Here is a 115343-nt window from a genome sequence, read left to right as displayed (position 1 = left end):
TTGGTTACCTACCTCTGCCCAACTCGCTCTAAGTTTTAAATTAGAAATAGCATCAACTTTAAAAAAGTCTTCTTCACTGATGTTCCATCCTGCAGATATACCTATAAAATCACCATATCTATAGGCCTCACCAAAATTAGAAGAACCATCGCGTCTATAACTTGCAGAGAATAAATAACGCTCATCATAATTATATTGTAAACGTACCAATTTACCTGAAAGGTTATTTACATAATCGAAACTTGATGGTTTAATCGCTTCTGTCCCTGCGCCTAAAACTTTAGTATCGTTACTTAATAATCCAATAACTCCTGTACTTAATTGCTTAGACTCAAAATTCTCATAAGAAAGCACTCCTAACAAGTTAAAGTTATGATTTCCAAAACTCTTGTTGTATTTAATTAAGTTTTCGATAACTCTACGTTCTGTGAAAGTAAAGTCTTCATTCAGTATAGCATCTTCTCTTGAGGCTGTAGGGTTATAATCTCCCTGATAATCGTATACTAAATATTGCGGTCTAAAAAACTTACGACGGTAATCCCAAGTATTTCTACCTAAGTTTAATTGATAGCTTAAACCATCTAAAAATTCATACTGTAAATTAACCGCTACATTCGTACTATTAGAAACACGATCGTCTTCATTTTGAAGCTCTCTAGACAGGTAACTATATAAAATAGCATTACGAACTGGTATTTCTACACTATTTTCACCATTGCTTTTTAATTGATTAATACTTGGTTGCCATGGTCTTTGGGCAATAGAATTCTCGTATAAAGCCCAAGGCTCTTGTTCCCTGCTTTCATTTGTTAAACCAATACTAGCAAAAGCTTTAAACTTACCCTTTGTAAACTCCCCTGTTAAACGTGTACTTAAACGATCGAAACCTGAGTTTATTAAAACACCATCTTGGTTAAAATAATTGGTACTTAAATTCAAGGTTAAGTTCTCAGTACCTCCTGAGATTCCTAAATTGTAATTTTGAATACCAGCATTATTTTTTTGTACATCGCCCACAAAATCCGTATCATAATCTAAGGCATCAGGATTAAAGAAAAACACTAATGGGTCTCTACCTAATGCTTCTAACGTCACTTCTTCCGCATATAACTGCTGATTGGTATTCATTAAAGGCGTACCAGATGTAATGTTTTGCACCCCACCATAAGTACTAAAGTTCACACTAAAATTCCCTTTTGTTCCCTTTTTAGTAGTAATAAGGATAACACCATTGGAAGCACGTGTACCATATACAGCCGCTGCCGCACCATCTTTAAGAATGTCAACCTTTTCAATCTGTTCGGTAGGAATGTTCGGGTTACTTTGAAAAGGAACACCATCTACAACATATAACGGTTCTGCACCACCTGAAGTCAGCGATCCTAAACCTCTAATTTGGATGTTAGCAGCTTCACCAGGACGTCCACTACTTGATTGTACATTAACCCCTGCTATTTGCCCTTGGATCGATTCTCCTAAATCGGCCACCGGAGCTTTAGCAATAATTTCTGAGTCTACAAGTCCAACTGCTCCTGTTACTTCCTTCTTTTTCTGAGTTCCATAACCTACTACAACAACTTCTTCAAGACTTTGAAGATCTTCTTGTAAGGAAATTTTGTATCTCTTTTGATCGGTGATTACCACTTCCTGAGTTTGGTAACCTAAAAAAGTAAAGATTAAGGCATTTCCCGAACTTGCTTCAATCGAAAATTCACCATCAAAATCTGTTACTGTTCCAACCGTTGTTCCTTTTATTACAATTGCAACTCCCGGCAACGGAATACCGTTTTCATCCACAACTGCACCTCCAACGGTGTTTTGTGCATAAGCATTTGTAATCGTTAGCAATAGAAAAGAACAAACCAATAAAAATTTGTTCCTCCATAATTTCAATTTTTGTTTCATACTTAAATAATTAGAAATAGTTAGTTTTAGTTATTCCTTAATTTAGAGTCAACTATTAACAATAGCTTAACACCTAAAGGTTAACAATTGCTAATTTATAAATACCATTAAGCGACACACAAAATTGAGACTCGATTAAAACTAGACAAACTCAAAATACACTGATTTTCAACAAGTTAAAACTAACATTTATTCCCTTTGTACAGATTTTGTAAGTGAAAATCTATAAAAATATAGGGGGTAATTCGACTTATTTTCACATTTCTTTAACTATTTACACCTATTAAACGTTAAATTATTCTAAAAAAGAAGACCATGCAAGCCAAAAAACAAGCAATTTTATCAATGTCGCAAAAATGATCTCTTTTAATTTCATATTACAAAATTTAAATGCTCTTTTATTAACAAATAGAAACTTGACATGTCATGACATCTTATTCAAGATTTTCTGATTTTGAAGCATTTTTATCTAACCATTTGAAGCTGGATTAACCTAAATATTTGGCAAAAAAAAAGCCTTCTAAAAAATTAGAAGGCCCTCACAAAGTAAAAAATAACAAATATAAAATTATTCCCGCTCGTTACTTTCACCTTTGGCAACATGAGTTGTTTTTCTATGCGACTCAAAACGCATAATACTTTGATAATCGTAAGAATTATAAATATGTGATAAGCCCCAACGTAAAATTTCGGTTGGTTCTTTTTCTACATCTGCCGTTCTATTTAATCCAATAGCGTGTGCATTTACTCCTGGAATAACCGACATAATTTCAAAATTAATTCCATCTTCAGCCCATTGAATGGTATTTTTCTCTGGACCATCAGTAGTAATTAATGAAGCAATACCGCCATTATACGGCCATACACAAATTTCATGACCACTATTACTAATTGGGTTATACGGTGATTTTACATATGGCCCTTTAGGATTATCGGCAATAGCCACACCATGACGAATTTGACGTCCGCCAAAAGTAATCGCTTCACCCATTTGCTCACCTTTATAATACAAGTAGAATTTCCCTTTATAAGGAATAATACAAGGATCGTGTACTTTATGGCTATCGAAATCTCCTTTTTTCTCTACTAAAAATCTGTTTTGCTCAGTTCCTTTCCAAACCCCATTATCTGCTGGACTTAAAATTGGCTCTTCACTTTTGGTCCAAGGACCATTTGGTGAATTCGACCAAGCCAAACCTACTTGATTTTTAACACGCACATTGTAAGGTGACTTTACGGTTTGGTAACATAAGTAGTACATACCATCGTGTTCCATAATTTCCACAGTAAACACCGAACGGTCGTCGTAACTACCTTTCTCACCTCTTGGCACTGCCATACCTTCTTCTTTCCATGTCCAACCATCTTCTGAAGTTGCATACCAAATATCACATCGATCCCATGGGAATACTTTATCATTTTCAATATCGCCAGCAAAACCATCCGTTTTTCCTGTAGATTTTGAATACCACACATAGTATTTCCCGTCGTGCTTAATCATCGCACTTGGGTCACGACGCACCACGCCTTCTTCATAAGCTAAATCACCTTTTAAAGGTTGAAGTTGTGAAAACTCTATAAACCATTCGTTACCCAAATCGGTTGGCCATTGTAATGCTCTTTTTGAAGCAGCACTAAGATGATTGGCATCCGTGATACCTAAAAAGTCAATTTGCGCCTCTGTTGGCGTTGTGTCTGTTGTTTTGGTTTCTTCAGGTTTTTGAGGGTTCTCAGGTTTCTGATTACAAGCACTCATCATAAGTATTAAAGCTAATACGGTTAAATTTATTTTATGTCTCATGTTAATATATAGTTTTTAATTTTATAAAAAAGCAATGATTAATACACCAATGATCATGGCTGCTAATCCCAAATATAAAGCTGATTTTGCTTTTACAGGCGCCCCTTTCCATTCGTGAGCAAATACTCCTGCTGTTACTGCTGTCACAACCGACAAGGTATTGAAAATAGCATAACCAATAGAGCCTCCTTCACTACCTAAAACAAAGGATGAATAGGCAAATACGATTGAGGCAGCAAAATTTAAGGCTGCCATAAGTCCGGTTAAACTGATGTTTTTTCCAGCTTCTGGCACTTTAAAACTTCCCCACAGTTTCTTTTTGCTTAACATAATAACGAAGTATGGTACCACAAAAACACCACCAGATACATACACGATAAACATAGAAGCCACAGACGTTAACCAAGCCGCATTGCCTTGAGCTACAACCATATCGCTAATAATATTTTTAGCTACTTCACCTTCGTGTGTAATTTCTAAAGCCACATTAAAACCAGTACATAAAACACCTCCAATAATGGCAATTATAATACCTGTAAGCATGGAACCATCATAAGTTTTATTGCCATCGGTATTCTCTTTAGCCGAACGCAATATTCCTGCTCTACCATTTAACATGATACCCGAAAAAATGATAAGGATGCCAACTAAAATGGTTATGATTTTCGCTCTATTGATACCTCCGGTTTCTAACTCTGGAAGACCAGACAGCCCCCATGGTAATAAGGAGCCTACAACGATAATAGTACCTATAAAAATGGAAAAACCTAATGACATCCCGATATAGTTGATGGCCTTTCCCCAAAGCATCATACCTACACCCCATAGGAATCCTGGAATTAACATTTTTAGGAGTACTGGAGCTCCTACATCGGCTAGCACTTGACTAAAGTTATTAATCATAGAAAAGGCTACCACAAATGGTATCACCCATAACATAAATAAGTAACATAAACCCCATGCATTTTCGAAGGCATAGTTTTTTATGTATTTTTCGGGCATGGCCCAAAAGCCGAGCATAATGCCCGCGGTAATCGCTAATAAAATTCCCATAGTTTAATTTATTAAGTTAATGGTTTAATTGGTTCATGTTTCTACCAACCAAATTTAAAAATGGTGGTACTTTTAAAGGTGTCGCCAGCCTTGGTTACAGACTTTGGAGCCCCCTCAATGTTTGGTCCGTTTGGATAGCGGTGTGTTTCGCAACAAAATCCGCGGTATTTTCCAAATTTCTGACCGTTTTCACGTTGTAAATCGTCTGATGTGTATTTGCCCGTATACAGTAACATACAAGGCTCGGTGGTGTACACATCTAAACGTCTTTTTGTATTTCGATCTGTTATTGATGCCGTGTGTTTTAACTTAGAATCGTCGCCATCAAAAATGTAGAAATGCTCGAAACCATCGTTCATTTGTTTATGCACATCGCCAATAACTTTTCCGTCTCTTAAATCGTCAGCTTCTCCTTCAACATTTAAAATCTCGCCTGTAGCAGCTCCAGTTTCATCGGTTGCTAAGCGTTTATCGGAAAACACTTTGGCGGTATGATTTTCTATGTTTTCTGAAAACCCAGATAAGTTAAAATAGGTATGATTGGTTAACGACAATGGGGTGTCTTGATCTGGCGTTCCTTCGTACTGAATGGTTAATTCGTTATTGTTATTAAGTGTAAAGATTACTGAAACCTTTACATTACCAGGAAACCCTTCTTCTAAATCTTGACTTAACAAAGTCATTTTAATGGCTGAAGCATCTTTCGTATCCACTATGGAAGCTTCCCATATTTTTTTATCGAAACCTTCAACACCACCGTGTAAATTATTATCGCCTGCGTTTTTTGCTAACTGAAACGTTTTTCCATTTAAGGAAAACTCAGCATTTTTTATTTGTGAGCAATAACGTCCAACAGTGCCACCAAAATAAGGCGAATTGTTTTTGTATGCTTCAGAAAAATAACTCTCTAAAGTATCGAATCCACAAGTTATGGTTTCAATGGTTCCGTTAGCTTTAGGCACTTTTATAGAAGTGATTGTCGCGCCGTAATTGGTTATTTTAACTTCAACACCATTGGCGTTTGATAAAGTAAACAACGCAATATCTTGATCTTTTAATTGTCCGAAATTCGTTTTTAATATCTTCATAAGTAGGGTTTAGTTTTGTTCGTACGGACTTAATTTTTCCCAATTAAAAACAACACCAACACCTGGATAATCTGGTGCAACGGCACGGTGATTCTCTACCACTAAAGGTCTGGTTGTATATTGGTCGATTGGGAAACTATGCACTTCTAACCAACCTGAATTTGGTTGTGCAGAAACTAAACTCACATGTAATTCTTGCATCCCATGCGAACAAGCTGGAATACCATGTTTATCGGCCAATCTAGCAGCTGCTAACCATCCTGTAACCCCACCACAATTTGAAGCATCAGGTTGAACAAAAGATAGCTTTGATTGCTCCATAGCATACTCAAACTCGTGAATGGTATGTAAATTTTCACCCATTGCTAAAGGAAACCCTGTAGCATCAACAATTTCGGCGTAGCCTTTATAGTTATCTGGAATGATAGGCTCTTCAAACCAAGTAATGTTTTGGTCTTTAAACCCTTCAATGGCTTTAATAGCTTGCTCTACGGTCATCGAATAATTCGCATCTACCATAAAAGTTACATCTGGCCCAATATATTCGCGAACCGCTTTGATACGCTCTAGATCTTCCTCTAAATTTTCACGTCCGATTTTAATTTTTACGGCATTAAATCCGCTTTCCAAATAGCCTTTCATATTACTTAAAAGCTTCTCTATTGGAAACATTAAATCGATTCCACCGCAATAGGCTTTACAAGTATTTCCTGCGCCACCAGCCATTTTCCAAAGTGGTTGTCCTGCTTTTTTACAACGAATATCCCATAAAGCAATATCGACTGCTGAAATTGCAAACGAAGCGATCCCACCACGGCCTACATAATGAATGTGCCATTCTAAGAAATCGTAAACACCTTCTACATCGGTACCATCTTTACCAATTAAAGCTTCAGTAAAATCGTGTTCTACCATGGCCTTAATGGCAAATCCGCCTTTTCCGCCGGTGTAAGTATATCCTGTGCCCTCGGTACCATCTTCTAAAGTGATGGTAACCGTTACCAATTCAAAATGATAGTGATCGCCATGTTTAGCGTCGGACATCACCTCTGGTAAAGGCACAGTGAATAATCTTGTTTTTATGTTTGCTATTTTTGTACTCATAATTTTATGCTTTTTTAATGTAATTTAATCCCAAATTCAACCGGTTTTGAAGCGCCGAGCTTTGCACTTCGCTCACTTGGCAGGGCGTTAGAAATCGCAATTTTATACCGCCCTTTTAGCCATGCTTTTTTGCCTTCTAAATCGGTTTGATAAAAATCTTTATCGGTTAAAGTAAATGTCAATTCTTGTGATGCATTAGGTTTCAAGGCAATCCTTTTGAAGGCTTTTAAGGCATATTTTGGAAGAAAGCCTTTGTTGTCTTCAGGAATTAAATAAACCTGTACTACATCTTCTAAATAGATATCACTTTGATTTTTTACGTTAATTGAAAATGAAACCTCTTCCCCTTTTTTAATCGTTTTAGACTTTGGCGAAACGGATTCAATTGAAATTTTACCATAACTCAATCCAAAACCAAAAGGATACATCGGTTCTTTTTCCATGTATTTATACGTGCGTCCTTTCATGCTATAATCATCGAAAGGTGGTAATTGCTCCACGTTTTTAGGAAATGTAATTGGTAAATGCCCTGAAGGTGATACATCGCCAAAAATAACATCGGCCACCGCGTTTCCGCCTTGTTCGCCAGGGTACCACATTAAAACTATGGCATCTACATAAGGCTCTACTTCTTCTAAAGACACCGGACTTCCTGTACCTAGAACAAGAATTAGCGGTCCTTTTTTGTTTTTACTGACATCTTTAATGTAGTCGATTTGACTTTGTGGTAATTTTAAATCTTGTCTATCGCCTTTGTGTTGTGAGGCAATAGCATCGACTTCTTCGCCTTCTATTTCGTTTGAAATTCCAGCTACTAAAATGGTAGCATCAACAGTTTTAGGTACTTGTACTGCCCAATTTAATGGGTTTAAATTATTTTGAAAAGGTAAAACACCAAGACGGTATTCTACGGAAGTACCTAATGACACCTTATCGGCAACACCTTCTAAAACCGTTACCATATTTGGAGACATCCCGTAATAATTCGCGATTAAAATTTCGGTTGAAGCCGCGAAAGATCCTGTAACATACAGGGATTTTATATTTTTATCTAATGGTAAAACGTTGTTCTCATTTTTCAATAAAACGATTGATTGTTGAGACGCTTTACGCGCTATGTTTTTATGTTTTTCGGAATTGATCACTTCTGTTCCCAGTTTGGTGTATGGGTTACTAGCATCAGAATCAAAAAAGCCTAGTTTAAATCGGATTAAGAATAATTTTCTCAAACGCTCATTTATCAAGTCTTCAGAGATAAGTCCTTTTTTTACGGCAGATGCTAACTTTTGGTAAACCCATCCGCAGTTTAAATTCACACCTGCTAACATGGCAAGCGCAGCTGCTTCTTCTTGAGTTTTTGCTTTTTTATGACCTTTCATAATATCGCCCAAAGCCCCACAATCGGAAACAATATAACCGTTGAAACCCCAAGCTCTCTTCAAGGTTTCATCTAATAAAAACGTACTACTTGTTGATGGCTCGCCGTAAACAGCATTGTAAGCCCCCATAACCCCTTGCACATGGCCGTCTTTTACCAAAGCTTCAAAAGCTGGCAAGTAAGTTTCATATAAATCTAATTTAGAAGGATTTGCATTAAAACTATGACGTAAAGCTTCCGGTCCCGAATGCACTGCAAAATGTTTGGCACAAGCAGTCGATTTAAAATACTTCTCATTATCGCCTTGTAAACCTTCAACAAAGGCTACGCCTATTTTAGAAGTTAAAAACGGATCTTCACCATAGGTTTCTTGTCCGCGACCCCAACGCGGATCTCTAAAAATGTTCACGTTTGGGGACCAATAGGTTAATCCGGCATACATGCCACGATTACCAATCGATTTTGATACTTGAAATTTGGCTCGTCCCTCATCTGAAATCGCATTAGCAACTTCCTTAATTAATTCTGGGTTAAACGTGGCGCCCATAGCGATTCCTTGTGGAAAAATAGTTGCTTTTCCGTTTCGAGCAACCCCATGTAAGGCTTCATTCCACCAGTTATATTCAGGAATTCCTAAACGTGTTATGGCTGGAGAGTCTGACATAAATTGACTGCATTTCTCCTCTAAAGTCATAGCATCAAGCAAGGCGTCTACCCTTTTATCAAAAGGAAGAGCTTCATCAAACCAAACAAAAGATTGTTGGCTATTTGCCTGAAACAGACTTATAAAAAGACTTAAAATGAAGACAGATTTACGCATAAATTTTATTTTAATTCTAAATCTTCTATGTTTGAATAGGCATTACCACGTTTTGCATTGAAATGCTCAACCATCCTTTTTAACTGTTCTGGGTTGGATTCAGCAAGGTTTTGTTGCTGACCAGGATCTGTTTTCAGATTATACAATTGATATTCTGGAGAAATCCCGATTTCAATTTGAACATCTTCATAATAACTTTTGCCTTCGTATGGCGGAATCATAATCCAATCGCCTTCACGATACGCAGTTCTAGTATTCGCTTCTAATATTAAAGACTCACGTCCCTTTTGACTTTCGCCCAAAAATGCTTTTAAAATATCTTTACTATCTGAAGGTTTTATGTCACCATCAATAAGCGTTGCAAATGAAGCCATTAAATCCACCTGACAGACTAAAGCATCAGAAACTTGTGGTTTAATTTTTCCTTGCCAATAGGTAATGAATGGTACATGCGTACCTGCTTCAAACAAACTGTATTTTCCGCCACGTAAGCCACCTTTTGGATCGTGATCTCCTAGTTTTTCTACCGCATCATCTTCATAGCCATCATTTAAAACAGGGCCATTATCACTTGAAAAAACGATTAAAGTGTTTTCTAAAAGTCCTTCAGACTTAAGGGTATTTATAAATTCACCAATAACCCAATCGGCTTCTAAAATCACATCGCCACGAGGTCCTAAACCAGATTTTCCTTCAAAACGCGGATGAGGCGTTCTAGGCACATGTGGTTGCTGTAATGCGTAATACAAGAAAAAAGGTTGATCTTTATGGTTTTTCACGTAAGTCTGTGCTTTCTCTAAAAAGTGATCGGCCATATCGATATCTTTCCACTTGGCTGCTTCACCACCTTTCATATAACCAATTCTAGGAATACCGTTTACGATACTGTTATTATGCCCATGGTGCCATTTCATTTTAAGCATTTCAGGGTTTGTAATTGCTGTTGGCTCGCCTTCAAAGTTTTTATTATAATTCACTTCAATAGGGTCGTTTGGATCTAATCCAACCACATCACCGTTTTCAATATACACCGTTGGCACTCGGTCTTGAGTCGCTGCCATGATGTATGAATAATCAAATCCTACTTCGTTAGGACTCGGTGAAATGTGTTTATTCCAATCGACATGCCCAGAACCTAAACCTAAATGCCATTTCCCTACAACAGCTGTTTCATAACCTTTAGATTTAAAAAGTTTTGGAAGTGTTTCCTGAGTAGTCGAAATTAATAAAGGAGCCGTTCCTGGAAGGATTTTAGCATCCTTATTACGCCAAGGATACACCCCTGTTAATATGCCATAACGGCTTGGTGTACACGTTGCAGAGGTTGCATAACCATTTGTAAAGCGTACACCACCGTTAGCCAATTTATCAATATTTGGTGTTTGTAAAGCCGTTGCACCGTAGCAACTTAAATCGCCATACCCTAAATCGTCTAAATAAATAACCACCACATTAGGTTGTGTTATGGTTTTTTCAGCTTTAATTTCAGCTTGTTTTTTATCGCTTTTACAATGTATAAAAGTGATGCTTAACACCGCTAAAAGAAGGTATTTGAATTTATTCGGATTAGGGAAAATCATAATATTGACGTTTTAATTAAGCTTTATGTTTAATGTAGAATGTTTTCTTTTCTAAATACTGTTCGAAACCGTATTTACCATCTTCACCACCAGAACCTGATAATTTATATCCGTTATGGAAACCTTGGTGTTGTTCACCATGTCCTCTATTTACATAGATTTCACCGTATTCTAACTCATCATTACACTTCATAATGGTGTTCATATCGTTAGTGAAAACCATGGCTGCTAAACCGTATTCACAGTCGTTTGCATAACCAATAACTTCTTCAAAAGAAGCGAATTTAAGTACTGGTAAAATAGGTCCGAATGACTCTTCATGAACAATCGTCATATCCTGTGTTACATTGGTTAAAACCGTTGGTTCGAACCAGAAACCTTTTTCAAATTGAGCGCCTTCAGGACGTTTTCCTCCTGTTGCTACAGTAGCGCCTTCTTCAATAGAAACGGCCACTAAATGCTCCATGTGTTTTAATTCTGAACCGTTTACTTTTGGTCCCATATCGGTTTCTTCTAACATCGGATCACCCACTTTTAAAGTTTTCACTTTAGCAATGAATTTTTCCATAAACACATCGTAAATACCTTCATGCACATACATACGTTCGTTACAGGTACATACTTGTCCGCAGTTATCAAAACGAGAATGTAAAGCCGCTTCAACTGCTGCATCGATATCGGCATCTTCAAACACGATAAATGGTGCTTTTCCACCCAATTCTAATTGAACATGTGTTAAGTTATTTGCTGCTAATCTTGCAATTTGCTGTCCTACAGGAGTAGACCCTGTCATGGTTACCATTTTGGTAATTGGATTTTCCACTAAGGCGTTCCCCATAACACGACCTGGGCCGGTAAGGATATTGATAACACCAGCTGGAATTCCTACTTTGTTAGCTAAATTCCCTAACTCTAAAGTGGCTAAAGGCGTTTCGGAAGTTGGTTTAATAACAATCGTATTTCCTGCCACTAAAGCAGGACCTAATTTACGACCAGCTAAAGCTAATGGAAAATTCCAAGCGGTAATGGCAACAACCACACCACGAGGTACTTTTTGAATCCAAATTTGCTCGTTAGGGTTGTCTGAAGGAATAATATCCCCTTCAATACGACGTGCACCTTCACAAGCATATCTAATAAATGAAGCCGTAACAGAAACTTCAAAACGGGCTACCTTTAGAAGTTTTCCTTGCTCTTTAGTTAATAAATTGGCTAAATATTCGTTATTAGCGTCTATTTCATCCGCCAATTTATATAATAATTCAGCACGTTGACGCGCTGGTAATTTTTTCCACTCTTTTTGAGCTTTATCGGCAGCTTCTAAAGCTTCATTAGCTTCTTCAGCAGTTCCGTTTTGTACGCGCGCTACAACTTCTTCAGTTGATGGGCTTACAATATCAATTGTTTCTCCTGATGTTGATGTTCTCCATTCTCCGTTAATGAATAACTGATAGTCTTTTATTTTTGTCATAATTAACCGTTTTAATTATTAGTTTCTGTATTTATCTAGTCGCTCTATGGCGTCTTTTTCGTATTGATGTTTTAGCATCCATCGTGGGCGTTCCAAAGACACTTCCCATTCAAAAAATTGCTTATATAAGTCGTTTACAATGTCTGGATGCGTTGTCGCTAAATTGTTAACTTCCGATTCATCTTCAGCCAAATTGTACAATTCTGCAGGGCGATCTGGATAGCGAATTAATTTCCAATCCTGGTGTCTAATGGCACCTCTAACCTCTTTCTTCCAATACAATGTTTCGTGAGGTCTCGATTTGTTTTCGCCTGTTACGAATGGCAACAGGTTAACACCATCTAAACCAGTAATTTGCTTTTCATTACCTCCTGCTAGATTATAAAACGTAGGAAATAAATCTAAGGTGCTTATGGGGTATTGGTAAGTTGTATGCTTTTGTTGTTGATTTGGTAAGGCCATTAAAAAGGGTACACGAATACCGCCTTCCAAATGATTGGCTTTAGTGCCGCTTAAAGGTTTATTTAAAGATGCATTGGTATCTGAAGGACCGCCATTATCATTGGTAAAAACAATAATGGTGTTATCCCGTATACCTAGCTCGTCTAATTTATCGAATACTTTTCCGCAGGCACGATCTAAAGCCAAGGTCATAGCTGCTAAAGTTTTTCGTTTGCCTTTTAACTTAGGAAACTTTTTTAAATCGTCTGGATGCGCTTCCATGGGTGTATGCACCGCATTAAACGACAAATAGACAAAAAATGGTTGTGCTTTGTTTTCTTCTATAAATTGAACCGTTTCATGAGCCAAGGCATCGGTTAGATACTGTTTAGACTCTTCAAAACTGCCAAAACCACGTTCCATGCGATCTTCTTTTCTAGAACTTTTATTATTCTTGTCAAACTCGTAATAACTTCTCGCACCGCCTCTGAATCCGTAAAAGGTATCGAAACCGCGTTTTGTTGGATGAAAACGGTCGGCGTTACCCATGTGCCATTTTCCGAATAAAGCCGTTTTATAACCATGTTCTTTCAGGTATTCTGAAATTAATTTTTGATCAAGTGGTAAGCCCATCTCATCGCCCGTAGTTCCTGAAGCACTCATGTAGCCAGGTACATTGTTTTCTTCGTAACCAAAACGCTGTTGGTATTTCCCGGTTAAAATCCCAGCTCTTGAAGGACCGCAAACCGCCGCAGATACGTAAGCTTGAGTAAAGCGAATGCTTTGTTCAGCCAGCTTATCTAAGTTTGGGGTTTTGAATTCCTTACTGCCTTGAAATCCAAAATCGGCATAACCCGCATCATCAGATAAGATGAATATGATATTAGGCTGATTTTGACCATATACAAATGAAAACACTCCAAAAATAAACGCTGTTAAAATTGGAAATTTATAAGGTATTATGTTTAGAGTGTTTTTCATATTTATTTAATTGTGGAATAGATTAGCGTCCCATCCAACCGCCGTCTACCAATACGATAGAACCGTTCATGTAGCTAGCAGCTTCTGAAGCTAGGAATACGCTTGGGCCAGCAAAATCTTCTGGTTTCCCCCAACGTCCTGCTGGAATACGCGATAAAATAGACTCTGCACGCGCTGGATCGTTTCTTAAAGCTTCAGTATTATCTGTAGCGATATATCCTGGAGCAATGGCGTTTACATTCACACCTTTTCCTGCCCATTCGTTAGCAAAAGCCATGGTTAACTGACCAATAGCGCCTTTACTAGCCGCATAACCTGGTACAGTAATCCCACCTTGGAAGGTTAATAATGAAGCTGTGAAAATGATTTTTCCAGCGCCTCTTGCTACCATTTCTTTTCCGATTTCACGAGTTAAAATGAATTGTGCATTTTGATTTACCTCAATCACTTTATCCCACATCTCATCTGGATGTTCAGCAGCAGGCGTTCTTAAAATAGTTCCTGCATTGTTTACTAAAATGTCAATTTGTGGATGATCGGCTTTAGCAGCTTCAATAAATTTATAAAGCGATTTTCTATCTGAAAAATCACATTGATACGCCGAGAATTTTTTTCCTCTAGCTTCCACTTCTTTGGCCACATCACTTCCCGATAATTCTAAAGATGCCGAAACACCAATAATATTTGCACCAGCTTCGGCCAAACCAATAGCCATAGCTTTACCAATTCCTCTTTTACAACCTGTAACTAAAGCTGTTTTTCCTTCTAAACTGAATGTATTTAAAATGCTCATTTTTATTTATTTTTTAGAATTTATAACTGACAATCCATTAATACTTTTAAGCCATCAGGATTGCTGTCTATGTTTTCGAAAACTTGTTGAATGTTACTTAAAGGCTGTACATCGGTAATCATCTCTTCAAACGGTAATTCGTTTGCTGTGATCAGTTCGATAGATTTTTCATAATCTTCCTTCTCATAAACACGAGCCCCAATTAAGCTTAGTTCCTTCCAGAAAAATTTAAATAAATCCACTGGTTTTTTCTCTCCGTGAATAGCTACCATCACGATACGACCGCGAATTCCAGCAACTTCACACATAATATCTAATGCAGGTTGTACGCCAGCCACTTCAAAAACCACATCGGCTCTACGGTTTTCTGTTTTACTTTTTACGTATTCCACTAAATCCACATCCATCGGACTCACAGCATCAAAACCAAGAGCTTTTGCTTTTTCAATACGCTTCGGATTCACTTCAGAAATGATTACTTGTGCACCAACTTCTTTAGCCACCATAGCCACTAACAAACCAATTGGACCACCACCTAAAACTACAGCAGTTTCACCTTTTACTAAACCACTTCTACGTACATCGTGTGTTGCAACCGATAAAGGTTCAATTAAAGCAGCCAGTTTTAAATCGGTTGTTTCTTTTAATTTATGTAAAGTAAATGTAGGTACGTTCCAATATTGTTGCATGGCCCCTTCACTATCGATTCCAATAAATTTTAATTCTTCACAAATGTGATTGAAACCTTTATCGGAAGCTTTTACCTTTCTATCATCCAACGGACGAACCACAACTTTATCTCCAACGGCATAATCGGAAACACCATCGCCAACGGCATCAATAACCCCAGACATTTCATGCCCGATGGTTACAGGAATGTTTACACGTTTATCCATCATACCGTGGTAAATATGAACATCGGTTCCACAAACACCAACATAAGCGACTTTAATTCTAACTTCGCCAGCAGCTGGATCTGCCATTTCTTTTTCAATTACTTTGAAGGTTTTATCCCCTTCGTAACGTGTTGCTTTCATATCTTTTTAAATTTTTTATTTACTTTTTATTGAAATCGTTTCCGTTTTTAATCCGCGACCTTTAGCCTTCACATGAATGGTTCCTGGCGTTCCTGTAGCCTGAATAACTACTAAAGTTTTACCGTTATGCGTGGTGTTTATGTTAGACTGAAAAGGTTGTACACTCTTTTTCCAACCGTTATCGACACCTAATAATTTGGCAGGTCCAGAAATTTCAAAATGAATTTCACGATCGTCTGTAGCAACAGGATTTCCATGTTTATCTTCCAATTGCAACACAATATTTGATACATCGTAATGATCTGCATCAAGTGTTAAGTCATCAGCTATTAACTCGATTTCAGAAGATTTCGTGGCAGTAACAATCTTCGATTCTGTTACAACACCATCTTTAGAGCCTTTAGCCAGTAAAGTTCCTTCCGCAAAAGGCACACCCCACTTATAGATATGATCTTCGAAATCTTTTAAATATTTTTTCCCTAGAGATTTATCATTTAAAAACAATTCAATTTCATCGCAATTTGAGTAGATTTCAACCGAAATCATTTTCCCTTTTTCATAGTTCCAATAGTCATTTACATCTTGCCATTCCCAAAGGGCGTGCTTCCATTTATTTGGGTTTTTAGCCACGATATTGCCTTTGTCATCAATTTTATTTAATGACTTTTCAATGGTTTGTGTCGCAATATGAATCATTGGTTTTTCGGTCCATAAGGATTGCATCATATAGTAAGACCCTTTTGGAAAACCAGCGGTAGTTAACAAGCCAGAAGGTTGTACTCGTACTGGCCAAGGCGATCTAATTTCACCCATATAATCAATACCTGTCCAAAGAAAAGTTCCAGAAATAAATGGACGCTCCATAATGGATTTCCATTCGTGGTACTGGGCTAAATTTTCGGTTCCCATGATTGGTTTATCCGGATAGTTTTCGTGTCCGTAATCATATAAAATACGTCGGTAGCTATACCCAACCACATCTAAAGCATCGGTGTATCCAGACAAATGACTTACCGATGGTAATATTAAATTTGCTGTAACAGGACGTGTTGTATCTAAAGCTTTTGTCCAGCGTGATAATTTTTGAGCCGTTTCACCAATATCGTATTTACCTCTTGGCAGCGTTTCTAGTTGTTCCTTAATTTTTTCTGGAGAATATGGCGGCTGATCCCAAAAGTAATTTCCGTTCCAATTCATATTTCCAAAAAAACCGGTTGCATCGGCATTTCTTGGGTAAGTCCACTCAATTTCATTACCAATACTCCACTGAAAGATTGAAGGGTGGTTACGATGACTTAACATGATAGCCGTTAAATCTTTCTTTGCCCATTCTTGAAAATGTTCTTGATAACCACGAGTAACGTAATCGACACTTTTTTCATTGGTGTTTAAACGTTTATCTTTAGGGTTATCCCATTCATCAAAAAACTCATCTTGCACCAAAAAGCCCATTTCATCACATAATTCTAAAAATTCCTTTGAAGCTGGATTGTGAGAAATTCTTATGGCATTCACACCACCATCTTTCAAAATTTTAAGGCGTCTTTCCCAAACATCTTTTGGCACTGCTGCTCCTACGAGTCCGCCATCATGATGCAAACACACACCTTTAATCTTCATGTTTACACCATTTAAAAAGAAACCTTTATTGGTGTCAAAATTAATCGTGCGGATTCCGAATGGGGTTTCAACCACATCAATAACACTATTGTTTTTACTAATAGTTGTTACAGCTTTGTATAAATATGGTGAGTTGACACCCCAAAGTTGTGGATGGTTCACATTTAAATCCTGAGTGATTTCTGCTTTTGATTGCGCTTTAATAGCTAATTCAGAACTTGTTTTTGCGATTTCATTTTGGTTAGCATCAAAAATCTTAGTGGTAACAAAAACTTTTTCATCTGAATTGTATCCATTATTAAAAGTCAAATCTATTTGAACCTTTGCTAGATCTTTAGAAACAGAAGGCGTTGTAACAAAAGTCCCCCAAATAGGAATATGAAGTTTATTGGTAGTCACTAATTTTACATTTCTGTAAATTCCTGCCCCTGTATACCAACGGCTATCAGCAAAACGACTATGATCTACCTTCACTATAATAGTATTAGGTTTACCATTTGTATTTAAATACGGTGTTAAATTGTAATAGAAAGGTGAATAACCATAAGGGTGAAATCCTAATTTGTGACCATTTATATATACCTCTGAATTATTATATACCCCATCAAAAAGAATATAGGTTAATTCATCTGATTCTGTTTTTAAACTAAATTCCTTTTTATAATAGCCATAACCTACACTTGGTATAAAACCAGTAGCTTTAGCATCGTCGCCTAAAGATTCATCAAAACCATTTTCAACAACCCAATCATGAGGCAGATTAACTTTTTTGAATTTAGATTTGTTTATAGTCTTATAATCTACATCGGAATCGCTTAAATAAAAGCCCCAATCTAAATTAAAGTCCAATTCTCTATCAAATTCACTATTATTTTGAGAATAAGATAAAAATTGAACACAAATAATAAAAACAACACAAAATAGATTCTTCATTTTTAATAAATTATTAGAATACAAAAATGGTTTATAATATTAGATCAACAGGGAATTAGCACTAGACTAGAACTGTACAATAGTTACCATACCTCGATTTTTAACTACAAAAACACTCAACAAGCTGTTAATAACGTATGTATTTACATCATAAATAGATTAGTCTAAACCTAAATACGAAACCTTAAGATCACTTCAAAACTTATACTTTACATATAATAAATAGCTCAAGGGGCATTCAAAATGAATTTATTGTTTTTTGTAGATTAAAACTAAGTGAACCACACTCTACCCAATAAACCACTACCTTTTTGTGTAATTTACAAACAATACTGATAAACTTTTAAATCCTTTTAATTACAATCAGAAAATAATTTTTGAAACTTTAGAGCATAACGACTTCTCCAAGATGAGAAAAACACACCCCTCTTCGATTAAGAACCAAGCACACTATTATATGAGATGTACATTTTAGAAATACATTTCAAAAATGTTTCACACGACTAGACAAGACATTCCCTTAACTCTCAATCAAGACTAAATAATACCATATTTATAATAGATGAATTGAATTTATTTCTGATACAAGAATTTTAAAGAAGTCATTTAGAATAACTATCACATCATATAAAGCACTCGCATACATGAGCTTGTGTTGATAACATTTGAAAAATGATGAAGTTATATCCACCTATACACTAATAACTCGTTATCAACTTTCACTCAACAATTTAGAAAAATCATCCTTAAAAACTTTATACGCTGTCGGAGTAACCTAAATTTTACACACTATATTCAATATGAATATGATTATAAAAACAATAAAAAAATAGCAATTCTGTATTTTAAAGGAGGTATTTCAAGAATTTAACACTAGACAACAACTGAACATTACAAAACAATAAGGCTAATTTATACACGACAATTAAAAAACACCTAAAAACCACAAACCACTAATAGATAGCAGTTTATGAAATCAAATTGATCTAAACCAAACAACAAATCTAAAAACACACTAGACAAAAACAAGTAGAACACAGAGAAACCAGCCCTTATTACACTGATTTTTTTATTTACATTTGAAAAAACAGAATTACCAACTCCACCACTAATTATTGCGACTAAACAAACTAACAATTAAATATTATGAAGCCCTTAAAATTTTTCCTGCTAACTATTTTAACGCTTTTACAAGTTCAGACTATATTCAGTCAAAATCCAGCTGAACGGGATTCATTTTACCAAAAAGCAGATAAACTAAAATACGACAAACCAGATAGTGCTGCCGTTTATTTTCAAAAAAGTGTTGATTTTCAACTTAAAGAGAAAGACACCTTAGCTGCTATAAACAGTTTAAAAGATTTATCTTTTTTATATGCCCACAACGTGAACTACGGAAAATCTTATGATGGGTACTGGAATGCCCTTCTTTTGGCCGATAAATCTAAAGATTCCGTTTCTATAGCAAGTATCTACAACCAACTAGGATGGCTTTATAGCTATTATAAAAGAGATGACGAGGCTTTAAAGTACTTCAACAAATCTATTGCTATTGATAAAACATTACGACTAGATCCTGTAGATTATAATACAAATTTAAGAAGCGATTATTTTTCTATTGCCGTTTTCTACAGAAATAATGAGGAATTTGATCTGGCACTAAAATATCTAGATAGTAGTAATGTATACCATAGTAAATTAACCGATAACCCGCCATATTTTGCTACTTCCGAACTTGGATACATTATGTGTAAACAAGGTAGTTGTAAGGAAGGTATTGACATGTTGAAAGAATCTGAAGCCTATTTCAAAAGAGTTGATCCCTCCTACCTTACCATAATTTACTATTTATTTGGTGAAGTGTATCGCGATTTAAATGATTTTGAATTGAGTGAGAGTTATTTCAAAAAATCACTAGAGCTCGGTGAAAAATACCATACCCATAGTAATTATGCCCCAAGAAACTACGAGTCTTTATCGGAATTATATCAAGCAAATCATAAATACAAAGAAGCCTACCAAGCGCTTTTACATGCCAATGAGTTAAACAACAATATATTTGGTGGCCGTAGTAAAAACAACCAGCATTTATTAGAGATTAAAGATGATTTTAGGGTTGAAAAACAAAAACAAGATGCCTTATTAAAAGAGAAACGACTAGCAGAACTAGAGCATGAAGACAAAATCTGGTTGCTAAAAACCATCCTTTTAGTTGTCGTTGTTTTATTTATTTCCTTGTTTGCCGCAGTCTTTATTAGAAACTTAAGAATAAAGCATAAATCGGAAAAACAATACATTAAAAAGCAACAAGAAATTGAGCGTAAAAGGCAAAATGATATTCTAGAGTTAAAAAACAAGCAATTGGCGTCTTCAGCTTTACAACTTATTGAAAAGGATGAGTTTTTAGAGTCTATAAACTCTAAATTATCCAAGCAGAATAACCAAATAGACACAACGGTTATAAAACGTATGGTAAAGAGCATTCAAGGCAATACGGCAAGTAACTGGAAGGAATTTGAAGCTAGGTTTACCAATATTAATCAGAGCTTTTATGCTAACATCACTGAAAAATTCCCTAAACTTAGCCAGACCGACCAAAAGTTATGCGCTTTAATTAAGCTAAATTTCTCAAGTAAAGAAATGGCATCCATTTTAGGAATAAGTGTAGAAAGTGTTCACACATCACGCTACAGATTAAGAAAAAAATTAGGTTTAGAACGCAATGATAATTTATCCGATTTTATAAATGATTTTTAAAATTTAAATGAATAACATATATCGGATTCGAATTAAATCTGTGTAACGCAAAAACCTAAAACAAAACCTCATAAGTCTATTGATTTATGGGGTCTATTTAATTTACAATCTTGTTACTTCGAAGTGATAGGATTGATTACAAATTAAAGTTTATCATATAAATCTGTACTAACTAAAGTAGACTCTCCATCAATTATTTAAGTTTTTAATAGCTTCTGTGCCTAAATATCTGCTTGATTTTTAGAAACCTTTGGAGTCGTAATTTTTAATGCTAAAAGGCTTCTATTCCGCTGCACCGGACACCCCATCTCCTTTATCCATGCCAAATTTCCAGTATTTTGTACCATTATATCATCTTCTAGAGAAAAGTTTGTAGCCACTAAAACTGTTGCTATTGATGCAAGCGAACTATTTCTTTCTATTAACATATAGGTCTATCATAAAAAAAAATCGTCTAAAAATTTACATTTTTAGACGATTTATATACTGATTAAAAAGTGATTTACTCAGGCTTAAATACCCTGATATAATCAAAATAATTTCTAGTTCTCTCTGGAGTTGTTACTCCCGGATCGGTAAGGTAGTCAATTCCACTATTCTCTCTCCAACCCTGTGCAGCTTGACTTATAATTAAATACATAGGTTTTACTAAACCAGTACCATTTGTGTAATTTTCTGGATCTATTTCATCTTCAGGAGTTCTTCTAACTTCTTCTCCATCTACATAATACCTTAAATCTCTAGGGCCCCACCATAAAACGCCGTACGTATGGTAATCTTGCGACCAAACGGTGTTTTTACCATCAGCATACCAAGTTTCTGGGCCTGTTGGCTGATAATCTTGAAACGGATCTCTAATAAACACATGATGACTTAAATGTAATCGCTTAGAAAAATAGTCGTTTGTCACATCGCCATAGGCCTCTAGATTGTCTATTTCTTGAGTAGAATCTTCACTTAGCATCCACACAGCAGAAGACAATGGCGAATTGCTAATTTTAACTCGAGCTTCCATATACATAGGATACTCAACCATTTCTTTAGAACTAATACAACCTGTTTCAACAGTTCCATTAACTACAGCAGCTTCAAATATCATTTCGCCATCAACGATTGAAGAACGCGACGCGGTATATCTCGTTTTATCAGGCCCTTTCCAACCATTGAAAAATTTATCCTGCCAATTTGCTGTAAATTCTTCAGATGATTTATCGGCTGAAAATTCGTTTGAAAATTTATCTTGGTACGTCCAAGTTTTACCTGCTTCTAAAACAGGTAACGCTTCGGGAAGCATATACATATCTTCTTCTTCATTTTCACCACCTTCATTCTCATTACCTTCATTTTCATCACCTCCGTTTCCTGGATCTTCAATTTCTTGGTCATCATTAATAGGAGTGTCTGCTTTATCACAACTAAAAGCGAACATGACGCATAATAATATTACATATTTCATTTCATTCATTTTTTTAAATTTTATCTAGGTTAAATTGGTATATAAACTCGAATCCAATTTCTGGAGTCGTATTATTTTCTAAATTACTTAGTTGTTCATCGGTTGGAGTATAACAAGACAAAACACTAAACTCTGTTAGTAGTAATAAGAATTTATTTACTGGTATTTAATTTCATTTTATACTTTCCGCAATATTAGAAATTATAAATTATAAAATGCTTTTAGAAAACTAGACTAAAACTGAACATTTTTACAATCAACTGATTTAGAACTAATTAAACTCATTTCAGTTGAGCCTTCTATGTAATTTTAAAACAATCTGAGGTGCCAAACGGTGTATTCAAAAAAAAATTTAAGTTTGTTTTAACAATGAGGGAATTACCATTTAAAAGTGTAGATTTTAAAGTAACAGGTTAAATTTAATCTGATTTTTTTTATTAATTAGATTTGCAACTTCTATAACAATTGTATTCAATAAAAATAAATTAAGTACATTTATTTGCTAATAAACTACGCCTTGACATTAAAACTAAACATAAAACTGTTTATTTTCTTTCTTTTTATTCAATTCACATTTTCTCAAAATAACATTGAATTTCAGAAATTAAAAGGAGAGAATGTATCTACACAAAGTATTACCTACGCTTTGGCACAGGATACTATTGGGAATTTATGGATTGCAACCGAAGAAGGTGTTTTAAAACATAATTCTAAATTCTATAAAATATACAATACGTATAGTGGTTTACCCGATTTTTTTAGCAACCGAACCAAAGAAGTTTTTATAGATTCCAAACAACGGGTTTGGATTGGACTAGAAAACGGTGTGTGCCTCTACGATTCTAAATTAGATGTTTTTAAACCGGTTAAGAATAATTCAGACATAAATCCCTCCTTAGTCACTACAATAAAAGAAGATAGTCGCGGTAATATATGGGTTGGCGGATTTAATGGTTTATGGAAATACGACACCACATCGAATACTAACGAATTGATTAGGATAGTTAGTAATCATAATATTCAATCATTAAACACTTATCAAGACCATATTATTTTCGGTACTCAAAAAGGACTTTATGTATATGATACTTCTCATGACACTTTAGAAAAAAAGAATTTAGACAAAGAACTTAATAAGATTAGTCTTGTAACACGATTAGACAACAATTTTATAATTGGTACAAAAACAGGGAAACTATTTAAAATAAATACCAAATCTCTTGAGGTTACTAAAATAGATTTAAAAACAAATCTGACACACACCATAACCGATGTTATTAAAAACAAGGACAATAGCTATTATATTTCTACCGATGGTGATGGGATTTACCACGTAACGCCTACTTTTTCTATCCTCGATCATTTTATTGAAGACCCTAATAACCCAAACACCTTATCTAGTAATGGGGTTTATGATATTCTCTTTGATAAAGAAAATATTTTATGGGTTGCTACCTATGGTGGTGGTATAAATTACTTCGATTCCAACAGATTACCATACATTAAAATTCGTCACCGTTTTAATGACAAAAACAGTATTGTTTCTGATTTTACTAGAGCTATTGCCAAAGACAAAAATGATAACCTATGGTTTGGCACCAAAAAAGGAATTAGCATTTGGAACAGATCCAAAAACACATGGCAGCACATCCCTAGCCTCTCTGGTCAACAAAATAACCAACAAGACATAGTAATGGCCTTAGAGCCCGACAATGATTATATGTGGGTAGGTACATACAACGACGGCCTTTTTAAACTGGATGTTAACTCACTTAAAATCACCCATTACAACAAAATACACCCCGAACTTTTAACCAAAATTTACGCAGTCTATAAAGATTCTAAAAGCAACATTTGGGCTGGTGGTATAGAGGGTGATTTAGCTGTAATTAAACCAACTGGAGGTATTGAAACTTACCCCATACAGCAATTAAAATCTATTACAGAAACACATAAAGGAAACATACTTACTACAGGAAGATATGGTGTATATACCATAAACCCAATTACTAAAGATTTCAATTTAATTGAAGCTTTAAAACCTAATATTAATACATTAGGATACTCTACAATTAATAGTAGCTACGAAACCCAAAACGGTAATCTTATTTTAGCAACCAACGGTCAAGGTCTCGTGTTTTATAATTCCAAAACAAATGCTGTAAAAAAACTTACCATAGACTCTGGAATGCCTTCTGATATTGTTCAAGGCATCGTAACGACGTCAGACTCTACTATTTGGGCAAGTACCACAAAAGGATTAGCCAATATAAATATTAACCAAAAAGACACCATTATAAATGTTTTTGATAGCCGTGATGGTTTAGCGAGCACCGAATTTAATTACGGAAGTTACAATAAACTAAGCGACAGTTTATTTGCATTTGGAGGCGTTACCGGGGTTACTCTTTTTAATCCGTATAGCATTAAAAACGACAGTTACACACCCAAATTAGTATTCGATTCCTTCAAGCTATTTAATAAAACCGTTCAACCAGGAGGAGGCATCCTAACAAAACCTATAAACGATACAGAGTCTATCACTTTAAACCATGATGAAAACTCTATCGAAATCCATTTTACAGGGGTTTTACACAGTTCGGCATCGAAAATTAAATATGCCTATGTTCTAGAAGGTTTTGACAAAGCGTGGACGCCCCCTAGCCCTGCACATTATGCGTCCTATACCAATTTAAGTCCTGGCCAGTATGTTTTCAAAATTAAAGCCTTCAGCAAATACGCTAATTCTAGTGATACACGCCAAATCAAAATCACCATTTTATCGCCTTGGTGGGCTACCAACAAAGCTTATTTCTTGTATTTTGTGCTTTTAATTGGCATTATTTTAACCATTATACATTTTACTAGTGTTATCGTAAAAAAGAAAAATGCCGATGAACAAATCGATTTTTTCAACAATGTAACGCACGAAATTAAAACGCCTTTAACCATTTTAATTTCATCACTTGATAGTGTTACCGAAAACGCAGGAACTAACGAAGATTCTAAAAAAAGAATAAAAACAACGGTTAAGCGCATCAATTCCCTTTTTGAACAAATGCTGAATTTTCAAAAAGCGACATCAGACTCTGCGGAACATATTGATATTACTAAAATCTACGTTGAACGTCACATTAAAAAACGCATTCATAATTTTGAACCTTTAACCAAAGAAAAAAACTTAAAAATTGAACTTAACAACCATTGGAATGAAGGTGAATTTTATTTTGATAAAGACGATTTCGATAAAATTATATTAAACCTCATCACCAATGCTATAAAATATTCCTTTGAAAATAGCACCATTACCATAAACCTCTTCCAAGACAACATGCGGGAGTTAAAAATCGAGGTTATTGATGAAGGTTTAGGCATTCCAAAAGATCAACAAAAGTTTATTCTTAAACGCTATTACCGCGCTAGAAACGTTATTAACAGTCAGCGCCCCGGAACAGGCCTAGGTTTAATGATGGTTAAAAAACTATTAGAAAAAACGGGAGGTAGTATCGATTTTACTAGTGAAGAAAATAAAGGCACAACATTTACTGTAGTGCTTAAGAATTTGAAATTTGAATACGATAAAAAAATATTTTCAAAAGAAAAACCAGTCGACAATATTATTGAATTAGAAAGTGAAGATCCTTCTGAAATTGAAACCTTTAGTGATAGCAAAATTTTAATTGTTGAAGATAATGACGAACTGCGAGACGTTTTGGTAAAAACGCTTGGCGTCTATTTTCAAATTTTTGAAGCCTCTAACGGAAGAGAAGGCTTGGAAATGGCCTCGCAAATATTTCCAGACATTATCCTTACCGATCTTATTATGCCAGAGATGGATGGCATGCAAATGGCGAAACAGTTGAAAGACGATATAAATTTAAATCACATTCCTGTTTTTATGCTAACGGTGCTACAAAATTCGGCACAAAAACTAGAAAGTATAGAGAATGGTATTTCAGAATACATCGAAAAACCTATAGAAATTAAGTTTTTACTAGCCAAAATGGTAAATACTTTAAAGTGGCAGAAAAAATTACGCGATAAGTTTATTCAGAATAACGATGCCGATAATGCGTCATTATTCAGAAATAAAAACGATCAGGATTTTCTAGAAAACTTAGAGGATACTATCATTAAGAATATTGAAAATGAATCGTTCTCAGTACACGATTTATCGGCAAGTTTTAACATGAGTAGAACCTCATTATATATGAAGCTTAAAAATCTGGTTGATTTATCACCTCAAGATTTTATTATACATACCAAATTAAAGCATGCTAAAAAATTGCTTATAGAAAATACTAGCAGTATTAAAGAAGTGGCTTACCGCTCCGGATTCTCAAATCCTAAATATTTTAGCACCTCATTTAAGAAGTTTTATGGCCTTACGCCAAGTAAGTTTTTAGACTCTTTGAAGGAAAAATAATCTAAAAACACATTTTCCTTCCAGTATCACATTCATAAAAAACACATCTTTTTTTTATATTAATCAATTAACAAACCCTTAAAAACCCAGTGTTTTTAAGGGTTTGACAATAATTGAACCTTTTATGATGTATTTCAAACTGCATTTTTAAACCAATAAAGTAGTTTAGCTAAACTAAATTCAAACTAAACCATTATGAAAAAACGTTTCTGTTTATTACTACTAATTCTACCTTTCGGATTGTTTGCTCAAAAAACAATTAAAGGAACCGTGGTAGACGACTCTAAGTTTCCCTTACCAGGAGCTTCTATAATTTTAAAATCTACTACTACAGGTACGGTAACAGATTTTGATGGATATTTTGAAATCACCGTACCAAAGCTACCTGCTGTTTTATCTATCAGTTATTTAGGATTTGTTTCTAAAGAAATTACAGTTAAAAACCAATTAGATTTAACCATAATACTTGAAACCGACCAAAAAGTTTTAGACGAGGTCGTTGTTATTGGTTACGGCCAGGTTATGCGTAAAGACTTAACAGGATCGGTAGGCACTGTAAAGCCAACCCAAAACAGTGTCGATCAAACACAAGGTGTTGAAGGACTTTTACAAGGTAATGTAGCTGGTGTTACTGTGAGACAATTGGGCTCTGAGCCTGGTGCTCCTTCTAGCATCAAAATTAGAGGTCTTAATAGTTTAACAGGAAACACAGAGCCGTTATATGTTATAGATGGTATTATTGTAGATTCTGCTACTGAAGATACTTTAGATCCTTTGTCTGGTGGAAACAGTTATTTATCTCCACAAGGCGGTATTACAGGAATAAACCCTAGAGACATTGAAAATATTGAAGTGTTAAAGGATGCTTCTGCAACCTCTATTTATGGTTCAAGAGGTGCTAATGGGGTTATTTTAATTACAACCAAAAAAGGAAAAAGCGGCAAAGCTAAATTTAATTTTAGCGCGGTTTCTTCAATAGGTACTATTTCCAACAATATTGATGTACTAGACACTAAGGGCTATGTTGATTATCAAAATGATATAAAAGCAAATGATGGTTTCTTACCTAGTTATTACACTTATCCTGATGGTAGTATAGCTCAATTTGTTAACAGTGAAGATTACATGATTAATAACGCCGATTCTATTGAAAGATTAGAAGGCGTTAATTGGAGCTATGACACCTACCAAACGGCAATCTCTACCAACTACAGACTTACTGTTTCTGGTGGTGGCGAAAATGGCAACTACTATATTGGTGGTGGGCACTCAAATTCAGAAGGTATTGTTCCAAGATCATTTGCTAAAAGCACCGATTTTGTTGTTAACTTAAATAACGATTTAACTAGCAAATTAGAGTTAGGCACTAAATTGTCTGCTTCTTATACTGAAAATTCAGCATCAAAAGGCACTGATAATTTAGGTGGTACCAACAACAACTTGGTTAGACAAATTGTTTCAGGAGCGCCTTTTCTAGGTTTTGAAGATAATAATAATGCTGGTGATGATTTTGAAGAAAATTTAGATGGACCAAGAGCGTGGATCTCAGACTATGATGATTTATCAAACGAACTGAGATTACTTGGTGCTCTTAAATTAGATTACAAACTGACTAACGATTTAACTTACCGTTTACGTTTTGGAGCAGATTACAGAAATAAAGAACGTCAAGTTTGGTATGGAACAGGGCTAGACAGAGGTAACAGAGCTAATGGTGAAGCTGGAATGAGTACATTAAATCGCTTTAGATATAATGTGGATAATACATTAATGTATAAAAAACGTTTCAACAAAAACCATAGAATAAACGGAACTGTAGGTACAGTATTCGATCAAAGCATCATAAAACGTACAACTAACCAGGCTTCCGATTTTCCTAATGAAGATTTAAGAGCGGATGGTATTTCTTACGGTCAAGTTTTTCAGCCTATGTTTTTAGACAAACAAAGAGAAACGATTATTTCATTCTTAGGGCGTTTTAATTATACCTTATTAGACCGTTACTTATTTACCGCTACGTATAGAGCCGATGGAAGTAGCAAGTTTGCTAACGGAAACCGTTGGGGGCACTTCCCTTCTTTTGCGCTTGCTTGGAAAATAAACGAAGAAGCCTTTTTAAGAAATTCTGAAAGTGTTACCGAAACCAAATTACGTGTAGGTTGGGGATTGACAGGAAACCAAGGCATTCCTAATTACAGAACCATAGCGCCTTATGGTCCAACCCAAAGCCCTTATTCTAGTGCAAATGGTGGTGCTTTAACAGCAATTACCCCTATTAATTTGGCAAATCCAGATTTAACTTGGGAAACAACCAGCCAATACAATGCTGGTTTAGACTTAGGATTATGGGATAGCAGAGTATTAATTACAACTGATGTTTATTACAAAGACATTTCAGATTTATTACTTAATGTTGAAATAGGCCCTTCTACTGGATTCTCAAATTACTATGCCAACCAAGGAAATATTACTAACAAAGGTATTGAGTTCTCATTGTCTGCGGATATTATCTCTAAAGATGATTTTACATGGAATGTATATGGGAACTTTGCTGTAAACAGAAATGAAATTACAGAGTTAGACTTACCTCCTGCTCAGTTTGGAACCGAAACCTACTCAGCCTTTTTAGGTCGTCAAATTTCTGGTGGTAATTACTTTAAAACACCTGCAAACATTTTTATTGAAGGTGAAGCACCAGGTTTATTTTACGGTTATGCTACCGATGGTATTATTTCTAACGATACAGAACTTACCAATGCTGCCGTTTTTAATGGTATGGCCCCTCAATTAGGTGATGTTAATCTTGTAGACCAAAATAATGATGGTGTTATTGATGATAGCGATTTAACAATTATTGGAGACCCTAATCCAGATTTCAACTACGGTTTTGGTACTAAGTTCGATTATAAAGGTGTTTCTTTAAGCTTATTCTTCTACGGAACAGAGGGTAATGAAATTGCTAATGGAAATTTACTTCGTGAAGCTTATGCTGATAACAACTCAAATAATGTTAGAACAGAAGCTTACACCAAAGCATGGACTCCTACAAACACTAGTGGTACTTACCCAAGAGTTGGTTACGATTTAGCCGACGATACCGGATTTACAGATCGTTTAGTTGAAGATGGTAGCTTCATGCGCTTAAGCTATATAACTCTTGGTTACAATCTTCCTGTTGATGACATTGGTTTTATTGATAATGCTTACCTGTCGGTATCCGGAAGAAACCTGTTGTTATTTACTAAATACAGCGGATTTGATCCTGAAGTTAACAGCTTCTCTTATGACCCGGGTCGTGTAGGCCTTGATTGGAATTCATTTCCAAATCAAAGATCTTTTGCAATCTCATTAAATCTCACATTTTAGAAAATTAATTATGAAAAAATATATAACACCCTTCGTTTTAGTACTCGTGATATTTGTTCTAAACAGCTGTGAAAAAATGTTAGACGAGGAACCACAAACATTCTTTAGTGAAACTCAAATATTTTCAACTGAAGACGGTTTAGAATCAGCCATTAATGGTTTATATCAAAGTTATGCAGACCCAGGATACCACGGGTCGTCAATCCATGGCTTGGTAGCCCCAATGTCTGGTAAATTTTGGTCTAACCAAGGTGCTAGTCAAGATGCTACGAGTTTAAACTGTTTACCAAACAATACTTGGTTAACCCGTTTATGGCCTGCCATGTATACTACTATAAATGTAGCCAATGGTATTATTAAAAATCTTGAAGACTCAAACCTTACTAATAGAGATGTTGCTTTAGGTCAAGCCTATTTTATTCGTGCAGCGACTTATTTTGATTTAGTGCGTTATTTTGGAGGTGTGCCTTTAAAATTAGAGCCAACAACTTCAGAAACATTACATACCCCAAGAAGTACAAAAGAAGATGTTTACGACCAAATTATAGCCGATTTTGAAATGGCCAAATTGTTATTACCAAACCCAGGTGAGTACCTTGTAGATCGTCCTGTAAAAACAGCAGCAAATATGTTTTTAGCTAAAGTTTATATGACAATGGCAGGCGAACTTAACGAAGCCTTTTTATGGCAAAAAGCATACGACGAGGCTATTCAAGTTTATGGTGCTTATAGCTTAACGCCTACTTACGCCGAACTTTTTGTTCCTGGAAATGAAAATACATCAGAAGCTATATTCGAAATTCAGTATGGTGAAAATGGTGCGGTACGAAATTCTGATATTATTAGATCTTATACTTTAAAAGGTTACTACGAGTATGATACTTTTGGTAGAATTCGCCCTAACAAAGAAGTATATGACCAACATATCACTCAATATCCAGGTGATCCAAGAATTGAAGCTACTTTTTTATATGATAGTTTCGAACAACACAATCCGAATGATGGTTCATACAGCACAAAAAAGATTTACCCGCAACAAATAAATGGTAACGATGGTTATGCGGCCATTAAAAAATATTTAGACCCTGGTTTTAACGGTACAACAACTAGTAGAAATCAAATAAAATTAAGATATGCCGATTTATTACTGATGTTAGCTGAAATAACAAATGAAATAAACGGCCCTACTGCTGAAGCTTTAGGATATGTTAATGAAGTTTTAGCACGTGCTAGAAATACAGAATCTGGAACAGCAACTGAGCCGGCAGATTTTCCAAGTACACTTTCTCAAGACGATTTTAGAACACGTATTATGAGAGAACGTCAATATGAGTTATTAGCCGAAAATCATGAGTTTTTCGATACGAGAAGACGTGGGTTTGACTATTTCTTAGAAGAAGTGATCCACACACATAATAATGCTGTAATGGGAAACAGAGATTACGTGTACCCAGAAGATGAAAAAAACATGTTGTTACCAATCCCTTCTACAGAATTATCTGGAAATCAAGCGATAACTCAAGACGACCAAAACCCAGGATATTAATAGCAAATAACATATGAACATTTTTAAAAACATAAGCATTACCGCATTCTCACTACTAGCAGTACTAGTGTCGTGCAAAAACCAAGATAATACTAAAGCAAGTTCAACAGATGCTAACCCGCTCTATTTAGACGCGACAGCATCTGTGAACGATCGTGTTTCAGATTTAATGTCACGTATGACGTTGGAAGACAAAGTCTATCAAATGTGTCAGTACGTAGGTTTAGAGCATATGAAACATGCCGAAAACGAACTGACGCCTGAAGAACTTGAAAAAAATGATGCTTTAGGCTTTTATCCAGGCGTTCATAGCGATAGTATTGGGCGTTTAGCTGAAGCTGGTCACGTGGGGTCTTTTCTTCATGTGGTAACACCTGAAGAAGCCAACCACCTGCAACGTTTAGCGCAAAAATCACCATTAAAAATTCCGTTATTAATTGGTATCGATGCCATTCATGGAAACGGGTTGGTAAGTGGTTCAACCATTTATCCCTCGCCTATTTCACAAGCTGCAACTTTTGATGATGCTTTAATTAAAGAAGGTAGCCGCCAAACAGCATTAGAAATGCGCGCAAACGGGATGCACTGGTCGTTTACTCCAAACATCGATGTTTTACGTGACCCACGCTGGGGGCGTACTGGCGAAACCTATGGTGAAGACCCATATTTAGTAGGAAATATGGGTATTGCCACTATAAACGGTTTACAATCTGATGATTTTTCAGGAACAGAAAGCGTTATTGCTTGTGCCAAACATTTAATTGCAGGAAGTTCTTCAATTAACGGATTAAACGCCTCACCAACCGATGTATCTAAACGTACTTTATTCGAAATATTTTTACCACCATACCGTCGTGCTGTACAAGAAGCAAATGTATATTCAATCATGGCTGCACATAACGAAGTTGCTGGATTGCCAGGACATATGGATAAGTTCATGATGAACGATTTAATGCGCGACCGTTGGGGGTTTGAAGGCTTCTACGTAAGCGATTGGAACGATATTTCTCGAATTGATATTTGGCATCATGTGGCTAAAGATTTTAAACAATCCATCGAGTTTTCAATAAATGCTGGTATGGATATGAACATGCACGGCCCTATTTTCGACAAACTTCTTATCGAATTAGTTAACGAAGGTAAAGTTGATGAAGCACGTGTAGATTATGCATGTCGTAAAATTTTAGAAGCTAAATTTAAATTGGGTCTTTTTGAAAATCCTTTTATAGATGTTGAAAAAGCCAAAAGCACAAGCTTTGCAAAATCACATCAAGAAAATGCCTTAGAACAAGCTAGAAAAGCCATTGTTTTACAGAAGAATGATAAAAACATTTTACCATTATCAACCAATGGTAAGAATAAAACCATTTTCATTACAGGACCAAATGCTAATAATCAAACTACTTTAGGTGACTGGGTTTCTCCACAGCCTGAAGAAAATGTTGTTACTATGCTAGAGGGCATCACTCAAATTGGTGAAGCTAACGGTTATAACATCGATTATTTTGATGCTGGCGATCGTTCTAAAGAAATTACCGATGCTAACATTTCTAAAGCCGCTCAAAAAGCAAAACAAGCCGATTTATCAGTTTTAGTTTTAGGTGAAAATTCATTCCGTCACGATTGGGGACGTAAAACTACAGGCGAAAATGTAGATAGAGCTACTTTACAGCTTTCTGGTAACCAATTAAAACTCGCTAAAGAAATTATAGCTTTAGGGAAACCTGTAATTGTAGTTTACGTTAGTGGAAGCCCTATTGCAGAACCTTGGTTAGAAAATAACGTTGCTGCGGTTTTAAACACTTGGGAAAGTGGTGCATTTGCAGGACAAGCTACTGCCGAAATTTTATTCGGACAAGTAAACCCTTCAGGAAAGTTACCATTAACCATACCGCGTAGTGTAGGTCAATTACAAATGGTGTACAACCACAAACCAACCGCTTATATTCATAAATACAACACCGAGAAAAAAGTGCCTTTACACCCTTTTGGATTCGGATTAAGCTATACAACTTTCAAGTTTTCAGAGCCAAAATTATCAAAAACTTCCTTTTCTGGAATTGACGATGAAATTACGGCTACTGTTGAAGTTACCAATACAGGAAAAGTTGCTGGAGACGAAGTGGTTCAGCTCTACATCCACGACGAAGTAAGCTCGTACACACGTCCTGTAAAAGAACTAAAAGCATACAAACGTGTATCGCTTAACCCTGGAGAAACAAAAACGGTATCATTAACTATTAATGCGGAAAGTTTAGCCATGTACGACAGTGCATACAATTTTGTTGTTGAGCCTGGAGATTTCACGATTATGACTGGAAACTCGTCATCAGATAAAAGCTTGAAAACAACCATGCTTAATGTTCCACAACTAATTAAATTAAAAAATTAAGATGAAAAGACACACACATAAACTTAAGTACTTCATGCTAACCACAGCATCACTGACTATGGTAGTTATGACAATTGCTTGTGGTCAAACAAAAAAGTCTACAAAAATTGCTAAAGCAGATCACCAAGAGGACACCCAAAAGCCTAATATTATCTATATCATGGCTGATGATTTAACAACCCAAGCGATTAGTGCTTACGGTGGCATTTATAAAGATCTTGCGCCAACGCCAAACATCGATAAAATTGCTAACGAAGGCATGTTATTTCAAGATGTGTTGTGTACAAACGCCATTTGTGGACCAAGTCGTGCCGCTATTCTTACGGGCGATTACAGTAATAAAAATGGCTTTTTCAAAAATGAAAGCGGTGGGAAATTTGATGAAACAAAATGGACTTTCCCTCAAGAGTTTCAAAAAAACGGTTACCAAACATCACTTTTTGGTAAATGGCATTTAGGCTCAGAACCAAAAGGATTCGATGAATTTAAATATCATAATTCCGCAGGACAACAAGGTCATTATTGGGATCCTGTGTATAACGAAAACGGTAAGGATGTTAAAGAAAAAGGCTATTCCACTAATTTAAGTACCAAATTTGCTTTAGAGTGGTTAGAAACGGGAAGAAAACAAAATGATCCGTTTTTAATGGTACTTCAATACAAAGCACCACACCGTCCTTGGCAACCAGATACCAAATATGAAAAATTATGGGATGATGTCGAATTTCCTTATCCTGCAACTTTTAACGACGATTATAAAGGTCGTGAGTTAACGGCTGGAGATACCGAAATGACCATGGATTACTTTTCGCGTCGTGATATGAAATTTGAAGAACCTGCCAATTTAAAAGGTAAAGAAAAAATTCAATGGGCGTTTTACGGAGCAAAACCAGGAGAAATTGTTCAACCAGATGGCATGAGCGCCGAAGAAGGTAAAAAATGGCGTTACCAAACCTATATTAAAGATTATTTAGCCTGTGTAAAATCCGTAGATGATAACATTGGTCGTATTTTAGAGTATTTAGATAAAAACGGATTAACAGATAACACGATTATTGTTTTAACTTCCGATCAAGGCTTTTACCTTGGCGATCATGGTTTTTTCGACAAACGTTTTATTTACGAAGAATCCTTACGTATGCCATTTTTGGTACGTTACCCAAAAGCTGTTAAAGCGGGAACCGTCAACGAAGATATTATTACAAATATCGACTTTGCACCTACCCTTTTAGATATGGCTAATATTAAAACCGACCATAAAATGCAGGGTGAAAGTTTTAAATCTATTTTACACGGAAAAACACCTAAGGATTGGCAAAAAGGAATGTACTACCATTACTATGAGTTTCCTTACTGGCACCATGTGCAACCACACTATGGCATAAGAACTAAAAAATACACCTTAGCGCATTTTTACTATAACATCGATGTTTGGGAACTTTACGATTTAGAAAAAGATCCTGCACAAATGCACAACATCATCAACGATCCGCAGTACAATAATGTGATTAAAGATTTAAAAGCACAGTTGAAAGATTTAATGATTAAATACGAAAACAATAAATCGCTTGCTGATTTTAGAGTGATTACTGATGCCGATTTTGGTTCGATTGTAGATCATGAAGATGATGAAACTTCGGTTCAAGATATTTTAACCAATAGAACTGGTACAAAAAATGAAAAATAATAAGTTAATATACATCATGCTACTGTGTTTTGCTACCATCGCATGCAAAGCACAGCAACCTTCAAAAGCAGATTCAAAAACGTCTACCGCTAAAAAGAACATTCTTTTTATTGCGGTAGACGATTTAAAACCCCTATTATCCAATTATGGTGAATCGCAAATGATTACGCCTAATTTTGATCGCTTGGCCGAAATGGGAATGACTTTCACTAATGCGCATGTACAATATGCCGTTTGTGGGCCTTCACGCGCAAGTGTGATGACAGGCACAAATCCTGATAAAACGAAAGTTTGGGATTTACATACCAACTTTAGAGAATCTGCTCCTGAATTAATTTCAATGCCAGAGTATTTAATTTCTCAAGGTTATGAAACCACAGCGGTAGGAAAAATTTACCATAAAGGCTCTACCTCTGGAGGACACGATGCTAAAAGCTGGAGTATGCCACACCAGTTACCTGATAATTTTGATCCTGCTGCTGGTAAAGCTGCCTTTTCTTATTATCAAAACCCTGAAACCAAACGTGAGTTTAAACGTTTAGAAAAAGAAGCTAGAGCGAAAGGCATCACAAAAAACGGAAAAATTAGAAGCTATGTGTTTAAGAAATTAAAACCTTCAACCGAATGCATCGATGTGAGCGATACCGCTTACCAAGATGGACTATACACACAAACTGCTTTAAAACAATTAGATGACTTAGAAAAATCGGGAAAACCTTGGTTTTTAGGTGTTGGTTATCAAAAACCACATTTACCTTTTGTTGCCCCTAAAAAGTATTGGGATTTATACGATAGAGATAAAATTGAGTTGGCTAAATTTCAACAATTGGCTGAAGGCACACCAAAGTTCGCCTACCATAATTATGGTGAGTTAAGAGCTTTTAGTGATATTGATGATAACTACAATATTGGCGATATTATTGACGAAAACAAGCAGCGTGAATTAATTCATGGTTACATGGCTTGTACCTCTTATATCGATGCACAATTAGGCTTGCTTTTAGACGAATTGGAACGTCGTAATATATTAGACAATACCATTATTGTACTTTGGGGCGACCATGGTTGGCATTTAGGCGATCATACCGAATGGTGTAAACATTCAAATTTTGAGCAAGCTACACGAATTCCATTCATGTTTGCAGGACCAGGCGTTGCTAAAAACAAGAAAGAGCATCACCCTGTTAATTTAGTTGATTTATTTCCAACTGTTTTCGAATTATCAAACGTACCACAAAGCACACAAACCGACGGAAAGTCTTTAGTGCCTTTGTTAGATGATGATGCTTCAACAACCATTGAAATGGATTATGCTTACCACCAATATGCGCGTCAGAAACGTATGGGCTACTCCGTAAGAACAGAACGTTACCGTTATACCGAATGGCATGATAATAACTATAGAAGTTATAAACCTTATAAAGACAATGAAATAGTAGGACGCGAACTTTACGATTATGAAAAAGATCCGTTAGAAACTAAAAATTTAGTAAACGACCCGAGTTATAAGAGCACCGTAACCGCTTTAAAAGCAAAGCTTAAAACACATTTAACTCAATAATTCATAATTTTAAAAACGCATCATAGTCCTAGTTAATTTAAATACCATATGAAAAAGTACAGCTTCATTTTTATGTTTTGTGTGTCGTTAATCACATTAGCACAAAACAAACCAAATATCTTAATCATCCATACAGACGATTTAGGATATCACGATTTAAGCTTCACAGGTTCTCAATTGTATAACACCCCTAGTATTGATAAACTAGCAAGCGAATCTGTTGCTTTTACAAATGCATACAGCAGTTATCCGCGTTGTACCCCATCGCGATATGGTATGATGACAGGCACGTATCCGGTTAATGAAAACAAAGGATGGTTAGGGAATATTCCTGAAGAAAAAAATCTAATCAAACAATTTGGTAATGCTGGTTATCATTCAATTTACATTGGAAAATGGCATTTAGGTGAAGGCGATAGCACACCGAAAAACTTTGGTTTCGATGAAAGTTATGCCGCTGGACGATCTGGAGGTGTTGGTTCAAGGTTCTACCCTTTTAATACCCAATTAAACGGTAAACCAGCTAAAGAACCTGTTGAAAATCTCGAAGAAGATGGTAAAGAAGGTGATTATGCTTCAGATTTGTTAACCAATAGACTGTTAGAATTCATTACTAACAGACCTAAAGACCAACCTTTTTTAGCCGTATTGGCTTTTTATGCGGTACACACGCCTATTGAAGCTAAACCTGAGGATGAAGCCAGAAACAAAGAACAATTAAAATCCATCGATTTTGGCGATACACCTGAATATATTAAAGAAGGTGAAGGTCGAAGAAAAATGCGTCAAGATGATCCTGCTTATGCAGGAATGGTTGAAAATGTTGATGAAAATGTAGCCCGTATTTTAAAAACCTTAAAAGCTGCAGGCATCGATAAAAATACCATTATTGTGTTTTCATCAGATCACGGCGGATTATCAAACGACGGGAATAAAAACGAGCGTCATTTAGCAACCACTAACAATCCGTTAAAAGCAGGAAAAGGCCATTTATACGAGGGTGGTATTCGTGTACCCCTTTTCATTAAATGGGATAGTAAACTAAAACCAAGAGTAGAAAACGAATCTATCGTGCTTGGTATGGATGTGTTTCCTACCCTACTCGATTTAGCTACAAACCACACCGTTTCTGGTATTGACGGTAAAAGTTATAAAAAGGTTTTAGAAGGTAAAGACAATTGGAAAGACCGAACTGTATATTGGATTTCACAAAAAGCAAGACCTCATAGTACAGGCGATAGTAAAGCGGCTGTAGTACGTTCTGGCGATTTTAAATTGATTCAGTTTTTAGACACCAATAAAGTTGAGCTTTATAATCTTAAAAAAGATATTAGTGAGGCGCACGACCTTTCAGTTTCAAATCCTGAAAAAACAAAAGAACTTTTAGGGCTTTTAGAGTCCTGGAAAAAAGCATACTTAATTCCTGAAAAAACTAAAATTTTAAAACCCAAGGGAAAAGGAAAAAAGAACAACAAAAATAAAAACAAGAAGAATAAGAACTAAAACACGATAAAAACCCATTGGCGTATCATCTAAACAAGATTTATACGCCAATTTACTTTAACACCAATCCGAACCAACTAATCAAAACCTCTCAATTGATGAAAAACAACTCACGCTACTACTTTCTTTTATTTGTATTGATGTTCACTTTTGGTTGTAAATCAAAAGTAGCTAACACCACAAAGAAAAGTGCTTCAACCGAAAAACCTAACATACTCATTATTCATGTCGACGATTTAGGCTACCATGATTTAAGTGTAAACGGATCAAAAATATATCAAACCCCAAATATAGATGCTCTATCAAAACAATCTGTTGTATTTGATAATGCCTATGCCAATTATCCGCGTTGCGTACCCTCGCGTTTTGCGATGATGACTGGCAACTACCCTGTTCAAAATGGCGATGTTCCAGATGATGGGTTTGAAATGAATCATGTAAAAGACAATAAAAACTTCGTAAAAAACATAAAAGCGGCTGGCTACCAAACTGCATATTTTGGAAAATGGCATTTGGGTAGCGAAGAAAGTTTAAAGGACTTTGGTTACGACTTTAGCTTTGCTGCTGGTCACGCTGGATCACCTATTAGTTTCCTATATCCATTTAATAAGAAAAAAGGAAAGGGCGCTAATAAAAAATCACCTATTCCAGATGTTGATGCCGTAAGTAAAGCAGGTGATTATTTAATGGATGTCATGACCGATAATGTTGCGAAATACATTACCAATGCCGATAAAAGCAAACCATTTATGGCCATGTTTTCATTCTACGCCGTACATCAACCTTTAGAAGCTAAAGAAAAAGATATTAAACGTAATCGAGCAGAAATTAAAAATTTCGACTACGGAAATCTGCCTGAATACATTAATGAAGGCACAGGACGAACAAAAATGCGTCAAGACAACCCTACTTATGCCGCTATGGTTGAAACCATGGATGAAAACGTTGGGAAATTATTACAACTTTTAAAAGATTTAAAAATAGACGATAACACCATTGTTATTCTGTCTTCAGATCATGGCGGCTTATCCAACGATGGCACCAATAAAAGACATTTAGCCACCAGTAATTATCCGCTTCGTGCCGGAAAAGGTTGGTTATACGACGGCGGTATTAAAGTGCCCTTAATGGTGAAATGGAACGGGAAGTTTCAACCAAAAACAGACAAAAAATCCATTGTGATGCTTATGGATGTATTCCCTACGGTTTTAGACATTGCAGCAAATAAAAACTTAGACACTAGCGGAAAAAGCTTTTTACCATTACTTCAAAACAAAGAATCCTGGGACGACAGAATGGTATTTTGGCATTCATCAAAAGCACGCCCTGTAAATACAGGCGACACCAAATCTTCAGCCATTAGAAAAGGGGATTATAAGTTAATTAATTGGTATGAAGAAGGTCGCACCGAATTATACAATATTGCTTTAGATCCTTCTGAAACACAAGATCTTTCAGAAAAAATGCCTGAAACCACAACGCGTTTGTTAACGAAGCTTAACGATTGGAAGTCTAAATTCTAAAACATTATGAAACCATTCATCTATTTGTTAATAACGAGTCTTTGTTTTAGTGTTAATGCGCAATACAAAATAGCCGACATTACACCTGAAACACTGATTTACAAAGAAATAGACACCATAAAATTAAAGCTTCATATTTATAAACCTATAGATTTTAATCCTTCTAAAACCTACAGCTGTATCGTCTTTTTTCATGGCGGTGGATGGAACTCGGGAAGCTATAAAGCCTTTTCGCGTCAATCCAGCTATCTAGCTTCACGTGGTATGATAGCTATTTCTGCTGATTATAGATTGTTCAACACACATAAAACCACGCCTTTTGATGCTGTTGAAGATGCCAAATCGGCAATTCGGTATGTTAGGAAACACGCTGAAACATTACATATTAATCCGAATTTAATTGCAGCAGGTGGCGGATCGGCTGGCGGACATTTAGCCGCAGCTTGTGGTAATATTGAAGGATTAGAAGGTAGCAACGAAAACTTACAAATTAGCTCGAAACCAAATGCTTTAGTACTGTTTAACCCCGTGTACGATAATAGCAAACAAGGTTACGGCTATAGAAAAATGGATGGTAGATATTTAGAGATTTCGCCGTTACATAATATTTCTAAAGGGGCGCCACCCACCATTGTTTTTTTTGGAACTAACGATAAAACAACGCCCGTGGCATCATCAAAAGCTTACGAAGAAAAAATGAAAGCTGTAGGTAGTCGCTGCGATTTACATTTGTATGAAGGCGCAGAACACAGTTTCTTTAATAAAGGTGATTATTTTATTGAAACTTTAATTGAAACAGACAAATTTCTTGAATCCTTAGGCTACATCAAAGGCAATCAAACACTTAAAAACACACAGTAATCCTATGAAAAATATTCTAAACCTCATCATATTAATCATTGGCTTTAGCGCTTTAGCTCAAAATAATCCTAAAGGACAGGATTTAATTATAGCCGAACGCTTAAAATTTATTTCAGCAAATCCAGACTATGGCAAAGTTGAAAAAATGAACGTTGGAACCGATAGCTTAGAGCTTCTTTTTAAAACCGAAAAAGAGCCCAAGTTTATACACAATTTATCATCCAACTTTCACATAACAAAAAGTGATTATAAAAAAGGGCGTGTTTTTCTTTTATCTTTTCAAGCGAAAACGGTGACCTCAAGTTTAGAAACTGGTGAAGCAAAAGCGCTATTTATCTTCAAACAACTCGATAATTATCAAGGTAATATTGCTTCTACACAAACGTTTTCTAGCAATTGGCAAACCTACTACATCCCTTTTGAAACGAACCGATACGTTAAGAAAGAAGATTTAGGCATTGTGATGCAATTCGGATTTAGAGAACAATCCTTTCTTCTTAAGAATTTGAAATTTGAAAGTTTCCCAGAAGGTACCGCTTTTGAAGATTTACCAAAAACAGAAATCACTTATGCAGGTATGGAAGCCGATGCTCAATGGCGTACAGAAGCTAACAAACGTATTGAAGCCATTAGAACAGGCCAATTTCAATTACACTTAACAAAAAACGGAACAGTAGTACCAAATAAAAAAATACACATTAAATTAATAAAACACAGTTTTCCTTTTGGTGCAGCACTTAATGCCAAAGATGTTGTTGAAGACAATTCAAAATATAAAAACTTTAAAAAAGCCTTCAATCTTGCGGTTTTTGAAAACGATTTAAAAATTAAAAGTTGGGAAAAGCCTAAATCCAGACAAGCAACTTTAGATGCGATTACGCAATTAAGAAGCGACGCTATTCATGTTAAAGGTCATGTTTTAATTTGGCCAGGATTTCGTTATTTAACCCCTAAAATTAAGGAAAACAAAGACGACCCTGAAAAAGTAAAAAGTTTAATGCACGAACATGTAACCAATGTTTTAACCCTTACAAAAGGGCAAATTTCTAACTGGGATGTAGTTAACGAAGCTTACACCAACAAAGATTTACAAACCATAACCGGCTCGGAAGATATTTTATACGAAGGTTTTAAAAGTGCAAAAGCTTTACAACCTCAAGCCCGACGTTTTACAAACGAATACGGCATTATTAGTAAAGGTGGATTAGACACCCAAAAGCAACAATGGTATTACGATTTTATAAAACGTATAGACGAAAATACCAACGGTTTAGTACAAGGCATTGGTATTCAAAGTCATATTGGTAGCGACCTCACACCACCAGAACGCGTTTTAGAAATTTTAGCCTTTTATGCAACACTAGGAAAACAAATTAGTATTTCTGAGTTTACCATGGACATTCAAGAGCCTAAAATTAGAGAACAATACACCCGTGATTTTATGATTGCTGCCTTTTCGCACCCGAACGTCTCTGAATTTTTGTTTTGGGGTTATACCGAAAACGCCAAGAAAAAAGTAGATATCTTTAAAGAAAACGGAGACATTGGTGCTATGGGTAAAGCCTATTTCTCTTTAGTTGATGGCGCCTGGAAAACCGATTTAAATGCGGTAACCGATGCCAATGGAAACCTAAAGGCAAAAGGTTTTTATGGCGAATATGAATATGCGTTTGTTGAAAATGGTAAAGTGGTAACCGGAACATTTTTAGTGCAACCAAGACATCAAAACTTTATAAAAATTGAACTGTAATGAAACCTATTTTATTTTCACTTTTAGTTATTTTAAATCTTTCCTGCAAAGTAGAACAGGACAAAAAAACACCTAAAATTGCTAAACAACAACCTAATATCCTTTGGATTGTTTGTGAAGACATTAGCCCTACCCTCTCGTTCTACGGCGATAACACGGCCAAAACGCCTCATCTAGACGCTTTATCTAAAGAAAGTTTGATTTACGATAATGCTTATGCTGTTGTTGGTGTTTGTGCACCAAGCCGATCTGCCATTGTAACAGGTATGTATCCTACAACTTTGGGTACCATGCACATGCGCACAGGAAAAGATATTCAATCTTGGGGAAATAGAAATTATAAAAAAGAAACTAATGTTGTCGATTTAGAAGGCAAATCGGTTATTGAATATGCCGCAGTGATCCCAGAATACGTTAAATGTTTCCCAGAATATTTACGTGAAGTGGGATATTTTACGAGCAATCATCAAAAAACAGATTATCAATTTGCAGCGCCTGTAACGGTTTGGAATCAAAATAACGCACAAGCACATTGGAGAAATCGTGCCAATGGCCAACCCTTTTTCTCAGTATTTAATTTTGATATAACCCACGAAAGTAAAATCTGGAAGAACAGCAAATTACCCATGACTGTTAATCCAGACAGCGTACCTCTACCCTCTTATTACCAAGATACCAAAACTTCTAGAACCGATGTGGCTCGTAATTATAGCAATATTGAATTGTTAGACGAACAGGTTGGGAAATTAATTGCTCAGCTTAAAAAAGATGGACTTTACGATAACACCATCATATTTTTCTACAGCGATCATGGTGGACCATTACCAAGACAAAAACGTGACATACACAAAAGTGGATTACACGTACCTTTTATGGTAAAAGATTTAAAAGGCACTAAAGGCCGTACCGATCGTTTGGTTTCCTTTGTAGATTTAGCGCCTACTATTTTAAGTTTGGCTGGTGCCGAAATTCCAGATTACCTCCAAGGCAAAGCTTTTATGGGAGAAAAAGATAGCCAACCACGAGATTATGTTTTTGGAACCTCCGATCGTTTTGATGAAATAACCGATCGTTCGCGTGCGGTATACGACAAACAATACCTTTATGTGATTAATGATTTTCCTGAAAAATTGTGGTATAAAGATATTTCATACCGCTTGCAAGTCCCTATGATGAAAGAAATGATTCAGCTTCGTGATGAAAACAAATTAAACGCTGTACAAAGCACATGGTTTCAACCGAAACAAGATGAAGAATTATTCGATATAAAAAACGACCCAAACAGGTTACATAATTTAGCCGATAACCCAAAATTTGCTGATGTTAAAAATCGCATGCGAACGGCTTTACTAAAGTTTCGTGACTCCCATACCGATTTAGGCATGTTGCCTGAAAGTCAATTAATAAATAAGATGTGGCCTAATTTTGAGCAGCCTGTAACTCAATCTGTCATGTTGAGCGCAGTCGAAACATCTCAAGGAAAAACAGTTACGCTTTCAACTAAAACAAAAGGTGCTTCAATAGCCTATATTATTTCAGATACATCTGAAGAAAAACTCGATTTTAATAGCCCTTGGCAAGTGTATTCAAAACCAATAAACGTAAAACAAGGCCAATACATTTACACCATGGCACAACGTATTGGCTATAAAGAAACTGAAATTTCAAAAACCAAAATAGAGTAATTCTACATAATTAAGTCGCAGTTTACCGTTATCAAAAACAACCATGTAAACTGCGACTAATTTTTAAATGCGTTTTACTCTTTAACGATTTTAAGTAAAGCGTTTAAATTATTATCGCCAGTAATCTTCACAAAATATAAACCTGCAGCCCCATTGAATTGTAGCTGGGTATGGGTTAGATTATCAAAGTGATTTAACAACACGGTTTGTCCCAATAAATTATAAATACTAATATTTACATTATTGTAATTCTTATTTAACTTAATATTTAAAAGGCCTTCCGTTGGATTTGGATATACTTTTATTAAGTTTTCGTAAACATCATTGCTTAAAGTTCCTGTGTAGGTACGTCCAACCACTTCAATTTCTGCGAATTTAAGTTTGATATTACTTGGGTGCGACGACTGAATACGCATATATCGTCCAATAGCATTCAAATTATTTTGAGAAAACTTACGGGTTGGTATCGCATTTTTATCGTACTGATAATCGGCTTCCGACTTAGACCCTGCATAAGTTGTGCTTGTAAATGGTGTATCTGAAATAAATACAGAGAAGTTTTTAAAATGATTTGAAACGGTTTCAATATCGGAACCGTTAAGTTCTACGGTGTTCCAAATATCGAAATAACTAATCTGCTTAATTTCTCCGAAATCTAAATCGTAGTAAGGTTCACTTTCTTCATTAGTTTGAGAAAAACTCCCCACTGGCACTAAACCTCTTTGGTAATATTGCGCATTTATGCGTCCGTTAATATTACCATCTACAGCCTTTTCTGCTTCTAATGTAATGGTAGCTGTTGGGAGTGTGCCATCGGTATAACTTAAATTACTTCGTGTAGAACTTTGTGAAACAGTTGCCAAACGACTAATCATTTGGTCTTTTGGTTCTAGAGCAGCCGCAGTTTCTACTTTAGCATTTGCAAAGACGCCAGATGTTGGCGCATTTTAATTTTCACGCGAACTGGAAATTCTGTATACTTAAAAGTGCGTCGGTTGGGCAAACTTTCTTTAAGTATAAAATACAGTTGATTATTATCGTTTTCATCTTTATAAACACCATTTGCAGCCAGATATTCTTCAAATTTAGCATGAGAAGCAAATTGATAGATACGTTTAGGATACCCATAGCGTAAAGTTCCTTGAGCCCAAGCTTGTTGAATCCCCATATCATAACTTCCAAAATCATCGGTAATAACACCATCAACTTCAAAACGCAAGGCATTCTCTCCTGTTTCAGCATAATCAACTTCTAAGGTAGAATCGTCAATAATGGTGAATGTTGTTGGTCTAGAAACAATATCAGTATCACTTAAATGAATGGCATTATCGGTATGCTCTGTATAATTAAAAGTACCATTAACACTCGGGTTATCAACTTCCAAATCGTAAAGTTCATCAACATTAATCGTTTCTAAATTCACAAAAACCCAGGGTGTAAATCCGTTATTTCTAGTTTTAGGTCCTTGAGAATCGCTCAATACCGTTTTAGACACTTTAATACCATGCTTTAAATCCACCATCTTTATATTTTCAAAAGTTTGGTTGTGTGAGTGTTTCCACATATCGACACCTAAAGTTTTACTAGAGTTATCGCCAGAAATAAAAACATTTTTAAAGCTATAATCGGCTTGATAGGTAATAGATAGACCCGTTTTTATACCCCAGGCTACAAATCCGTCAAAAACAGAGCGCGACTCATGGTTAACCCCCATATCGCGTTCAATAGAACGTAATCCCATATTAGAATCTATCACCAAGGTATTTTCCATAATTAAGGCGGCTTCAACAGGCATAACCCCATCGCCTTCCTTACTATAACCGTTTATGCTTAGCGGAAAATTATCAACCTCGTGCCCCACTCGAGTAGTAGCCAATGCTTGTGCATCTAAGCGGTCCAGGTTATTAATGGAGTTATTCATATTAATAACCCCTACGCCCTGTTTTACATTGGCAATCACGTTATTTCTACATAGTACAGCACGACCTTTCATGGCTAAACCTTGCCCTGAAAACAAATAATCATCGTGATATAATGACGCCGTATAAGGGTCTGTTTTATGGCCTTCGGCAACATTAACAACCAAATTATTGTCCCAAGTTCCGGTTTCGCTTCCGGTTTCTGAAACAATACCAGCGCCTATAATTTTATAAACGACATTTTTAGAAACGTCGGCATGAGAATCGTGATGTGTAATACCCCAACCCGGATTATCCCAAACCACATTTCCTATAACCTCTGCCATGCTTGCGTTATACGCAGCGCCTAATTTATGTAAATGAATAGAATAGCGTCCTCTAGGATTTGTAACTTCATTGATTGGTACGGGGCGCATTTCTGCACATTCTTGACCTAATGCCGATATTTTTGAAACAAAAACTTTAGGATCTAGCCAATTGTTCCAAATAAAATCGTCTAATAATTTTGATTTATCTGTACGTCCTAATCTTAAAAATTGGGCGTTTTTAATTTGGACATTATCAGCGTTATGCATGGCCATAATATGACCACGTTGCGATACCACTTGAGTTGACGGCGATTTAAATACAATATTACGTGTTAGGTTGCCCACATAACAATGCAATTGATCGGCCGATCTACCTTGATGGTTTTTAGAAAGATTTGAAGTTAATGAAATGGTTGTCCCTGAAATATTCTGAATTTTCACTTGATCCTCACCATTGTTTGAAGCTATAGCATTTCCCCCACTGGTAATAATAATATCATCGTTAATTTTCCAACCTGTAGGTATTTCAGAAAGCTCAATACTGCTTTGTCCCGAAGTAGCATCGGTTGCGAGTTTAGCCATATTTAGTTTTTCTTGTCCGATAATTTCTAATTGCCCCATAGTTACCAATCCCAAACTTAATTGCGTAGGATCCCAACTATAACGGCCTAATACACCTGCACCATCGTTAATAACCGTACCCGCAGATTCAATAATTTGAAAATCTCCATTATTAGCTTGTTCTATAGTATTGTATCTGTCGTCACCTTGTCCCGATCTGTTTTTAAAAGTAACGACATTATTATCTTTAAAATGATTTTTTGCCGATGCAGACCAATTGTTTGTTCCAGATTTATAAGCTTCGATATCGAAAGGGGCAATTTCGACTATAATTTTTCCGTCTGAAGCCTTATTTGCCAAGAATGTAACATAAGACGAGTGCATGGAAAAGAAAGTATCAAATTTCAACCTGGTAGTTTGATTGGCATTGGTTTGTTTGCAATTAAAAACCCCATCAACACGAATTGCAAAAATGTGGTCACCGGAAGAACCTTCATAATTAACCGTGATATTTTTGGGAATGTAAACGATCGCTCCTGTTGAAGGAATTGTTCCTGTATTCCAAGTATTGGTATCAAACCAAGAGCCAGTTTGTTTCGCGGTATGCGTTGCGAGATTAGATGGAAATGCATGCATCATATCCATTTGCGCATTAATCTGTGTAATACATAAAATACACAATGTAAAAAACAAAAAATGTTTGTAGTAAAAATGTTTCATAGGTATAGTTTAGTTATGCTCGTAAAATTATCTTTAAAACAAACAAAGGAGGTTTGCTTTTTAACCTAAAAGGTTTCATTTAAGTCTATTTCGCTATTTTTTTGACAATTATTGGTGCATTATTGTTTAATCTCAAACCTCTGTTTTAGTCTATAGTTCTAATTTTATAATTCCAAATAAGAGCCTATGGTCTTTAGATTCATTCTAAAATTAATTTGTGTTTTGAGCTTCACATGTCTAATAACATGTAAAAATCAAAACCAAAAAAACAACGTACAAAAACCCAATATACTTTTGCTTTACATGGACGATCTGCGTCCGGAATTAGGTAGTTATGGTCTTGCACAAATAAAATCACCAAATATCGATGCCTTAGCTTCAAAAGGCGTTCAATTTAATAACGCTTATTGCAATGTTCCTGTTTGTGGCGCTTCAAGAGCCAGTATGCTTACGGGCATGTTACCCACAAAAAACAGATTTTTAAACTACAATACTTTTGTAGAGCAGGAAACGCCAAATGCAGTGACGCTTTCTCAGTTATTTAAAATTAATGGCTATAAAACCATTTCTAACGGAAAAATCTATCACCATTTAGATGATAGAGAATCCGATTGGGACGAACTTTGGCGCCCTTATGCTTTTGATGAAAATGATAAAAACTTAGCGCCAACCGATTATTGGCAATCCCTTTGGAAAGATTACCAAAATCCAGATAATATAATAGAATACAAAGCCACAAATACAGGCCCTGCTTTTGAAAGTGCCAACGTAGCAGACTCGATTTATATTGATGGTTTGGTCACTCAAAAAGTGATTCGTGATTTAAAAAAGCTAAAAAACACGAACCAACCCTTCTTTTTAACCGCTGGATTTATTAGTCCGCATTTACCATTTAACGCGCCAAAAAAATATTGGGATTTATACGATAGAAACAGCATAAAACAACCCGAAAACTTCAATTATATTCCTAAAGATGCTCCAAAAATGAGCATTAGTACTTGGCCAGAAATGCGCGCTTATTCAAATATTCCTAAAAAAGGTCAGGTTTCAGATTCGCTAGCCGTAACTTTAATTCACGGTTATTATGCCACAGTAAGTTATGTTGATGCGCTTATTGGAAGCATTTTAGATGAATTAAAAGCTCAAGATTTGGATAAAAACACCATTGTAGTTTTGGTTTCCGATCACGGTTATAATTTGCAAGAACACACGCAATGGGCAAAATTCACGAATTACAACACCTCCACACAAGTGCCTTTAATTATCTATAATCCGTTACAAAATAAAAAAGGGCACACTAATGCTTTAGTGGAGTTGGTAGACATCTACCCTACTTTAGCCGAATTATGTGAATTAGAACACCCTAAAAACCAATTGGACGGGACAAGCTTGGTTTCTGTTTTTAATGATTTGTCTTCGGAAGGTAAACCCCATGTTTTCATCAAAAAAGGAAATGGGTTTACTTTAAAAACGAAAGACTTTAGTTATACCGAATTTATAAAAGCAGAAGACAACGCAACCATAACATCGATGCTATACGACCATAGAACCGATAAATCTGAAAACGAAAATGTAGTCAATCATCCAGACTATAAAAACGTGGTTTCACAACTAAAAAACATCCTTCATACGGCATATAAACAGCAAATTGAAGGCGAATAATACGAACTAAATAATGTACCATATTGCCATATAACCTAATACAATCTCAAAAATGAAAAAAATTGCCATCTTATTAATTCTAGTATTGCTGGTTTTTAAAACCACAACCGCTCAAAATACAGACCCTAATAAACCCAATGTTTTATTGATTTGTGTAGACGATTTACGAAATAACTTAGGCGTATATGGCGATATCCAAGCCATTACACCAAATATTGATGCCTTGGCAGAACACGGCGTAACGTTTAGAAATCATCAAGTACAGTATGCCGTTTGCGGTCCTTCGCGTGCGGCTTTAACAACCAGTTTAATGCCTGAAGAAACGGGCGTTATTGGTTTTAAACCCATCAGACAAAAACTGCCTAACGTGACTTTCTTACCTCAATATTTTAAAAATAATGGGTACACAACAGCTGCTGCAGGAAAAATTCACGACCCAAGAACGGTTGGTAATGGTAAAAATGGCGATGGCGACGACCCTGCTTCATGGAGCATTCCGTATTTGGCTCCAAGAGGCGGCCACAACCCTAAAGGTGTTGCTATAGATTTTCAAGATTTACCCGATGAAGATTATGTAGATGGTATTATTCGCGTAAAGGGCAACGAATTATTGGAAGAAGTTGCTAAAAAAGACCAACCTTTTTTTATGGCTATCGGGTTTAAAAAACCACACGAACCTTTTATCGCACCAAAGAAATATTGGGATTTATACGCGAATACAAAATTTGAGGTTGCAGCCAATCAGAAAGCACCTATTGGTCGCGACGATTTAAAAACTTATGTACCGCATGGTGAAGATGTGAAGCAAAATATAGATCCAGAAACAGGACGTATTAATGAAGCCTTTCAATTGGAACTTAAAAGAGGGTATTACGCTTGTACATCGTATGTAGATGCACAAATTGGATTGGTTGTAGAAAAACTGAAAGCATTAGGAGTAGCTAACAATACCATTATTGTAATTTGGGGCGATCATGGTTTATTTTTAGGTGAACATGGCCGTTGGAACAAACACTCGAATTTAGAAGTGGCTTCGTCTTCCCCATTAATTATTATCGATCCTAGAAACCCTAAAGCAAAAGGTGAAACTTTTTCGGCAGTATCTACCACCGATATTTACCCAACACTTTGCGAATTGGCAGGGTTACCAATTCCAGAACAACCAAAAAATGCCAGTAGTACAACAGGTAGACCTCTTAAAGGACGCAGCTTAGTGCCTATTTTAAACGATACCAATGCCGAAGTTAAAATTGGAGCTGTTACCGTTTATAAAGGGCAGCGTGGTTTAGGTTACGGCTATCGTGTAAACGGGAAATACCGCTACATCGAATGGGTAAAAAAGGGTAAAGAAAATTTTTATGAGCTGTATGATTATGAAAGAGACCCCAACGAAACTAGAAATTTAGCGGTGGTTGAACATGAAATTTACGAGCCTTTACTACATAAATTCTCAAGAAATATTAGAAATGAAGGCGAAGGTGATGGATGTATGGCTTTGCTAAAAACGAAACCTTATGAAATGTCTTCGAAAAACAAAGGCAAGATTTTAGTTCGTGATGCCGATAACGATGGCATTCCAGACGACATGGAAGGCGCTGGTGACTCAGATAACGATGGGATTCCTAACTATTTAGATAAAAATTAAAATGAAACGCATTGCGCTAATTCTTGTTATTTTACTTAGTTTTTCAGCATGTAAATCTGCAAAAGAATCTCAACCGGAACTTGTAGACCTTAAGGCGGAACCTGTTTTAATTCGTCAGCCCTATTTGCAAATGGTTAGACCAAACACGGTAACCATTACTTGGAAAACCAATGCCGTTACAGGACACTGTAAAGTTGTTTATAACGACCTTAACAGCTTAGAACAGGACGAAGTAGCAGGAAAAATGGTGCTGCATGAAGGTGATAAATTCAACGAGGTGGTTATTAAAAACCTAAAACCACAAACAGCGTACAACTATGCCATTTATTCCAATGGTTATTTATTAGCCAGTGGTAAAGATTATTTTTTTACTACGGCACCAGATAACAAAAACACGGCTTTTAGTTTTTATGCCTTGGGAGATATTGGTGCCAAAGAAAAACAAAGTTTTGCCATAGAACCTGCAACCCGCATTACAGAACTAGGCATTAAACCCGATTTTGGCTTAGGTTTAGGGGATATTGTTTACCCAAAAGGCGAAAGTAAAAATTACGACAACCACTTATTTAAACCCTTTGAAAAGGTTTTTAAAAACACCCCGTTTTACCCAGTTGCAGGAAACCACGATTGGCTGTCGGATCCTGAAAAAAACTTTGAAAAAGAATGGGCCTTGCCTGATAACGAACATTACTACGGTTTTTCGTATGCAAATGCCTATTTTATTGGTTTAGATTCCAGAAATGGAGGTTTTTTCGAACTCGAAAAACAAACCAAATGGTTAAATAAAGAATTAAAAAAAGTACAAGGTAAATACGATTGGATTATAGTGTTTTTACATCACAATGGTAAAACCTGTACCTATAAAGAGAATTATCATCATGTTGAAAACCTCTACCCTATTTTTGCCAATTCTAATGTCGATTTGGTTTTAAACGGACACGCACATACTTACGAACGCTTAAAACCTTATGATGCCTTTGGAAACGTTGATAGATCTGTTACAAACCAGTCTGAATATAAAAATTTAGAAAACCGTTTTATATCCATAACCTTAGGTGCTGGTGGAAAACTAAACAAAAAATGGTTTCCAGACCCGTTTAATTTAGAGCACTGTAAAGATGGCTCTATAGTAGCTCATGCTGAACACGTTGGAAGTTTTGGATTATTCGAAATTAATGGAAAGTCTTTAGTTTTTAAAGCTTATAATTCTTTTACAGGTACCGTGTTTGATAGTTTTACCATTAAAAAATAACTATTAATAAAAATAATACCATTCAAAAAAACTAATTACTACTCATGACTAAGACATTTTTTCTCATGGTATGCTTGCTTAGCTTTTCGCTTTTAAACGCACAAACCCAGCAGCCAAATATCGTCTATATTTTAGCAGACGACATGGGTATTGGCGATGTTTCTGGTTTAAACCCTGAAGCAAAAGTAAACACGCCTAATATCGATTTATTGATAGATAACGGCATTAGTTTTACTGATGCACATACCACATCATCGGTATGTACGCCTTCTCGATATAGCATTATGACTGGCGAATACGCTTGGAGAACTCGATTAAAATCTAGAGTATTGGATGGCTATTCTAAAGCAATGATCGAGGACACAAAAGATACAGCGCCTAAACTATTACAACGAAATGGTTATGAAACTGCTATGATTGGAAAGTGGCACTTGGGCTGGAATTGGGTTATTGAAGATGAGGCTAGCCTTGAAATGAATCCGAAAAACCCATATCAGTTTAATGAAGATATCAGCAAAAAAGTAGATTACAGTAAACCCTTTACAGGAGGCCCAACAGATTGCGGTTTTGATTATTTCTTCGGATTAAATGCCTCGTTAGATTTTCCGCCTTATGTATATTCAGAAAATAATAAACTCATAGCTCTCCCAACAGAAACCATGAAACCCGATGGAAAGGATAAAGATTTTCCTGGTGGCCGAAAAAATGATTTAGTTGGTGGACAAAAATTAAAACGTAAAGGAGATAAAGCTCCAGGTTTTAAAGCCGAACAGGTCATGTTAGATTTAACCAATAAATCGGTAGCATACATAAATAATCACAAAAAAGACAAACCATTTTTTTTATACATTCCCTTAACTGCTCCCCATACCCCTGTTTACCCAAGAGATGAATTTTTGGGCACAAGCAAAGCTGGAATTTATGGCGATTTTATTCAGGAATTAGATTGGACGGTAGGTCAAATTGTTTCGGCTATAAAAGCTAATGGTATAGAAAACAATACCATCATTATTTTTACAGCAGATAATGGCGCATCAAAATCTTCTTTCCCCGTTGAATTTGAATCTAAATACCAACATAAACCAAGTAAAAATTTACGAGGCAGAAAAGCCACGTTACATCAAGGCGGACATACAGTTCCCTTTATTGTGCAGTGGAAAAACGTAGTGCAACCCAATTCAAAAAATAATACAACAATCTCCTTAGGCGATTTATATGCCACCTGCGCCGATATTTTGAAAGTAAAAACAGATCCTAATCAAGGTGTAGACAGTTACAGCATTTTATCATTGTTGAAGGGCAAGAATGACTATAGTCGAGAAGCCTCGGTGTATAGTAATTTTGCAGGTCGATTTTCCATTAGAAAAGGCGATTGGAAAATGGATTTAAATCCTAAAAAAGGAAATAGTTATTTGTTCAATATTGCAAAAGATCCTTCAGAAAAAAATAATTTATTTTATGATAACGCTTACGCGGATAAAACACAAGAACTCACATCAACTTTAAACAACATCATTTTTAACGGAAGAAGCACCGAAGGAGAAAACTTAGAAAATGAAGGTCCAAAAACATGGAAAGCCCTGTTTTGGTTGAAAAACAAACACAACTAAGCATGATAATAAAAAGAAACTGTTTACTAGCCATTGCTATAGTATTTGCAACGCACACCAATCTATTTGCTCAAAAAGATGAAATTCAGTCTTATAAAGTAGACAAAAACGTAAAAGTTGAAAAAGCCAGTCCGGAAGCCGTAGAACGTTTTAAAGACAAACGTTTTGGGATGTTTATTCATTGGGGACCTATAAGTCAGCTAGGCAAACAACTCAGTCATTCTCGAAACAGTAAAAGTCATAAACCAGGAGGGAAACCATATAAAATAGCAGATATCGAACCCGAAGTTTACGATGTGCAATACAAAACCTTTAATCCTACAAAGTACGATCCAGACTATATTGTAGATTTAGCCAAACGTGCTGGGATGAAATACCTCGTATTTACGGCAAAACATCACGCTGGGTTTTCCATGTTCGATTCTAAAGTAACAGATTACGATATCATGAATACCCCTTATGGGAAAGATATTTTAAAAGAATTAGAACAAGCCTGTAGAAAACAAAATTTCGATTTCGGATTTTATTATTCGCCTCGAGATTGGTATAATCCTGATTGCGATTCCAAAGATCATCATGATAGATATATTACTTTCTACAAGGCTCAAATGGAAGAGTTATTAAACAATTATGGTAAAATAAATGAAATTTGGTTTGATGGTTTGGGTCCTGGCGATTGGAAAAATACTTCTGCAGAAGTCATGACAAGAATTCGTGAATTACAGCCCGATGCTATGGTAAATGACCGCGGTGGTGTTGGTGCCGATTTCACACGCCCGAACATACGGTTAGTCAGTTTAACAACCAACAACTTTGGGAGGCTTGCCATACCACAACAAGCCAGTGGGGATACAACCCAGACACAAACGTAAAAAGCCTTAAACAATTGATGCAGATTCTGCTTTACACTTGGGGAGCCGATGGCAATATGTTATTAAATATTGGTCCAATGGGCGATGGTGCTTTAAATCCTGAAGAAGTAAAACGTTTGGAGCAAATTGCCGATTGGTGGGCAGTTAATGGCGAAAAAAGTATTGCAGGAAGCCGGGGTGGCCCCTACTTCCCAAGTAATTGGGGTGTTTCAACGCGAAAAGGCAATAAAGTATTTTTGCATGTTTTCAATTGGCAAAAAAACGGCACATTAACCTTGCCTAATTTCCCTAATAAAACAATTAAATCGGTTTCATTATTAAATGGGAAGAAGATTGAATTATCTCAAAATACTGAAAATTACACGTTAACTATTCCAAAGCAATCTTTAGAAAGAATAGTAACGACTGTAGCCATTGAATTGAATGCCAGTGCCATGGACATGACACCAATGTACTCTATAAAAACCTTAACACAACAAGCGACTTTAACGGCTTCACAAAACCAAGAAGCAACAAAAAATGTTATAGATGGTAACCCAACAACGGTTTGGCATGCGTCTACTAAAAAAAATAAAGACATTTGGATTCAAGCCAATTTTGAAAAACCCGTAACTATTGAAAGTTTTGTTGCTGGTCGTGGTGAAGAATGGGTGACGAAAAACAACCCTGAATTACAGATTCCCGATGGTAATGGTGGATGGAAAACGATTTATAAATGGAAACCTAAATTCGAGCCATTAAAGTACTTAAAAACTCCTGTTACAACCGATAAAATCCGTTTGAAAGTTAAAAACACGAAAGATTATTATTTGGCCGAATTTGAATTATACGCACCATTGAAGTAAAATGTCCTCAAAATCATAAACCGTTTTTAAGATGAATAGAATAATTTTTTTAGTGTCTCTTTTAGCTTTCAGTTTTTGTAATGCTCAGAAACCGAATGCCAAATCCGATAAGAAACAACCCAATATCGTTTTTATTTTGGCTGATGATTTAGGAGTAAATGCTCTAAACTGTTACGGAAATACATTAGTTGAGTCGCCCAATATTGATAAACTATATGCCGAAGGTTTGCATTTTACAAATGGCTATTCCAACGACCCGACTTGTGCGCCGTCGAGAGCATCCATCATGTCTGGACACTATGTACCAAGACATAAAGTATACCGTGTGGCAGATCGCTATAAAACAGATAAAAAAACATTGCAAGCCATGCGCTTTCTTCCTCCCGAAATTAACAGAGTAAAAGGTACGGGTGCCGGATTATCTTTAGATGAAATTACTATTGCAGAAGCATTAAAAAATAACCATTACGCAACAGCAGCTTATGGCAAATGGCATTTAGGAAAAGGCGCGTTACAAATTCAAAATCAAGGGTTTGATGAAGGTTACGAAATTACAGGACATTATAATTTTAAGACGTTTCCTGAGCAAAACCAGTTGGATAACACGCAATATTCAGCCGATGTAATAACTGAAAAAACCATCAATTTTATTAAAAAAGCGCAATCAGAAAACAAAGCATTTTTTGCTTATGTGCCGTATTATTTGGTGCATAAACCTTTAGAGCCAAAAGCTGAATATCTCAAACATTTCAAACAAAAACTAAAAGGAAACAAAGACGTTGGCCCAGATGAAATCAAGGTTTTAGCCATGATAAAAAGTCTAGATGATAGCCTTGGTCAATTATTAAAAACCTTAGAAGATTTAGGTTTAGAAGACGACACCATCATTGTTTTTACTAGCGATAATGGGCATTACAAAACGGAAAGTAATATTTTTAATCAGCCATATCGAGGCGTTAAAGGTCAGACTTTAGAAGGCGGCATTCGTGTGCCATATATTTTCAAATGGAAAAATAAAATAAAAGGAGGTTCTACTTCCGAAGCACCAATAATTCATGTGGATCTTTATCCAACACTTTTAGGTTTAACTCAATCACCAAAACCAGAAAACTACGTTTTAGATGGTGAAGACTTATCGCAAATTTTATTAGGTAAAGCTTCAAAAACCAATCGTGATGCACTTATTTGGGAGTACACCAATTACGCACGGTATAACGAAAAAACAAAAACTTTTGCCAGCGCATGGGTGAATGTGATTCAAATGGATGGTTATAAAATGACTGAAGCTGTAGAAACGTCGACCTATACCCTATTCAATTTAAATTCGGATCCTTATGAAACCAGAGAGGTTTCTAAAGAAAATCCGCAAGTTATTTCAAAATTAAAAAAACGTTTAGAGCTTTGGAAAACAGAAACAGGTTATGAATCGCCAAAACCAAACCCTGATTTTAAATACTAAACAAACCTTTCATTATGTGATGTTTGACGATAATTACTACTAATCAAACAATTATTAAACCTTATTACCAGTGCTTAACTTTAGATTTGAAATAACTGAAACAAACTAAGCTTACATGAAAAAAACGCTGTATTTAATCGTTTTAATTATTAGTTTTTGGAGTTGCAAAACTTCTAAACAGGAAAGCACAAAGCGTTATCCTTTTGAAAAAAGCAACCTTGTCCCTTGGTCTATTGTAGGTTTCGATGTAAAAGAAAGAAGTCCAAAAGCCCGTATCGACATGCTGAAACATTTAGGATTCGAGCGTTATGGCTACGGAAATAGGCCAAAACACATACCAACCATGCAGGAAGAATGGGAACTTGCTCAAGCCGAAAACGTAAAAATTGATGCGGTTTGGCTGTATTTAAACTTGGACAAAGACCAACCAAATGCATTACGAGACCAAAATGAAGCTGTTTTTAAAAACTTAAAAGCAGTTGGATTAAAAACCCAAATCTGGATAGGATTCGATCCCAAACATTTTGAAAATTTATCGGATGCTGAAGCTTTAGATGATGCTGTAAGCATGGTATCCTATTTATCTAATCGTGCAACAAAATTAGGCTGTAAAATTGCCCTTTACAATCATGGTGGTTGGGCTGGACAAACCGAAAATCAATTAAAAATTATTAAAGCACTTCCTAACGAAAATTTGGGTGTGGTTTTTAATTTTCATCATGCCCATCACGATATAGAAAACTACTCTAAACATATAAAATTGTTAATGCCCTATTTATGGTGTGTTAATTTAAATGGCATGAAAAAAGACGGTCCGAAAATTATAACTATTGGTGATGGTGATCTTGAAAAAGACATGATTCAACAATTATTGGATTTAAATTACAAAGGCCCTTTTGGAATTTTAGGCCATGTAAAAGGTGGCGATCCTGAAGTGATTTTACAAGAAAATGTAGATGGATTATGGCAATTGTTTCCTCAAAACAACTAAATTTTTTAGTTCATTATTTAACAAAGTAGCCATTAGCCCCCCCGTAAAAATCCTCATATTCGTCAATAAACATAGGGTTTTCACGATTTTCAAACCTTTTCAGACTCTAATCAAACCTCATTAAAGGTCTAGTTATATAATTTTACAGAACAAACAAATCACATCATTATGAAAAAAATAATATTTGCAGCCCTCCTATTCATAGGACTTGCTCTTTCAGGCTTCGCACAATCGGAAAAGCTTATTGAAAAAGCAAACCAAAAAGTTGAAGAACTAAATACTGATATAATTACCGGAGATAAAACACAAGCATTATCGGAAGCTCAAAAATCAGAAATTCAAAAATTATATATCGAAAGAACTCAAGCTATAAGAAAAGCAAAAAAAGCAGGTGCCGATGATACGGAGACCAAAGCAATCATAAAAAATTATAATCAGAAAGTATTTAAAGAAGTGCTTACTAAAGAGCAAATAAAAGCACGAAAAAAAGGTAAAGAACAGGAGGAGAATTAATAGCTATTTGTACATGAAACACTATTCAATGTTTATTATCGCATTTGTAATTTATGCCTTAGGCTATGCTCAAATTACGCCTCAAACTATGGTTGGGAATATGGGGAGAGGTATAAACATTGGTAATGTTTTAAGTGCTCCTAAAGAAGGAAATTGGGCGCTAGCTTTAACTGATACGTATTTAAAAGACGTTGCTAGTGCCGGATTTACTTCAGTTCGAATCCCGATAGATTTCTTTGGAGATAGAACTTCTGGTAATACATCGGTTTATTCAAAAGCTGAAAACACTTCTGCTTCGTATACGGGCACACCTTCAGATTATGTTGTAAATCCAGCTTATTTAGACCGTATTGAAGAGGTAATTACCTGGGCTTTAAATGAAAACTTAATTGTTGTTTTAGATTTTCATGGCAATACCTTAAAAGATGAGTTTCTTCATACGTTTAGTACAAAAAGTAAAGATGCCCCTTACTATACCCACCCAACTTCGGCAAAAAGAGCAGCAGATAATGAGAAATTCAGAACTATTTGGTTATCAATCGCTAACAGATTTAAAGATTATTCCTTAAATTTAATATTTGAGGTCGTAAACGAGCCATATTTTAGTCTGAGTGCTAATGACATGGACATCTTAAATGAAGATATAATAAACATTATTAGATCTACTGGCGGCAAGAACACTTACCGAAATATTATTATTACCGGGGGAGGCAAAAATTCATTTGAAGCACCACTACAAATTAGTGATCAGGTTTTGAATATGGACAACTATTTAATAGCAACCTTTCATTATTATTGGCCACGAGATTTCACAGCTTCCGCTAGTGAAAATCATAATGATTATGATTGGGGTACCCCTACTGATAAAACTGAAATAGACAAAAATTTCGGAGCCGTTCAAACTTGGTCTGCAGACAAAAACATCCCTATTTATTTAGGTGAATTTGGCGCAGATAATGAAGGTGGATTCAATTATAACAAAAACACTTATGGTGCTTTTGGAGGACCTGAAGAAGCTTCTCGTATTTTGTATCATGAATATTTAGCTGAAAAAGCCATCGATTTAGGGTTTTCGTTTACAGCCTGGGATGCCGGACACAAATCGGGAAAGACCATTTATATAGCGCCAACACGAACTTGGGCCAAAGGTATAAAAGAAGCCTTACTTGGAAATACTTTAAGTAATAATGAGAGTAATAAATCGGAATTAATAAAAGTGTTTCCGAATCCTTCAAGGGACCATATCAACATTAAAAGTAATCAAACTATAGATAACGTAGAGCTTTATAACCTTCATGGCAGCATGATTTATAAAAATAACTCTAAAGATATAACCCAACTACATTGGCCAGCAATAGCCAATGGCACCTATATTTTAATAGCCAAATTAACCAATGGCGCACATTATAATACTAAAATATTAATATTAAACTAAATTCGATAATCATGAAAAAAATTACATTTTTACTATTAGCAATTTTGCCAATACTCGCATTTGGGCAATTTGATCAACTAATTACTAATCACACGTTTGATGCCGACGTATCTGGATGGAACTCTAACGGCACTCATTCTTGGGATGCAACAGAAGGTTTCACAACACCAGGAAGTGGTAAGTTTGAGGCTGCTGCAGGTAATAACTTTAGATCCTCTCCTAATACACCATTAGATTATGCAGGTGATTATACCGTTACTTTTAGAGTTAAAGGTACAACCGGTACAACTATTAAAGCACAATTTTTTGGTTGCTGTGGTAATCCATCTGGACCTGAAGTTAATATGACAGGAGATTGGATTGAATACACACACACTTTTACAGCTCTAGAAACTGGAAATAATTCAAACTTAAGAATCATTGCTGTAACTTCTGGAACATTTTATATTGATGATGCTTATTTTACTTTTAACCTTCCAGCTGGAAGTACATTATTAACTACTAATGTAAGTGGATCTGGTACCGTTGTAAAAAGTCCAGACCAATCTTACTATACTTCAACTGATAATGTTTCATTAACACCACAACCAACAACACACTGGCAATTTAACAATTGGAGTGGAGACCTTACTGGTTCTGCAAATCCAGGAAGTATTTTAATGGATGCCAATAAAACAGTAACAGCCAATTTTATAATTAATCCTAGTTTTGACTACAACTTTACTTTTAATACAGATAACGATTTAGAAGGTTGGACAACAGATGCACAATTAAACCTTGCATCTCATACTGGTGGTGAAGTTACATTAGTGCCTACAGCAGATCAATGGGCTAGATTTAACTTATTCGATTTCCCAATCCCAGCCGCTTCTTACAATAAATTAACAATAGTTTTAAAAAATGAATCTACAGGTGATGATGAAATAACTGCAATTGCCATTAATGGAACTGACACTCAAGTTGCAATTCCTCAAACAATGACAACTAGTGATTCAGGGTTCCAAACTTATACATTTAACATGACTGAATTATCTAACTGGAACGGTGATGTAAATTCAATAAGAATTAGATTTACTGCTTCAAGTAAAGCTGGTACAGCTACAGAAGGAAGGTCTTCTGGAACTGGTAACATCATCATAAACTCTGTTGCTTTTGAATTTGATTCATCTTTAAGTACAAATGATTTTGATTCTAATTCTATCGCCATCTATCCAAACCCTGCAACTTCTCAAATTACAATTAATGGTGTTCAAAAAATTTCAGAAGTTCGCATTTTTGATGTCATGGGTAAACAAGTATTAAAAACAAATACCTTAAGCAATAATCAGCTTAATATAAACCAATTAAATTCGGGTGTTTACCTTGTTCGCATTCAAGATGTAAATAATTTTATTACTGTAAAAAGAATTATAAAAAAGTAGGAACTTAAAAAATAACCTTTAAGTCTACTTAAATCATATTGATTAAAAAAAGTAGGTTGTTGACTAACTCTAATTTGCGGTTATGTAGCCTTCCCTAAAAAGGGATAGGCTACAACTTCAGTTATTATTCGGTCATACATGAAAGAAAAAAGACTTCACATTTCTATGAAGCCTAATCCCGAGCAATAAAAAATATAAAAACCGAATTATACTTAATTTACTATATATTTTAATCCTATTTAAATTTTATCAATTCAAATAAATCTAGAAACCATGTTTTTTTACCTTAGAATCTGGCACCATCTTAAAACTCTTTTCTTCAAAAAAAGTCCTACCCAGCCAATCAGTTGCTTTAACTTGTAAAGTATGATCTCCAAGGCTATAATAAGAGGGCATACTATCACTCCATATATGAGAAGATGGTAATGGAGTAGAATTACGAGTTCCCCACGGAAGCTCTTCTGCATGATCCCATTCATATTCAACATCTAGTAAATACTTATCAAATCGTGAAGTTAATTTAAGTTTTACCCAATCACCATTATCTACCCTATACTCTACATTATCCCATGGTGAACCTTGAAAAAAATTCACTACTATTTCTCCACGATATTTCTCCACCATAGGGACTATTTTAGGAATATGTATACTCATTTTTAAATCATTATCTCCAGAAGGAACATAATCATAGTCATAGGTATTTCCTTTAATATTTAAAAAAGCATATCCCTTTGGTGTACCATCTCTCATAATAGATGAAGGTGTACCGTAGCTATCTTTAGCTCCTTTATAGACAGAGCCAGATGTTGCGCCTGGATTGTAATGATGATGGTATCCTGAATTTGGCCATCCTTCTTCTTTCGTGAAAAAATGATGATTTTGAGAATGCGTATGTCCCGAAAGAGAAATAGTGTACTGAAACCCCTTTAATAAATCAAATAATTTTTGCACATCTAATTCTTGAAATTGATCTGGACCCGGTTCAAATTCAAAAATGGGAATATGAAAACCTAGAATAATCAGTTTATCCTTATCTACATGTTTAAGATCATTCTCTATAAACCTCAAGATATCATCTCTAAACCCTCCTAAATAACCTTTACCATCTCTAGGATCGGGATACAGGACATCATCTAACATAATAAAATGAGCATCGGCATAATTAAACGCATAATTGGTTGGTCCAAAATAATACTCAAAAGTTTCATCACTAAGTTTATCGATTTGCTCCCCATTCAAATCGTGATTACCTAAAACATTATACCAAGGAACTCCTATTTTTCCTATTATACTAATATAATCTCCCAGTACCTCTTTTATTCCTAAATCACCAAGACTTATACCTAAAACAGCTTTATCTGTGTCTAACAATTCTGACACTATAGCCTTATCAAAATAAGTTAAATCTAAAGCGCTATCGGGTTGAGGGTCTCCAAATAGAATTACTGAAAAATCTGAGTTTTCCTCATTTGAATATAATGGAAAATTAACCCTTTTGGGTAAATCGCCAGTCGGTTTCACGCCAACATACTTATTTTTAGGAGATCCGTTAGGCTTATGAATATAGTAAAATTCTGGCTGGTTATTTTCATTAACCGGTACAGCGTAATTTGAAGGTTTTATTACAGATACAATCATATCATCGGTGGCAGGCAATAAATAATAACCTTTTTCATCTGTTAAAACCACTTCAACTCCATTAGTCACCCCAACCCCAGGTATTCCTTTTTCCTTACTCTCCCTTATTTTATTATTATTTTCATCGTTAAAAACATAGCCTTTTACATGATTTTGAGAGTAAACATAGTAACTAAAAAAAACAGATACTACTAACATGAAAGTTAATTTTGTCATATATTTTATATTAAAACATTGGTTATTTTCGAGTATAACTTCCATTAGGAAATTTATTTTCTGGTGAATTATCAGATGATATATACTCTATAATTTGATTAAATTTTCCTTTTCTTTTTATTAAATCAAAAGAGTCGTATAGCTCATCAACTGCAGTATATGTTCTAAATTTCAATGTATTATCATCTATAGTTATTATTTGATACATTTGAGAATTTACGGCTGCTCTATCCATCCATCTCTTTTCTTCTAGGATGCCATACATTTTAGGCCCAGCTACAGATACAACGTAAACAGGACCTGTTTCTCCATCCTTTAGATTTGAAGACTTCATTTGATTATTTGACCTACAATACATGTGGTCATGTCCTGTTAGTATTAAATCCGTTTTGTATTTTTCAAAAATGGGTAACCACTCCTTTCTTAGTTCAGGATAGTCTCCCCACCTACCATCTCTAGCACTAAATACGCCATGATGAAAAGAAACAACAGTCCATTTTTTTTTATTGTGCTTCAAAACAGACTCTAGCCAACTCGCTTGTTTTTTGAGTTCTTTTTCAGAACGCAGCGCAATTAAACTATTCAAAACGATTACTCGCATATTTGGATAATCTAGATAATAAACACTCTCTTCTAATCCTTTAGGTCCATTGTTTGGTAATTCAAACTGAGGCTGCCAAAATACTGAAAGTGATTTTTCAACTTGAGAATCCTTCAATTTCTCATATTCATGATTCCCTACAACAGGTAAAATAGGTGTAGTTTGAGCAACACGCCCTAGTGCATAAAACCATTCTTCCCATTGTCCATTACTCTGTCCATCATCTACACAATCGCCAGCGAACAACATGAATTTAGCATACGGAGCCTTATTATGTGCTGCCCAAATGGTTCTTGTACCCCATGAAGAAATATCATTTTGAATATCACCTAAATAAATAAAAGAATATGGCTTTTCATTATTCGATACTGTTCTAAATTGATTCCATGAACTCCAGATTCCATCCTTACTACCAACCCTATAACGATACATTGCACCTGACTTAAGTTTTGAAAAATTTACCGAGTGGTAATAGTACGTATCTCCTTCTTTGTCTATTATCTTTTCAGAAAATGCAGACACATTTTGTTCTAAAATACTGTCATAAGGAGCGGCTTTTGCTAAAGCTATTTGGGCAATGGGTTCCTCAACTGCATCTTGAGTTCTCCAAGTGACACTTTGAGAAATTTCAGGATTATTTTTATTTGTTAAAATAATATGTTCTGGTTTATCTAACTGTGAGAAACCATTAAATGATAACATGAACATTAACCCTCTAAAGATTATTTTTTTTAAATCCATATCAAATTTTTAAATAAAATATTAGTTATTTGAGAAAACATCCCACCATAATTTTGTGTTAATATTATCTCCACCAATATTATCGACTGCTAATTGATAATTATCATTATTAGTGGACTTTACATCGTTAGGGTATAAAAAACGTACAGGTACTTTTTTATCATTACCAGCTCCTGGTCCAGGTGTTACTTCTGGTCGATTTGTTCTACGCCAATCTGACCAAGATTCAAAACCTACATAAAATTGTGAAATCCATTTTTGAAGTAATATTTTGTCTAAATCCTGCGAAATTTCACTAGTAAGATTGACTTTTTCTTGAGATAAATATACCGTCATATCTAATGATTCTAGTTCTTCGGCCAAGTCATTCCATCCACCTACTTTCACACGCTCTAAATAATACTCGAAGGATGCTCTTATACCGTTCTGATAATATACTTCTGCATCTTTAGAATCTATTATTCCTCGCGTGGTAGCTTCTGCTAAAATAAACTGGACTTCTGAATAAGACATAATAACTGTCTGAGCGGCAATTGGTGAAGCTAAATCACTGCATTCTTTGCACGCATATAACACCCCAAGCCTAGAGATATAATTAGAGCCCGATTTGTCTGGATTATTGGTGGGACTATATGATTCAGAATCATCGGCATTCAATCCATTTAAAATCCCTCCGTAATCATCCCAGTTTTCTGAATAAATACCTTTTTCGGATGCTGAAATGGGTTGAGCAAAAACCTTTAAACGAGAATCATTTAATTCCTTTAATCTAATTTCCATTATTTTACTTAAGCGATATGAGTCAAAAGACCCTACGCGTGTATCATATCTACTAGGAGGGTTGTCTATTTCATGTTGGAGGGCTGCCATATCCTCATTACTCTGGAATATCGGGAAATCGGATGGGTTATTTACTATATTTTTAATTCCTTCGATAGCGACTTGAGGCTTTACATCTAAAATTCTTAAAAGCAATCGGAGTTTTAAAGAATTAGCAAACTTTCTCCATTTTAAAATATCGCCAGAAAACAATATATCTCCAGAAATATCTGAAGTTACATTTGACAAAATTTCATTCGCCAATTCAAGGTCATTTAATATCCCTTCATATATTTCACTCTGAGGCGTGAAAGAAGGGAAAAAATTCCCTTCGGTTCTTCCCAATGAAGCTTCAGAATAAGGAATATCTCCATAAGCATCTGTTATAAAATGATAATTCAGACATTTTAAAACTAGACCTGCCCCATAGTAACCTTTTAGCGCATCTGAAACTTGAGAAACTTCTATTAAATTATTTACATTTCTTAAGGTATTATATCCTGCATCATATGGTTTTTCATTAGGATACCAATTATAAGTATCATCATTAGTAGATTGCATTTCCCCTGCGTGCTGCGTAACGACCAAACCCTCTTCTCCTCCTAAACCTCCCCAAGAATATGAAGTAGATTTAATAATCCCTGGAAGAAGTAATTCTGGTGAAGCTATTAATGGATTTTTATAATTTGTATTAATTTCATCAAAATCATTTGTACAATTGGTTAAGAGTAAAAGCGTGATAATATTAAAAACTGATTTTATATTTAAATATTTTTTCATTTTGACTAATTAAAAATTAATATTAATATTGAAAGTAAATGACCTTGTACTTGGTAGAGACATATATTCATACCCTGGACTTATGACACCTCCCGAAACCATAACTGTTTCTGGATCAAAATGAGGGTTTTCTGTCCATAATGCTAAATTTCGGCCCGAAAGCGATAACCTCAAATCATCTATTGATATACTGCTACAAAATTTTGATGATAAATTATAACCTATACTAACTTCTCTTAATTTCACATAAGATGCATCGTATTTTGAGGTCTCGACATTATTACTATTATTATAACTTTTATAATAGGTTCGAGCGCTTACAAGTGTTTCATTTGGTTGAAATACGCCTGGTGAAACTTCAACAACACCATCTCCTATGATGCCACTTTCTCTCCCAACAAGAGTTTCTTTTATTTGTCCTGCAGCACTACCCACAACTTTCGTTCGAGATACCACCATCCCCCCTTCTCTGTAATCGAAGAAGAACCCAAAATCAAAATTTCTAATTTTAAAAGTATTTTGAATCCCTAAAGTGAAATCTGGTGCATAATCACCTTGGTACTCTAAATCACTTGTTCTCAAAGGCAAACCACTAGTATCATAAATTACCTCTCCGTAGTAAGGACTGTTTTGATCGTCTACTCGCTTTAAACCTATTCCATACATTGCGCTAATAGATCCGCCTTCCCTGGCTTGAATGTATGCTTTGTTCTCTGCTATAGTGTAATCAACACCCCCTAAATCACTTACCCTACTCTCATTTTTACTGAAATTAAAAAAGGCATTCCATTTAAATTTTTCTTTATTAAATGGCTTTAACCCCAGAGTAACTTCTAAACCTTGATTTTCAACTTTCCCTAGATTAATAGACCTCGTATCATACCCACTTGAGATGTCTGCGGGAACGTCAAGAATTTGATTAGTAGTACTATTTTTATATACAGCTGCATCTAGGGTAAGAGCATTTCCCCAAAACCTTAAATCTGTTCCAAATTCATAAGAAACGGTATTTTCTGGTTTCAAATTTCCGTTTGTTATCGCCGCAGATTCGCTTAATATCGGATTGCCTGCATAGGTCCCTCCATTAGTATAGGTTGGCTGACCATTTTTGTAAGGGTCTGTATCATTTCCTACTGCTGCAAATGCCCCTCTTATTTTGGCAAAGGAAATTACTTGAGGCAGGCTAAATACTTCATTCAATAAAACACTTACATTAGCAGAAGGATAAAAATACGAGTTGTCGTTTTTAGGTAAGGTACTAGACCAATCATTACGAGCCGATACCTCAAAGTAAATCTTATTATCAAATGAGAATCGACCAAATCCATATAAACTATTTACTCGTTTTTTATAATCACTCTCTATTGAAATGATCTGAGAACCTGCATTATTAAAAGAGTACACCCCTGGGTTAATCAGCTCATCAGCTCTAGTACTATCATAATTTCTATTTTGATTCAACCTATTCCCTCCAAAAGATAAATTTACGTCCCATTTACCATATGTATTGTCGTATGACAATAGAAAATCTGTATTTACTTCTTCATAAAAAATATTATCTTCTCTATAATATCCATTTGGAAAACGTTGGGTACTATAGGCTCGCTTTTTAGCTCTGAAATCCCTATAGAAATCTCTCCCTGTTCTAAGGATTAATTTAAAATGTTTGTTCAAATTATAATCTAAACTAACATTACCATATACTCTATCCTTATCTTGACTGTTTGTATTCTCGAAAACATTAAAATAAGCGTTATCATGATAATTATAATTATAATTAAATTGTTGAATACCTTCTAAGCCCTCTTGCCAGTAATTTCTTAAACTATTTGTGTTAATTTGTCTGCCATACCATACCCACATATACATTACATTTTCAGTTCCATAACTCACGGATGGCCTATTTCCACTATCCTGTTTCAGATAATTAATATTTGCATTCACCTTTAAACTTTTCGTTAGATTTATACCCGTTGACAAATTGAAATTATTTCTGGATAAATCTGTATTTGGCACAATACCTTCCTGATTAAGGTTCTGGTATGCAATTCTAAAATTTCCGAAATCACCTGATTTAGAAAGCGCAATACTATTATTTTTAGTGTATCCCGTTTCGAAAAAATCTCTTACGTTATCAGGGTTAGACACCCATGGTGTAGGAATGATATTAGCATTACTTACATCAACGTCACCTCCTCTTGTACCATCTTCTCTTGGTGAATCAAATTGCGCAATTAATAGCCCCGTATCTAATTTAGGCCCCCAACTTTCATCTAGTCCATCATTTACTCCTCCACCTGAGCCATCTACAAACGAAAACGCATCATTATTACCTTGTCCGTATTCATTTTGCCAATCAGGCATTGTTAGTGGATTTTCAAAAGTAATTCCTGAACTAATATTTACTTTTAATTTGCCGTCGCCACGACCTTTCTTTGTTGTAATAACGATTGCTCCGTTTGCGGCCCTAGATCCATATATAGCTGCAGCTGCTGGTCCTTTTAAGATATTAACAGATTCTATATTTTGAGGGTTAATTTCTCCAGCACCATTTCCATAATCTACATCACTTGTACTATCACCTGTAGGAGAAAAATAATCATTACTTATAGGCGTTCCATCAACAATAAATAAAGGAGAGTTTTTACTTATGTCTAATGAAGACGCTCCTCTAATAGTAATTAGTGAAGACCCACCAATTCCAGTTGGACTATTAGTGACATTCACCCCTGCAATTTTACCAGATAACCCGTTTACGAAATTAGTTTCTTTAGACTCTACTAACTCTTCCGGTGCAATATCTTGAGAAGAATAGCCCAAAGCCTTTTTTTCTTGTTTTATTCCTAAAGCAGTTACAACTACTTCTTCCAAAAAGGAGGTTTCTTCTTCTAGGAATACGTCGAATTGGTCATTAGTTTTAGCTACAATTTCTTGAGTTTTATATCCGACATATGACACCGTTAAAACAACTCCAATTTTTGAAACAGATAATTCAAAACGACCTTCAAAATCGGTACTAGAACCATTTGAAGTCCCCTTTTCAACAACTGTAGCTCCTGGCAACGGAAAACCATCTTTACTCATAACTTTTCCTTGCACCCTTAAATCTTGAACTATGGTTTGATTTGAGTTTTTATTTATAGAGCTTCTTGTATTAGTTTTTATTAAATAAATACGTTTATTAATAATTTTATAATTTGTATTTGAGTGTTTAAATACTTGATCTAATACAAAATCTATCGGTTCATTTTTCACATGAATACTCAAATGTTTATCAAGATTTACATCGCTAATTTTAAAAACAAATCGAAAATCTGTTTTACTTTCTATCTCACTAATAAAGGTATTTACCGTTATATTGGTAAAGTTTAAGGAAATCTTTGGTTTTTGCCCATAGGTTTCTTTAGCATGCATGGTAATAAAGGAGACTATAATAAACAATGCAGTAAGTTTCATTTTTAGGTCAATTTTCAATAATAGAGATTGACTTCTTCGTTTAAGAAGATTTTTCATATTTTTGTTAAGTTTTTTAGTGTTTTAATCTTTTTGATTGATCACTCAAGCTATCGGAAAGTGTTCCAGCATTTTCCGATTTTTTTTAATCTAAATATTAAATTTAGGTTTAGTGATACTTTTTCCTAAGTTTTATTTGGTCTAATCCAGCATATAAATTTTTAATTAATTGTTATGGTATTTTTATTAATGGTATAATCAATTTTATAAATTTCTTTTAATTCATCTAAAACCATTTGTAATGGAGGTTTTTTACCAAAGCTCGCATGAAACTTTTGTTGATGTAAATTATTATTCAAATTAATTATTTTAACATTGTAGTGTCTTTCCAAATTTTTAAGAATGTTGTCAAAAGACATGTTTCTAAAAACTAATTCTCCATTCAACCAGGCGGTATATATTTCTGTAGAAACTTTTGTTTTGGTTATTTCACTTGTAAAATCATTAAATACGGCTTTATAGCCAGGTTTTAATGAAAAGCTAGTTTCTTTATTGTAAGGTTGTGATTCTAAATACAAATCTACTAACCCTTCTACCAAGACTACTTCTTTCTTTAACTCTTCAGGATAAGCATTTACATTAAATTTTGTCCCTAAAACTTTCACATCTAAATCATCTATATTTACAATAAATGGAGCTTTATCATCTTTAGCTACATCAAAAAAAGCTTCTCCAGTAATGAATACTTTTCTTTCCATACCCTCTAAAAACTGATTTGGATACTTAATTTTTGTGCCAGAATTCAACTGAACTATTGAACCATCAGACAACTGAAGAACAAAAAACTCTCCATACGGAACAGTAAGAATATTATAAATAAGTCGGTTAGCTTCTAAATTCTTTTTATAAGCTAGCTTTGTTCCTTTTTGTTTCCCAATAACCCTTCCTTGACTATCGTAAATGTTTATTTCAGCATTTTTTTTCAGAACTTCTATACTTCCATCTTCTAATTCTAATGTAATTTCATTATTTAATAGCTCTTCTTTTATACCATTATTTTGTACTATTTTAGAACTAATTATTAAAAAAATTAAAAATATTACAGCTACTGCCGTGACACCTCTCCAATCTAGTTTTTTCCTTTTACCTCTCTCATTATCACGAATAGTAGTACTTATACGCTTTAATATTCTTATCCTTGCCTCATTTTTTTCTTTAAAACTCCAGTCAAGAGTTTTGTCTGTATTTTGCAAAGAATTAAAATATTGATATAAAATAACCTCCTCTTCCTTTGAACAGTTTCCTTTTTTAAACTTTGATAATAAATCAAATAATAGTTCTTTATTCATTTTTTGCGTTTATAATAGTATGATGCAGAAACACACATTAACTCACACAGAAAAAACCGAATTAAACTTCTTTTAACCTATTGATAACACTTAGGTTTCATTTAGGTAATGTTTATTCAGTCTTAACAAAAAAAATGTATAAAAAGAGTACTTCCTAAGGCTGTTCGTAGATGCTTTAATGCCCTATGTAATTGATTCTCTACAGTTCGATGTGAAATACCAAAATGTAATGCTATTTCCGTAATTGAATAATTTTGAAATCGACTCATATAAAATATGGATCTACATCTTGATGGTAAGTCCAACATGATTTGTTCAATAGAAGTTTTTAATTCCCTATGATCAAGATCGAGTTCAATTTCTGGGTTTAGAGTTAGTGTTTCAAGTATGACGCTATTAAAACCAACATACTTATCATTTCTAATTTTTAGTAACGCATTATTTCTAACTGACTTAAAGAGATAACTATTCAAATTTCTAATTTGAAGTTCTTCCTTTCTTAACCAAATATCAGAAAAAACCTCATGTAATACATCTTCAGTAAGGCTTTTATCCATCAAAACATTATATACACTTATATATAGTCTCTCCCAATACTTATTATAAATTTGATTAAAAGCAGAATGATTCCCTGCCTTCACATATAAAAGTAGGTTTTCATCAGAAATATCATTGAAATTTAATTGTTTAGCCTTCCTCATATCGATTTTAAAAATACTTCAGTTTCGTGTATAATATTTCCATAAATCATTAAGAAAATATTAATTCTTTACAACTGAAATTTTCAACCAATAATCGTATATCTTTTGGTTTTTTACAGACTTATAGTATATTACCTACACAGTAAGCAATAGAGTTTTGTTACTTCACAAAAGTTTTCAGAATTAAAAAATATGTATAATGGAATTCGAAAATGCTTATGCAGAATCTTTTAATGCTAAAATTAAAGCCTTCAGAAGTTAATTTAGAGGAGTCAAAAATATAGAATTCTTTCTATACAGATTAACCACAATTATTGCATAAACATAACAATTAGGATTGATCCTTAATCCCCTTTTTGTCCCTTATAAATGTAACAGCCGAATTGGTCAGGTTTATAATCAAAGAATTTCAAATTTTAAGATTCCCTAAAAATGAGAAAACCTTATAAATCATACGATTTATAAGGTTTTAGTATTCTCTGGTATTTGTTTTTGTCGGGGTGGCAGGATTCGAACCTGCGACCTCCGCGTCCCAAACGCGGCGCGATAACCGGGCTACGCTACACCCCGAATAATGGTTATCATAAAAAATTTGCGGAGAGACCGGGACTCGAACCCGGGCAACACTTACGCGTTGACAGATTAGCAATCTGCTCCATTACCACTCTGGCACCTCTCCTAAATTTTAATAAGAACTTGCAATAAATTTGCGGTTGCAAAAATATACTAAAGAAGCGTATAACACAACTTTTTTTTGCCTTTTTTTCTTTTTTTATTCTGGGTATTCTATTCGCAAATGGTAAATGTTTGCTAGCTTGTGTTTTAGCACTTTTTTTATAGATTCTATTTCTTTAAAAGTTATGTTCGCATTTAGGAATTGCCCCTCCTCGATTTGCTTATTTATGATATTTTCAACGAATGCTTCAATTTTAGTAGACGTAGGTTCTTTTAAACTTTTAGAAGCAGCCTCAATACTATCGCACATCATTAAAATAGCCGTTTCTTTACTAAATGGTTTCGGGCCTGGGTAACTAAATTCGGCTTTATCAATTTCTATATCTGGGAAGGCTTTTTTCTCCTGCATATAAAAATAATACACCACACTAGTACCGTGATGCGTGCGTATAAAGTCGATGACACGATCGGGTAGATTATTCTTTTTGGCGATTTCTATGCCGTTTATAACATGATTGGTGATGATCCTAGCACTCTCTCTAGAAGATAACTCGTCATGAGGGTTAATACCCGTAGCTTGATTTTCGGTATAATACGTTGGGTGTTTCATTTTACCAATATCATGATAAAGCGCCCCTACCCTAACTAACATAGCGTTTGCACCAATTTCATTGGCTGAAGATTCAGCCAGATTGGCCACATTTAACGAATGATGAAATGTTCCTGGTGCTTGATTGGCTAATTCTTTAAGAAGTTTTGAATTGGTATCAGATAATTCTAAAAGAGACACATCAGATACGAGTCCGAATAACTTTTCATAGGCATAAATTAGTGGCTGAACAAACAAAGTTGCCAATCCGCATAAAATAAACCAAATGAATGTTTCCCATTTCAAATCATCTACACTGCCTTCATGAATCACGAAAAATGCAAAATAGGCTATAATATAAATCAATGTGATCTGTCCTACCGAAATAAATAAATTCGCCCGCTTATAAAGCTCAGAAACCGTTAAAATGGTTACAATTCCTGCTATGATTTGAAGAAACATATATTCGTAGCTATTCGGAACTATAAAACCGATAAGAAGGACTGTAAGAACATGAGAAAACAACCCTAAGCGCGCATCGAAAAAAGCCTTAAATATTAAAGGCAAAATACAAATAGGAACAATATATATGTATTTTGAATTATAATTGACCACTAAAGTCGTGATGAATATAATTAATGAAATATTGAAAAATATAAACGTAACCTTGGTGTTGTTCTCAAAAACTTCATAACGGTATTTCATTAAAAATAAGAGCAACATGAGTAATGCTAAAGCCACTAATAACGTATAAGCGAACAATACCCAATTATAATCGGCTTCATTCCAGACTTGAGATTCGTATTCTAATTGAAGTGATTTTAAAATTTGATATTTTCCAACATCAACAACTTCACCTTTTGAAACTATAAGTGTCCCTTTAACAACGCTTCCTCTAATGTAGACGATACCATCCAAATCGTCTTGAAGTGCCTTTTCTGTAAACCCTTTATTAAAGGTTAGGTTAGGATGAATTAAATCAAAAAATAAAGAAACAAATGCTGTTTTAAACTCTGATAAGTTATTTCTATTAAGAACCTTATTAATAATTGGAGTTACCTCATTTTGACTTATAAGATTCGAATAAAAACCATCTTGAACCTTTTCTCTTCCATCGATAATGGCTATACTTTGATCATATGAAAAATCGTAGTTTTCATTTAACACACCGTATTCATAGAGCTCTGAAATAATAGCTTCACCTACTTTTTTAAGTTCCTGAGCCTTATAACGATTTAATGAATCGCCTAACTGTGTTTGAAAAGCCTTCGAATAAGAATCTAAAACACTTTTTTCTATAGAATCATTTAAATCAAAATATAAAACAGAGTTTTCCTTGGCAATACGTTTTTCTTCAGTGATTTCGGCTTCTGTCTTTCGAATGGCAAAATCAAAAGGCGCATATAAATTCTCTGACTGCCAAGGTTTTCCCTTTTCAAAATTGTATTTAAACTTCCCACTTTTAGGAAATAAATACACTATTAAAAAAGTAGTAAAAATGAATAATAACCCTTTGTAAATTAAAGAATGATTTCGATATAATCTATTGATGAAGTCTTTCATATGGCGGTATGGAATCCACTTTTATATATAACTTGTAGCATCCATATAATCATTGTGTTAAACGTGACGTTTAACTTTTTAATGTCCTTTCTAATTTCCAAATGTAATAAAATTATGAACTTTAACCATTTTTTATAATAATTGAATCGTTCCAAATTCTACCAAAAATTCGTTATTTTCGCAAGTACTAATTAAAACTTCCATTCATGAGTCAAGAAGTCGTTATAGTTTCTGCTGCCAGAACCCCAATTGGGAGTTTTATGGGGGCTTTATCTACCGTTCCTGCTCCTAAACTAGGGGCTATTGCTATTTCTGCTGCTTTAAAGAAAGTTAATTTAAAACCAGAACTGGTTGATGAAGTTTTTATGGGCCAAGTCATTCAAGCCGGTGCTGGTCAAGCTCCAGCAAGACAAGCCGCCATATATGCAGGTATTCCAAACACAGTACCATGTACAACCGTAAATAAGGTTTGCGCTTCTGGAATGAAAGCGGTGATGCAAGGCGTACAATCTATAGCGCTTGGTGATACCGAAATTGTAGTCGCTGGAGGTATGGAAAACATGAGTCTTATTCCACATTATTTATACACAAGAACAGGGACAAAATTCGGACCTTCAACCCTTGTTGATGGCATGCAAAAAGATGGTTTGGTTGATGCTTACGATCAAAATGCTATGGGTGTTTGTGCTGATGCTTGTGCCAATAAATATGAATTTAGTAGAGCAGATCAGGATGCATATGCCTTACAATCCTATAAACGTTCAACCGAAGCCTGGGAAACAGGGAAATTTGACAATGAAATCGCTCCTGTTGAAGTCCCTCAGCGTCGAGGCGAACCTATCATCGTTTCTAAAGACGAGGAATTTTCTAATGTGAATTTTGAAAAAGTACCTCAACTCCGTCCAGCTTTTACAAAGGATGGAACGGTTACAGCTGCCAATGCCTCTACCATTAATGATGGTGCGGGTGCAGTCATTTTAATGAGCAAAACTAAAGCTGATAGCCTAGGCTTAAAACCATTAGCAACCATAAAAGGATATGCCGATGCTGCACAAGAGCCAGAATGGTTTACTACTGCTCCAGCAAAAGCCCTTCCTAAAGCTTTAGGTAAAGCAGGAATTACTCTTAGCGATGTTGATTTCTTCGAATTTAATGAAGCCTTTTCGGTTGTTGGATTGGCCAATATAAAGTTGCTAGGTCTTTCAGATAAAAATGTAAATGTAAACGGTGGTGCTGTATCGTTAGGTCATCCACTTGGGTGTTCTGGTGTTAGAATCATCATTACACTACTTAACATATTAGAACAGAATAATGCAAAAATTGGTGCAGCAGCTATTTGTAATGGTGGCGGTGGTGCATCGGCAATTGTTATAGAACGAAATTAAAAGTATTTAATGCAATACGGAATTTGTAATTTAAGCATTGTTCCTCTACGAAATGAGCCTGCAGATCCTAGCGAATTAGTTTCGCAAGTCCTTTATGGTGAAATTTTCAAAATTATTGAACAACGCAAAAAATGGAGTAAAATAAGACTGGCTTTTGATAAATATGAGGGTTGGATAGACAACAAACAATACCTTGAAATTTCGGAAGATCACTATAAGACATTAAATCAACAACCTATTAAACTTTCGACCGATTTGGTGGAGTTTATAGAAGATGAAAACCAGCAAATATTCCCCATTTCAATTGGCTCAAGCTTAAACGGTCTTACGTTATTAAACCATGTCTACGATGGTAATTTTGTTGATCATCAAATTGAAAAATCTAATATCATTAAAACCGCATTTCTATACCTGAATACGCCATATTTATGGGGTGGAAAAACACCTTTTGGTATTGATTGTTCTGGTTTTACACAAATGATTTACAAACTTAATGGTTACAAGTTACTACGTGATGCCTCACAACAAGCCACACAAGGTGAGGCGCTGAGTTTTATTGAAGAAAGCGAACCGGGAGATTTGGCATTTTTCGATAACAGCGAAGGTACAATTATACATGTCGGCATCATCATGGAAAACAACTACATTATTCATGCTCATGGCAAAGTGCGCATTGATCGTTTAGATCATTCTGGGATTTACAACGTGGATAAAAATACGCATACACACAAACTACGAGTTATCAAGAAGATTATTTGATAAAGTTGTCATTTTTAAAAATTAATTTTTATTAAAATTCCTTATATTTAATACAAGTTAATTAATTAAAAATGAGATACTCATGAAAAAAAAACTTAGCTACTTATTCGCAACCCTATTAGCTGTTTTTCTATGCTTTCAAAATGCAAATGCACAGCACCGAAAAGGAGTTCATACGGTAAACAACCACAACAATCAGGTTGGAAAGTGGGTGAACCTTGGAACCACTCATGCCAATCATACGGCGGATCATGATAGAATAAACGTCCCAGGACCTTATGATTATTACCGTAAACTAAAATTTAAAGTAAGAGATTCCCCATTAAACATACACCGCATGATCGTTACCTACGATGGCGGCGATGCTCCCGAAAAAATTGAAACGCGTTTTTCTATACCTAAAAATGGTGAAAGTCGTGTTATTGATTTAAGAGGTGGAAAGCGCAAATTACGAAGCATCGAATTTTGGTACGATACCAAAGGTATCTTAAATGGAAAGGCAGACGTAACAGTTTATGGACTAAGGTAATTACAAATACTTCTTTTATTGATCCTTTTAAAAGCAAACATAAAAAAAGCCGCTTTCAAGAAAGCGGCTTTTTTGTACTTATTTATTAGGTTTTCATTACATACCTGCAGCTTCAAGAGCTTCAACTTTTTCTTTCATTCCCTTAGACTTTTCTGTTTCACCAAGGATACTGTAGATATTCATTAAAGTTTTAGCAGCATTAAGGTTATTAGGATCAATTTCTAAAGCTTTAGATAAATAAGGAACCGCATCTTTATATAAGTTTTGACGCTTTTCTCTTAATTCATCGTAACGCAGGTCATCTTTTTTAGAACTCCCTAAACCATTCATTTCTTCAATAATTGGTTTCTCCTCTGCTAAAATTAACGCTGATAAGTTAATGTAAGCATTTACGTAATTTGGATCCAATTCTACAGCTTTTTCGTAGTATTTTCTAGCTTCATCTGGATGCTTTGTTTCCGCTGCAATTACTCCTAAGTTATACTGTAATTCAGGGTTTTTAGGATCCATTGCTACAGCTTGCTCTAGTAATTTCTTAAACTCTTCGGTATTGCCCATTTTGTAATGCACATTAGCCTCAGATAAAATTAAGTTTACATCATCGGGGCTTTCTGCTCTTGCTTCTTTCATAGCTGCAATCGCTTTTTCATTATCACCATTACTTACATAAATAAGGGCAATATTTTTTACGATTTCAGGCTTTTTAGATTCAGTTGTACGCTCACCTGGCTTTATATGTGTTTTAGATTTCACATATAAATCTCTTGTTGCTTTATCTAAAATTTCCTCTTTACCAGTCTCTACATTAGTTGCATAATATTCTTTAGCAATACCAGTATATCCCAAATCTTTCAATTCTTCATATAAAGTTAAAGCTCTATCGTATTCTGGAACACTAACAGACATAGTTGCAGCATAATAAAGATATACCGTATCCTTAGTACTCAATCTGTATGTTTTCTCGAAGTAATTAGAAGCTTTTGAAAAATCTTTAGCTTCATAGGCAGTATTACCAGTTTTAAGTAAACTATTTACCATTTTCTGCTTCAACTCTTCAGACTCCTTAACATAGTCTCCTTCTACTTTAGACAAACTTGCAATGGCAGAATCAATATCTTTCATTGAGCCCTTACCGTTTGCATATAATGCCTCTGCATTTAAATAATAATATTTAGCTTTAAGCTTATCATCCATAGCAGACATTAATGATTCTGCTTGACCTAAAGCCGATTTCGCTTCAGAATAATTACTTGATTTGATAGCTTTTTCAGCTGTTTTCAATTCCTTTTTTTGTGCAAAAGAAAAAGCACTAATTGAAATCGCCAAAGCTATTATACCTTGTTTCTTCATTTTTGTAATATATTTAATTTAATTCTATTTATTTATAATCTAATTATTTTCAAGGTTCCCTTCATCTCCATTAAGGTTCGTGTTTTCAGGCGCTTCTACCCCATCCTCTTCAACGACTTCTTCTTCATGAACAACTTTAGCAACAGCTGCAATAGAGTCGTTTCCTTTAAGGTTAATTAATTTTACACCTTGAGTGGCTCTTCCCATGACTCTTAAGTTAGCAATAACCATTCTTATGGCAATTCCCGACTTATTGATAATCATTAAATCATCATTATCCGTCACACTTTTAATAGCTACTAAATCACCCGTTTTTTCGGTAATAGAAATGGTTTTAACTCCTTTTCCACCACGGTTGGTGATTCTGTACACTGGTTCTCCATCTTCTGGATCATCAATATAAGTACGCTTACCGTATCCGTTTTCAGAAACTACCAATACCGATTCCTCTTGAGAGTTCTCAATGGTTACCATACCGATAACTTCATCTTTATCATGAGCTAAAGTAATACCACGAACACCAGAAGCACCACGACCCATAGGACGTGTTTTAGCTTCTTCAAAACGAATAGCTTTACCTGATTTTAGAGCTAGCATAACTTGACTGTTTCCAGTGGTTAATCTTGCCTCTAATAACTCATCGTTATCCTTAATAGTAATAGCGTTAATTCCGTTTGTTCTCGGACGTGAATACTGTTCTAAAGAGGTCTTTTTAACCTGACCATTTTTAGTAGCCATAATCACATAATGGCTATTGATATAGGCTTCATCCTTTAAATCTTGAGTACAGATAAAGGCCATAACCTTATCATCTTGCTCAATATTAATCAGGTTTTGAATCGCTCTACCTTTAGATGTTTTACTGCCTTCTGGAATTTCGTAAACACGCATCCAGAAACATTTTCCTTTTTGTGTAAAGAATAACATGTATTGGTGGTTAGTTCCCACAAATAAATGCTCTAAGAAATCCTCATTACGTGTGGTTGAAGCTTTTTGTCCCACACCTCCACGGTTTTGAGTTTTATATTCCGAAAGTGACGTTCTTTTAACATAACCCGCATGAGAAATGGTAATCACAACCTGCTCATCTGGAATCATGTCTTCAATACTTAAATCACCTCCAGCATATTCAATCGTTGAACGACGCTCATCACCATACTTATCTTTAATCACTTCTAACTCTTCCTTAATGATATTCATTCTTCGCTCTTTATTAGCTAAAATATCTTTAAGGTCTTCAATAGTTATCATGATCTCCTCGTATTCGGCACGTAATTTATCTTGCTCCAGTCCTGTTAATTGACGCAGACGCATTTCTACAATGGCCTTAGCTTGAATTTCAGAAAGCTTAAAACGTTCAATTAAATTGGTACGAGCTTCATCAGCATTAGATGACGCTCTAATGATTTTAATCACTTCATCAATATTATCTGAAGCAATAATTAATCCTTCTAAAATATGAGCTCTTTCTTCCGCTTTGCGTAATTCATAAGTTGTTCTTCTTACAACAACTTCATGCCTGTGCTCTACGAAATAATGAATAAGCTCTTTTAAGTTTAACAGCTGTGGTCTTCCATTTACAAGCGCAATGTTATTTACACTAAATGAGGACTGTAGCGCCGTGTACTTAAATAATTTATTTAATACAATATTTGGGATAGCATCACGCTTTAACACGTAAACAATACGCATTCCATTTCTATCAGACTCATCTCGGATCGTAGCAATCCCTTCAAGTTTTTTCTCATTTACCAAGTCAGCAGTTTTCTTAATCATATCTGCTTTATTCACTTGGTAAGGAATCTCCTCAACAATGATACACTCGCGACCGTTAACCTCTTCAATATTGGCTTTAGCACGTATAACAATACGTCCTCTACCTGTCAAGAAAGCCTCTTTAACACCGTCATATCCATAAATTGTTCCTCCGGTAGGAAAATCTGGGGCTTTAACGTGCTGAATCAGTTCTTCTATTTCAATATCGTTATTTTCAATGTATGCAATAGTTCCGTTAACGACTTCTGTTAAATTGTGTGGTGGCATATTCGTTGCCATACCAACAGCAATTCCTGATGCACCATTTACTAAAAGACCTGGGATTCTTGTAGGTAAAACTGTTGGCTCTTGAAGTGTATCATCAAAATTCAACATATGATCTACGGTTTCCTTTTCGATGTCTGCCAGCATTTCTTCTGAAATCTTACGCATACGAGCTTCCGTATAACGCATTGCTGCAGGACTATCGCCGTCAATAGAACCAAAATTCCCTTGTCCATCTACTAGCATATAACGTAAACTCCATTCCTGAGCCATACGTACCATAGCATCGTACACTGATGAATCACCGTGTGGGTGATACTTACCTAGAACTTCTCCAACTATTCTTGCGGACTTTTTATGTGCTGAATTTGCTCTAACTCCCAGTTCGTGCATACCGTAAAGTACACGTCTATGAACTGGTTTTAAACCATCTCTTACATCTGGTAAAGCACGAGACACAATGACTGACATCGAATAATCGATGTAGGCCGATTTCATCTCATCCTCAATATTAATAGGGATCAATTTCTCTCCTTCTGCCATAAATATTCTTATTTAATTTTATGTCTTTTTCAAAACACGCTAATATAAGACTTTCATCAGTCATAGCAGGACAAAGAGGCGTGTTTTTTAATGTTATTTATTAACAATTAATACGACTATATTATTAATAAGTTATAGGCGCTAAAATTTTGATTTTATAAAGTTTTTTTCGTCAATTAGCACTTTACCCACAAAAACAGGTACAGTTTTTGTCTTTGGTAAAATGTTTTATTATTTTTAATGCAGAAAGGATAAGATATATGGATGATAATTTTTCCCCAAGAGTAAAGGATGTGATTGCTTACAGCAAAGAGGAAGCCCTGCGTTTAGGTCATGATTTTATTGGCACTGAACACTTAATGCTTGGACTATTGCGAGATGGAAACGGAAAAGCGATAAGCATCTTAAATGCTTTAGATATTGATTTAAATCATTTAAGAAGAAAGGTTGAAATACTTAGTCCTGCAAACCCCAATATAAATGTAGCTTCAAATCAAAAAAAGAACTTACACCTTACTAGGCAAGCAGAACGTGCTTTAAAAACAACATTTTTAGAAGCCAAGTTATTTCAGAGTACCTCAATTAATACAGCGCATTTATTGCTCTGTATCCTGAGGAATGAGAATGACCCAACGACCAAGCTTTTAAATAAGCTGAAAGTTGACTATGACAATGTTAAAGAACAATTTAAACTTATGATTACAAACGATAACGACGATTATATAGACCCAAAGGCCGAGTTTCAAGATGATGATGCACACACGGAAGACGATTCGGCTAAAGACAATATTTTTAACACCCCCACTGGAAGCAAAGCCAATAAGAAATCTAAAACCCCTGTTTTAGACAATTTTGGACGTGATTTAACCGCACTTGCCGAGGAAGGTAAACTTGACCCTGTAGTGGGTAGAGAAAAAGAAATAGAACGCGTTTCACAAGTTTTAAGTAGAAGAAAGAAAAATAACCCTTTACTTATTGGAGAACCTGGTGTTGGTAAATCTGCCATTGCTGAAGGTTTAGCTTTAAGAATCATTAAGCGAAAAGTTTCTCGAATTCTATTCAATAAACGTGTGGTAACCCTTGATTTAGCAAGTTTAGTTGCAGGTACAAAATACCGCGGACAGTTTGAAGAGCGCATGAAAGCTGTGATGAACGAGCTTGAAAAAAACGATGATGTTATTTTGTTTATTGACGAGATACATACCATTGTTGGTGCCGGTGGTGCCACAGGAAGTTTAGACGCTTCAAACATGTTTAAACCTGCCCTGGCAAGAGGTGAAATTCAATGTATTGGTGCCACAACTTTAGATGAGTACAGACAGTACATTGAAAAAGACGGTGCTTTAGAGCGTCGTTTCCAAAAGGTTATTGTGGAACCAACTACGGTTGATGAAACTATAGAAATCCTCAATAACATTAAAGGAAAGTACGAAGAGCACCATAATGTTAACTATACACCAGAGGCTATTGAAGCTTGTGTGAAGTTAACCAACAGATATATGTCGGAAAGATTCCTACCGGACAAAGCTATTGATGCTCTTGATGAAGCAGGATCTCGTGTTCACATTACAAACATTGATGTTCCAAAGCAAATTATCGAGCTTGAAAAGCAACTTGAAGACATTAAAGAGTCTAAAAATGCTGTTGTAAGAAAGCAGAAATACGAAGAGGCCGCTAAACTTAGAGATGACGAAAAACGCATCGAAAAAGATTTAGCTATGGCTCAAGAAAAATGGGAAGAAGAAACCAAACAACACCGAGAAATTGTAACAGAAGACAATGTGGCAGATGTGGTGTCTATGATGACTGGAGTTCCTGTAAACCGTATTGCACAAAAAGAAATTAACAAATTAGCCGAATTACCTAATCATATTAAAGGAAAGGTTATTGGTCAAGATGAAGCCGTAGCAAAAGTTGTTAAAGCCATTCAGCGTAACCGAGCAGGCTTAAAAGACCCTAATAAACCAATTGGATCATTTATATTTTTAGGTCAGACTGGTGTTGGTAAAACCCAACTTGCAAAAATTTTATCTCGCGAGTTATTTGATAGTGAAGATTCTTTAGTTAGAATTGATATGAGTGAATACATGGAAAAATTCGCTATTTCACGTTTAATTGGAGCACCTCCAGGATACGTTGGTTACGAAGAAGGTGGTCAATTAACAGAAAAAGTAAGACGTAAGCCTTATGCTGTAATTCTGTTAGATGAAATTGAAAAAGCACATCCAGATGTTTTCAATATGCTTTTACAAGTACTTGATGATGGGTATTTGACTGATAGTTTAGGAAGAAAAATTGATTTTAGAAATACTATTATCATTATGACTTCTAATATTGGAGCTAGAAAGTTAAAAGATTTTGGTACAGGTATTGGTTTTGGTACCGCTTCACAAAAAGCTCAAGAAGACGCAAACGCAAGAAGTGTTATCGAAAATGCACTTAAAAAGTCATTTGCTCCAGAATTTTTAAATAGAATTGATGATGTTATTGTATTTAATCCTCTTGAAAAAGAAGACATCAACAAGATTATCGATATCGAATTAGAAAAGCTTTTAATCAGAATTGAAGGTCTTGGTTATCATTTAACACTTTCGGAATCGGCAAAAGATTTTATTGCTGAAAAAGGATTTGATAAGCAATATGGTGCAAGACCGCTAAAAAGAGCTATTCAAAAATATGTTGAAGATGCTTTAGCTGAAGAAATTGTTACTTCTCACCTAGAGGAAGGTGACAAAATTAAAATCGATTTAGATTCCGCTACCGATGAATTAAAAATCTCTATAGAAAAGGCTGAAAAACCAGCTGAATCTTAGTGATCATTATTTATAATTACATAAAAAGCCCGATAGTTTTATCGGGCTTTTTTATTTCATCAATTTACTACCTTGAACAGTACTATATAGGAACAGCATAGGTATTTTTAATTTCCCCCATAACAAACGTACTATGTGCACTGCCTATATTTTTAATTCCCCCTAAATGATCCAGAACAAAATTTTGGTATTCTTTCATATCACTTACCACTATTTTTAGGAGAAAATCATAATCTCCAGAAATATTATAACACTCCACCACTTCTTTCAGTAATAAAATATCTTTCACAAACTGATTACCAATCTCGCGCGTGTGTTCTTTTAAAGTTACATTACAAAACACCATAAGACCCTTATTCAACTTTTCGGCATCTAAAACAGCGATATAGTTTTTAATATAACCACTTTTCTCTAACCGTTTTACCCTTTCAAAAACTGGAGTCGTCGACAAGTTTACTTTGGCCGCTAAATCTTTTGTAGTCAAGCTAGAGTTTGTCTGTAGTAATTTTAAAATCCGAATATCAATATCATCAAGCATCATTGTAGAATTATTTTCTGTTTAGCATGGCATCGCAACTTCTTAAAAGATAATTTAACTTGTAAATTATAATTTTTAAGAATAAAAAACTAATTATTAAGCTAAATTACTCAAAAACATTCTTTAAACATAATTTTGAACAGTAATAAAAACTATAACAAATTATGAAAACTACAATTTTAGGACACCCTAGAATAGGTCGCAAACGAGAACTAAAAAAAGCATGTGAGGCCTTTTGGGCACATAACATAGATGAGCATACCCTCCAAGAAACAGCTTCGTCTATTAAAAAACAAAATTGGTTACAACAGCAATCTTTAGGCGTAGACTTTATTCCTTCAAACGATTTTTCGTTTTACGACCAAATACTAGACGCTTGTTTAACATTTGGCTGTATCCCTAAGCGTTATCAAAACATCAATAAAGACAACTTTTTACAGTTATATTTTGCTATGGCACGTGGCCTTCAAAATGAACATATTGATGTCACTGCTATGGAAATGACTAAATGGTTTGATACGAACTACCATTATATCGTTCCAGAATTTGAAGAAAATCAACAATTCGAATTCTTTTCAAAAAAAATAATCGATGAATATCAAGAAGCTTTAAAACTAGGCATTAAAACAAAACCTGTATTAATAGGTCCTGTCTCCTTTTTACTTTTAGGAAAGGAAAAAGAATCAGGATTTCATAGGTTGGAACTCCTGGAGCGTTTATTACCTGTATATTTCGATATTCTTACCGAATTAACCGCATTAGATGTAGAATACATTCAAATAGACGAACCTTGTCTAGCCTTAAACCTATCCAACCAAGCCCGTGAAGCCATTTCTTCAACCTATATAGCGATTGCTGAACGTTTTCCAAAATTAAAAATATTTCTAGCAAATTACTTCGATTGCTATGGTGAAAATCTAGAAACAGCCCTTCAGCTTCCGGTAGATACCCTCCACTTAGATTTAGTACGATGCCCGCTTCAATTAGATGATATTTTAGCGTCTAAATACTTCAATCCGTATGTCAATTTATCATTAGGACTCATTGACGGGAGAAACATTTGGAAGAATGATTTTGAAGCTTCATTAAAACTTATTGAAAAAGCTTCAAAAAAACTACCAATAGAAAATTTATGGATTTCAACATCCTGCTCCCTACTTCATACGCCTTATGATTTAGATCTTGAAACAAATATCGATTCTGAAATCAAACAATGGCTCGCCTTTTCAAAACAAAAAATTGAAGAAGTCATCGCATTAAAACATCTTTCTTCCGAAGAAAACAACAGTTATTTATACCTTTTTGAAGAAAACAAACTAGCAAACCTGAATAGAAAGAAGTCTAAACTGATAAATAACGAGACTGTAAAATCTCGCATTGAAAACCTTAAAGTATCAGATGCGCATCGCGAAAATAGATTCCCGATTAGGCAAGCGAAGCAAAAAGAAGCTTTAAAACTACCTCTATTTCCAACCACCACTATTGGCTCCTTTCCTCAAACCAAAGAAGTAAGAAGCTGGCGTTTAAAACATAAAAGAGGATTAATTTCTCACGAAGCGTACGATAAGTTAATTGCTAAAGAAATTGAAAGCTCCATTCGTTTTCAAGAAAACATCGGTCTTGATGTTTTGGTTCATGGGGAGTTCGAGCGTAATGATATGGTTGAATATTTCGGTGAAAAACTTAATGGTTTTGTGTTTAGTAATTTTGGTTGGGTTCAAAGTTATGGTAGTCGTTGTGTAAAACCTCCTATTTTATTTGGTGATGTTTCACGCCCCGAAGCCATGACTGTAAAATGGTCAAAATACGCTCAATCCTTAACCGATATCCCTGTAAAAGGCATGTTAACAGGTCCTGTTACCATATTACAATGGTCTTTTGTTAGAAATGATCAACCCAGATCAACCACGTGCAACCAGATCGCTTTAGCTATTAGAGATGAAGTCATCGACCTTGAAAACAATGGTTTAAAAATTATTCAAATTGACGAGCCAGCCATCCGCGAAGGACTTCCTATTAGAAAAGAAGACTGGAAAGCCTATCTAGACTGGGCAGTAAAAGCTTTCCGTATTTCAGCCTCAGGTGTTAAAGATGAAACCCAAATTCACACACACATGTGTTATTCTGAATTTAATGATATCATTTCAAATATTGCTGATATGGATGCCGATGTTATTACCATCGAAACCTCGCGTTCGGAAATGGAATTACTTGACGCTTTTGTGAATTTCAAATATCCTAATGAAATTGGTCCTGGTGTTTATGATATTCATTCGCCTAGAGTTCCTTCTTTAGAAGAAATTGAACATCTTATTAATAAAGCAAAAAACGTACTTCCTAAAGAACATATTTGGGTAAATCCCGATTGCGGATTAAAAACTAGAGATTGGCCAGAAACCAAAACAGCGCTTAAAAACTTGGTAAAGGCCGCCAAAAAACTACGCGAAAACGCACTGGAATTGGTCTAATTAATTGAGATTTTGTCAGGGCTATTTAGACATTAACTCAGTAGTCTTGACAGTTTCTTTTGGGACACGTAACAACAAAATAATACCTCCTAAAAAAAACACAAACAAAAATAAAATGGAATTACGCATACTCCCTGTTATTTGATCGATGGTTCCATAAATAACCATACCGATTACAATTCCAATTTTTTCAGCAACATCGAAAAAACTAAAATACGAAGTCGTGTCCTCGGTTTTTGGCAAAAACTTAGAATAAGTCGATCGTGCTAAAGACTGTATCCCACCCATGACTAAGCCTACAAATGCAGCTGCAATATAAAATTCCAAGGGCGAATGCATAAAGTAAGCGTAAAAACAAATGGCAACCCAAATAACATTAACATAGATTAGTGTTTTAATATTACCAAACTTTGCAGAGGCCATTGAAGTTAAAAAAGCTCCTAAAATAGCAACCAACTGAATCACTAAAATACTAACAATTAGTCCTGTTGTTTTTTCGACTTCGCTACCCCAACTAATTTCTTCCTCACCAAAATATACGGCCACAAGCATAATGGTTTGCACGGCCATACTAAACACAAAAAATGCATATAAATAACGTTTCAACCTCAAGTTGTTTTGTAAATCACGCCATACTTCTCGCAGTTCTCTAAATCCGTTAAAAACGATGGCACGCGTTATTTTCGCTCCTTTATTAGTCCCTTTAGGTAAATAATAAAAAGAATACTGACTAAACAAAACCCACCATATACCTACTGAAACAAAGGCATAACGCATCATTAACATTTTAGCCTCGCCTGTATCCTGGCTCATAACCATAGCTAAATTTATAACTAACAAAATAACACTTCCTATATATCCTAAAGAAAATCCTTTCGCACTAATATGATCCTGCTGCTCCTTAAAGGCAATGTCTGGCAAATATGAATTATAAAACACCAAACTCCCCCAATACCCAAGCAAGCCCATAAAATAAAATAGCAAACTCAAATGGATATGCTCTAAGCTAAACCAATACAACCCGATACAGCCTGCACTTCCTAGGTAACAGAAAAATTTCATGAAGTTTTTCTTATTTCCTACGTAATCGGCAATTCCTGATAATAAAGGTGATAACACGGAAACCACTAAAAAAGTAAAAGCAGTAACAAAAGTTATAAGGGCTGTATTTTTCAATTCAAAACCAAAAGCCACTACAGTTTTTACTTCGGAAAGAAATAATGACGAATAAAAAATCGGAAAAAGCGATGATGCAATGGTTAAGGTATATACAGAATTCGCCCAGTCGTAAAACGCCCAAGCGTTTAGAAGTTTTTTACTTCCTTTTTTAATATTTTCCATAAAAAAAGCTGCTCATTTTTTAGCAGCTTCTAAAGTAAACAAATATTTTAATTTGAGTTTATTTTTCCAATATCAACTAAATCTATTCTCTAAATTTAGTTACTCCAAACTTTTTAGCTTCCGCAATAGCACTAGGAGCAAGAGCTCGTAAGTTCGCTATACGCGAATCGTTCGAAGGGTGCGTACTCAATATTTCAGGTGGAGCCCCTCCTGCACTATTATCTTTCATACGCTGCCAAAGTGCTGCTGCTTCTGTTGGATCGTAACCTGCTACAGCCATAATATACAATCCAATCTTATCAGCTTCCGTTTCATGACTTCTACTAAAAGGCAACATAACACCTACCTGTGAACCTACACCATAATATTGATTAAACAAATTTCTATCACTTTCATTTTGTAACACCACATTTCCTGCAACAGCTCCAAACTGTTGTAACATACCGGCACTCATACGTTGCTGACCATGATTGGCTAAAGCATGTGCAACCTCATGCCCCATAATTACAGCCACACCAGTTTCATTTTTTGCCACAGGCAAAATACCTGTGTAAAAAACGATTTTTCCACCAGGCATGCACCAAGCATTTTCTGTTTTATCATCTACTAAATGATACTCCCATTTATAATCATTTAAATACCCATGGTAACCATTGGCATTCAACCAACGTTCTGAAGCTGCCGCTATACGTTCGCCAACACGTGTAATCATTTGGGCGTCTTTAGTACCTGTTACAACTTTATGTTCTGACAAAAACTGATTATATTGTGCGAATGACGTTGGAAACAAATCGGAATTAGGTACCAAAGCCATGGTTTTTTTCCCTGTAAACGGATTTGTTGCACATGAATAAATAAGGATTATTACTAGTAATGAAACTATAGTTTTAAACTTTAGCATTGTTAAAATTTATTTAGATAGAGTTATTTTCGGTTAGCTAAAATATATCATATTAATCAAAAAATTTAACGCTATTGATTTAAATTGTTTAAAAATCAATTTTGTTAAGAACCATAAATATATACGACAGATTATAATAATATATTAAATGTGATCTTATGTACAAAATTCTTCTTGCACTTTGCTTTCTATTATTTAATTGTAACTCTTCGGCTCAAAAGCCAAAAAATAGTTCTTCTGAAACATATGAAATCACCAAAACGGATGCACAATGGAAAGCACAATTAACAGACATGGAGTATCATGTATTACGTCAGGCAGGAACAGAGCCCAGATATAGCAGTCCACTAAATAAAAACAAACAAGCAGGAACCTATGTGTGTAAAGCCTGTAATACACCATTGTTTAAAAGTGAACATAAATACGATTCTGGATCAGGATGGCCAAGTTTCGATAGAGAGATTGAAGGCAACGTCGCTTTTTCAACAGATAACGATTTAGGTTATACACGTATTGAGGAGCATTGTGCTACTTGTGGCGGACACCTGGGTCATGTTTTTAACGATGGTCCTAGAAACACCACAGGTAAAAGACATTGTATCAATGGTGTCGCTTTAACTTTTATTCCGAAGCACTAAATTGTTACTTAGGTGGATTCTATATTTTTTCCTTCAGTTTTTTTCGATAAGGTCTAATAATTAAACGTGCTTCTCGGTCAAAACGCACATAATTATAAACCCAATTTATAAAAACGACCATTCGATTTCTAAACCCAATAAGGAAGAACAGGTGTACAAACATCCAAACATACCAAGCAAAAACACCTTGAAATTTAAACTTTTTTAAATCCACAACGGCTTTATTCCGACCTATGGTGGCCATAGCGCCTTTGTCTGAATATTTAAAAGGCTTCATCGGTTTTTTCTCTAGTAAACGAAGTAGATTATCCCCCAATTGTTCACCTTGCTGAATAGCCGGTTGTGCCATCATGGGGAAGCCACTAGGAAATCCATCGGTAACCATACAAGCAATATCGCCAACAGCAAAAATATTTTCAAAACCTTTTATTTGATTAAACTCATTTACCAAAATACGGTTTCCCCTCGTTACAAAAGATGCACTATCCAGTCCTTTAATTAATGCCCCTTTTACACCAGCTGCCCAAACTAAAGTTTCTGTTCTAAAAGTTAAATCGGTATTTGTGGTAGCCACCCTACCATCATAGCTTGTAACTCGTAAATTTTTCCAGACATTTACGCCTAATTTCTCAAGAAACTCTTCGGCCTTTTCCGAGGCTTCTTCACTCATCCCTTTAAGTAAACAATCGCTGGATTGCACTAAATTAATTTGTGCCATTCGGGTATCTAAATCGGGATAATCTTTAGGAAGAATACCTTTTTTAATTTCAGCCAAAGCACCTGCCAATTCAACACCTGTTGGTCCTCCGCCTACAATAACAAAATTCATTAAAGCGTTGCGTTCATTTAAATCAGAAGTCAATAAAGCATCTTCAAAATTTTCCAGAATCAAACTCCTCAAATCTAAAGATTGCGGTATGGTTTTCATGGCCATACTGTGTTTTTCAATTTCTGAATTCCCAAAATAATTGGTCTCCGAACCCGAAGCAACGATTAAATAATCAAATTTAAGATGTCCAATGTTCGTTTTTAATTCGTTATTCTCTGTATCTATAAACTCAACATCGGCTAATCGGAAATAAAAATTAGGAAAGTTTTTTAATATTTTACGAATAGGATAAGCTATAGAATCTGGCTCTAATCCACCAGTAGAAACCTGATATAGAAGCGGTTGAAAATTATGATAATTATTTCTGTCTAGCAGTACGACTTGTACTTCTTGCTTCGATAATTTTTTAGCTAAGGCGACCCCAGCAAAACCTCCGCCAATAATAACCATGCGGGGATAACTTGTTCTTGGTATATTCATAAATTAAAACTTGCTTAACAAAGGTAAGATAAAGATGTAAAAATTAGACTGACATTATTCCATATTCGGTTTCGATTTCGTAAATTCGTAGCCTAAAAAATAACAAATGAGTAAATACGACATCATCATTATTGGAAGTGGTCCTGGCGGATATGTAACAGGAATTAGAGCCTCGCAACTTGGATTTAAAGTAGCGATTGTTGAAAAAGAAAACCTTGGAGGAATCTGTTTAAACTGGGGATGTATTCCTACAAAAGCTTTATTAAAAAGTGCTCAAGTTTATGACTATTTAAAACACGTTGATGAATACGGATTGAAAGCTGAAGCTATCGATAAAGATTTTGAAGCGGTTATTAAACGTAGCCGTGGCGTAGCTGAAGGGATGAGTAAAGGTGTTCAGTTTTTAATGAAGAAAAACAAAATCGATATTCTTAAAGGTTTTGGTAAAATTAAAACAGGAAAAAAAGTAGATGTTACTGCTGAAGATGGTACAGTAACAGAATACAGCGCTAATAACATTATTATTGCTACTGGAGCAAGATCTCGCGAATTACCTAATTTACCTCAAGATGGTGAAAAAGTAATTGGTTACCGTCAAGCCATGTCTTTACCAAAACAACCTAAGAAAATGATTGTTGTTGGTTCTGGAGCTATTGGTGTTGAGTTTGCACACTTTTACAACTCTATGGGAACAGAAGTTACTATTGTGGAGTTTATGCCAACTGTAGTACCTGTTGAAGATAAAGACATCTCTAAAGCTTTTGAAAGCTCATTAAAGAAATCTGGGATTAAAGTGATGACAAATTCTTCTGTAGAATCTGTTGATACTTCTGGAGAAGGTGTTGTAGCTACTGTAAAAACTAAAAAAGGAGAAGAAACTCTTGAAGCCGATATTTTATTATCTGCTGTAGGTATCAAATCTAACATTGAAAACATTGGTTTAGAAGATGTTGGTATTGTTGTAGATAGAGATAAAATATTAGTTAACGATTTCTACCAAACTAACATTCCTGGTTATTACGCTATTGGTGATGTGGTTCCAGGACAAGCTTTAGCACACGTTGCTTCTGCTGAAGGAATTACTTGTGTTGAAAAATTAGCTGGTTTACATACTGAGCCTATCGACTACGGAAATATTCCAGGTTGTACTTACGCATCTCCTGAAATTGCATCAGTAGGTTTAACTGAAGCTAAAGCGATTGAAGAAGGTTACGACATTAAAGTTGGAAAATTCCCATTCTCTGCTTCTGGAAAAGCTAGTGCTTCTGGGAACAAAGAAGGTTTTGTTAAAGTGATTTTCGATGCTAAATACGGCGAATGGTTAGGATGCCACATGATTGGTGCTGGTGTTACCGATATGATTGCTGAAGCTGTTTTAGGTAGAAAATTAGAAACTACTGGTCATGAAGTATTAAAAACAGTTCACCCTCACCCAACTATGAGTGAAGCGGTAATGGAAGCTGTTGCTGATGCTTATGATGAAGTTATACATTTATAAGAAGAGCCCCTCCTAGCCTCCCCAAAAGGGAGGAACTTTTACTCGGACGGGTTATTACATACTAAAAAAGCGATTCTAAATTTAGAATCGCTTTTTTTTATTCGTTTGTTTTCTAAAATTTAACAACCCTCCGTTATGAGAAGTTAAAGAAACTTCATTTAAAACCTTAATTTCGAGCCCAATGTAAAAGATTGTTTTGAACCAAAAGTATAATCCTTTTCCATAGGTATTTCACCAGTAAAACGCTGATTAAATTTAGCCTCAAATAATAAGTTTTCGGAGGCATCGTATTGAACACCAAGTACACCTGATGCCGTTGGTATCCCAGCCCCACTAATATCATTATAGAGATTAATTTTTGACCCTATTAATAAACTTAGTTTTTCAGTAACTTTATATTTAAGTAGTAATGGAAATTCGTAAACACTATAATCTGTTTCTACCCTAGATTCTCGTTCTCCTATAATAGCCCAATCATCGTTTAATTTGTATTGATTAAAAAATGAAGAGGTCTCAACCTTAGAATCTTTGGTTTGCTTTTCATTTATATTAGTTTGCGCTACTAAGTTCATGGTAGACAATATAAATATTGTAATGATTTGAGTTTTCATAACCTAAATTCTAATCCTACTGTAATCATATCCATAGTTTTATCAACTGTATAGAATTGGCTTCCTTCACTAATTAACACATTAAAATTGGCTAACCTATAACCTAAAACAATATCGGCATAATCAAAAATTTGATATTGAATTTTTGGCGCAAAATAAAGTCCGTCATTAACCGCTATATCTGTATTTACTGCAAATGCATAACCTAAATCGAGCCCTATATCTAATCTTTTTACCAGATTAAAGCGTGTGGTTAACGCTACAGGAATCATAGAAGCCTGATCTTCTTTAGCTACCTGTAATCCTCCTCCTAACTGATACGTTGGCATTTTAAACCAAGTAGCAAAACCCGAAGTTAATCCGACTTCAAAGGCATCTGTAATTGGTAAGACATAACTAACATCTAATGCAGCAGCATGTCTAGTCGTGTCAAAAACAGGTAAAGTTGAACTAATGGCAATTTTAAAATCTTGAGCTTGTAGTTGTCCCAAACTCACCATTGTAAATGCATATAAGAATAATTTTTGTTTCATAATAGAAATGTTTTATTGATTAATAAAAACAAATCTAATACGTCAACATCTTAAAATTCTCACAAGACAATCACAATAAAAGTAAAAACGAAAGTTAATTATATGTGAAAAATCTTAATAAAACTTTAATGTTTTTCTTATAATTAAAAACTTTGTATCGCTAGCTCATAACTTTGCATACCAAAGCCAAGAATTACCCCTTTAGCATTAGGAGAAATGTATGATTGATGTCTAAATTCCTCTCTACTAAAAGTGTTAGAAATATGAACTTCTACCACTGGTGTTTCAATACCCTTTATAGCATCACCAATACCTATAGAAGTGTGGGTGTACGCTCCTGCATTCAACACAACACCATCAAAACTGAAACCAACGTCATGTAATTTATTAATCAGTTCACCTTCAACGTTCGACTGGTAATAGCTTAATTCTACATTAGGATATTTGCTCTTAAGTGTTTCAAAATAGTCTTGAAAAGTTAAGCTTCCATATATCTCAGGCTCTCTTTTTCCCAAAAGGTTGAGATTCGGTCCATTGATAATAATTATTTTCTTCATTAATTTACTTTATATAGAAGGTAAAAATACAAAAGTTATACTTGACATTCATTTACCATTTAAAAATGAAAAAAATATAATGCTTTTCTGTAATTAAAAAAAATTCAAAGTTTAAAGCGTATATAATTAAGATTCTTGATAAACACTTAAATAACATCTTTTTAAATTTTACAACAATGGACCTCCTATCTAAATCTTAGATAAATATTAAGCTTCAGGAATTATTTAATTTTGCTCTAGGACTATTTAACTGTATATTTAACGCATAATCTTTGCAGATCTTCTAAACACGATTTTGAATTCATAAGGTTAGTAAACACATAATAGTGAAAAGTTTTATAGAGAAAGTGCAATACAACTTCGTGAAACCCTCATTTTTTATTCTTATTCTATCGATTAGCCAAGTTATTTATGGTCAAATATTTAATATGGAAAATTTTATTATAGAAAAGGATACGGTTGGATTTTCTGGCGGCATTGAATTGAATGGTAGCTTAATAAAAAACACTAAAAATATTTTCACATTGCACAGTTACTCCTATGTTGAATATAAAAAAGAGAAAAATACCTTAGCCTTAATAACCTCTATAAATAGAAAAATAACAGACAGCGAGGATGATGTAAACAACACAACCATACAGCTTCGATATGACTATCGTTATAAGGAAAATTTATTTTGGGAATCCTTTGTTCAATCTTTTGTAGATAAGGTTGCTAATATCGACCATAGAATGGTTCTTGGTAGTGGCACGCGATTTCAGCATACCAAAAACAAAAAGTTCATGTATTCCTTCGGCACTTACCTCATGTTTGTATACGAACATGAAGATGACAATATAGAAGATGATGAAGTTGATAACCTTCCTACGATCTATCGCTATGAAGTTCGATTTAATGGTTATGCCTCTTTTGTTTATGACATCAATGAAAATATTTCAGTAAAATTGGCTGGCTATTATCAACCTCGAGTAGATTTTATTAAGGACCACCGTATTGATGGCATGGGAAGATTATCTATTAAAGTATTGGAGAATTTAGACTTCAACCTCACTTACGTTATTAATTTAGACCCCTATCCTGCGAAAAATATCCCTACAACACAGTATCAATTAGTAAATGGACTATCCTATACTTTTAAGTAAGTCACTGATTTACTGCTATCAATTTTACATAAAAAAAGGTTTAAAAGGTATTATAACTTTTTAAACCTCCTTTAAGTTTATAATTTAACTTTAGAATTGAAATAGCACACCACAGTTTAAATTTCCATAATTAACATAATCAGAAATATTTTCATACGAAACAAAAACTTCAATGATATCAGCGACATCAACAGACACTACTGGCTTCACATAAAATCCACCATCTAAAAAATCTGATAGACCAAAGGCATATCCTAAATCAACGCCACCAGAAAACAGTCCAAATAATTTAACACGTGCAGCACCAGCTACTGGTAAAAATAAAGAATCTTCACTTTCTAGGTTTAAAACACCGTCATATTCCTTTCCAAAAAAGTTTCTAAAACCCACGTTTCCTCCTATTGAAATAAACTGATCTATATTAGTAAAATAATAATATACATCAGCGCCAACTACAACAGAGCTAAAATCGGAAGCATCTGATAAAGGCACACCTACTGAGCCTCCCACTTTAAACGTTTGAGCATTCATACTTATTAATGCGAATAGACCAAAAATTGAGGTAAATAATAATTTTTTCATAATTAATTAATATTTAAATAGTTTATACTTCAACAATTTAAAACAATTCTGTGCTAATTAAAAACATACAAGTTTAACTTTTCAACATATTGATTAACAAATTATTAAGATCACTTTGATTTTAATTGAATTAACTAAAACACAATTTCATTAATAACAAGAAGATTTACATACCACAACTTTTAACTATTTTTACAAACTATGACGTGGCAACAAGCACTTAAAGATTATCAGTTATATCTCACCATCGAGCGCGGGTTATCGAAAAACTCTATAGACAACTATGTCCTAGATGTAAAGAAACTCATTACTTATTTAGAGATTAACAAACTTTCTGTTACTCCTTTGGCAATTAGTTCCGATACGATACAACAATTTATATACGAATCTGCAAAACACATTAATGCCCGTTCCCAATCACGATTAATTTCAGGCTTACGCAGCTTTTTCAGTTATTTAATTTTTGAAGATTATATCAAAATCAACCCGCTAGAGCTCATTGAAAGTCCGAAAATAGGTAGAAAACTTCCTGATACTTTATCCGAAGAAGAAATAGACGCTATTATAAAAGCCATTGATTTAAGTAAACCTGAAGGGGAACGCAATAGAGCTATGCTTGAGACTTTATACGGTTGTGGTTTAAGGGTAAGTGAACTTATCAACCTAAAGCTTTCCGATTTGTTTTTTGAAGAAGGTTTCATCAAGGTGACAGGTAAAGGCGACAAACAACGTTTCGTACCTATTGTTGATATCACTCAAAAGTATATTAACATTTATAGAAAGGAAATTAGAACCCATTTAAACATACAGGCAGGCTTTGAAGACACCCTCTTTTTAAACCGCCGTGGAAAGCAATTAACCCGTGCCATGGTATTTACCATCATTAAGCAATTGGTTGAAAAAATTGGACTAAAAAAAACGGTTTCACCACATACTTTTAGGCATTCTTTTGCTACTCACCTATTACAAAACAACGCCGATTTAAGATCCATTCAACTCATGTTAGGCCATGAAAGCATCACAACAACCGAAATTTACGTGCATTTGGATAGAAGTCATTTAACCGAAGTTGTTGAAAAATATCATCCGAGGAAATAGTTAATGGTTAATGGTTAATGGTTAATGGTTAATGGTTAATGGTTAATGGTTAATGGTTAATGGTTAATGGTTAATGGTTAATGGTTAATGGTTAATGGTTAATGGTTAATATAAAAACAAAAAATCCAGCAAATGCTGGATTTTTTGTTTTTACAATATGAGACCTATTCCTATTTAGCAATATTAACGGCTCTAGTTTCTCTAATTACGGTAACTTTTACTTGTCCCGGGTAAGTCATATCGGTTTGAACTTTTTGCGAAATACTGAACGATAATTCAGCAGCCTTTTGATCGTCTACCTTCTCACTTTCTACAATAACACGAAGTTCTCTACCGGCCTGAATAGCGTATGCTTTTTTAACACCTGAGAATCCGAATGCAATATCCTCTAGATCTTTTAAACGTTGAATATAACTGTCTAAAACTTGACGTCTTGCGCCTGGTCTAGCTCCAGATATAGCATCACAAACTTGAATGATTGGTGCTAATAGCGACTTCATTTCAATTTCATCGTGATGCGCTCCAATAGCGTTGCAAACATCGGCTTTTTCATTAAACTTCTCAGCCCATTGCATACCTAAAATAGCATGCGGTGTTTCCATATCAGCTTCTGCATCTGGCACTTTACCGATATCGTGTAGTAATCCAGCACGTTTCGCTAATTTCGGATTTAAACCAAGTTCTGCAGCCATCACACCACAAAGTTTAGCAACTTCACGCGAGTGTTGTAATAAATTTTGTCCGTAAGAAGAACGATACTTCATTCTACCTACCATTTTAATAAGTTCTGGGTGTAAATTATGAATACCTAAATCGATAACGGTGCGTTTACCAACTTCAATAATCTCTTGTTCGATTTGTTTTTGGGTTTTCTTAACCACCTCTTCAATTCTTGCTGGGTGGATTCTACCATCAGTTACTAACTTGTGTAAAGATAGACGTGCTACCTCTCTTCTAACCGAATCAAAACAAGATAAAATAATAGCTTCTGGAGTATCATCAACAATAATTTCAACTCCTGTTGCAGCCTCTATCGCTCTAATATTACGTCCTTCACGACCAATAATACGCCCTTTAACATCATCAGATTCGATATTAAATACAGAGACGCAGTTATCAACCGCTTCCTCGGTACCAATACGCTGAATCGTATTAATAATCACTTTCTTAGCTTCTTGCTCTGCAGTCAGTTTAGCTTCTTCTAAAGCACTTTGAACAAAAGCCATGGCATCATTTTTAGCTTCTCCTTTTAAAGACTCTACCAATTGTTCTTTGGCCTCTTCTGCAGAAAGACTAGAAATCACTTCTAATTGCTGCACTTGACTTTTATGCAAACGATCGACTTCTTCTTGCTTTTTTTCAACCACATCAAGCCTGTGATTATAGTCTTTTATTTTACTTTCAAGACTTTCATTAAGTTTTTTAGATTTTGAAAGCTCGCTAGACACTTGAGATTCTTTATCTCTGGTACGTTTCTCGGCATCAGCCATTTTCTTATCGCGTGATAAGATCACTTTTTCATGCTCTGATTTGAGCTCTATAAATTTTTCTTTTGCCTGAAGTATTTTATCTTTTTTAAGGTTTTCACCTTCACTTTTTGCTTCCTTAAGTATTAAAGCGGCATTTTTTTTCGCTTCTTTTACTAATTTAGAAGCATTTTTTTTCTCTAGTGTCTTTGCTATTATAAAGCCTATTACAAGCCCTAAAACGACACCTCCTACTACAAATATAATTGAGTTATCCATCGTTGATTGGTTAATTTTCGTATATAAAAAAAGCCTACACCAGCATAAAATTTTGTATAAACTCCTTAAAAACAAGTTTAGGGCTAACAAGCTGATCAAGGGTCTGCTAAAAATGCAGCATGCTTTTACAACTTAAACTCACCCTTTTTAAAGAATTAACGTTGAGTTTATCAAAAAAAATAACCAATGTAGGCAGTAACTTTAGTTTATTTTAAAGAACGTTTAGAGTCTATACATAAGATTCTAACAGGCTGTCTAAAGCTTTAAGCTTCTCTTCAACATGTTCAGACATATTTTCTTTATCTATAGATTTCTGTTCAACTTGAGTTGCAAATTGCAAAGCACACATGGCTAACACATCTTGCTTATCTCGAACAGAATAACTTTGCTCAAATTGTTTTATCATATTTTCAATGTTTTTAGCAGCTTTTCGTAAACCTTCTTCTTGACTTGCATCAATGGTTAAAGGGTATACACGATTTGCTATAGATAGCTTTATTTTAAGCTTTTCAGACATTGAATTTAACTAGCTTTAATCTGATAATTGAGCAATACAATGATCAATATCTCGAATTAAGGCATTTATTTTAAGCTTTGTTTCTCTTTTATTATCGTCACTACCAAGTATTGAATTTGCCATTTTTAAAGCTTCATATTTTTCTTCCCAATCTGAATTTCTTTCTTTTTGGATCAAAATTTCTTGCTTCGAAACCTCTAATTCTTCCAATAATTTCAAATTATCAAGCTTTAAAAGCTCCATCTTGCGTAGTAATTTTTCAATTTTGCCTTCTAACGAATTTACAATATCTTCAATATTACTCATTTACAATTTTCAATACTTACCTCACAAAGTTAACATACCTTAGCTTAAATAACAATTGTTTTTTCATAAAATTTTAAAATGTCATTTTACGATAGCATAGATAAACAGTGACTTGATTTTTGTTTTATTCTTTGCTTTTTAATGCCATGATTGATATTTTAGCCCGAATACTTTTTCTATGCGAATTATACTATTTTCTGTTTTTTTTATTTCATTTTTTTCTAATGGTCAATCGAATTATCCTCAGGATTATTTCACCAACCCTTTAGAAGTCCCCATTGTTCTTTCTGGAACTTTTGCAGAGTTACGTTCCAACCATTTCCATTCTGGTATGGACATCAAGACGCAACATCGCACGGGTTTGAATGTCGTAGCATCTGCCGATGGTTATATCAGTCGTATAAAAGTATCACATTGGGGCTACGGAAAAGCATTGTACATCACACACCCTAACGGGTATACCACAGTTTATGGTCACCTTTCAAAATTTGCTCCTGAAATAGAAGCTCATGTTAAAAAGCTTCAATATGAGCAGGAATCTTATGAAATAGAAGATTTTCCTAAAGCTGGTGTTTTAAATGTAACCAAAGGCAGTCTTGTGGCTTTCAGCGGAAACACAGGGGGGTCTGGTGGTCCGCATTTGCATTTTGAAATTCGTGATAAAGAGGAGCGCCCCATGAACCCGATGCTTTTTGGAATTAATACCGCAGACACCACAAACCCAATAGTCAAGTCCATTTATGCTTTTCCTTTAGACGATAAATCATTTATTAATGGAAAAAACAGCAAGCAAAAACTAACCTTAGCACCTCTAAAAGGAGGCGATTATACTACCGAAATTATTGACGCTATAGGAAACATTGGATTCGGAATTGAAACCATAGACCGGTTGGATTTGGCACCTAATTCAAATGGTGTGTACAACATTCAATCCTTTGTAAATGGCATACAAAACTACGAGCTTGATTTTAAACGCTTTTCATTCAGTGAAACCAAACATATCAATCAACTCATCGATTACGAAACCTATACAACATCCAAAAAGCGCATTCAAAAATTATTCAAAATTAATAACCCACTTAGCATTATTAAACCATTAGTTAACGATGGTATTGTTGAAGTTCAAGATCAAACGAGCTTGGTTTATAAAATTCGAGTTTCCGATTTTGAAAGCAATTCATCATGGGTAACTATTCATATCAATGGTAAAACAGATAGTCTTTCTCAGGCAGAAACTCCTAAAGTGACGCCTTATTTTATAAATGCCAACCAAACTACAAATTTAAAAGAAGGACGGGTTTCGGTCGATTTTCATAAAGACACATTTTATGAAAACTTCTACATGGATTTTGAAGTTAAAAATGATACCGTTAAACTTCATGAAGACGTTAAAGCGACTAAAAAGAATTTTAAAATAACTTTTGATGTTAGCCATTATAATGAAGCTGATAGAAGCAAATTATACATTGCACAACTTATTGGAAACACCCAAAAACCTAGTTATACATCTACAAAACAAGAAGGTAACTTACTGATTGGTAGTACAAAAAAACTAGGTACTTATACCATTACTTCTGATACTATTGCTCCTACTATTAGGCCTGCTAATTTTAGCAATGAGCAATGGATAAGCAACCATAGTGAATTAAAGATTAAAATTTCTGATGATGCTTCAGGCATTTCAAAATACAGAGCAACCATTAATGGTAAATGGATTTTGATGGAATATGAATATAAATACAACACACTAACTTACGATTTTAGTGATCATATTATTAGCGAAACTAAAAACAATTTTAAGCTTATTGTAACCGATAATGTGGGAAATAATTCTACTTTTGAAGCGTTATTTTACAGAAAATAAACCAACACAGACCTTTGAAAGCTAAATCTTTACTAACCTCCATCCTATTTTTCGTCTTAATCTATGTAAGTGCTGCCCAAACAGCTACTATAAAAGGGGTTATCCTAGATGATCAAAATTTACCTGTTGACAAGGTGAATATCAAGTACCTGAACCAAGGAACTGTAAGCAATGAAAACGGGTTTTATTCACTATCGATTCCTGCAAATCAAGATATCAAAGTTGTATTCACTCATGTTTCCTATAAAAATATTGAAAGTGTCTTCAATTTAAAAAATGGTGAAACTTACGAGTTTAATCCTATTTTGAATACTTCCGTAGAGCAAATTGCAACGGTCATCATTAATAGCGGACAAAGAAAAGAAGTTGAAGGCATTACCACCCTAGACCCTGAAGCCATTAGAAAAATTCCTGGAGCCAATGCCGGTGTAGAAAACCTATTGCTAACCCTGCCTGGCGTTAGTAATAATAACGAGTTAAGTACACAATACTCTGTTCGTGGTGGAAATTATGATGAAAATTTAGTGTATGTAAATGATATTGAGGTTTATCGTCCTTTTTTAATCCGTTCGGGTCAACAAGAAGGCTTAAGTTTTGTAAACACCGATATGGTAAAGAATGTTGATTTTTCTGCTGGTGGTTTTCAAGCAAAGTATGGCGACAAATTATCCTCTGTTCTTGACATTACCTATAAAACGCCTTATCAATTTGAAGCGAATGCCGATGTGAGTTTGCTAGGCGCCAGTGTTTCTGTTGAAAATATGAGTAAAGACTCTAAATTTTCTGCTATTGTAGGAGCGAGATACCGCGATAACAGTTTATTGGTAAATGCTAAAGAAACCGAAACTAATTACAGACCAGCTTTTGGTGATATTCAAGGTTTTTTTACCTATAAATTTTCAGATAAATTTCATTTGAGTTTTCTTGGAAACGCTTCCTTAAACAAATACAGTTACGAACCTGAAACACGACAAACCAATTTTGGAACATTAGCTGATCCTATGGCACTATTAGTGTATTATGAAGGTCAAGAAAAAGACCAATACCAAACCCTATTTGGTGCTTTTAAAGGTAGTTATTTTGCGAACGACATTTTAACTTTACATCTTATCGCCTCCATGTATAATACCCAAGAACAAGAGCACTTTGATATTTTGGCACAGTACCGGTTGGGTGTTGTTAACGCCAATATTGGAGACGAAGACTTGGGTGAGGTTGAATATAGCGAAGGCATTGGCGGACAGTTAACCCATGGGAGAAATGACCTAGATGCGCTTATAACCAACATTGAACATAAAGGAAACTTTAAGGTTGAAGACCACCGTATCGATTGGTCTTTAAAATATACTAATGAAGATATTCGCGACCGCTTGGTTGAGTGGGAAGTTATTGATTCTGCAGGGTTTTCAATTCGACCACCTAAAATCCCTGCGAACCAACAGCCTTACGAACCGTACACGGGGCCACTAGAACCCTTTCAAAACGTGAGAGCGTTTAATCACACTCAAATTAACAGAATTCAAGCTTATGCGCAATGGAGTAAGCGTGATAATATAGGATCTAGCGAAGTTTGGTACAATGCGGGTGTTCGTATGCACAATTGGACGGTTAGCGGCGATGGTATCTCCTCATCAAATCAAACCGTATTTAGTCCAAGAGGTCAATTTTCCATAAAACCAGATTGGAAAAAAGACATGCTTTTTAGAGTAGCCACAGGTTTGTATTATCAACCTCCCTTCTACCGAGAGCTTCGAGATATGTATGGTAAGGTTCAGCCGGATGTTAAAGCACAAAAATCAATTCATTTGGTTATAGGAAATGATTACAGCTTTAAAATGTGGAAACGCCCTTTTAAATTAACTTCGGAAGTCTATTACAAAAAACTTACCGATGTCAATCCATATACCCTTGAAAATGTTCGTATTAGGTACCGCGCAAACAACAGTGCAGAAGCTTATGCTTATGGATTAGATTTACGCTTAAACGGCGAGTTTGTCCCTGGAACAGAATCGTGGTTTAGCTTTGGATTTTTAAAAACAGAAGAAAATATAAACAACCGTGGTTACATTCCTAGACCTACCGATCAACGTTTAAAATTTGCAGCCTTATTTCAAGACTATGTACCTAATGTACCAAGCTTGAAAATGTATTTAAATTTGGTATATAACACAGGGCTTCCAGGTGGTTCACCAAGCTACGCCGATCCTTACGAATATCAATTACGCTTACCTGATTACAAACGAGCGGATTTAGGTGTACAATACGTCGTAGTAGATCGTAATAAACAATTTAATAAAGGATGGCGAAAAGCTTTCAAGGAATTGTCATTCGGTATTGAGATCTTTAACATTTTCGATGTACAAAACTCCATAACCAATACCTGGGTAAGAGATGTAAACAGTAAACGACAAATTGCCATCCCTAATTATTTAACACCACGCGTGTTTAATGTTAGAACAACCATGAAATTTTAAGCGTTCACTAAGTCTTTTAACACATCTACGACGTAATCTACCTCTTCTTTAGTATTAAATACACTTAAAGAAAAGCGTAGTGATGGTTTTTGTAAATCTTCATCATTAAGTATCGCTTCTAATACATGTGATTTTTTAGTGCTTCCACTTTGGCAAGCACTACCTCGAGAACAGGCTACACCCTTTAAATCCATTTGAAACAAAATCATAGCTGCCTTATCTTCGGGTAACGGCAAACGCACATTTAATAAAGTATGGCTACTTTTTTCTAAATCATTAGACTGTCCATTAAAGGCGATATTAGGAATCTCGGTGGTTAATTTTTCAATAAAATAGTGCTTTAAGGATTTTAAAAACTCGAATTCCGTTTCAAAATTGTTGTGAGCTAGAATTAATGCGGTTTCCATACCCACAATGCTAGGCACATTTTCTGTTCCAGCTCGAAGGCCGCGTTCCTGCTCTCCACCTACAATTAAGGGTTGTATTCCAGAGTTTTTTCTAAGAAAAGCAAATCCTAAGCCTTTAGGACCATGAAACTTATGAGCAGAAGCCGTTAGAAAATCCACGGCAATAACCTCTAAATCCAATTTATAATGTCCTATACATTGAACGGCATCGGTATGAAATAAAGCTTGTTGCGCTTTACACAGGTCTGAAACACGTTTTAAATCTAAGATATTACCAATTTCATTATTAATATGCATCAAGCTCACTAAGGTTTTATCCTCAGTTTGGAGTAATGCTTCCAAATGATTAAAATCAACATCACCCTTGGCATCCAAATTCACATAACTTACTTTAATCGAATTATCTAATTCCAATTGTTTTACGGTATTTAAAACTGCATGATGTTCTATACGCGACGTGATAATGTGTGTTACTCCTAAATCTTTTATAGCACTTTTTAAAATGAAGTTGTTGGCTTCTGTGCCTCCAGATGTAAAAATAATTTCACCAGCAGATACATTTAAGTATTTCGCTATGGTTTTTCTCGATTTTTCTACTAAAGTTTTTGATAAGCGGCCAAAGCTGTGTGATGAAGATGGGTTACCAAATTGACTTTTCATAACTTCAGCTATCCTTGTAATTACTGCTTCTCGCAGAGGCGTTGTCGCTGCATTATCAAAATAAACCTGTACCATCTTACTTGTGAAATTATGTTTTAAGTTCAAAAGTAATTCAAATAAAATTATTATCAATATGATGCGTTATAATTTACAATTCCATTATTTTTGCCTAAAATAACATGCTATGCGTAAACTGTATTTTGTCTTAACCTTATTGAGTTTAGTATTTAATTTATCTTGTGATGACGGTGATATTATTACAATTGAATTAGATTTTGATGACACTTTTTATAGTTGTGGCATAGATAACTTAGTATTTTATAAAACAAAAGATGATCCCTCAGAATCCCTGTCTTTAAAACTCACAGGAGTTACTTTAGATGATATTCTCGATGTTGATGCCGGTGGCATTTTTGAGGAGGATTATATTATTAGTTCCACAAACCCTTTTAATTATAGAACGTATAGTAACACGACGTTACCAAACGATTTATTTTGTAGCGATGTACCTAATTCTGAAGTAGATATTACAAAAGATATTCAAAGCACCAGTGGCATAGCCGATGTTAAAACCGTTTTAACGGAAGCTGACGATGATGGTATCCCTTCTAATTTGGAAGACATAAATGGCAATGGAGATTTAACCGATGACGACACCGATAATGATGGTATTCCAAATTATCTTGATTCTGACGATGATGGTGATAATGTTTTAACTATAAATGAAAACCCAGATCCTAATGGTGATGGTGATTTAAGTGATGCACAGGACACCGATGGCGATGGTATTCCAGATTACTTAGACGATGATGATGATGGTGACGGTGTAAAAACACGTGACGAAGAAAACGACTCCACAGATAATAACCCTGCTAACGATATCACTAATAGTGCTATAGGACCAGATTATCTTAACCCACAAGTAGCAACAGTAGTTCCTGCTACGGGTTATAGAGGTCATGTTTACACCCAATATTACAAGGTAACTGTCATTCTTAGAAATATTGATATTGATATTTTATCGGCTGATGAACTTGATTTCGGTGAATTAGAAGACAGTGCTTTAACTAAAACCGTTACAGCGAATCCCGTGTTCAACTAATCGGTTGAAACATTCTGATAAATATAAACTTCGGTGGCTCCTAAACCATATTTTTGGTAATTAGCATCGTAAAATTTAACGTTGTTATAGCGTCCGAATAAATACTCCAGTTCTGTTTTAAGCACCCCTTCACCCACGCCGTGAATGAACACTATTTTTTGAATACGTTTTGAAATAGCGAAATCTAGTTTATGCCTAGCGGTATCTAATTGCAAGGTCAACATGTCATGATTAGTCATCCCTCGGCTAGATTTTATCAGTTGATGAATGTGTAAATCAACTTCCATAGTGGGTTCGTACCTGTCTTTCGCACGTCTTTTAACCTGCTGTTTGCGCTTTGGTTGCTCCTTTTCTGAAATAACTGAATGAATACTCGATTTAGAAAATAAACCTGTTAAATCAGCTTCTTTTTGACTTTTAACCAACTCATTGCTTTGGAATTCTAACAAAAATCCATCTTCGGTTTCAATCGTGATGGTTTGTGCTTTAATTTGACTTACGGTTCCAGAAATATCTTCATCCAAAACCAAAACATAGTCACCTATTTTAAAATTCATAAGGCATCATGGTCTTGGTTATCTAAATCTTCATTATCACTTTTACTTGGTACCGTTCTAGCCACTCTATAAATACCAAGCATAAGCACTACAATACCTCCAATTAATACATATTGATTTTGATTAGCATTGGTTTTAGCATACATCGCTACAAAAGCGCCTATAACAATGAGAATATAATTTAGGTATTTCATGATCTTTATGATAATTGAATCATGTACAAATTACGGTAAAATTTAGGACTCATTTTAAATTCTTAAAAATAAAATCCAGTAAGAAGAATTTCTTATGGATAATTATCAAGCTATATTTCGTACGTTTTAGTATTTTCGTTTCATCAAAATCAGATTATTTTACCTTCTATGGAAGAATACATGCTACCATGTTTCAATAAAAAGTATTTAGGTTTTGAATGCTTAGGTTGTGGTATTCAAAGGTCTCTTGCATTTATTTTACAAGGTGATTTTATAGCGGCTTTTAAAATGTACCCAGCTATTTACACACTGATTCTCCTTTTTGGACTTATTGCTATTCATGCTGTAAAAAACATAAAATATGGAAATAAAATTATTACAGTTTTAGCCATCCTTAATGGCTTTATAATTATTACAAGTTTTATAATAAAAACGTTTATAACCAATTAATCAATTACATATGGAACAACAAAAACTCCCCAATTCAACCCTTATTTTAGTATTTGGAATACTATCTATTCCTTTGTGCTGCTGTTATGGTATTGTTAGCATAACACTTGGTATTGTAGCCATCGTATTGGCTAACAAAGCCGCTAAATTATATGCCGAAAACCCAGAACTTTATACAGGATATCAAAATGTAAAAGTTGGAAAGATATTAGCCGTTATTGGTATTGTTTTAGGGGTATTATATATCGTATTTATTGTTATGTTAATCTCCATGTTTGGATGGGAAACATTACAAGACCAAGAATTATTACAAGAAAGAATTCAAGAACTTGTACAACCGTAAGTCTAGAATTAAGCTCAATAAAAAAGTTGGTTACTCAATTCCATATTTAATGAATTTTGAGTAACCAACTTTTATTTATAATCTATTCAAGAAGGTCCTTATTTTTTAAAGCAAGTTTTTTACACTAATAAACTTCTTGTTTTAATCCTCGTCCTTAAACACTAACAATTAATAATGAATTGGGCTTTGTGTACACGGACAGTTACTAATACCTTGTAAGAAGTTTAAGCCTAAGGTTATTAGATGTGTTCCGGAGTTGTATGCACCGATATCATTTGTGGTTACTTGATACGCATATCCGAAATAAAACATACCCTTTTGAAAGCCTGCCATTGGTCCGATACTAAGCGGTTTTAGAAATTGATCATTTAAGAATCGGTAAGATACGCCTCCCCAAATGTAATCTTCTTTTCTGTTATAAGCTCTTACTTTAAAATTCACATCGGTACTAGAACGTTTATCCGAGCTAAACATTTGGTAAAACACAGAAGGTTCATATTCTACTCTACCATATTTTCTTCCTAAAGTAATACCCGAATAGATTTGATAATTAAGTAGTAAATCAGGCTCTAAAGTACGAATGGCTTCATCGATATCTTTAGGTAAAATGTTGTTTGCATTAAAACTTAGAAAATAGCCTTTATTTCTATACAATAATCCCACATCGAAGTTATTATTAGAAGTTCGGCGATCGTCTGTTACGGCACCATCTATAACCTGATTTTCATAACCTCCGTCAAAGTTGTGAATATTTAGCTTAAAACTATTCAAATTATAAGATAAACCAAAGGACAAATATTGCTTTGAATAATAATCCAAAATAATATGGTGTGCAAAAGAAATTTTTAAACCCGACTGGAGGGTATTTCCATTTCTATCATTATACAAAGACAACCCCACTCCTGTTCTATCGGCAATTCTTACATCCCCATAAAACGCTTGGTTATCTGGTGCATTCTCTATACCAACCCACTGTGTTAAGCCATTAAACCTAAGTTTAACATTATCCCCAATACCAGCGTAAGTTGGAGATATCACAAAATTATTATCTGCTAAATACTGCGTGAATACAGGTAAGTTTAACTCTTGGCCATAGCTTTTTACTACGACCATGAGTACTAGATATATAATGAATTTTCTTATTTGCATAATTTTAATTTCAGCGGTTAGTGCTTCTAAATATTCTACCTATAAAGCGTAAAGTGTCCTACGTAATCTCTATCGTAATTAGGATCATTAAGGTTGATAACATACCAGTAATCTCCAGAAGGCAACTCTTTACCTTCGTATGTACCATCCCATTTCTCATTAACTCTTAAATCGGCTAGCTTACGACCATATCGATCGAATACTTGAACAGTTAAGTCTTTGTATTGCGTTGCACATCCAGGACCCCATCCGTCAAAATTACCATCACCGTTTGGTGTGAAATAATTTGGTATACATACATCAATAAATTCGAAATAACCGGTTCCTGAGGCCTCACAACCGTAGAAATCACGAACAGTAACGGTATAATCACCAGACTCGTAGATTAAGAATTTATCGGTGCTACTAAAAGGGCCTCCGTTTAATGAGTATTCATAAGGAGCCACACCTCCAGTTGCGACAGCAACAATTTGATTTAAATCACCTTCTTCTAGAAGCACTTCCAACTGCGTTACGTGATCAACATCAAACAATCTAGTTTGTTTAATACAACCATTCGCATGTCTAACATCCACATATTGATCGAAACCACCAGGAACATCAATAAAAATATTACTAGCTTGATAAGGTCCGCCATTAAGTGAGTATTCCACTAAACTTAAATCTTGCACACTATCATCTACTGTAACGATCACGCGGTTTGTAGACGTATTATTTAAACAATCGTATTCAACTACTACTGTAGGATTTAAGTTCACAGACTCAGGGAAATCAATCTCCCATTCCGAATCACAGCCTTGAGCATCTACCACATAAACCGTGTGGTTACCTCCTGCAAGTCCAGTAAAATCAAATTGTGTTTGCGTTAAAGTTCCAGTCACATAGTTTCCATTAATATCATCTAAGGTTACACTATATGGAGCTGTACCTCCTGTAATATTAACACTAAAAGTTCCATTTAAATCTCCTGCACAAACTTCAGGAATTATAGACGTTGGAATTTCAGTAAGAATAACTGGAGTAGGTTCGCCAATGGTAAAGTCAATAACTTCAAAACAACCAGCTTCATCTTGAACTACTACTTGATAAACTCCTTCAGCTAAATCCTCAAACAGACCTGAATCAAAGAATTGATTTAACTGTGGTGAAATCGCATATTTAATGACTCCCGTTCCACCTGTACCCATTACTTCAATACTTCCATCGTTACCACCAGCACAAGCGACATCAGATATTACAAATGGCGCAGTTAACGGTGCACTAGGCTCACTAATAGTAACTGGTACTGAAGTTACCTCACAGTCTACACCACTAGTAACATATACTTGATAATCACCTGCAACAAGTTCGGTAAATACACCAGGACTATTTTGAACTACAGGTGTGATATCGGTTCCTGAAGTATCTTGTAAAGTATAAGTATAGTTACCTAAACCACCTTGCGCTTTAGCAACAATAACTCCTGTGTTATCTCCATAACAGTTAATGTCGGCATTAGTCGCATCAATAGATACTGTTAACGGTACTAACGGATCAACCTTCACTTCATTAGAAAGTCCAGTTGCACAACCATTCACATCTCTAATATAGTACTGATAAGTTCCTGGATCCACTTGAATATCTACTGATGTAGAACCTGTAGGAAACGGAGTTACATTTGTAAAGCTAGCGTCTGCACTATAAACATAAGGTGCTGTACCTCCAGTTGCTGATAAAGTAAGCGTGGTTGAATTAGGCGCACATGTTTGAGTATTGGTAATCACTAAATTACTTTGAATTGTTGTTGGCTGAGTAATAGTAATATCAGCTGAAGTCGCCGTACAATTCCAACCATCTGTAACCGTTACATTGTATGTTCCAGCAGTTAAACCAGTAAAACTTGTTCCTGTTTGCGGACCAGTTTGACTCACTGTAGGTCCCACTCTATTCAATACATAAGTATAATTTGAACCTTGTCCATCAGTTGCCGATACATTAATAACTCCTGTAGCATCACCGTAACATAGTAGTGCTGAAGCTGGATCGAATACTGCTGTAATAGTAATTAGCGTAGGATCAACAAGCGTTACTAGAGTTGTAGCTATACAGCCACTAGAATCTCTAACGTTTACATTATAATCACCTGCATCTAAGCCAGTAAAGTTAAATGTAGAACCAAAGGCCGTTGCTGTACCACCTACTTTTTCTAACTGATATTCGTAACCACCTGGCCAACCACCAGTCGCACTAGCAGAAATGGTACCATTTGCTAAATCACATGTAATTTCTGTATGTGTTTCTAATGCTGTCAATGCAGCTGTAGGGCCTGTAATCGTGAAGGCTTTACTTACTTCACATTCTGGTCGGTTAGTTAAAGTAGCTGTAATAGTATATGTTCCAGCTTCCAATCCTGAAAGTGTTTCAGGGCCAGCGCTCGCCACATTACCCGTAGACACAGGATTTCCTAAAGCATCAACAATACTGTAAGTAAATGCTCCCGCTTCATCAGTTGGTGTAGGCACACGATCGATGAAGGTTACATTAACGGCACCGTCATTTCCTCCGAAGCAAGTCAAATCAACCACATTATCAATAGTTAAGTCGAATGTATTTGGATCACTCACATAGTGGAACTTTCTTAAGAAACAATTAGTGTCTATATTTTCAACAGTCACTAAGTAGTTTGCAATATCTAATCCTGTAAACAGCCCGGTAGAGTTAGTAGATGAATAACCCCCTGAAGTTGTTGTGCCATCTGCTTCAACCTGCACTACCGTATATTCTAAATTAGGCGTTCCTCCTGTAGCTGTAACAGCAACCTGAATTTCTTCTAGTGAGGTACACGTGATCGCATCATTAACAGTAATTGTTAAATCTTCTATAGAAATAAAAGGATTAATTGTGGTTGAAGTTGAACCAATACAACCTTTATCATCATATACATTAATATCATAGGTTCCTCCTAATAAATCTGTTTCGGTATAAACATTATTACTTGAACGTTGTACCACCGTACTGTTTCTAACAAACTCATAAATCGCATAGTTACCAGAACCACCTGTAATTGCTGCTTCATCAATTGTTATGGAAGCAAAATTAGATGTATTGGTATTTGACACACATGCATATTGAATTGGTGTAGGTGTAGGTACCGCAATGACTGCTGGTTCATTTACATCAATATCCTCTGTCATAACACAACCTCTTTCAGAAGTCACTTGAACTCTATAGGACCCAGATAACAAATCTGAAAACACATTAGAGGTTTGCTCTGCCTTTAATACTGGCCCTGCAATGATTTCATATTTATAAATAGGATTATCCTGATTAGCATCTAAAGTTACTGTTATAGTTCCATCATTTTCACCGTTACAGCTTACATCGGTTGATGTTGGTGTAAAGGACACAGGAGTCGCTGCCTCTAAGTTTGTAAAAACTGTTTTTGTACAACCTGTAATATTATCGGTTACAACCACATCGTAATCTATTGAAGCAGATAATCCGTTAAAAACACTTGTTGCCCCTGAAACTGTTCCTGTACCAAGTGGAGTTCCTGATCCATCAAACAATGCAAAACCATAATCTCCTGATCCACCAGAAGCAGTAACTGAAACTTCTCCATCACTACTTCCACAAGTAGGAAGAGCAACTATAGTTAAACCGGCATCAATGGCTGGGAAAACAGTAATAATACCACTATCGGCAGTACACCCGTTTCCATCTTTAATTGTAACCGTATAATTTCCAGGCGTTAACCCTGTGAATGTCGCACTAGATTGGAATCCGTTACCAATTGAAAACTCAAATGGAGGTACACCAGATACAGTTGTATTGGTTGCTGTAAATTCAAATCCGTTAGATGTTCCAGAACAAACAGTGTTAGGATCTACCGTTACTGAAGGTGCTTCATCTTCTAGAATAGTATGCGTTGTCATTTCAGTACACCCATTCGCATCCTTTACATAAACATCCCAAACAAGGTTTGCTCCATTGTTAGTGTTTACAGTAATCACATCACCATTTAATACGTAGTCAGCAGCTGCTGGGGCTGGATAACCACTAATAACAGCCGCATAGCTGTAACTTGGTGTCCCACCAGATGCGGTTACTGTAATTTGTGAGCTATAATTATTACAATGTACTTCAGTTGATGAAGCTGTTAAATTTAAAGCTGCTGTAGGTTGCGTGATAGTAACATCAGCAGTTGCCGTACATCCTGTAACATCATCTGTAATTTGAAGCGTGTATGTACCTGCAGCTAAATCAGTAACTTCGACGGTATTTCCTGAAGGCGTACCTACTGTTCCTGTTCCTGATATTAAGGTTGCAGTGAATGTTGATTGAACATTTGTTGCTGTAAATGTTGCTTTACCATTAGGAATTCCAAAACAAGACACATCATTATCTACGGTACCAGCTACAGAAATATTAACAGCTGGTTCAACCGTAAACGATTCGGTGTAATTACAACCATTAGCATCTATAACTTCAAATGTATAAGTATCTGGAGCTAATCCTGTAAACGTATAATCCGCTGGTACACCCACCCCACCAGCAACAGCTGTTGGGTAAACAATGTTATAATCGAACGGTGCAATAGCACCAGTATTTGGTGTTAATGTAACATTTGAAGTTAATTCTCCTGTGTTACATGTAACAGTAGTTGCTACAAAATCTAAATCGGTTGGCGGTGTAATTGGAGCTACATCAACTGAAATTGGTATAGGTAACTCACAACCATTCGCATCCTTAATCCAACCTTGTACAGTTCCTGCAATATTCGTTGTGTAAGTATTGGTTGTAGTGTAGTTCACACCATCAAAACTAAAGGTATATGGTGGTGTTCCTGTTCCTGTTGTTGGTGTAATAGTAACCACTGCACCTTGAGTTACATTACCTGTGCCACAAGAAAGTGTGGTAGTTACGGCGATAGTGCCATCCACTTCTAAAGGCTCATCAATAATTACCGTTTCTAGAGCAGAATCACAATCCTTAGCGTCTTTTATAACTACTTGATAAGTTGCTGCCGATAAACCATCAAATACATTTGAAGCTTGGTACGTTGCTCCATTATCAATACTATATTCAAATGGTGCTACTCCTGCTGTTGCTGTAACTATAATACTGCCATCAGACCCTCCGTTACAACTTACATCGGTATGGGTTTCTGTTAGAGTTGGCACAACTGCGGCATCTACAACAACTGTTTGCGACACGGCCTGACAAACTGGTGTTTGCGCATCTGAAACTCTAAAAATATAAGAGCCTGCCACTGCCGAGTATGGGTTGCTTGCAAGCACATAACTCATACCACCGTTCGTACTTACTTCATATACATAAGCACTAGAAGTGTCACCGCCTGTAGCTGTTAATGTAATTTCAGCATTCGGAGTTCCTGTACAATCAATCTCTTTAGTGATAGTCGCATCCAATAATACTACTGGGTTTACCACGTATGTTGTTGTTGCGATACAACCATTCCCATCTTTAATGAAGAAATCATAGGTTCCTGCTTCTGTGATTGTAAAATTAGGGTTTGTTGAGTAAGCCCCAGCCATACCTCCTTTACCAATACTAAAAGTTAATGGTGCTATAGCAGTACCCGAACTTTCAGCTAAAGTAATACTAAGCGGCGTTGAACCATCAAAACATTGCTGAGCTAAAGGCGCTATAGTTGGAAGTGGATCTTCTATTAAATTTACAACTGCCGATGGTTTAATACATCCATAAGCATCTTTAGCGTAAACAATATAATCTCCTGCTGAAGCTGTAAATGTATTTCCTGTTACCCATGTTCCTGTTGTTGCATCTGGTGCTGGAGCTGAATCTGGTAACAATTGATATTCATAAGGTGCAGTTCCATCTCTTGCTATGGCTGAAATAACACCTAGTTCGTTACAGTTTTGGTTTCTTGTATCGGAAGCCGTAACGCTTAAATCAATTGCCGATTCTGTGATGTTAAATGGAACAGAAACAATGCTACAACCTTCGTTGGTAGATCCTGCTGCCTCTTCAACAACAATAACGTAATTACCGAAATCTAATAAACCTAAATCTGTAACAGATAAAGTTCCGTTTGCAGGAACCGTTCCTGGCCCAGTTATA

The 115343-nt window shown here is 35.1% G+C and carries 77 protein-coding genes, 2 tRNA genes, 1 other RNA gene and 1 pseudogene (2 of these 81 only partly in view); 38 read left to right on the top strand and 43 right to left on the bottom strand.

Going from position 1 to position 115343, the window contains the following annotated elements:
* From A6I66_RS05670 to A6I66_RS05615, 12 genes are all read right to left on the bottom strand, one after another.
* Window positions 1-1905, bottom strand: the 5' portion of a protein-coding gene (locus tag A6I66_RS05670; RefSeq protein WP_067146475.1) for a SusC/RagA family TonB-linked outer membrane protein. The gene continues 1170 nt to the left of window position 1, outside the view; 1905 of the gene's 3075 nt are visible here — the first part of the coding sequence; it begins with the start codon at window positions 1903-1905; the stop codon falls past the left edge of the window.
* Between the two features lie 568 nt (window positions 1906-2473).
* Window positions 2474-3706 (bottom strand): glycoside hydrolase family 117 protein, encoded by a 1233-nt coding sequence (locus tag A6I66_RS05665; RefSeq protein ID WP_067146474.1) that lies wholly within the window; start codon window positions 3704-3706, stop codon window positions 2474-2476.
* A 21-nt stretch (window positions 3707-3727) separates the two neighbouring features.
* The gene (locus A6I66_RS05660; RefSeq protein ID WP_067146472.1) at window positions 3728-4759 is read right to left on the bottom strand and encodes an L-rhamnose/proton symporter RhaT; all 1032 of its coding nucleotides are present in this window, start codon (window positions 4757-4759) and stop codon (window positions 3728-3730) included.
* Between the two features lie 41 nt (window positions 4760-4800).
* Window positions 4801-5847 (bottom strand): aldose epimerase family protein, encoded by a 1047-nt coding sequence (locus tag A6I66_RS05655; RefSeq protein ID WP_067146470.1) that lies wholly within the window; start codon window positions 5845-5847, stop codon window positions 4801-4803.
* Window positions 5848-5856: 9 nt separating this feature from the next.
* The gene (locus A6I66_RS05650) at window positions 5857-6951 is read right to left on the bottom strand and encodes a mandelate racemase/muconate lactonizing enzyme family protein (RefSeq protein WP_067146468.1); all 1095 of its coding nucleotides are present in this window, start codon (window positions 6949-6951) and stop codon (window positions 5857-5859) included.
* A gap of 14 nt (window positions 6952-6965) precedes the next feature.
* Entirely contained in the window at window positions 6966-9149 is a 2184-nt protein-coding gene (locus A6I66_RS05645) for a glycoside hydrolase family 3 C-terminal domain-containing protein (RefSeq protein ID WP_067146466.1), read from the bottom strand.
* 5 nt (window positions 9150-9154) lie between these two features.
* On the bottom strand, window positions 9155-10729 hold the full coding sequence (locus A6I66_RS05640) for a sulfatase family protein (RefSeq protein WP_067146464.1): 1575 nt from the start codon (window positions 10727-10729) through the stop codon (window positions 9155-9157).
* A gap of 16 nt (window positions 10730-10745) precedes the next feature.
* Window positions 10746-12200 (bottom strand): aldehyde dehydrogenase, encoded by a 1455-nt coding sequence (gene aldA, locus A6I66_RS05635; RefSeq protein WP_067146462.1) that lies wholly within the window; start codon window positions 12198-12200, stop codon window positions 10746-10748.
* Window positions 12201-12218: 18 nt separating this feature from the next.
* A complete protein-coding gene (locus A6I66_RS05630; RefSeq protein ID WP_067146460.1) occupies window positions 12219-13622 on the bottom strand; it encodes a sulfatase in 1404 nt (467 codons plus the stop codon).
* A gap of 22 nt (window positions 13623-13644) precedes the next feature.
* Window positions 13645-14409, bottom strand: coding sequence for an SDR family NAD(P)-dependent oxidoreductase (locus tag A6I66_RS05625; protein ID WP_211267536.1), 765 nt, complete (start codon window positions 14407-14409; stop codon window positions 13645-13647).
* Between the two features lie 26 nt (window positions 14410-14435).
* Entirely contained in the window at window positions 14436-15452 is a 1017-nt protein-coding gene (locus A6I66_RS05620; protein ID WP_067146457.1) for a zinc-dependent alcohol dehydrogenase, read from the bottom strand.
* 15 nt (window positions 15453-15467) lie between these two features.
* The gene (locus A6I66_RS05615) at window positions 15468-18005 is read right to left on the bottom strand and encodes a glycoside hydrolase family 2 TIM barrel-domain containing protein (RefSeq protein ID WP_067146455.1); all 2538 of its coding nucleotides are present in this window, start codon (window positions 18003-18005) and stop codon (window positions 15468-15470) included.
* A 1146-nt stretch (window positions 18006-19151) separates the two neighbouring features.
* Here A6I66_RS05615 and A6I66_RS05610 point away from each other — a divergent pair.
* A complete protein-coding gene (locus A6I66_RS05610) occupies window positions 19152-20762 on the top strand; it encodes a tetratricopeptide repeat protein (protein WP_067146453.1) in 1611 nt (536 codons plus the stop codon).
* Window positions 20763-21264: 502 nt separating this feature from the next.
* Here A6I66_RS05610 and A6I66_RS05600 read toward each other — a convergent pair.
* Window positions 21265-22218, bottom strand: a complete 954-nt coding sequence (locus tag A6I66_RS05600) for a family 16 glycosylhydrolase (RefSeq protein WP_169815710.1) — start codon at window positions 22216-22218, stop codon at window positions 21265-21267.
* A gap of 517 nt (window positions 22219-22735) precedes the next feature.
* On the opposite strand from A6I66_RS05600, the gene A6I66_RS05595 reads away from it, so the two are divergent.
* The 11 genes from A6I66_RS05595 (at window position 22736) to A6I66_RS05545 (ending at window position 44518) form a co-directional block, all read left to right on the top strand.
* Window positions 22736-26644 carry a hybrid sensor histidine kinase/response regulator transcription factor gene (locus A6I66_RS05595; RefSeq protein WP_067146448.1) on the top strand — a complete coding sequence of 1303 codons (3909 nt, stop codon included), beginning with the start codon at window positions 22736-22738 and terminating at the stop codon, window positions 26642-26644.
* A gap of 195 nt (window positions 26645-26839) precedes the next feature.
* Entirely contained in the window at window positions 26840-30010 is a 3171-nt protein-coding gene (locus A6I66_RS05590; protein ID WP_067146446.1) for a SusC/RagA family TonB-linked outer membrane protein, read from the top strand.
* A gap of 10 nt (window positions 30011-30020) precedes the next feature.
* Window positions 30021-31556 carry a RagB/SusD family nutrient uptake outer membrane protein gene (locus A6I66_RS05585; RefSeq protein ID WP_084399489.1) on the top strand — a complete coding sequence of 512 codons (1536 nt, stop codon included), beginning with the start codon at window positions 30021-30023 and terminating at the stop codon, window positions 31554-31556.
* A gap of 13 nt (window positions 31557-31569) precedes the next feature.
* A complete protein-coding gene (locus A6I66_RS05580; RefSeq protein ID WP_067146442.1) occupies window positions 31570-33948 on the top strand; it encodes a glycoside hydrolase family 3 N-terminal domain-containing protein in 2379 nt (792 codons plus the stop codon).
* Between the two features lies 1 nt (window position 33949).
* Window positions 33950-35635, top strand: coding sequence for a sulfatase family protein (locus A6I66_RS05575; protein ID WP_245683431.1), 1686 nt, complete (start codon window positions 33950-33952; stop codon window positions 35633-35635).
* Window positions 35625-37196 (top strand): sulfatase, encoded by a 1572-nt coding sequence (locus A6I66_RS05570; RefSeq protein WP_084399487.1) that lies wholly within the window; start codon window positions 35625-35627, stop codon window positions 37194-37196. The genes A6I66_RS05575 and A6I66_RS05570 overlap by 11 nt, the downstream gene beginning before the upstream one ends.
* A gap of 48 nt (window positions 37197-37244) precedes the next feature.
* Window positions 37245-38699, top strand: a complete 1455-nt coding sequence (locus A6I66_RS05565; protein ID WP_067146439.1) for a sulfatase — start codon at window positions 37245-37247, stop codon at window positions 38697-38699.
* Between the two features lie 98 nt (window positions 38700-38797).
* Window positions 38798-40222: a sulfatase gene (locus tag A6I66_RS05560; RefSeq protein ID WP_157614097.1), complete on the top strand. Its 1425-nt coding sequence runs from the start codon at window positions 38798-38800 to the stop codon at window positions 40220-40222.
* Between the two features lie 6 nt (window positions 40223-40228).
* The gene (locus A6I66_RS05555; protein WP_084399484.1) at window positions 40229-41083 is read left to right on the top strand and encodes an alpha/beta hydrolase; all 855 of its coding nucleotides are present in this window, start codon (window positions 40229-40231) and stop codon (window positions 41081-41083) included.
* A gap of 4 nt (window positions 41084-41087) precedes the next feature.
* Window positions 41088-42833, top strand: coding sequence for an endo-1,4-beta-xylanase (locus tag A6I66_RS05550; RefSeq protein WP_067146435.1), 1746 nt, complete (start codon window positions 41088-41090; stop codon window positions 42831-42833).
* Window positions 42833-44518, top strand: coding sequence for a sulfatase-like hydrolase/transferase (locus A6I66_RS05545; protein WP_067146433.1), 1686 nt, complete (start codon window positions 42833-42835; stop codon window positions 44516-44518). Before A6I66_RS05550 ends, A6I66_RS05545 begins: the two co-directional genes overlap by 1 nt.
* Before the next feature lie 74 nt (window positions 44519-44592).
* Here A6I66_RS05545 and A6I66_RS05540 read toward each other — a convergent pair whose 3' ends face one another.
* On the bottom strand, window positions 44593-45381 hold the full coding sequence (locus A6I66_RS05540; RefSeq protein WP_169815709.1) for a T9SS type A sorting domain-containing protein: 789 nt from the start codon (window positions 45379-45381) through the stop codon (window positions 44593-44595).
* Window positions 45382-45425: 44 nt separating this feature from the next.
* Window positions 45426-48026 (bottom strand): hypothetical protein, encoded by a 2601-nt coding sequence (locus tag A6I66_RS05535; protein WP_157614095.1) that lies wholly within the window; start codon window positions 48024-48026, stop codon window positions 45426-45428.
* 186 nt (window positions 48027-48212) lie between these two features.
* Between A6I66_RS05535 and A6I66_RS05530 the strand changes: the two genes are divergently transcribed.
* From A6I66_RS05530 to A6I66_RS05480, 12 genes and pseudogenes are all read left to right on the top strand, one after another.
* Complete coding sequence (locus A6I66_RS05530; protein WP_067146427.1) at window positions 48213-49688, top strand: sulfatase; 1476 nt, start codon at window positions 48213-48215, stop codon at window positions 49686-49688.
* A gap of 52 nt (window positions 49689-49740) precedes the next feature.
* Window positions 49741-51333, top strand: a complete 1593-nt coding sequence (locus A6I66_RS05525; RefSeq protein ID WP_067146425.1) for a sulfatase-like hydrolase/transferase — start codon at window positions 49741-49743, stop codon at window positions 51331-51333.
* 1 nt (window position 51334) lies between these two features.
* Window positions 51335-52585 (top strand): purple acid phosphatase family protein, encoded by a 1251-nt coding sequence (locus A6I66_RS05520; protein WP_067146424.1) that lies wholly within the window; start codon window positions 51335-51337, stop codon window positions 52583-52585.
* Between the two features lie 44 nt (window positions 52586-52629).
* Window positions 52630-54195, top strand: a complete 1566-nt coding sequence (locus A6I66_RS05515; protein WP_067146422.1) for a sulfatase family protein — start codon at window positions 52630-52632, stop codon at window positions 54193-54195.
* Window positions 54156-55067 carry an alpha-L-fucosidase gene (locus tag A6I66_RS05510; RefSeq protein ID WP_067146420.1) on the top strand — a complete coding sequence of 304 codons (912 nt, stop codon included), beginning with the start codon at window positions 54156-54158 and terminating at the stop codon, window positions 55065-55067. The genes A6I66_RS05515 and A6I66_RS05510 overlap by 40 nt, the downstream gene beginning before the upstream one ends.
* Window positions 55019-55162: pseudogene (locus tag A6I66_RS17085) on the top strand (alpha-L-fucosidase); the annotation flags it as partial. The gene A6I66_RS05510 and the pseudogene A6I66_RS17085, both read left to right, overlap by 49 nt.
* Window positions 55145-55912: a discoidin domain-containing protein gene (locus A6I66_RS17050; RefSeq protein WP_317047664.1), complete on the top strand. Its 768-nt coding sequence runs from the start codon at window positions 55145-55147 to the stop codon at window positions 55910-55912. The pseudogene A6I66_RS17085 and the gene A6I66_RS17050, both read left to right, overlap by 18 nt.
* Window positions 55913-55943: 31 nt before the next feature.
* Window positions 55944-57371, top strand: a complete 1428-nt coding sequence (locus tag A6I66_RS05500; protein WP_067146416.1) for a sulfatase — start codon at window positions 55944-55946, stop codon at window positions 57369-57371.
* A gap of 115 nt (window positions 57372-57486) precedes the next feature.
* Complete coding sequence (locus A6I66_RS05495; RefSeq protein WP_067146414.1) at window positions 57487-58362, top strand: sugar phosphate isomerase/epimerase family protein; 876 nt, start codon at window positions 57487-57489, stop codon at window positions 58360-58362.
* Between the two features lie 168 nt (window positions 58363-58530).
* Entirely contained in the window at window positions 58531-58875 is a 345-nt protein-coding gene (locus A6I66_RS05490) for a hypothetical protein (RefSeq protein WP_067146412.1), read from the top strand.
* Between the two features lie 13 nt (window positions 58876-58888).
* The gene (locus A6I66_RS05485; protein WP_084399481.1) at window positions 58889-60310 is read left to right on the top strand and encodes a cellulase family glycosylhydrolase; all 1422 of its coding nucleotides are present in this window, start codon (window positions 58889-58891) and stop codon (window positions 60308-60310) included.
* 11 nt (window positions 60311-60321) lie between these two features.
* Window positions 60322-61731, top strand: coding sequence for a T9SS type A sorting domain-containing protein (locus A6I66_RS05480; protein ID WP_067146408.1), 1410 nt, complete (start codon window positions 60322-60324; stop codon window positions 61729-61731).
* 264 nt (window positions 61732-61995) lie between these two features.
* Here the strand turns inward: A6I66_RS05480 and A6I66_RS05475 are convergent, their stop codons facing one another.
* The 9 genes from A6I66_RS05475 to A6I66_RS05435 form a co-directional block, all read right to left on the bottom strand.
* Window positions 61996-63567, bottom strand: a complete 1572-nt coding sequence (locus A6I66_RS05475) for a calcineurin-like phosphoesterase C-terminal domain-containing protein (protein ID WP_245683429.1) — start codon at window positions 63565-63567, stop codon at window positions 61996-61998.
* Between the two features lie 40 nt (window positions 63568-63607).
* Entirely contained in the window at window positions 63608-64927 is a 1320-nt protein-coding gene (locus A6I66_RS05470) for a purple acid phosphatase family protein (protein WP_067146406.1), read from the bottom strand.
* 21 nt (window positions 64928-64948) lie between these two features.
* The gene (locus A6I66_RS05465; RefSeq protein WP_067146404.1) at window positions 64949-66526 is read right to left on the bottom strand and encodes a SusD/RagB family nutrient-binding outer membrane lipoprotein; all 1578 of its coding nucleotides are present in this window, start codon (window positions 66524-66526) and stop codon (window positions 64949-64951) included.
* A gap of 9 nt (window positions 66527-66535) precedes the next feature.
* Window positions 66536-69982: a SusC/RagA family TonB-linked outer membrane protein gene (locus A6I66_RS05460; RefSeq protein ID WP_245683428.1), complete on the bottom strand. Its 3447-nt coding sequence runs from the start codon at window positions 69980-69982 to the stop codon at window positions 66536-66538.
* Window positions 69983-70200: 218 nt separating this feature from the next.
* Entirely contained in the window at window positions 70201-71328 is a 1128-nt protein-coding gene (locus A6I66_RS05455) for a FecR family protein (protein ID WP_067146402.1), read from the bottom strand.
* 122 nt (window positions 71329-71450) lie between these two features.
* Complete coding sequence (locus tag A6I66_RS05450; protein WP_067146400.1) at window positions 71451-72029, bottom strand: RNA polymerase sigma factor; 579 nt, start codon at window positions 72027-72029, stop codon at window positions 71451-71453.
* Between the two features lie 495 nt (window positions 72030-72524).
* Window positions 72525-72599 (bottom strand) — tRNA-Pro (locus tag A6I66_RS05445).
* Between the two features lie 25 nt (window positions 72600-72624).
* A tRNA-Ser gene (locus tag A6I66_RS05440) sits at window positions 72625-72708 on the bottom strand.
* A gap of 93 nt (window positions 72709-72801) precedes the next feature.
* Window positions 72802-74856: an HD family phosphohydrolase gene (locus A6I66_RS05435; protein WP_067146398.1), complete on the bottom strand. Its 2055-nt coding sequence runs from the start codon at window positions 74854-74856 to the stop codon at window positions 72802-72804.
* A 206-nt stretch (window positions 74857-75062) separates the two neighbouring features.
* Between A6I66_RS05435 and A6I66_RS05430 the strand changes: the two genes are divergently transcribed.
* From A6I66_RS05430 to A6I66_RS05420, 3 genes are all read left to right on the top strand, one after another.
* Window positions 75063-76241, top strand: a complete 1179-nt coding sequence (locus tag A6I66_RS05430; RefSeq protein WP_067146396.1) for an acetyl-CoA C-acyltransferase — start codon at window positions 75063-75065, stop codon at window positions 76239-76241.
* 9 nt (window positions 76242-76250) lie between these two features.
* Entirely contained in the window at window positions 76251-77000 is a 750-nt protein-coding gene (locus tag A6I66_RS05425) for a C40 family peptidase (protein WP_067146394.1), read from the top strand.
* Between the two features lie 82 nt (window positions 77001-77082).
* Window positions 77083-77529 carry a hypothetical protein gene (locus A6I66_RS05420; protein ID WP_067146392.1) on the top strand — a complete coding sequence of 149 codons (447 nt, stop codon included), beginning with the start codon at window positions 77083-77085 and terminating at the stop codon, window positions 77527-77529.
* Window positions 77530-77625: 96 nt separating this feature from the next.
* Here the strand turns inward: A6I66_RS05420 and A6I66_RS05415 are convergent, their stop codons facing one another.
* Window positions 77626-78879 carry a tetratricopeptide repeat protein gene (locus A6I66_RS05415; protein ID WP_067146390.1) on the bottom strand — a complete coding sequence of 418 codons (1254 nt, stop codon included), beginning with the start codon at window positions 78877-78879 and terminating at the stop codon, window positions 77626-77628.
* Between the two features lie 39 nt (window positions 78880-78918).
* Window positions 78919-81462: a DNA gyrase subunit A gene (gene gyrA, locus A6I66_RS05410; RefSeq protein ID WP_067146388.1), complete on the bottom strand. Its 2544-nt coding sequence runs from the start codon at window positions 81460-81462 to the stop codon at window positions 78919-78921.
* Between the two features lie 260 nt (window positions 81463-81722).
* Here gyrA and A6I66_RS05405 point away from each other — a divergent pair, with 260 nt between their 5' ends.
* A complete protein-coding gene (locus A6I66_RS05405; protein WP_067146386.1) occupies window positions 81723-84275 on the top strand; it encodes an ATP-dependent Clp protease ATP-binding subunit in 2553 nt (850 codons plus the stop codon).
* An 82-nt stretch (window positions 84276-84357) separates the two neighbouring features.
* On the opposite strand, the gene A6I66_RS05400 is transcribed toward A6I66_RS05405, so the two are convergent.
* Window positions 84358-84816, bottom strand: a complete 459-nt coding sequence (locus A6I66_RS05400; protein WP_067146384.1) for an Lrp/AsnC family transcriptional regulator — start codon at window positions 84814-84816, stop codon at window positions 84358-84360.
* A gap of 161 nt (window positions 84817-84977) precedes the next feature.
* Here A6I66_RS05400 and metE point away from each other — a divergent pair, with 161 nt between their 5' ends.
* Window positions 84978-87281, top strand: a complete 2304-nt coding sequence (gene metE, locus A6I66_RS05395; RefSeq protein WP_067146382.1) for a 5-methyltetrahydropteroyltriglutamate--homocysteine S-methyltransferase — start codon at window positions 84978-84980, stop codon at window positions 87279-87281.
* Window positions 87282-87302: 21 nt separating this feature from the next.
* Here the strand turns inward: metE and A6I66_RS05390 are convergent, their stop codons facing one another.
* Window positions 87303-88622 carry an MFS transporter gene (locus A6I66_RS05390; protein ID WP_067146380.1) on the bottom strand — a complete coding sequence of 440 codons (1320 nt, stop codon included), beginning with the start codon at window positions 88620-88622 and terminating at the stop codon, window positions 87303-87305.
* Between the two features lie 82 nt (window positions 88623-88704).
* A complete protein-coding gene (locus tag A6I66_RS05385) occupies window positions 88705-89523 on the bottom strand; it encodes a M48 family metallopeptidase (RefSeq protein ID WP_067146379.1) in 819 nt (272 codons plus the stop codon).
* 158 nt (window positions 89524-89681) lie between these two features.
* Here A6I66_RS05385 and msrB point away from each other — a divergent pair, with 158 nt between their 5' ends.
* Window positions 89682-90161, top strand: coding sequence for a peptide-methionine (R)-S-oxide reductase MsrB (gene msrB / locus A6I66_RS05380; RefSeq protein ID WP_067146377.1), 480 nt, complete (start codon window positions 89682-89684; stop codon window positions 90159-90161).
* 19 nt (window positions 90162-90180) lie between these two features.
* On the opposite strand, the gene A6I66_RS05375 is transcribed toward msrB, so the two are convergent.
* Entirely contained in the window at window positions 90181-91470 is a 1290-nt protein-coding gene (locus A6I66_RS05375; RefSeq protein WP_067146375.1) for an NAD(P)/FAD-dependent oxidoreductase, read from the bottom strand.
* 106 nt (window positions 91471-91576) lie between these two features.
* On the opposite strand from A6I66_RS05375, the gene lpdA reads away from it, so the two are divergent.
* Window positions 91577-92968: a dihydrolipoyl dehydrogenase gene (gene lpdA / locus A6I66_RS05370; RefSeq protein WP_067146373.1), complete on the top strand. Its 1392-nt coding sequence runs from the start codon at window positions 91577-91579 to the stop codon at window positions 92966-92968.
* 158 nt (window positions 92969-93126) lie between these two features.
* Here the strand turns inward: lpdA and A6I66_RS05365 are convergent, their stop codons facing one another.
* The 3 genes from A6I66_RS05365 to aroQ form a co-directional block, all read right to left on the bottom strand.
* Window positions 93127-93579, bottom strand: coding sequence for a hypothetical protein (locus tag A6I66_RS05365; RefSeq protein WP_067146371.1), 453 nt, complete (start codon window positions 93577-93579; stop codon window positions 93127-93129).
* Complete coding sequence (locus A6I66_RS05360) at window positions 93576-94112, bottom strand: hypothetical protein (protein ID WP_067146369.1); 537 nt, start codon at window positions 94110-94112, stop codon at window positions 93576-93578. Before A6I66_RS05360 ends, A6I66_RS05365 begins: the two co-directional genes overlap by 4 nt.
* A 143-nt stretch (window positions 94113-94255) precedes the next feature.
* Window positions 94256-94669, bottom strand: a complete 414-nt coding sequence (aroQ, locus tag A6I66_RS05355) for a type II 3-dehydroquinate dehydratase (RefSeq protein ID WP_067146367.1) — start codon at window positions 94667-94669, stop codon at window positions 94256-94258.
* 428 nt (window positions 94670-95097) lie between these two features.
* On the opposite strand from aroQ, the gene A6I66_RS05350 reads away from it, so the two are divergent.
* A complete protein-coding gene (locus A6I66_RS05350) occupies window positions 95098-95811 on the top strand; it encodes a DUF481 domain-containing protein (protein ID WP_067146366.1) in 714 nt (237 codons plus the stop codon).
* A 90-nt stretch (window positions 95812-95901) separates the two neighbouring features.
* On the opposite strand, the gene A6I66_RS05345 is transcribed toward A6I66_RS05350, so the two are convergent.
* On the bottom strand, window positions 95902-96393 hold the full coding sequence (locus tag A6I66_RS05345) for a hypothetical protein (protein WP_067146363.1): 492 nt from the start codon (window positions 96391-96393) through the stop codon (window positions 95902-95904).
* 201 nt (window positions 96394-96594) lie between these two features.
* On the opposite strand from A6I66_RS05345, the gene xerD reads away from it, so the two are divergent.
* Window positions 96595-97491 (top strand): site-specific tyrosine recombinase XerD, encoded by an 897-nt coding sequence (gene xerD / locus A6I66_RS05340; RefSeq protein WP_067146361.1) that lies wholly within the window; start codon window positions 96595-96597, stop codon window positions 97489-97491.
* Between the two features lie 170 nt (window positions 97492-97661).
* Here xerD and rny read toward each other — a convergent pair whose 3' ends face one another.
* The 4 genes from rny to A6I66_RS05320 form a co-directional block, all read right to left on the bottom strand.
* Window positions 97662-99236 (bottom strand): ribonuclease Y, encoded by a 1575-nt coding sequence (rny, locus tag A6I66_RS05335; RefSeq protein ID WP_067146359.1) that lies wholly within the window; start codon window positions 99234-99236, stop codon window positions 97662-97664.
* A 58-nt stretch (window positions 99237-99294) separates the two neighbouring features.
* A non-coding RNA gene (gene ssrS / locus A6I66_RS05330) (6S RNA) lies at window positions 99295-99403 on the bottom strand.
* A 62-nt stretch (window positions 99404-99465) separates the two neighbouring features.
* Window positions 99466-99753: a cell division protein ZapA gene (locus A6I66_RS05325; protein WP_067146357.1), complete on the bottom strand. Its 288-nt coding sequence runs from the start codon at window positions 99751-99753 to the stop codon at window positions 99466-99468.
* A 15-nt stretch (window positions 99754-99768) separates the two neighbouring features.
* Window positions 99769-100059, bottom strand: a complete 291-nt coding sequence (locus A6I66_RS05320; protein WP_067146355.1) for a hypothetical protein — start codon at window positions 100057-100059, stop codon at window positions 99769-99771.
* A gap of 178 nt (window positions 100060-100237) precedes the next feature.
* On the opposite strand from A6I66_RS05320, the gene A6I66_RS05315 reads away from it, so the two are divergent.
* The gene (locus A6I66_RS05315; RefSeq protein WP_067146352.1) at window positions 100238-101923 is read left to right on the top strand and encodes a M23 family metallopeptidase; all 1686 of its coding nucleotides are present in this window, start codon (window positions 100238-100240) and stop codon (window positions 101921-101923) included.
* Between the two features lie 14 nt (window positions 101924-101937).
* Window positions 101938-104397: a TonB-dependent receptor gene (locus tag A6I66_RS05310; RefSeq protein WP_067146350.1), complete on the top strand. Its 2460-nt coding sequence runs from the start codon at window positions 101938-101940 to the stop codon at window positions 104395-104397.
* On the opposite strand, the gene A6I66_RS05305 is transcribed toward A6I66_RS05310, so the two are convergent.
* Window positions 104394-105539 (bottom strand): cysteine desulfurase family protein, encoded by a 1146-nt coding sequence (locus A6I66_RS05305; RefSeq protein WP_067146349.1) that lies wholly within the window; start codon window positions 105537-105539, stop codon window positions 104394-104396. The genes A6I66_RS05310 and A6I66_RS05305 overlap by 4 nt on opposite strands.
* Window positions 105540-105648: 109 nt before the next feature.
* On the opposite strand from A6I66_RS05305, the gene A6I66_RS05300 reads away from it, so the two are divergent.
* Window positions 105649-106566 carry a hypothetical protein gene (locus A6I66_RS05300; protein WP_067146347.1) on the top strand — a complete coding sequence of 306 codons (918 nt, stop codon included), beginning with the start codon at window positions 105649-105651 and terminating at the stop codon, window positions 106564-106566.
* Here A6I66_RS05300 and A6I66_RS05295 read toward each other — a convergent pair.
* A complete protein-coding gene (locus tag A6I66_RS05295) occupies window positions 106563-107123 on the bottom strand; it encodes a Smr/MutS family protein (protein ID WP_067146345.1) in 561 nt (186 codons plus the stop codon). The two genes, A6I66_RS05300 and A6I66_RS05295, sit on opposite strands and share 4 nt — an antisense overlap.
* Window positions 107120-107317 (bottom strand): hypothetical protein, encoded by a 198-nt coding sequence (locus A6I66_RS05290; RefSeq protein ID WP_067146343.1) that lies wholly within the window; start codon window positions 107315-107317, stop codon window positions 107120-107122. Before A6I66_RS05290 ends, A6I66_RS05295 begins: the two co-directional genes overlap by 4 nt.
* Window positions 107318-107485: 168 nt before the next feature.
* On the opposite strand from A6I66_RS05290, the gene A6I66_RS05285 reads away from it, so the two are divergent.
* Both A6I66_RS05285 and A6I66_RS05280 read left to right on the top strand, forming a co-directional pair.
* Complete coding sequence (locus tag A6I66_RS05285; RefSeq protein WP_067146341.1) at window positions 107486-107767, top strand: DUF2752 domain-containing protein; 282 nt, start codon at window positions 107486-107488, stop codon at window positions 107765-107767.
* Window positions 107768-107777: 10 nt separating this feature from the next.
* Window positions 107778-108110, top strand: a complete 333-nt coding sequence (locus A6I66_RS05280) for a CCC motif membrane protein (RefSeq protein ID WP_067146339.1) — start codon at window positions 107778-107780, stop codon at window positions 108108-108110.
* A gap of 168 nt (window positions 108111-108278) precedes the next feature.
* Here A6I66_RS05280 and A6I66_RS05275 read toward each other — a convergent pair whose 3' ends face one another.
* A complete protein-coding gene (locus A6I66_RS05275; protein WP_067146337.1) occupies window positions 108279-109259 on the bottom strand; it encodes a PorP/SprF family type IX secretion system membrane protein in 981 nt (326 codons plus the stop codon).
* Window positions 109260-109294: 35 nt separating this feature from the next.
* Window positions 109295-115343, bottom strand: partial view of a T9SS type B sorting domain-containing protein gene (locus A6I66_RS05270; protein WP_169815707.1) — the 3' end only. Its footprint extends 8132 nt past the window's final position; only the last 6049 of its 14181 coding nucleotides appear in the window; the start codon falls outside the window, past its right edge; the stop codon is at window positions 109295-109297.

Origin of the sequence: Pseudotamlana agarivorans, assembly GCF_001642835.1 — a bacterium.
Classification (GTDB): domain Bacteria; phylum Bacteroidota; class Bacteroidia; order Flavobacteriales; family Flavobacteriaceae; genus Pseudotamlana; species Pseudotamlana agarivorans.
Note: the sequence above shows the minus strand (reverse complement) of the source record. Positions and strands in the feature narration are given on the sequence as shown.

What these genes read in the sequence shown, in the direction of transcription:
- A6I66_RS05665 (WP_067146474.1), bottom strand. Translation starts at nt 3,706, where the DNA reads ATGAGACATAAAATAAATTTAACCGTATTAGCTTTAATACTTATGATG.
- A6I66_RS05660 (WP_067146472.1), bottom strand. Translation starts at nt 4,759, where the DNA reads ATGGGAATTTTATTAGCGATTACCGCGGGCATTATGCTCGGCTTTTGG.
- A6I66_RS05655 (WP_067146470.1), bottom strand. Translation starts at nt 5,847, where the DNA reads ATGAAGATATTAAAAACGAATTTCGGACAATTAAAAGATCAAGATATT.
- A6I66_RS05650 (WP_067146468.1), bottom strand. Translation starts at nt 6,951, where the DNA reads ATGAGTACAAAAATAGCAAACATAAAAACAAGATTATTCACTGTGCCT.
- A6I66_RS05645 (WP_067146466.1), bottom strand. Translation starts at nt 9,149, where the DNA reads ATGCGTAAATCTGTCTTCATTTTAAGTCTTTTTATAAGTCTGTTTCAG.
- A6I66_RS05640 (WP_067146464.1), bottom strand. Translation starts at nt 10,729, where the DNA reads ATGATTTTCCCTAATCCGAATAAATTCAAATACCTTCTTTTAGCGGTG.
- aldA (WP_067146462.1), bottom strand. Translation starts at nt 12,200, where the DNA reads ATGACAAAAATAAAAGACTATCAGTTATTCATTAACGGAGAATGGAGA.
- A6I66_RS05630 (WP_067146460.1), bottom strand. Translation starts at nt 13,622, where the DNA reads ATGAAAAACACTCTAAACATAATACCTTATAAATTTCCAATTTTAACA.
- A6I66_RS05620 (WP_067146457.1), bottom strand. Translation starts at nt 15,452, where the DNA reads ATGAAAGCAACACGTTACGAAGGGGATAAAACCTTCAAAGTAATTGAA.
- A6I66_RS05615 (WP_067146455.1), bottom strand. Translation starts at nt 18,005, where the DNA reads ATGAAGAATCTATTTTGTGTTGTTTTTATTATTTGTGTTCAATTTTTA.
- A6I66_RS05610 (WP_067146453.1), top strand. Translation starts at nt 19,152, where the DNA reads ATGAAGCCCTTAAAATTTTTCCTGCTAACTATTTTAACGCTTTTACAA.
- A6I66_RS05600 (WP_169815710.1), bottom strand. Translation starts at nt 22,218, where the DNA reads ATGAAATATGTAATATTATTATGCGTCATGTTCGCTTTTAGTTGTGAT.
- A6I66_RS05590 (WP_067146446.1), top strand. Translation starts at nt 26,840, where the DNA reads ATGAAAAAACGTTTCTGTTTATTACTACTAATTCTACCTTTCGGATTG.
- A6I66_RS05585 (WP_084399489.1), top strand. Translation starts at nt 30,021, where the DNA reads ATGAAAAAATATATAACACCCTTCGTTTTAGTACTCGTGATATTTGTT.
- A6I66_RS05580 (WP_067146442.1), top strand. Translation starts at nt 31,570, where the DNA reads ATGAACATTTTTAAAAACATAAGCATTACCGCATTCTCACTACTAGCA.
- A6I66_RS05575 (WP_245683431.1), top strand. Translation starts at nt 33,950, where the DNA reads ATGAAAAGACACACACATAAACTTAAGTACTTCATGCTAACCACAGCA.
- A6I66_RS05570 (WP_084399487.1), top strand. Translation starts at nt 35,625, where the DNA reads ATGAAAAATAATAAGTTAATATACATCATGCTACTGTGTTTTGCTACC.
- A6I66_RS05565 (WP_067146439.1), top strand. Translation starts at nt 37,245, where the DNA reads ATGAAAAAGTACAGCTTCATTTTTATGTTTTGTGTGTCGTTAATCACA.
- A6I66_RS05560 (WP_157614097.1), top strand. Translation starts at nt 38,798, where the DNA reads ATGAAAAACAACTCACGCTACTACTTTCTTTTATTTGTATTGATGTTC.
- A6I66_RS05555 (WP_084399484.1), top strand. Translation starts at nt 40,229, where the DNA reads ATGAAACCATTCATCTATTTGTTAATAACGAGTCTTTGTTTTAGTGTT.
- A6I66_RS05550 (WP_067146435.1), top strand. Translation starts at nt 41,088, where the DNA reads ATGAAAAATATTCTAAACCTCATCATATTAATCATTGGCTTTAGCGCT.
- A6I66_RS05545 (WP_067146433.1), top strand. Translation starts at nt 42,833, where the DNA reads ATGAAACCTATTTTATTTTCACTTTTAGTTATTTTAAATCTTTCCTGC.
- A6I66_RS05535 (WP_157614095.1), bottom strand. Translation starts at nt 48,026, where the DNA reads ATGAAACATTTTTACTACAAACATTTTTTGTTTTTTACATTGTGTATT.
- A6I66_RS05530 (WP_067146427.1), top strand. Translation starts at nt 48,213, where the DNA reads ATGGTCTTTAGATTCATTCTAAAATTAATTTGTGTTTTGAGCTTCACA.
- A6I66_RS05525 (WP_067146425.1), top strand. Translation starts at nt 49,741, where the DNA reads ATGAAAAAAATTGCCATCTTATTAATTCTAGTATTGCTGGTTTTTAAA.
- A6I66_RS05520 (WP_067146424.1), top strand. Translation starts at nt 51,335, where the DNA reads ATGAAACGCATTGCGCTAATTCTTGTTATTTTACTTAGTTTTTCAGCA.
- A6I66_RS05515 (WP_067146422.1), top strand. Translation starts at nt 52,630, where the DNA reads ATGACTAAGACATTTTTTCTCATGGTATGCTTGCTTAGCTTTTCGCTT.
- A6I66_RS05510 (WP_067146420.1), top strand. Translation starts at nt 54,156, where the DNA reads ATGGAAAGCCCTGTTTTGGTTGAAAAACAAACACAACTAAGCATGATA.
- A6I66_RS17050 (WP_317047664.1), top strand. Translation starts at nt 55,145, where the DNA reads ATGGGCGATGGTGCTTTAAATCCTGAAGAAGTAAAACGTTTGGAGCAA.
- A6I66_RS05500 (WP_067146416.1), top strand. Translation starts at nt 55,944, where the DNA reads ATGAATAGAATAATTTTTTTAGTGTCTCTTTTAGCTTTCAGTTTTTGT.
- A6I66_RS05495 (WP_067146414.1), top strand. Translation starts at nt 57,487, where the DNA reads ATGAAAAAAACGCTGTATTTAATCGTTTTAATTATTAGTTTTTGGAGT.
- A6I66_RS05490 (WP_067146412.1), top strand. Translation starts at nt 58,531, where the DNA reads ATGAAAAAAATAATATTTGCAGCCCTCCTATTCATAGGACTTGCTCTT.
- A6I66_RS05485 (WP_084399481.1), top strand. Translation starts at nt 58,889, where the DNA reads ATGAAACACTATTCAATGTTTATTATCGCATTTGTAATTTATGCCTTA.
- A6I66_RS05480 (WP_067146408.1), top strand. Translation starts at nt 60,322, where the DNA reads ATGAAAAAAATTACATTTTTACTATTAGCAATTTTGCCAATACTCGCA.
- A6I66_RS05475 (WP_245683429.1), bottom strand. Translation starts at nt 63,567, where the DNA reads ATGTTAGTAGTATCTGTTTTTTTTAGTTACTATGTTTACTCTCAAAAT.
- A6I66_RS05470 (WP_067146406.1), bottom strand. Translation starts at nt 64,927, where the DNA reads ATGGATTTAAAAAAAATAATCTTTAGAGGGTTAATGTTCATGTTATCA.
- A6I66_RS05465 (WP_067146404.1), bottom strand. Translation starts at nt 66,526, where the DNA reads ATGAAAAAATATTTAAATATAAAATCAGTTTTTAATATTATCACGCTT.
- A6I66_RS05460 (WP_245683428.1), bottom strand. Translation starts at nt 69,982, where the DNA reads ATGAAACTTACTGCATTGTTTATTATAGTCTCCTTTATTACCATGCAT.
- A6I66_RS05455 (WP_067146402.1), bottom strand. Translation starts at nt 71,328, where the DNA reads ATGAATAAAGAACTATTATTTGATTTATTATCAAAGTTTAAAAAAGGA.
- A6I66_RS05450 (WP_067146400.1), bottom strand. Translation starts at nt 72,029, where the DNA reads ATGAGGAAGGCTAAACAATTAAATTTCAATGATATTTCTGATGAAAAC.
- A6I66_RS05435 (WP_067146398.1), bottom strand. Translation starts at nt 74,856, where the DNA reads ATGAAAGACTTCATCAATAGATTATATCGAAATCATTCTTTAATTTAC.
- A6I66_RS05430 (WP_067146396.1), top strand. Translation starts at nt 75,063, where the DNA reads ATGAGTCAAGAAGTCGTTATAGTTTCTGCTGCCAGAACCCCAATTGGG.
- A6I66_RS05425 (WP_067146394.1), top strand. Translation starts at nt 76,251, where the DNA reads ATGCAATACGGAATTTGTAATTTAAGCATTGTTCCTCTACGAAATGAG.
- A6I66_RS05420 (WP_067146392.1), top strand. Translation starts at nt 77,083, where the DNA reads ATGAAAAAAAAACTTAGCTACTTATTCGCAACCCTATTAGCTGTTTTT.
- A6I66_RS05415 (WP_067146390.1), bottom strand. Translation starts at nt 78,879, where the DNA reads ATGAAGAAACAAGGTATAATAGCTTTGGCGATTTCAATTAGTGCTTTT.
- gyrA (WP_067146388.1), bottom strand. Translation starts at nt 81,462, where the DNA reads ATGGCAGAAGGAGAGAAATTGATCCCTATTAATATTGAGGATGAGATG.
- A6I66_RS05405 (WP_067146386.1), top strand. Translation starts at nt 81,723, where the DNA reads ATGGATGATAATTTTTCCCCAAGAGTAAAGGATGTGATTGCTTACAGC.
- A6I66_RS05400 (WP_067146384.1), bottom strand. Translation starts at nt 84,816, where the DNA reads ATGATGCTTGATGATATTGATATTCGGATTTTAAAATTACTACAGACA.
- metE (WP_067146382.1), top strand. Translation starts at nt 84,978, where the DNA reads ATGAAAACTACAATTTTAGGACACCCTAGAATAGGTCGCAAACGAGAA.
- A6I66_RS05390 (WP_067146380.1), bottom strand. Translation starts at nt 88,622, where the DNA reads ATGGAAAATATTAAAAAAGGAAGTAAAAAACTTCTAAACGCTTGGGCG.
- A6I66_RS05385 (WP_067146379.1), bottom strand. Translation starts at nt 89,523, where the DNA reads ATGCTAAAGTTTAAAACTATAGTTTCATTACTAGTAATAATCCTTATT.
- msrB (WP_067146377.1), top strand. Translation starts at nt 89,682, where the DNA reads ATGTACAAAATTCTTCTTGCACTTTGCTTTCTATTATTTAATTGTAAC.
- A6I66_RS05375 (WP_067146375.1), bottom strand. Translation starts at nt 91,470, where the DNA reads ATGAATATACCAAGAACAAGTTATCCCCGCATGGTTATTATTGGCGGA.
- lpdA (WP_067146373.1), top strand. Translation starts at nt 91,577, where the DNA reads ATGAGTAAATACGACATCATCATTATTGGAAGTGGTCCTGGCGGATAT.
- A6I66_RS05365 (WP_067146371.1), bottom strand. Translation starts at nt 93,579, where the DNA reads ATGAAAACTCAAATCATTACAATATTTATATTGTCTACCATGAACTTA.
- A6I66_RS05360 (WP_067146369.1), bottom strand. Translation starts at nt 94,112, where the DNA reads ATGAAACAAAAATTATTCTTATATGCATTTACAATGGTGAGTTTGGGA.
- aroQ (WP_067146367.1), bottom strand. Translation starts at nt 94,669, where the DNA reads ATGAAGAAAATAATTATTATCAATGGACCGAATCTCAACCTTTTGGGA.
- A6I66_RS05350 (WP_067146366.1), top strand. Translation starts at nt 95,098, where the DNA reads ATGGAAAATTTTATTATAGAAAAGGATACGGTTGGATTTTCTGGCGGC.
- A6I66_RS05345 (WP_067146363.1), bottom strand. Translation starts at nt 96,393, where the DNA reads ATGAAAAAATTATTATTTACCTCAATTTTTGGTCTATTCGCATTAATA.
- xerD (WP_067146361.1), top strand. Translation starts at nt 96,595, where the DNA reads ATGACGTGGCAACAAGCACTTAAAGATTATCAGTTATATCTCACCATC.
- rny (WP_067146359.1), bottom strand. Translation starts at nt 99,236, where the DNA reads ATGGATAACTCAATTATATTTGTAGTAGGAGGTGTCGTTTTAGGGCTT.
- A6I66_RS05325 (WP_067146357.1), bottom strand. Translation starts at nt 99,753, where the DNA reads ATGTCTGAAAAGCTTAAAATAAAGCTATCTATAGCAAATCGTGTATAC.
- A6I66_RS05320 (WP_067146355.1), bottom strand. Translation starts at nt 100,059, where the DNA reads ATGAGTAATATTGAAGATATTGTAAATTCGTTAGAAGGCAAAATTGAA.
- A6I66_RS05315 (WP_067146352.1), top strand. Translation starts at nt 100,238, where the DNA reads ATGCGAATTATACTATTTTCTGTTTTTTTTATTTCATTTTTTTCTAAT.
- A6I66_RS05305 (WP_067146349.1), bottom strand. Translation starts at nt 105,539, where the DNA reads ATGGTACAGGTTTATTTTGATAATGCAGCGACAACGCCTCTGCGAGAA.
- A6I66_RS05300 (WP_067146347.1), top strand. Translation starts at nt 105,649, where the DNA reads ATGCGTAAACTGTATTTTGTCTTAACCTTATTGAGTTTAGTATTTAAT.
- A6I66_RS05295 (WP_067146345.1), bottom strand. Translation starts at nt 107,123, where the DNA reads ATGAATTTTAAAATAGGTGACTATGTTTTGGTTTTGGATGAAGATATT.
- A6I66_RS05290 (WP_067146343.1), bottom strand. Translation starts at nt 107,317, where the DNA reads ATGAAATACCTAAATTATATTCTCATTGTTATAGGCGCTTTTGTAGCG.
- A6I66_RS05285 (WP_067146341.1), top strand. Translation starts at nt 107,486, where the DNA reads ATGGAAGAATACATGCTACCATGTTTCAATAAAAAGTATTTAGGTTTT.
- A6I66_RS05280 (WP_067146339.1), top strand. Translation starts at nt 107,778, where the DNA reads ATGGAACAACAAAAACTCCCCAATTCAACCCTTATTTTAGTATTTGGA.
- A6I66_RS05275 (WP_067146337.1), bottom strand. Translation starts at nt 109,259, where the DNA reads ATGCAAATAAGAAAATTCATTATATATCTAGTACTCATGGTCGTAGTA.